Genomic DNA, 110,110 nt, shown 5'->3' on the forward strand with positions numbered 1-110,110 from the left:
CTGGATACTTTGATGCGCAGTCCTTATTGGTTGTTTCTCATCTTGCTCCTGTTGCTGGGTGGCCTGCAGTACCGCCTTTGGGTGGGCAGTGGCAGCCTGGCGCAAGTGACCGAGCTCAAGCAGCAGATCGACGAACAGCACGCCGAGAACGAACGGCTGCTGGAGCGTAATCGCGTGCTCGACGCGGAAGTCATGGAGTTGAAGAAAGGTATGGAGACCGTCGAGGAACGGGCCCGTCACGAATTGGGCATGGTCAAAGAGGGCGAAACCCTCTTCCAGTTGCCACAGAAATGACCTCGCCACTGCCGGCCTTCTGGGCCGTGATCCCCGCTGCCGGGGTCGGTGCGCGAATGGCTGCCGACCGTCCCAAGCAGTACCTGCAGTTGGGCGGGCGGACTATTATCGAGCACAGCCTCGACTGTTTTCTAGGCCATCCCTCGCTCAAAGGGGTGGTGGTCAGCATTGCTGCCGACGATCCGTACTGGCCAGGCCTGGCCTGCGCCAACGATGCGCGTATCCAGCGTGCTGCCGGCGGGCGCGAGCGGGCCGACTCCGTGCTCAATGCCTTGTTGTTGCTGCATGCTCAAGGCGCGGCAGATGGCGACTGGGTGCTGGTACACGACGCCGCACGGCCGAACCTGGCTCGCAGTGACCTCGACCGGTTGCTGGCGGAACTGGCTGACGATGCGGTGGGCGGCTTGCTTGCAGTGCCGGCCCGCGACACCCTCAAGCGCGCCGACAGCAATGGCCGGGTCAGCGCTACGGTTGACCGCAGCACCATCTGGCAAGCCTTCACGCCGCAGATGTTCCGCCTCGGTGCCCTGCACCGGGCACTGGCCGAATGCCTGGTATCCGATGTGACGGTGACCGACGAGGCGTCGGCGATGGAGTGGTCGGGATTGGCCCCGCGCCTAGTGGAAGGGCGCAGCGACAACATCAAGGTTACCCGCCCCGAAGATCTGGAGTGGTTACGCCAGCGTTGGTCGGCACGCGCCTGACACCTCAGGCACTGCCTGCGTATTCTGGCAACTGTCCAAGCTCCGCCTTCAAGTAATCCACCAGCCTTCTGACCTTGGGCGAGAGATGCCGTTGCTGCGGATACAGCGCCCACACCGCGGTATTGGGCGGCTGATGCGCTTCGAGCAGCGATACCAGAGCGCCGCTACGCAAATGCTCCTGCACGTAGTAGTCCGGCAACTGACACAATCCAATCCCCTGCAGTGCGGCATCCAGCACTGCCTGACCACTGTTGCAGCGCCAGTTGCCCTGCACCCGCTGGCTCAGTTCACGACCTTCCTGTTTCAGCGCCCAGACATCACTGCTGCCAATCAGGCAGTTGTGCCGAGCCAGTTCCGATAGGCTGTGCGGCCGGCCGTAACGCTCCAGATAAGCCGGCGAGGCGCACAGGTACATCTGTCGTGGTGCCAGGCGTGTGGCGACCAGACGTGAGTCCTGCAGGCGGCCCAGGCGGATCGCCAGGTCCATGCCCTCGTGGAGCAAGTCCAGGGTGCGATTGCTCAACTCGACCTCCACCCGCAGCTGCGGGTACTGGGTCATGAAGCGCGTCACCAGTGGCACGATGAAACGCTCGCCATAGGCCACGGCGCAGGTCATGCGCAACAGCCCCTTTGGCTCGCTGGCAAGATCGCCCATCGCCCGCAGGGCCTCCTCGTGGCCATCCTGCAAGCGCTGGCAGTGCTGCAGGAAAGTCTGCCCGGCCTCGCTCAAGGTTACCCGGCGGGTGCTGCGGTAGAGCAAGCGGGTCTGCAAGCGTTCTTCGAGGCGAGCGATTTGGCGGCTGACATGCGAGGACGATACGCCCAGGCGCTCCGCCGCGGCGGTGAACTGGCCAAGCTCGGCCACGGCCACGAATTCATCGATGCCTTCCCAGCGATTGATCATTGATTATCCCTGTATGGCAATAATGTTTTGTCTTGGTCAGGATTATTAATCAAAGTGCGCTGAATTACACTGAATGGATTGCCCACCACTCGCTGGAGATCCCTGATGATCAAGTCCCGTGCCGCCGTAGCCTTCGAGGCCAACAAACCGCTGGAAATCGTTGAAGTCGATGTCGCCATGCCCAAGGCCGGTGAAGTCCTGGTGCGCATCGTTGCCAGCGGTGTCTGCCATACCGACGCCTACACCCTGTCGGGCGCTGACCCGGAAGGCATCTTTCCGTCGATTCTCGGCCATGAAGGTGGCGGTATTGTCGAGGCAGTAGGCGAGGGCGTGACCTCGGTTGCCGTAGGCGATCATGTGATCCCGCTGTACACCCCCGAGTGTGGCCAGTGCAAGTTCTGCCGTTCTGGCAAGACCAACCTGTGCCAGGCAATCCGTGCGACCCAGGGTAAAGGCCTGATGCCTGATGGCACTACGCGCTTCTCCTACAAGGGCCAGCAACTGTTCCACTACATGGGCACCTCGACGTTCTCCGAGTACACCGTGTTGCCGGAAATCTCCGTGGCCAAGATCCAGAAAGAAGCGCCATTGGAAAAAGTCTGCCTGCTCGGCTGTGGCGTGACCACCGGCATCGGCGCCGTGCTCAATACCGCCAAGGTCAAAGAAGGCGACACCGTGGCCATCTTCGGCCTGGGCGGTATCGGCCTGTCGGCGATCATCGGTGCGGCCAAGGCCAAGGCCGGGCGCATCATCGCCGTCGATATCAATCCGAGCAAATTCGAGATCGCCCGCCAGTTGGGTGCCACCGATTGCATCAATCCGAAGGACTATGACCGGCCTATCCAGGAGGTCATCGTCGACCTCACCGATGGCGGTGTGGATTACTCGTTCGAGTGCGTCGGCAACGTGCAACTGATGCGAGCGGCGCTGGAATGCTGCCACAAGGGCTGGGGCGAGTCGGTGATCATCGGCGTGGCCGGTGCCGGCCAGGAAATCGCCACCCGTCCGTTCCAACTGGTGACCGGGCGCGTCTGGCGCGGTTCGGCGTTCGGTGGCGTGCGTGGTCGCAGCGAACTGCCAAGCTACGTCGAGATGTCGCAGCAGGGCGAGATCCCGCTGGATACCTTCATCACCCACACCATGGGCTTGGAAGACATCAACAAAGCCTTCGACCTGATGCACGAAGGTAAAAGCATCCGCAGCGTGATCCACTTCTGAGGTCAGCCATGAGCCTGGAAAACATCTCCTGCCAGAAAAGCTTCGGCGGCTGGCACAAGCGTTACCGGCATCAGTCCAAGGTGCTTGGCTGCGACATGGTGTTTGCCGTGTACCTGCCGCCGCAGGCCGAACAAGGTGCCAAGCTGCCGGTGCTGTACTGGCTGAGCGGCCTGACGTGCAACGACGAGAACTTCATGCAGAAGGCTGGCGCCCAGCGCCTGGCTGCCGAGCTGGGGCTGATCATCGTTGCACCCGACACCAGCCCGCGGGGCGAGCAGGTGCCGGCTGATCCCGATGGCGCCTGGGATTTCGGCCTCGGCGCAGGTTTCTACCTGAATGCCACTCAGCAGCCCTGGGCGCAGCACTACCGCATGCATGATTACGTGGTCGAGGAACTGCCCGCGCTGGTCGAGGCGCACTTCCCGGCGTCGGATCAACGCAGCATCAGCGGCCACTCCATGGGCGGCCACGGTGCGCTGGTGTGCGCCCTGCGCAACCCTGGCCGCTATCAGTCGGTGTCGGCGTTTTCGCCGATCTGCAACCCGATGGACTGCCCGTGGGGCGAGAAGGCGTTCTCCCGTTATCTGGGCGAAGACCGCGCCCGCTGGCGCGAGTGGGATGCCAGCGTGCTGGTGGCCGAAGCCCCGGCCGGGCAATGCCCGCCGTTGCTGATCGAGCAGGGGGATCGGGATGATTTTCTCGCCACCCAGCTCAAACCCGAGGCGCTCGAGCAGGCCGCCCGCAAGGCTGGTCATACGCTGACCTTGCGCCTGCAGCCGGGCTACGATCACAGCTACTACTTCATCGCCAGCTTCATCGATGACCACCTGCGCCACCATGCCGCTGCGCTGGGTCGCCTGTAACTGCTACGTGGGCCGCACTGCGGCCCAACAACTGCGCCCAAGCCTGTGCAAAGCAGGTAGAATCCCGCCCTGACTTTATCAGGGCGTTTTTCTATGCGTATTGGCCATGGCTACGATGTGCACCGGTTTACCGACGGTGATTTCATTACCTTGGGTGGGGTGCAGATTCCTCACAAATACGGCCTGCTGGCCCATTCCGATGGCGACGTAGTGCTGCATGCACTGAGCGACGCCTTGCTCGGCGCCGCTGCGCTGGGTGACATCGGCAAGCACTTTCCGGATACCGACCCGCAGTTCAAGGGCGCCGACAGCCGCGTGCTGTTGCGCCACGTGCTGGCTGTGGTCCAGGCCAAAGGCTGGAAGGTCGGCAACGTCGACGCCACCATTGTTGCCCAGGCGCCGAAAATGGCCCCGCATATCGAAACCATGCGCCAGTTGATCGCCGCCGACCTGCAAGTCGAGCTCGACCAGGTCAACGTCAAGGCCACCACCACCGAGAAGCTCGGTTTCACTGGCCGTGAGGAAGGGATCGCCGTGCATGCGGTAGCCCTGCTGCTGGCGCTATGACCGAATTGGAACTGCTCGGGCCACGCGCTTCGGGTGAAGCGCTGGGCAGCGCTGTGCTCAAGGCAGTCGCGGAAGACTTCCAGGTCGATGAAGTGCTCGACATTCCGCTGACCGGGCAGGGTGAACACCTCTGGCTGTGGGTCGAGAAACGCGACCTCAACACCGAAGAAGCCGCCCGCCGCTTGGCCCGCGCCGCCGGTGTGCCGCTGCGCGCGATCAGCTATGCCGGCCTCAAGGACCGTCAGGCGTTGACCCGCCAGTGGTTCAGCCTGCACCTGCCGGGCAAGGCCGACCCTGACCTGAGCCGCGCCGAAGACGACACCCTGCGCATCCTCAAGCGCGACCGGCACCTGCGCAAGCTGCAGCGCGGCGCGCATTCGGCCAACGGTTTCACTCTGCGCCTGACAGCGTTGACGGCTGACCATGCCGCGCTGGATGCGCGCTTGCACCAGCTCAAGGCCCAGGGCGTGCCCAACTACTTCGGTAGCCAGCGCTTTGGTCATGGCGGCGGTAATGTCCAGGATGCGCAGAGCTGGGCCGAGCGTGCCGCCCTGCCCGAGCAGCGCAATGTGCGTTCGCGGCTGCTCTCGGCCGGACGCAGCTACCTGTTCAACCAGGTGCTGGCAGCGCGGGTCGCCGACGGCAGCTGGCAGCGGGCACAGGTGGGCGACCTGCTGGCGTTCACCGATAGCCGCAGCTTCTTCCCGGCGGGCGAGGCCGAGTGCGCCGATCCGCGTCTGGCCATTCTCGACCTGCACCCGACCGGTCCGCTGTGGGGGGAGGGGCCTACGCCAACCACCGGCGCCACCGCCGAACTGGAATCCGCTGTCGGTGCACAACATGCTGCATTGGGCCATTGGCTGGCGCGGGCGGGCATGAGTCACGAACGGCGCATCCTGCGGCTCCCTATTGGCGGCCTGACGTGGCATTATCCCGAGCTTGATATCCTGCAATTGGAATTCGTCCTGCCGGCCGGATGCTTCGCCACCGTCGTGGTGCGCGAGCTAGTCGATCTGGTGCCGGTAGGGCAGACGGACAGCCCATGCGTATTCTGATTTCCAACGACGACGGTGTTACCGCCCCGGGCCTCGCCGCGCTGCATGCAGCGCTGGCGGACTATGCCGAGTGCGCGGTGATCGCCCCGGACCAAGACAAGAGCGGCGCCGGCAGTTCGCTGACGCTGGACCGGCCACTGCATCCGCAGGTTCTGGCCAATGGCTTCATCAGCCTCAATGGCACGCCCACCGATTGTGTCCACCTGGGGCTCAACGGGCTGTTGCCGCAAACGCCAGAGATGGTCGTCTCGGGGATCAACCTGGGCGCCAATCTGGGCGATGACGTGCTGTATTCCGGCACCGTCGCCGCTGCGCTGGAAGGGCGTTTTCTCGGTGGCACCTCGCTGGCGTTCTCGCTGGTGTCGCGCCAGCCCGACAACCTGCCCGCTGCCGCCCATATTGCCCGGCGCCTGGTCGAGGCGCAGTCGCGCCTGCAGTTGCCGCCGCGCACCGTGCTCAACATCAATATCCCCAACCTGCCGCTGGAGCATATCCGCGGTATTCAGGTCACCCGGCTGGGCCATCGTGCACGTGCGGCGGCGCCCACCAAGGTGGTCAACCCGCGCGGCAAGGAAGGCTACTGGATCGCCGTGGCCGGGGACGCCGAGGATGGCGGCCCGGGTACCGACTTCCATGCCGTTATGCAGGGCTATGTGTCGATCACCCCGCTGCAGCTCGACCGCACCTTCAACGATGCCTTCGACCAGCTCAGCGGCTGGCTGGAGGGCGTGCTCTGATGCGCGAACAGGACGATCTGCAACGCCGCGGAATTGGCATGACCTCGCAACGTACCCGCGAACGGCTGATCCAGCGTCTGACCGAAGAGGGCGTATCCAACCCCAAGGTGCTTGACGTGATCCGCCGTACGCCGCGTCATCTGTTCGTCGATGAAGCACTGGCGCACCGCGCCTACGAAGACACGGCGCTGCCGATCGGGCACAACCAGACCATCTCACAGCCGTTCATGGTTGCGCACATGAGCGAGCTGCTGCTCGAGGCCGGCCCCTTGGACAAGGTGCTGGAAATCGGCACCGGCTCGGGATACCAGACGGCGGTGCTGGCGCAGTTGGTCGAGCGAGTGTTCTCGGTAGAGCGGATCAAGGTCCTGCAGGACCGGGCCAAGGAGCGGCTGCTCGAACTCAACCTGCGCAATGTCGTGTTCCGCTGGGGCGACGGCTGCGATGGCTGGCAGGCGCTGGCGCCTTACAACGGCATTATCGTGACGGCCGTGGCGCCTGAGGTGCCGCAAGCGCTGCTCGATCAACTGGCACCTGGCGGGCGCCTGGTGATCCCGGTTGGCCCCGCTGGCGAGCAACAGCAGCTGTTGATGATCGTCCGTGAAGAGCACGGCTTCTCTCGACGAGTCATGGGTACGGTGCGCTTTGTGCCGCTGCTCAATGGCCCGCTGGCCTGAGTCAAAGGGAATATTTGCAGCTGCAACGAATTCCTGTGGCGTGTACCTGTCTATGTGGCGGGCGAGTGCTGAAAAAACCAAGCACGTCCTGAAAGACTTTTGATGTTTTGCCTGCGCGCCCACACTTCAGTGGGCTCGGTTATAATTGCAACATTATTGCATTTTGTTTAGTCGGTTTTCGGCACCATGAGGGGAGCGCGGGTGGGTCACACAATCAGTCTGCAGCGCAAGGATCGGTCGTTTTTCAAGCTCCTGGTGGTGGCACTGGCCATGGGCACGCTGCTGACGGGCTGTTCCAGTACCGGCTCGAGCAGCGCCCGGGTGGTGGACCGCAACAACGCAGCGCCCAAGCGGCCGACCGTGACCACTGGTCAATACATCGTCAAACCGGGCGACACGATGTTCTCGATCGCCTTCCGTTACGGCTGGGACTACAAGGAGCTGGCAGCGCGCAACAACATTCCGGCGCCTTACACCATTCGCCCAGGTCAGCCGATCCGCTTCAACAGTGGTTCGACCGGTAGTACCACCGTGGTTTCCAGCCCTTCGTCCTCGAGCAAGACCACCGTTACCCGGCGCCCGGTGGGCACACCTGTACCGTCCGTCAGTGGTGGCAAGGTGATAACCAGCGCCCCATCGAGCACCACCACGACCGTTACCACAGTCCCCGCCGCAGAGCGTACGGCTGGCGGCTGGACATGGCCCGCCAACGGCGTATTAATTGGAAAATTTGCTTCAAACGGTAGTTTGAATAAAGGCATTGATATCGCCGGTGATTTGGGACAGCCTGTTTTTGCTGCGTCTGGTGGTGCAGTGGTATACGCCGGGAGTGGATTAAGGGGCTACGGCGAACTGATCATCATCAAACACAGCGATACCTACGTCAGTGCCTACGGTCACAACCGCAGGCTGTTGGTACGGGAAGGGCAGCAGGTCAAGGCAGGGCAGGCTATTGCTGAAATGGGGTCCACGGGCACTGACCGGGTGAAACTGCATTTTGAAATCCGCCGTCAGGGCAAACCCGTCGATCCGCTCCAGTTCTTGCCACGTCGTTGAATGTTGCACCCGGCCTGTTCCTTGGATGTAGAGGGGACAGGCTCCAGCGCTGCCACGGAATCAGGTGCCGCTAGAGTCTGAGTTCGAACTCAGCAAAGGACTATAACAATGGCTCTCAGCAAAGAAGTGCCGGAGTTTGACATCGACGATGACCTTCTCCTGATGGAGACCGGCATCGTTTTGGAAACGGATGTGGTGTCAGACGAACCTGCTGTATCTGCGGTTCGGACCAAGGCCAAATCGGCCTCATCGCTCAAACAGCACAAGTACATCGACTACACTCGGGCACTCGATGCGACTCAGCTGTACCTCAATGAGATCGGCTTCTCGCCGCTGCTCTCTCCCGAAGAAGAAGTGCATTTCGCACGGCTTTCGCAAAAAGGCGACCCTGCAGGTCGCAAGCGCATGATCGAAAGCAACCTGCGCCTGGTTGTGAAAATCGCCCGTCGTTACGTCAATCGCGGCCTGTCGCTGCTCGATTTGATCGAAGAAGGCAACCTTGGCCTGATTCGCGCGGTAGAGAAATTCGACCCAGAGCGTGGCTTCCGTTTCTCCACCTACGCCACTTGGTGGATCCGTCAGACCATCGAACGCGCCATCATGAACCAGACGCGCACCATTCGCCTGCCGATCCATGTGGTCAAGGAACTCAACGTCTACCTGCGCGCTGCGCGTGAGCTGACGCAAAAGCTCGATCACGAGCCGTCCCCCGAAGAAATCGCCAACCTGCTCGAGAAGCCGGTTGCAGAGGTCAAGCGCATGCTCGGGCTCAACGAGCGGGTGTCTTCGGTCGATGTTTCCCTGGGGCCTGACTCCGACAAGACCCTGCTCGATACCCTCACCGATGATCGCCCGACCGACCCTTGCGAACTGCTGCAGGACGATGATCTGTCGCAGAGCATCGATCAGTGGCTGGGTGAGCTGACCGACAAGCAGCGTGAAGTGGTGGTACGCCGCTTTGGTCTGCGCGGCCATGAAAGCAGCACCCTTGAAGATGTCGGCCTGGAGATTGGCCTGACCCGTGAGCGGGTTCGGCAGATTCAGGTCGAGGGGCTCAAGCGTCTGCGCGAGATTCTCGAGAAGAACGGCCTGTCCAGCGAGTCGCTGTTCCAGTAGCGCTGACTGCGTCGAACAACGCCCCGATTTCTCGGGGCGTTTTTTTTTAGCCTTGAGAATGTTGTAGTTGCCACCCTTGTTGCAGCCAGCGTACGAGATTGCTTACGGCCAGCGTAGGAGATTGGCCTATGGGTAAGTAAATCATTGTCGTTTTCAGTAGTTATGAATTCGTAAGTAGCTGATAAATAAAGAATTATTAGACATGTGGAAATATGTCCGCTGTAACAATCAGAGAAATCTCCACGTTGTCTGTTCCGCTGAAATCGCTAGTATCTGAACTGTGCCAACGGACAGGCACAGGCTTTCAGGATGAAAGCCAAGGACATCGCAGGACGCGATTCATCAGGATGATGTACAGGGACAAGCAGGGACTACGGAAAAAAATGTGGGCGGTTCATACCGCCCCTTTTTTTGCCTGCGATTTGAGCTCGCGATTCTCGCCGGGCACAAAAAAAGCGACCCGAGGGCCGCTTTGTTCGAACCAGATGCGCCAAGCGTATCAGCGTTCCAGATCAGCAATCTTGCCAGGCTTGCCATCCCACTCTTCAGCGTCGGCCATGGCATCTTTGCGCTCGGTGATGTTCGGCCAGATCTCCGCCAGCTCGGCGTTCAACTCGATGAAGTTCTCCATGCCGGCAGGCACTTCGTCTTCCGAGAAAATCGCCTGTGCCGGGCACTCTGGCTCGCACAGCGCGCAGTCAATGCACTCGTCCGGATGAATGACCAGGAAGTTCGGGCCTTCATAGAAGCAGTCCACCGGACACACTTCCACACAGTCGGTGTATTTGCACTTGATGCAGTTGTCGGTGACGACGAAGGTCATTCTAATTTTCTCCTCAGGCAACGGCTGCATGCCCTTCCTTGCAGGGCAGCACGGTTCACAGGTATTTGGCTGCAGGCCAGGCTAATAACCTGCAGCACCAGCAAACCGCGCGGGATTCTACCAGCTTGCGCAGGCAGCCGTTATAACAGGTTCTTCAGTTGATATAGCATTTCGATAGCTTGACGCGGGGTCATGTCATCCAGGTCGAGCTTGCCCAACTTGTCGATGGCAGGATGCGGCAGGCTGGCAAACAGGTCGCTCTGGTGCGGGACATGCGGGTCATGCACAGCTTTGCCTGGGCTGGTTACAGCCTCGCCAGGCAGGCTGGCAGTTTCCAGTCGGCTCAGGTGCTCGCGTGCACGTTGAATCACCGGGCCGGGTACGCCGGCCAGTTGCGCCACCGCCAGGCCGTAACTCTGGCTGGCAGGGCCTGGCAGGACGTGGTGCAGGAAGACAATGCGTTCGTTGTGCTCGGTGGCGTTCAGATGCACGTTGGCCACCAGCGGCTGGCTCTCGGGCAGTACCGTCAATTCGAAGTAATGCGTGGCGAACAGGGTATAGGCGCGCAGTTGCGCCAGGCGCTCGGCGGCGGCCCAGGCCAGCGACAGGCCGTCGAAGGTGCTGGTGCCACGGCCGACTTCATCCATCAGCACCAGGCTGCGGTCGGTCGCGTTATGCAGGATGTTGGCAGTCTCGCTCATCTCGACCATGAAGGTCGAACGGCCGCCGGCCAGATCATCACTGGAGCCGATACGGGTGAAGATGCGGTCGACCAGCGACAGCTCGCAGCGCGCCGCCGGGACGAAACTGCCAATGTGCGCCATCAGCACGATCAGTGCGGTCTGGCGCATGTAGGTCGATTTACCGCCCATGTTCGGGCCGGTGATGATCAGCATGCGCGTGCTGTCGTCCAGGCCCAGGTCGTTGGCCACGAACGGCGTGGTCAACACCTGCTCGACCACGGGGTGGCGGCCTTGCTCGATACGCAGGCAGGGCTCGTCAACAAAGCTTGGGCAGTTCAGGTCGAGGGTCAGAGCGCGCTCGGCGAGGTTGCTCAGCACGTCCAGCTCGGCCAGTGCTGCGGCGCTGTCCTGCAGCGGCGCAAGGTGGCCGATCAAGTTTTCCAGCAGCGCATCGTAGAGCATCTTCTCGCGCGCCAGGGCCCGGCTCTTGGCCGACAGCGCCTTGTCTTCGAAGGCTTTCAATTCTGGCGTGATGAAGCGCTCGGCGCCCTTGAGGGTCTGCCGACGGATGTAGTCGGCAGGCGCTTGTTCGGCCTGCTTGCTGGGCAGCTCGATGAAGTAACCATGCACCCGGTTGTAGCCCACCTTGAGGTTGGGCAGGCCGGTGCGGGCTTTTTCCCGCACTTCCAGGTCGATCAGGAACTGGCCGGCGTTTTCGCTCATGGCCAGCAACTCGTCGAGCTCGCTGTCGTAGCCGGTCTTGAGCACACCACCGTCGCGGATAACTGCGGGCGGGTTGTCGATAATGGCTCGCTCGAGCAGGCTGGCCAGCTCCGGGTAAGTGCCGGTGATGGCCGCCAGGCGGGCCAGGTGCGGCGCCTCCAGGTCTGCCATGGCATTTTGCAGCTCAGGCAGGGCGGCGAGGGCGTCGCGCAGTCGCGCCAGGTCGCGCGGACGGGCGTTACGCAGGCCGATCCGGGCCAGGATCCGCTCCAGGTCGCCAATCTCTTTGAGTTGCGGCTGCAGCTTTTCATAGCGATAGCCGTCGAGCAGGCAGCGGATCGATTCCTGACGCGCTTGCAGCACCTTCTGGTCGCGCAGCGGGCGGTTCAGCCAACGGCTCAGCAAGCGGCTGGCCATGGCGGTCTGGCAACGGTCGATGACCGATTGCAGAGTGTTGTCACGGCCACCGGCCAGGTTGATGTCCAGCTCCAGATTGCGCCGGCTGGCGCCATCGAGGATCACCGTGTCGTCCATGCGCTCGTGGCGCAGGCTGCGCAAGTGCGGCAGGGTGGTGCGCTGGGTTTCCTTGGCGTAGGTCAGCAGGCAGCCTGCGGCACCGATCGCCAGGGTCAGCTTGTCGCAACCAAAGCCCTTGAGGTCCTTGGTCGCGAACTGCTGGCACAGGCCCTTGCGCGCCGAATCGCGGTCGAAGTCCCACGGGGCACGGCGCCGGCAACCGCGGCGCTTCTCAGCCGGCAGGTCGCGTGGCCAGTCATCCGGGATCAGCAGCTCGACCGGGTTGATCCGCTCAAGCTCGGCCAGCAGATTTTCCCAGCCTTTGATTTCCTGCACGCTGAAGTTGCCGCTGGTAATGTCCAGCACGGCCAGGCCGAACAGCCGCTCATCGCCGAGCACGGCGGCAATCAGGTTGTCGCGGCGCTCATCGAGCAGCGCCTCGTCGCTCACCGTGCCAGGAGTGATGATACGCACCACCTGACGCTCGACCGGGCCCTTGCTGGTGGCCGGATCACCGATCTGCTCGCAGATCACCACCGACTCGCCGAGCTTGACCAGCTTGGCCAGGTAGCCCTCTGCCGAATGGAACGGTATCCCGCACATCGGGATCGACTGGCCGGCCGACTGGCCGCGCGCGGTCAAGGTGATGTCCAGCAGCTTGGCGGCTTTCTTCGCGTCTTCGTAGAAGATCTCGTAGAAATCGCCCATGCGGTAGAACATCAACTGGTCCGGGTGCTGATTTTTCAGCCGCCAGTACTGTTGCATCATTGGAGTGTGCGCGGAGAGGTCAGACATTCGGGGCCTTACAGCGTGATTCGGTGGGCGATTTTGAAACCGGCAATGTTACAGACTTTTGCCCGGCGATGCAGGGACGATACGCCATTGGATTGCCGCGCTCTGCCAAGCGCAGGCTGGCCGGTGCGCTGCCGCATCAATTGCATTTGCGCACAACTCGTTGCATTATGCGGCTTATGCAAAAACGCAACGTAGCCTCCGTACTCAAGACCTTGCTCGACCGCCACGGCCTGTCTCCGACGGAGCTGCACCGGCGCACGGGCGTTCCTCAATCCACGCTTTCGCGGATTCTCAGCGAAAAGATCGTTGATCCGTCAGACAAACACGTCTCCAAAATCGCCGAGTATTTCGCCGTCAGCACCGACCAGTTACGTGGCCGCGCCGAACTCGGCGAGTCGCGTGAAGCGGCGCAGCCGGCTCATGGTCATGCCGACATGAGCGATATCAGCCTGTGGGACGATGAGACACCCGTCGAGGACGACGAGGTCAGCGTGCCCTTTCTTCGCGAGGTCGAGTTGGCAGCAGGATCAGGAAGATTCGTCATCGAAGAGAGCGAGCGTGCGCGCCTGCGTTTCGGCAAGCGCAGCCTGCGCCACAATGGCGTCCAGTTCGACAACGCCAAGTGCGTGACCGTGCGCGGCAACAGCATGTTGCCGGTGCTGCGTGATGGCGCCACGGTAGGGGTCAATACCGGTAAATGTGCGATCGGGGATATCGTCGATGGCGACCTCTATGCCATCAATCACAACGGCCAGTTGCGTGTAAAGCAGGTGTATCGCTTGCCAACCGGCATCCGCCTGCGCAGCTTCAACCGCGATGAGCACCCCGACGAGGACTACACTTTCCAGCAGATGCAGGATGAGCAGATCAGCCTGCTGGGCCACGTCTTCTGGTGGGGGATGTACGCCCGCTGAGTGAACATCGTCAGAACAAACCCGCTTCGGCGGGTTTTTTTTCGCCTGCAGAAAAGTCCTACAGCCAGCGTGATGCATGGCCTTCATGCATATCAGCAAATCATGATGTGAAATTCTATGAATAAATGCATTGACTGCATATGCATATGCGCATAACGTGTTTCTCAAGCCGGGCAGAAACCGGTTGTTGCAAAGGCAGCGATGAACAGGCCTCAACTGTTCAGAGGGTTGGCAACTGGCCCGGGTGTGCAGCGTAAAGCACCACGAACAGTTTTCCGGCGGGCAGGCGGCCGCGGTCGGAGTTAACAGTTTTGGACATGACCGCAGGTGTCACCAGTAGTGGCCTGCGGTTGACCACGCATTACTGAAAAGCCGGCGATGGCGGGCTTTTTGGAATGCCGAGTTTAAGCGTAAACCGACCTGTCGACAGTCGTCGGCGGGCATCACACAGGAGACAGGGCAGTGACGAACGAGCAACAAGCGTTACTGGAAATGCCGCTCTGGCTGGTAATCGTCCTGGCGTTGCTGGGCGGTGTTTCCGGCGAAATGTGGCGGGCCGACAAGGCTGGAGCAAAAGGCTGGTCGCTGGTGCGCCGGCTGGCGCTGCGTTCCGGGGCATGCATGATCTGTGGCGTGTCGACGGTGATGCTGCTGTACGCCAGCGGCATGTCGATCTGGAGCGCCAGCGCCTTTGGCTGCCTGACGGCGATGGCGGGAGCCGATGTTGCCATCGGCCTTTATGAGCGCTGGGCAGCCAAGCGGCTTGGGCTGCGCGACGGCGCGCGGGCAGATGTGCGAGAGGAGCCCTGAACATGAGCGAACTGACAACCTTACACGCGGCAGTGACCGCAACCATTCGTGAGGCGATCCCGGAACTTGCGTCAGTCGATGCATATTCATCTGTAGGAAATAGCACGGCATTACCCGCACTGCGGCATGGCGTGGTGCGCATGACGGCCGACCCTGCCCCCCGCGATGGGCGCTCGGTGCTGCTCGCCAGTTTCGAGGCGGACATTACCGCCGCGGATAGCGCCCAGGCCGAGGCGCGCCTGCAAGGCAGCCTCCTGGCAGCGCAATTGATCGACGTGCTGCGCCAGCAGTTCTGGGAGCTGGATTTCGTCGAAGCGAGCCGCAATGTCGAGGCTCAGTTCGACGGTAGTGGCTGGACGGTGCGCTGGGACCAGCCGGTGCTGCTCGGCGAGCCACGCTGGGATTGGCCCGACCAGCCGCCTGGGCAATTGATGCTGGGGATCAGCCCGGAAACCGGCCCTGGCAACGAGGGCAATTACTTCCCTGCACAGGATCTGTCATGAGTTACTCAAGTTCAATGCACGACCGCATGTTGGCCTGTCTGGTCATCCCTTGCCGCGTAGTGGCGGTGGATCCTGCCGCTGCGCGGGTACGGGTCTCGGATGGCAGCGGCTGGAGCAGCGCCTGGTTGCGCTGGCATGCACTGGCGGCAGGCCAGGCCCGCCACTGGCGCGCGCCAAGTATTGGCGAGCAGGGCGTGCTGTTGAGTCCCAGCGGCGAGCCGGCCCAGGGCACGTTCTTCCCGGGACTGTATGGCAATGCGGGGAGCCCACCAGATAACCGTGACCATCTTGAAGTGTGGCATTTCGCCGATGGCGGTTCACTGGCCTACGACTGGCAAGCACGGCGCTACGACATCCACTTGCCGACCGGCAACGCCAGCATCCGGGTCGGGGCCAGCACGCTGCAGGTCAGCGACGGCGCCATCAGCCTTGACGCAGCGGCGATCACCCTCACCGGAAGCGTCTCGATCAAGGGGCCGCTGGTGGTCAGCGGCGATATCAATGGTGGCGGCCAGATCATCGACACGGCCGGCAACACGGCCAATCACAAACATTAACAGACCCGCCGATGCGGGTTTTTTTCTGTCAGGAGACTGCTATGCAAACCTGCCCATGGGGCTCGGCCATTGCTGTCCGGCCCTCGCCTGGAGGTGCGCCATGATCGGTATGGACCGGCGCACCGGTCAGCCGTTGGCCGGCATCGCCCACCTGCGTCAATCGATTGAAGACATCCTTTCTACCCCCCTCGGCAGCCGCCGCATGCGCCCGGAATACGGCAGCCAACTGCGCCGCTACGTCGACTTGCCGGTCAACGAAGGTTGGAAAAGCGCCGTCCAAGCTGAAGTCGCCCGTGCTCTGGGACGTTGGGAACCGCGTTTGCAATTGGAGCGAGTCAAGGTGATTGCGGTAATCGGCGGTCAGGTCAGCATGAGCCTGCGTGGCCGCTACCTGGGCACTGAAGCCATGCTCGAGGTGCAGGTATGAGCCAAGTCGATCTGGCCCAGTTGCCAGCACCTCAGTTGCTCGAAGATCTCGATTACGAGGCCTTGTATCAGGCTGATCTGCAGACCTTTCGCGCGCATCTCGGGGACGCTTGGACCGCACAGCTTGAAAGTGACCCGGTCTGCAAGCTGCTGGAAGTCGGGGCCTACCGCAAATTGCTCAACCGGGCACGCATCAACGACGCGGCCAAGGCACTGCTGTTAGCTTACGCCCAGGGCAGCGACCTCGACCAATTAGCGGCCAATGTCAGCCTGCAGCGTTTGCTCATCCAGGCTGAAGACCGGACTAAGGTACCGCCGCTCGAGGCACTGTTCGAGTCTGACGCGGCACTGCGCGAGCGGGTGCAGTTGGTCTACGAGGGGCTCACCACTGCCGGGCCGCGCAACAGTTACATCCTGCACGCTCGCAACGCCTCGGGGCTGGTCGCTGACGCAACCGCCGAGAGCCCGTCGCCCGCGGTCGTCGATGTCACTGTGTTGAGCCTGGAGGGCAACGGTGTAGCAGATGCGCAGTTGCTGGCCCAGGTGGCCGCGTACCTCAATGACGATGACATTCGCCCGGTAGCCGACCGCGTCAGCGTGCGTAGCGCCGAGGTCTTGCCCTACCGCATTGATGCCACCCTTTACATCGCTGACAGCGGCCCTGAGTCGGAGGCGGTGCTCGCTGAGTGCCGTCGTCGGCTGCAAGCCTGGATCAACCCGCGTCGACGCCTGGGCGTCGAAGTTGCACGCTCCGGGATCGATGCACAGCTGCACATTGGCGGGGTCAGTCGGGTTGAGCTCAGCGGCTGGGCCGACATCCGCCCGAGCCAGTCCCAGGCTGCGTGGTGCACGGGCTTCGATCTGAAGCGGGGCGGCTGATATGGACAGCCTGCTGCCGCTCAACCGCACCGCGCTGGAATGCGCCATCGAAGCCGCAGGCGATGAAGACCTCAAGGTCGACTTGCGCCTGCTCTACAGCCCCGAAAACTGCTCGCCGCACTTGCTCTATCAACTTGCCTGGGCCTGGTCGGTCGACCGCTGGGACGACAGTTGGAGCGACGCGATCAAGCGCTCGGTGATTCGCTCGTCGTTCTTCGTACATGCCCACAAAGGCACCCTTGGCGCACTTCGGCGTGTGGTCGAGCCGTTTGGCTACCTGATTGAAGTGGAGGAGTGGTGGCAGGCCAAGCCGGCTGCTGTGCCTGGAACCTTCGCTTTGAAGATTGGCGTTTCCGATGCGGGCATCAGTGAGCAGACGTATGCCGAGTTGTCGGCGCTGATCGATGATGCTCGGCCGGTCAGTCGGCATATGACGGGGCTCGCCATCAGCTTGGAAAGCAGGGGCGCGTTATGCCTGGCTACAGCCGTCTTCGACGGCGAAACACTCGACGTATACCCGCCGCAGGCTGTTGACCTTGATGTCAGTGGCGAGATTGGTCGTGGCGGTCGTGATCACACAATTGACTATCTGGACGTTAACTATGGTTGACCAGACTTCGCAGTTTTACGCGATCCTGACTGACGTCGGGGCCGCCAAGCAGGCCAACGCGGATGCCTTGGGCATTGCTTGGACTTTTTCGCAAATGGGGGTAGGTGACGGAAATCCTACCGGCTTGGACAACCCGGCGTTGCCCATGCCGAACTCAAGTCAAAAAGCGCTGCTGAACGAGTGGCGCCGCGCGCCGCTGAATCAGTTGAAGGTCGACCCCAATAACGCGGCGGTGATCATCGCTGAGCAGATCATTCCCGCCGACGTGGGCGGTAAGTGGATTCGCGAAATCGCTCTATACGATGCGGACGGCGATATGGTGGCGGTGGCCAACTGCCCGCCGACCTTCAAGCCGCTGATGAGTCAGGGGTCTGGACGCACGCAAGTGCTGCGCCTGAATCTGCTGGTTAAGAGTGCCAGCAATGTGCAGCTCAAGATTGACCCAAGCGTTGTGCTGGCCACTCGAGAATGGGTGACCGAGGAACTGGCCCGGCAGGACTTCAAATACTCTGTTCTTGCGGCTACCACCGCCGCGATCACACTGAGCGGCCTGCAGACGGTCGACGGCGTGCCGCTCACGGCCGGGGCGCGGGTGCTGGTGAAAAATCAGGCTGCCGCCAAGGATAACGGCCTGTACCTTGTTGTCGCCGGCGGCGCCTGGACGCGCTGCACCGACGCTGACACAAGTACCAAGGTAACGCCGGGCATACTGGTCCTAGTTGAGCGGGGCACGCTCAATGGCGATAGCGCTTGGCAGCTGGTGACTGATGCGCCGATTACCCTGGGCGTCACGGCGCTGGCCTTCGAGATGGCTTTTGGCCGCACCGGCGTGGCCGCTAGTACCTATCGCAGCGTGACGGTCGACGCCTACGGGCGCGTAACCGCTGCGAGCAACCCGACCACGGTTGCCGGCTATGGCCTGACCGATGTGTACACCAAGACCCAGATTGACCAAGCGTTGGCCCTCAAGGCGGGGCTGGTCAGTCCAGCCCTGACCGGCGTGCCAACGGCGCCGACGGCGGCTGCCGGTACCAATACCGCCCAATTGGCCACTGCAGCATTTGTACAGTCCGCCATTGCCGCCCTGATAGCGTCCTCGCCCGGCGCCCTGGACACGCTGAACGAGCTGGCGGCGGCGCTGGGTAACGATCCGAACTTTGCCGCCACCATGACCAACCTCCTGGCGCTCAAGGCGGCTTTGGCCAGTCCTGTGTTCACCGGTGACCCAAGGGCGCCGACTCCGGCTCAGTTTGATGCAGATGCGTCTTTGGCAACGACAGGGTTTGTGCAGCGGGCCCTGGGCAGTTTCAGGGGGTACGGGACCATTGGGAGCAATCGAGCAGTTGCGTTAACCGACATAGGTTGTGTTCTGCGTGCTAACGGCATCTGGACGCTTACGCTGCCTACGCCTTCCGCACTGGGCCTCACCCCGGGGGCGGCCTTTACCATCTACGGGAGCGGCAACAATGCCACCGTAGTTCCCGGTGCTGGCGTGACCCTTTCGTGGAATGCCAACACCATCGCGAGTCATGTGGTGAAGTATGCTCAATCGGCCACGTTCATGGCGATTTCAGCGTCAGACTGGATCATTGTTAGTTCAACCGCAGAACCATGGAAAAATCTAGGGTTCGCTGAATCGGGCTTTACGACCGCAGAGCAGTTTGATGTAAGTACCAAATTGGCTACCACTGAGTTCGTGCAGCGAGCGCTGGGTAGCCTGAGAGGGATTGTGTATGTTTCTGAAGCTGTCTCCCTGACGGCTGCTCATGTCGGTGTCCTGCTGGTTGGGGGCGTCGAACTGTCGGGTAAAACTATCACGCTGCCCCCGGTTGCAAGCGTTGCCCTTGGTGCTCAGATTAATTTCTCGGCGGGCGCTAACGCCGCACCAGTAACTATTAAAGGGTACGGTTCGGAAGTTATCGCCCCTGGGCCTGGCTCAGGTTTCATCGTCAATTCGTTTGATATGACTGCGCTGGATTCGGTGGTGCTGGTTAACGTAGGGTCTGGCTGGCGAATGGTCGGCGGCTCACAACTGAACAAGAACAGCGTTCAGTTCTCCGCAGGTTTGTCATCAAACGGTTATCAGAAGCTGCCAAGTGGCTTGATTAAGCAGTGGGGGTCTATCGTCGTCTCGGGTGCTGGAACAGTCGGAGTTGTGACTTTCCCGATCGCATTTTCCAATGCCATCCTAAGCGTCATGGTGTGCGCAACAGGCACCCCGATGGTTGATCAGCGCGCGCTGACTGATTCTGTGGTGAACACCAACGGAATGAACGTGACGTACTACGGCGCAGGCGCTTCTTCGCGGATTCGCTGGGAAGCGATTGGCCACTGATGGGAGATTAAATAATGGCAATTTATAGCTCAAAGTCGGCTCGCGCCTTCTATGACGATGAGGTCAACACGGTGATTCCTGATGATGCTGTCAGGATATCCAAAGAACTCCATTCTAAAATCATCAACGGCCCTGAAAACGGCAAGGCTATTGACTGGGGAAGTGATGGTATCCCGTTTTTAGTTGATCGGCCCGCCCCGACAATTGCCGAGCTAGCGGTTACTGAACGGCTTTGGCGCGATGAGCAACTGATGGCTACTGATGGTGTCGTTATTCGGCACCGTGATGAGCGTGATATTGGCGCCGAAACCACGCTAGCCGTTGAGCAGTATTCCGAACTCTTGGCGTACCGTCAGGCGCTGCGCAACTGGCCCCAGGCCGAGGCGTTCCCAGACTCGCTACGACAGCGCCCAGCGGAGCCTGGCTGGCTCGCCCAACTGACCCAATAACGCCCCGCACTGACGGGGCGTTTTTCTTTTCCGCTGTACCCCTACGGCCTCGCTGACGCGGGGCTTTTTCATATCTGGAGAATCTATGTCTGGCTTCTTTCACGGCGTTACCGTAACAAACGTCGACACCGGCGCGCGCACTATTGCCTTGCCGTCGTCCTCGATCATTGGTTTGGTCGATACCTTCACCCCGGCGCCAGCGCTTACCGCGCAGCCCAATGACCTGATGCTGATCACCAGCGAGCGCGAGGCGCTTGCCGCGTTCGGCCCTGACGCGGCGATCACCAAGGCTTGCCAAGCTGTCTTCACCCGCGCCAAGGCGGTGATTGTCGCCTGCGGCGTGGCCAAGCTCGAGGACGCTGCCGAGCAGACCTCGGCGATCATCGGCGGCACCTTGGCGGACGGCAAGCGGACCGGCCTGCAGGCACTTCTCGACGGCAAAAGCCGCTTCAACGCCCAGCCGCGCCTGCTGGTTACCCCCAAGCACAGCGCGACCCAGGCGGTCGCTACTGCCCTGGTGGCGCTGGCTGACAAGCTGCGCGCAATTGCCATCATCGACGGCCCCAACACCACCGATGAAGCGGTCATCGCCTACGCCGGCGAGTTCGGCGCCAAGCGCGCCTATATGGTCGATCCGGGTGTGCAGTACTGGGACACCAGCAAAAACGCCACGGTCGATGCACCAGGCTCGGCGTATGTGGCTGGGCTGTTCGCCTGGACTGACGCGGAGTACGGCTTCTGGGCCTCGCCATCGAACAAGGAATTCGTCGGTATTACCGGCACCGGTCGCCCGATCGAATTCCTCGACGGTGACGAAACCTGCCGGGCCAACCTGCTCAACAACGCCAATATCGCCACCATCATTCGCGATGACGGCTTCCGCCTGTGGGGCAACCGCACCTTGTCGGCCGACGCGAAGTGGGCCTTCGTCACCCGTGTGCGGACCATGGATATCGTCATGGACGCGATCCTCTATGGCCACAAATGGGCGGTCGATCGCGCCATTACCGCGACCTACGTCAAAGATGTAACCGAGGGCCTGCAGGCGTTCATGCGCGACCTGAAGAACCAGGGCGCGATCATCAATTTCGAGGTGTTCGCCGACCCTGAGCTGAACACTGCCAGCCAGCTCGAGCAGGGCAAGGTGTACTGGAACATCCGCTTCACCGACGTCCCACCTGCTGAAAACCCCAACTTCCGCGTTGAAGTCACCAATCAGTGGCTGACCGAAGTCCTCGATTCCGTCGCTTAAGGAGCGCATTTACATGGCAATGATTCCCGAAACCCTGGCCAACTTGAACCTGTTCGTCGATGGCGTCAGCTTCCAGGGTGATGTACCCAGCCTGACCCTGCCCAAGCTCACCCTGAAAATGGAAGAGCACCGCCCAGGCGGCATGGACATGCCGGTCGAAATGGACCAAGGCATGGAGAAACAGGAGGCGGCGTTCACCACCACCGGTGTGCGCCGCGACGCCCTGAAGTTCTTCGGCCTGGCCGATGGCAGTGGCTTCAACGGCACCTTCCGCGGCGCCTTCAAAGGCCTCAAGGGCAAGATCAATCCGGTGGTAGTGACCCTGCGCGGCGCCCTCAAGGAAGTCGATATGGGCGACTGGAAGTCCGGTGACAAAGCTGAAATCAAGCACAGCGTGGCCGTGACCTACTACAAGCTCGAAGTCGATGGCCGACTGGTCTACGAGATCGATGCGCTGGGTATGAAGCGCGTGATCAATGGTGTCGATCAACTGACTGCGCAACGCATTGCGCTCGGCCTTTAAGGAGAAGCCCATGGCTCAAGCGAAAAAACTGCCGCAATGGCTGACCCTGAGCGCTGAACGCGTCAGCGTGCAGCTGTCCCGGCCCAGCCAGGCCAACGGCGTCCAGGTCGATAGCCTGTCGTTGCGCGCACCCACCGTGCGCGATATCCGCAACGCCCAGGCGGGCGGCGCCAATGATGACGAACAGCGTGAGCTGAACCTGTTCGCCTCGCTGGCCGAGGTCGGTATCAAGGACCTCGAAGGCCTGGCCCTGAAGGACTACAGCCGTCTGCAGGCGGGCTATTTTCGCCTGGTGCAGGACGACGAACTTTGACCCGGCCCGGCACAAGTCCGCTGCCAAGCGGCTGGCCAAGGAGCTGAATTTTTCCGCGAGCGAAATCATGACCATGTCGTACAGCGACATGGTCTGGTGGCTTTCGGAATGAGCAGGAGTAAGCCATGGCAGAGACAATAGGGCCATTCAACCTGGGGCTCAGCGTCAACTTCAGCCCGCCGTTGGGGGCTGCGCTTGACGCGCTGCGCATCAGCATCGATCTGTTACGCAAGCAAATGGATACCACCCGGCTCGGTCTGATCATCGGTGCATGGACCGGTGTCCGGCCTGTGCTTGAACCGGGGCATCTAGTCGGCAATTCGACCGAGCCGAATCATTTGCAGGGGCCAGGCGCACAGCGTCTGACACTAGCGCCTGTGAACGATCAGCTGGGTCGTCTGCATCAAAACCTGACCCGGCTGGACCAGGTGATATCCGGCCTGATCTGGGTCAAGCGGCAGGATCAGCCAGCGCAGTGGCGCGCGCCTTTGAAATATTCCCCTGAGAAGAGTGCCTCACCCGTGCCAGAGCAGCGCTCCGCTGAGGGGGCGCCGAATCTCGAAACGCCTAAAGTGAGTGGGTCTTTCAGCCCGCCGTTGGGGGCTGCGCTTGACGCACTGCGCATCAGCATCGATCTGTTACGCAAGCAAATGAATACCACCCGGCTCGGTCTGATTCTCGGTGCATGGACCGGTGTCCGGCCTGTGCTTGAACCGGGGCATCTAATCGGCAATTCGACCGAGCCGGATCATTTGCAGGGGCCAGGCGCACAGCGTCTGACGCTAGCGCCTGTGAACGATCAGCTGGGTCGCCTGCATCAAAACTTGACCCGGCTGGACCAGGTGATATCCGGCCTGATCTGGGTCAAGCGGCAGGATCAGCCAGCGCAGTGGCGCGCGCCTTTGAAATATTCCCCTGAGAAGAGTGCCTCACCCGTGCCAGAGCAGCGCTCCGCTGAGGGGGCGCCGAATCTCGAAACGCCTAAAGTGAGTGGGTCTTTCAGCCCGCCGTTGGGGGCTGCGCTTGACGCACTGCGCATCAGCATCGATCTGTTACGCAAGCAAATGAATACCACCCGGCTCGGTCTGATTCTCGGTGCATGGACCGGTGTCCGGCCTGTGCTTGAACCGGGGCATCTAATCGGCAATTCGACCGAGCCGGATCATTTGCAGGGGCCAGGCGCACAGCGTCTGACGCTAGCGCCTGTGAACGATCAGCTGGGTCGCCTGCATCAAAACTTGACCCGGCTGGACCAGGTGATATCCGGCCTGATCTGGGTCAAGCGGCAGGATCAGCTAGCGCAGTGGCGCGCGCCTTTGAAATATCCCCCAGGGACGAGTGCCTCACCCGTGCCAGAGCAGCGTTCCGCTGCGGGGGCGGAGCATCTGGTGACGCTCAAGGGAGAGGATGCTGAAAAAGCCGGGAGCCAGGCGGCGCCTGCGGCAGGCGCAAATAACAAAGCAGGGATGCTCGCAACGCTTGCGGCAGCTGCCACCATTCTTGCCAGCGCAAGCTATAAAGTGAGCCAACAAGCCTCCGCATCTGGACGATTGCGGGCGTTCAAGGCTGTAAGTGACGTTTTCGGTGCAGGCGTGGTTGGCGCTACGCTCACTGGTGGCAAGGCATTGGTCACAGGTGAGGATGGTAAGGAGAAGGTCGAGGGGGTTGCTGCGGCAGCGGGGGGATTAGGCGGGATGCTAACCGCAACAGCACTCGCAAACGCATTTTCCAAGAACAAGCGACTTCAACGCTATGCGCCGGTGATCGGCGGCTTCGTCGGCGACATCCTGGGTGGGCTGGCAGGCGGCAAGTTGCATTATTTTTTCCAGGACGAGCCAAAGCCGACCGCATCGAACGCGTCCTCAGTTGCGCAAGCAGGTGAAGCGGGATCCGCGCCAAGCTCTGCAGGTACGGGGCAACCGGAGCAACAAACACGCGATAAGAGAATTGAATCGGATGCGCCGTCATCGACAGTTGAATTTATCGGTATAGGCCGGTCATTCAATCCAGCGGCAGCGACAGTTTTCCCTCTGACGCCAGTCAATGGCTGGTCCGCCGCTTCATTGGCCCCTTCATACATACAGGCTGGAGCGGCAAGCTTTTCCAGTGCTGAGCCAGGTCTGTTGCGGACTGGCTCTGCCAAGGTCGGCTCCAGCTCACCCCTCCTCCAGCCACGCAAAGCCTGGAAAGGAATTCCAGGCCTGACACTGCTGGACACCACCCTTCAACTCGCCGAAACCTACAGCAGCGATGCCACGACTAATCAGAAGATCGAAGGCTATGGCACCGCTCTGGGCGGCTTGAGCGGAGGCTTGGCTGGCGCCGCCGCAGGCGCTGCAATCGGCTCGGTGGTGCCGGTGATCGGCACTGCTATCGGCGGGCTGGTCGGCGGCGTTTTGGGGAGCATGGGTGGCGAGCAGATTGGCGGTTGGCTGGCCAGGCTGGTGACCTCAGAAGCGCCTCCAACTGAGCAGTCTGCGGCCCATCGCGAATCCGACCCGGCGACATCACTTGGAGACGCGTCCCGATCGTTGGCCGAGTGTGCCAAGCAGCCAACGCTGTTGACCGATCCCGCACAGACCGCGCCAACAGCACCCACTCCCACTATCAACCAGCAATTCACCTTCACCGCGAATATGCCGGTCACCTTCAACAACAGCCTCTATGACCCCAGCACGCTGCACCAGTTGGAGGCGATAGCCCGTGGTCAGCTGGAAGAGCTGATGCGTCAGGCCCGCGCAGTGCAGATGTTTGAAACACCCCACGTTTCAATTTGAGGACCACTCATGAACTATCAGGAACAGCTGCAGGCTGGCCTCCACGCGCTGGTCAAGGCGGGTGAAGCGGGGCGTCGGCGGGCCGACGCCATGCTCGAGCCGATGGATCAGGCCATCGACCATGTACAAGGCGCTGTCGCCAGCCTGGAGGGTCTGCCGGTAGTGGGGCCGGCGATCGGTGCGCGCCTGCAACGCAGCTTGCGCGCAATCACCTCGGCCCAGGCCAAGGTGGCCAAGGTCATCGACAAATACGATCAGACCCTCAGCGTGGTGCGCCAGGTGCGTGATCGCCTCGGCACCTTCGCCGAGCAAGTGGACAAAGCCGGGGCCGCGGTGCGTCGGGTGGTGGGGGGCGTGCGCGCGGCAGTTACCGGCGCACTCTCGACCCTGGGCTTCGCCCCCGACAGCACCCCGGCAGCGGAGGCGGTCAAGCCGTTTGCCCACCTGCTCGTGTTGCAACCGCTCAAGCCCGGCGCCGCGGCGTACTACTTCAACCTGGATACCGCCGCGTTCGACCAACTGCGGCGGCAGACTCGCTTTCGCTGGGCGGGCCAGGAGCGCCTAAGCCGCGCCAGCGCGCAACAGGCGGTGGGCCTCGGCGAGGAGACCATCAGTATCCGTGGGGCGATCTTCCCCACCTTCAAAGGCGGGCTCGGCCAGTTGCAGGCACTGCGCAGCATTGGTCGGCAATTGCTGCCGCTGTCGTTGATCAGCGGGTACGGCGAGGTGCTTGGCAACTGGTGCCTGACCAGCGTTGAAGAAGAGCAGAGCAGCCTGCTGGCCGGCGGAATCCCGCGTAAACAAACCTTCTCACTGGAGTTCATCAGCTATGGGCAAGACCTGCATGACGTCTGAGGGGGACCTGCTCGACAGCCTCTGCCAGCACTATTACGGCCACCTCAACGGCAGCGTCGAGGCAGTACTGGCGGCCAACTACGGCTTGGCAGATGAGACTCAGCCGTTTGCCGGCGGGGTGCTGATCAGTCTGCCAGACCTCCCGCACGCCGCTGCCGGCACAACGGTCCAGTTGTGGGACTGACCCTGCTTCGGAGCCACCCCCATGCAACCAAAGTTTCGTATCGTTGCCGACGGCAACGACATCACCACGCTGATCAACCAGCGCCTGCTACTGCTGCGCACCAGCGACAAGCCGGGCATGCAGTCAGATGATTTCGAACTGCGTATCGACGCCCGCGACGGCGCACTTGCATTACCTTCCCGAGGCGCCTCGATCGAGGTTCATCTCGGCTATGCCGGGCAACCGCTGACCCGGCTTGGACGCTTTACGGTCGATGAAGTCGAGCTGTCCGGCCCGCCTGACACCCTCGTCATCCGCGGCAAGGCCAGCGACCTTTGCGGCAGCGGCAAGACCACCCGCAGCGGCAGTTGGGAAGCACTGCCGCTGCAACGGATCGTCAGTGAAATTGCTGCGCGTAACGGCTGGCAGGCGGTGTGCCCGCTGACCGTGCTGGTCGCGCGGGTCGACCAGTACGCGGAGTCTGATCTGGCCTTCATCACGCGTCTGGCGCGGCTATACGATTGCACCGCCAAACTCGCCAACGGCCAGTTGTTGGTGCTGCCTCGCCAGGCTGGCAAGAGCGCCAGCGGCAAGCTGCTTGGCGTGGTCACGCTTGACCGCAGCATGGTCAGTAAATGGCAGTTCCGCCTGGATGACCAGCAGACCCACAAGGCCGTACGTACCCGTCACCAAGACCCTGCCAGCGGCGCGCTGCAGGTGGTCGAGCTGGCTAACAGCGCGGTGTCGCCGGACGACCAGCCGGTGCATACCGACCGCCACGTCTACCCCAATCGCGCCGCTGCCGAACAGGCCGCCAGGGCGCGGCTGGCCAGCTTCAACCGTGGCACCGCCAGCCTGCGCCTGGAGATGGCCGGACGAACCGATCTGTTTGCCGAGCGCAGCATCGAAACCAGCGGCTTCTGCGCCGGGCTGGACGGGCTGTACCTGATCGATTCGGTTGAACAGCTGTTCACCAACAGCGGTTGGCAAACCACGGTGCACTGCAATGGAGGCAGCCAGGGCAAATCCAACAATAAGGGCGTCGCGCCGCGGCGAGGCACGGCTATCAAGGTCTGAGCAACGTGTGCGCGGCTCACCGTTGCGGCTCAAGCCCAAGACCTCGTCCTGGGCTTTTTTTTGTTAAACAAGGAGGTGCAGCATGCTTACCGAAGGCCAACTCAGCCAGATATTTCCCCTCGCCGGCCAGCGGGTCGGCACCTTTCTCGCAGCGCTCAACGAAGCTTTGCCGCGTTGGCAAATCGATCATCCGAGGCGCATCGCGGCGTTTCTCGCACAGATCGGCCATGAATCCGGCCAACTGCGCTATGTGAAGGAGCTGGGCGGCGATCGCTACCTATCCCGTTACGACACCGGCAGCCTTGCGCGGCGTCTGGGTAATACGCCGCAGTCTGACGGTGATGGCCAGCTGTACTGCGGTCGCGGCCTGATTCAGATCACCGGCCGCAACAGTTATCAGGCCTGTAGCCGGGCCCTGTTTGGCGACGAGCGCTTGCTGGCGCAGCCGCAGTTGCTCGAACAACCGCGCTGGGCCTGCGAGTCGGCGGCCTGGTTCTGGCATTCACGCGGGCTCAACGCGCTGGCGGATCGCGGCGAGTTCAACCGCATCACCCGTCTTATCAATGGCGGCCTGAATGGCCTGGACGATCGCCTGGCGCTGTGGGCTCGAGCACGCGAGGTGCTCTGTTGAGCCGCAGCTGGCTGGGGCTCTGCCTGCTGCTCATGCTTGCATCCGCTTTGCTGGCCTGGCAGGTCCAGGGGTGGCGTTACGGTCGGCAGTTGGCCGACCAGGCTACCCGCCACGCCCAACAGATGCGTCAGCAGGCTGATGCACTGGCCGATCAGCTGCTCGCCGAGCGCGCCCGACAGCACGACCTGCAGCAGCGTCTACAGGTCAGCGAATCGCGATATTTTCAGGAGCTTTCCAATGCCCAACAAACTCAGGCTCGCCTGCGTGATCGGCTTGCCACTGCTGATCTGCGGTTGTCGGTCCTGGTCGAGCGCGACAGCGCTTGCGCCACTGTGCCCGCCGCCGGCGCCCCCGGCAGCGTGGATCATGGCGCCGTACGCGCCCGACTTGAGCCAGCGCATGCTCGACGAATTATCGCCATCACCGATTTCGGCGACCGCGGACTGATCACATTGCGTGCCTGCCAGGACTACGTCCGCGAACTCACACGCTGACCCCTTGTCTGCCCCTCTCAGGGTGATAGGGTAGGGCGCATTCCCGTCAGGAGCCGACCATGGACCCGATCACCGTTCTTTCAAGCAGTCTGGGCGAGCACCTGCAGCAGCTCAATGCGCAGGTCACCACCGCCGAATCTTGCACCGGTGGCGGCATCGCCGAGGGCATCACGCGGGTTGCCGGCAGTTCGGCGTGGTTCGAGGCCGGCTACGTGACCTATTCCAACAGCCAGAAGACTCGCCAGTTGGGCGTGCCAGCGCAGTTGTTCGAGCAGGTGGGCGCGGTTAGCCGCGAGGTTGTCGAAGCCATGGTGCGGGGCGCGCAAGCCGCCAGTGGCGCGCGCTTTGCCGTGGCCGTCAGCGGTGTGGCCGGGCCAGGCGGCGGTTCAGCAGAGAAACCGGTCGGCACCGTCTGGCTGGCCTGGGCTGATGGCGACCGCGTCAGCAGTGTGCGCAAGCACTTTGCCGGCGACCGTGAAGCGGTGCGCCGACAAACGGTGATCGCCGCGCTAGACGGCTTGTTACAGCTTGGCACCGAGTAAATTGCCAACAGGGGTTTGCTCAGGCGCCTTGCTGTGGAATAATACTGGCTACTTATACAGTTATTCGGGCCGTCAGGGCCAGTCGATCACGTGAGGATTTCAATGGACGACAACAAGAAGCGCGCCTTGGCTGCGGCCCTGGGTCAAATCGAACGTCAATTCGGTAAAGGCGCGGTCATGCGCATGGGCGATCAGGATCGCCAGGGCATGCCTGCTATTTCCACCGGCTCGCTGGGCCTGGACATCGCGCTGGGCATTGGCGGTCTGCCGAAAGGCCGTATCGTCGAAATCTACGGCCCAGAGTCTTCGGGTAAAACCACGCTGACCCTGTCGGTCATCGCTGAAGCGCAAAAAGCCGGTGCCACCTGCGCCTTCGTCGATGCCGAGCACGCGCTGGATCCAGAGTACGCCGGCAAGCTGGGTGTCAACGTCGAAGACCTGCTGGTCTCGCAGCCGGACACTGGCGAGCAAGCGCTGGAAATCACCGACATGCTGGTGCGTTCCAACGCAGTAGACGTGATCATCATCGACTCCGTGGCAGCGCTGGTACCCAAGGCTGAAATCGAAGGCGAAATGGGCGACATGCACGTGGGTCTGCAGGCACGTCTGATGTCTCAGGCGCTGCGCAAGATCACCGGCAACATCAAGAACGCCAACTGCCTGGTCATCTTCATCAACCAGATCCGGATGAAGATCGGCGTGATGTTCGGCAGCCCGGAAACCACCACCGGTGGTAACGCGCTGAAGTTCTACGCTTCGGTACGTCTGGACATTCGCCGTACCGGCGCGGTCAAGGAAGGCGACGAAGTGGTCGGCAGCGAAACCCGCGTCAAGATCGTCAAAAACAAGGTTTCGCCGCCGTTCCGTCAGGCCGAATTCCAGATTCTGTACGGCAAGGGTATCTACCGTAACGGCGAGATCATCGACCTGGGCGTTGCCCACGGCATGATCGAGAAATCCGGTGCCTGGTACGCTTACCAGGGCAACAAGATCGGTCAGGGCAAGGCCAACGCCGCCAAGTACCTGCAAGACAACCCGGCCGTTGGTGCAGACCTCGAGAAGCAGATCCGCGACAAGCTGCTCAACCTGGGTGCTGTTGCTGCAGCCGGCAAAGCAGCCGCTGCTGCCGAGCCAGCGGGTGCCGACGCCGACGCAGAAGCTTGACCGATGCCCGCCGTACTCGACACCCCGGTTGCGGTTCGGCGGACAGCCATGGACCTGCTCGCGCGCCGCGAGCATGGTCGCGTGGAGCTGACGCGCAAGTTGCGTCAGCGCGGTGCTACAGATGACCTGATCGAGCCTGCGCTCGATCGGCTCACCGAAGACGGCTTACTCAGTGAAGCCCGTTATCTCGAGAGTTTCATTGCCTATCGTTCCAACGCCGGTTATGGCCCTGCACGTATTCGTGAAGAGCTGACCCAGCGTGGCCTCAACCGTGCTGATGTCGAGCAGGCCCTGCGTGACAGCGGGGTGAACTGGGCTTCACGGTTGCAGGATGTCTGGCAGCGCAAGTTTGCCGGGCAGCTCCCTCATGATCCGCGCACTCGCGCACAGCAAACCCGCTTTCTGGTCTACCGTGGCTTTGCCATGGAAATGGTCGGCCGCCTGTTGAACGGCCGAGACCTGGACGACTACTGAATCTCCCTGATCAACTGGCTTTCAGCGCTTGGCGGGCTCGTTGAGTGGTTTGTATCGGCTCTGGCCTGGCCCAGTTTTCGCTAAGGTTGATAAAGTCGATCAGCTCCCGCAAGCGTCCCTGATCACGCCCGGTGAAGGCGAAGGTGAGCCGGGTCAGATGATCAAAGCTATCCACTTCGTGTTCTGCGCTGGCATCGGCTTGCTGCTGGAATGTGCCGCTCAGGCGTAGATCGGCAAATGCCTCCTGGGCGTCGAACAGCGCGGCCTCGCTGAGCGGGTGATGCATGCGAATGACGAATTGATTCTTCAGCCAGCGGCTGGAGTGGTAGTTGTTATAGAACTGGGTGATCTCTTCCACCGCCTCGTCAGCGCTGTGCACCAGCCGCACCAACTTCAGGTCACGGGGCAGAATGTAGTGGTTCTCTTCAAGTTGCCGGCTGATAAACGCCAGGCAATCTCGCCAGAACGTCCCTCCGGGAGAGTCCAGCAGCACCACCGGCACCAATGGGCTTTTGCCCGTCTGGATCAGGGTCAGGACTTCCAGTGCCTCATCGAGCGTGCCGAAGCCGCCGGGGCAGAGCACCAAGCCGTCCGCTTCCTTGACGAAGAACAGCTTGCGGATGAAGAAGAAGTGGAACGGCAGCAGTTTGTCGGTGCCATCGACGGTGGCATTGGCGTGTTGCTCGAAGGGCAGGCTGATATTGAATCCCAGGCTGTTCTCGGTGCCGGCACCCTCGTGTGCCGCAGCCATGATGCCGCCGCCGGCACCGGTGATCACCATCAGCTCATTGCGCGTCAGGCAGGCACCCAGCTCGCGGGCGAGGGCGTACATCGGGTGCTCCAGCGGCGTGCGCGCGGAGCCGAATACGGTGACTTTGCGCCGACCACGGTAGCGCTCGAGGGTGCGGAAGGCGTGGTCGAGTTCGCGCAGGGCCTGCAGGGTGATCTTGGCGTTCCAGCGGTTGCTGTCGTCCTGTGCCATGCGCAGCACGGTCAGCATCATGTCGCGGTAGAGCGGCAGGTTGGTGCTGTTGGGAGCCACCTGTTGTAGCTGTAGGTCGATGTTGCTCAGATCGATGCCGCTGTTCTTGAAGTGGGTCAACAGAAGCTCGTTGGCTTGGTAGGGCATACAACTCCTCCTTGTGCAGCAGGACCTTCAGTGCCGGTTTCTGCCAGGCGGCGCATGGGCCGGGCTTGGCAAAAAGGCACAAGGGCTGAATAACAATTTAGACGTTGTGGCGTGATTGTGCTGGAGCAGTCCGCTGGTCGGGACGCGAGCCATTGCCAGTGCGATGCTGTTCACTTGAAGTGCGGGGCAGTCACTTGCAACCAGCAGCACAGCGCCAGGCGCGGGAGGTGGCCAGATGCATCGTTTGGTTATCGAAGTCGACCAACAGCTATACCGGCTGCTGGAAAACGCTGCGCGCGCGCATCACTGGAGTCTGGAAGTCGAGTGCCGGCGGCGGTTGGGCGGCGCAGAAGGGCACTCGAGGTATCTGCAGGCGTTGCTGGCAGAGTTGCGCGCCGAAGACGAGCAGCGGCGCGCCAAGTGAGGCCGTCAGCGGCAGACGATCACTTCTTCTTGTTGCCGGCCGTGCAGCTGGCAGCATCAAAGGCCTGGTCCATGACCGGGCTGTTGCTCTTGTACACCGTGAAGCGGTAAACCAGCACCGCGCCTTTGGACAGCAACTGACGGTAGCCATTGTTGCGGCAAACGCTGTCGCCCAGTTGGCTGCGCACCTGCTGCGGGTTGCTCTGCATGCGCTCGGCATGCTCCTGGCGTACGCTCAGGTGGTTGATCAGCGCTTTACCTTCAACGGTGTAACCCTGGTCGAGGATGTCTTCGTTGATAGCGCGAGGGGTGCCGACGCTGCTTTCCTTGGCGACCTTCTGCAACAACTGAGTCAACTCATACTCTTGCTTGGACGCGGCCTGGGCTGCGATGGGCAACATGAGCAGCAGGCTCAAGGTCGGGACGATAACACGCAGCATGGATCTCTCCTGATTCAATGACTGGCGCTTTGACCGGCACCTGCGGCTGGCGTTCCGTTGGCGCCGAGTGCTTGATTATAAGGCGCGCAGGCGCTGCACGGCAAAACAGCGCTGCTCTGATAGACTGGCGCCTTCGATTTGTGCCGAGTTGTTGAAGTGATCATCGTTAATCTGTCCTGCGGTGTGGCCTCGTGAGCCATGCGGTGGCGCGGCTGCGCGCCGAGCGCCTGGCCCGTAGCGTCAAACCCTTTGTAGCCCGTGGTTCGCGCGCGGTGCGCTGCGCCCACTGTCGGGTCATTGCCAGTCACTGCCTGTGTGCGCTGAAGCCTACCGTCACGGCTGAAGCGGGCGTGTGCCTGCTGATGCATGACACCGAGCCATTGAAACCGACCAATACCGGTTGGTTGATCGCTGATTTGATCGAAGACACCTCGGCCTTTGGCTGGCAGCGCACGGCGGTCGATCCCGCCTTGTTGGCGCTGCTGGAACAGCCGCAGTGGCAACCCTACATCGTCTTCCCCGGCGAGTTCGTCGCCGAGCAGCGGGTGGTCAATGAGGTCAGCCTGCCGCCCGGCAAGCGTCCGCTGTTCATCCTGCTCGACGCGACCTGGACCGAAGCGCGCAAGATGTTCCGTAAAAGCCCGTATCTGGACCGCTTCCCGGTGCTCAGCCTGGAAGCCGAACAGATGTCGCGCTACCGGCTGCGCCGCTCCAAGCGCGATGATCACTTCTGCACTGCCGAAGTGGCGGCGATGTGCCTGGAACTGGCTGGTGACGTGCGTGCGGCGCAAGCACTGGATGCCTATCTGGACGTGTTCAGCTTGCATTACCTGAGCGCCAAGCGGCATTTGCCGCTGGACCTGCAGGATGAACCGCATCAGCGCTTGCATACCTTTCTATAGTCCAAGGGGCAGCCGGCCGGGTTTGCTTCATAATGACGAGCACCGTGCCTCGGCACAGAACAGGATCGATTGATCGATGGCCACTTACGAAATCCTCATCGCTGATGACCACCCGCTGTTTCGCAGCGCCTTGCGCCAGGCGGTCACGCTGGGCCTGGGCCCGGACGTGCGGCTGGTCGAGGTGGCGAGCATCGCCGAGCTGGAAACCCACCTCGGCGACAAGTCCGACTGGGATCTGGTCCTGCTCGACCTGAACATGCCAGGCGCTTATGGCTTCTCCGGCCTGGTTCTGCTGCGCGGGCAGTATCCGCAGATTCCGGTAGTGATGGTCTCGGCCCAGGAAGAAGCGGCGGTGGTGGTCAAGTCGCGCGAGTTTGGCGCCAGTGGCTTCATTCCCAAGTCGAGCACCCTCGAGCAGATCCAGGACGCCGTGCAAAAAGTTCTCGATGGTGAGGTGTGGTGGCCGCCACAGGCATTCGAGAAAGTCGATGTTTCAGCCGAAGCCAAAGCCGCCAGTGAAGGCCTGGCAAGCCTCACGCCGCAGCAATTCAGGGTGCTTACCATGGTTTGCGAAGGTTTGCTGAACAAGCAGATTGCCTACGAGCTGAGCGTCTCCGAGGCGACCATCAAGGCCCACGTCACGGCGATCTTCCGCAAGCTCGGCGTGCGTACCCGGACCCAGGCCGCGCTGCTGCTGCAACAGCTTGAATCAGTTGCCAGCAATTAAAACCTGCGGCTTCACGCTTTTTTGACCCGGCTCCGGCTAGCCTTCTGGCCTTTTTCTTGTGAAGTGACACCCATGTCGCCATTCAAAGGCCAGACCGGCCTTAAACGTATCTTCAACGCCGCCGGCTATTCGCTGGATGGGCTGCGCGCAGCATTCAAAGGCGAAGCGGCCTTTCGCCAACTGGTGCTGCTCAATGTGGTGCTGGTGCCAACTGCCTTCTGGCTGCCGGTCAGCCGCGCCGAGCGGGCCATCATGATTGCCGTGTGCATGCTCGGGCTGATCGTCGAGCTGTTCAATTCGGCGATCGAAGCGGCCATCGACCGTATCTCGCTGGACCGCCACCCGCTGTCGAAAAACGCCAAGGACATGGGTAGCGCTGCCCAGTTCGTGTCGCTGTTGATGGTGGCGCTGGTCTGGGGCGTGATCCTGCTCTAGGCAATCGGCGGTAGGACGATCTCGTCGCTGCGACGCACACCGGCGGTGAAGTTGCGGCACAGTTCAAGAAACTCGCGCATGGCTGAGGTCTGGTACTTCTGCTTGTGCCAGATGAAGTAGAACTGCCGCGACAGATCCAGCTCCGGTGTTTCCACGGCGACCAGGCTGCCACGGCGAAATGCATCGCGCAGGGCCAGCCGCGAGATACAGCCAATGCCCAGCCCCGACTCGACTGCGCGCTTGATCGCTTCGGTGTGTTCAAGCTCAAGGCGGATGTTCAGGTTGGCGCGGTGGTGGCGCATTTCCTGATCGAACGTCAGCCGCGTGCCCGAGCCCTGCTCGCGCAGGATCCACGCCTCCTGGGACAGTGTGGCAATGTCTGCCCGGCCAGCCTTGGCCAGTGGATGCTGCGGTGCGCAGAACACCACCAGCTCGTCCTCGACCCACGGCTGCACCTCAAGGTCGGGGTGGTTGCAGTCACCTTCGATCAGACCCAGATCAATTTCGTAGTGGGCAACCTGTTGCACAATGTGCGCAGTGTTCTGTACATGCAGTTTGACCTGGCTCTCCGGATGCATCTGCATGAAGCTGCCGATCAGCAAGGTTGCCAAGTAATTGCCGATGGTCAGGGTTGCCCCCACCGACAGCGAGCCGAAACCGGACTTGCCGTTGAGCAGGTCTTCGATTTCCTTGGCCTGGTCGAGCAGGGCCACTGCCTGGGGCAGCAATTGGTGACCCAGTGCATTGAGGCTCAGGCGTTTGCCGGCGCGGTCGAACAACTGGCAGCTGGACTGGCGCTCCAGTTCGGTCACCGAAGTACTGGCCGCCGATTGCGACAAGGCCAGTACGCCGGCGGCTTTGGACACGCTCTGGTGCTGGGCTACCGCGACAAAAACCTGCAGTTGACGAAGTGTAAAACGCATATCTATATAACCGATAAGACATATCTTGATAATCAACTTAACAGATATCGTCGCTGCCCCTAAACTATTGCGTAACTGTGCGCTTGGTCCGCGCTGCGTCTTTCTTCAGGAGCCACCTTAGATGAGCAACATGAACCACGAACGTGTCCTCAGTGTTCACCACTGGAATGACACCCTGTTCAGCTTCAAGTGCACCCGCGATCCGGGCCTGCGCTTCGAGAACGGTCAGTTCGTGATGATCGGTCTGCAGCAAGAAACCGGCCGTCCGCTCATGCGCGCCTATTCGATTGCCTCGCCGAACTGGGAAGAGCATCTGGAGTTCTTCAGCATCAAGGTGCCGGATGGCCCGCTGACCTCGCAGCTGCAGCACCTCAAGGAAGGCGATGAGATCATCATCAGCAAAAAGCCTACCGGCACCCTGGTACTGGATGACCTGAACCCGGGCAAGCACCTGTACCTGCTCAGCACCGGCACTGGCCTGGCGCCGTTCATGAGCGTCATTCAGGACCCGGAAACCTACGAGCGCTTTGAAAAAGTGATCCTGGTTCACGGTGTGCGCTACGTGAATGAAGTCGCCTACCGCGAGTTCATCACCGAGCACCTGCCGCAGAACGAGTTCTTCGGTGAGGCGGTACGTGACAAGCTGATCTACTATCCAACCGTTACCCGCGAGCCGTTTGAAAACGAAGGCCGCCTGACCGACCTGATGCGTAGCGGCAAGCTGTTCAGCGACATTGGCCTGCCACCGATCAATCCACAGGACGATCGTGCGATGATCTGCGGTAGCCCAAGCATGCTCGACGAAACCAGCGAAGTGCTCGACAGCTTCGGTCTGAAGGTGTCGGCGCGGATGCGCGAGCCGGGTGACTACCTGATCGAGCGCGCTTTCGTCGAGAAGTAAGGCGAGCGCGACAAAAAACGCAGACCGAGGTCTGCGTTTTTTTATGCCTGAGATTTGCCCGGTGGCCGCCTGCGGTCAGCTGTCGAGGGTGACTTCCAGCACCTGGATCCGGTCCAGTTGCGGGTAGTGCCAGCGTACCTGTACATCCCAGAACTTGACCCCGTAGACGCGCTCCGGTGGCGGTACCTGGTAGGCCGGACGCGGGTCCTGGGCCAGACACTGCTCAATCAGCTCAACCAGCGGCTCACCCAGGCGCAGCGCGTGCTCACGGGCTTGCAGCAAGGCCGCGTCAGCCCAGGCCACGCTGATCGGTGCAGGCGCCGCGCTGGCCATCAGGTTGATCGCATCGCTGACGCAATCTGCGTAGGGCACGTACGGCTTGATATCCAGCACTGGCGTGCCGTCGAGCAGGTCGATCCCGGACAGCAACAAGCGCCCAGGCTCTACCCCTTCCAGGCGCACCACTGACTGGCCGATACCGTTGGGCCGATGCGTGGCGCGGGTGGCGAACACGCCCATGCTCTTGTTGCCGCCCAGGCGGGGAGGGCGGACCTTGAGCCGTGGCTTGTCTTCCAGCGCCTGGTGAAACAGAAACAGCAGCCAGACATGGCTGACCTGCTCCAGGCCTGCCACCGCATCACCCTGATCGAACGGCGGCAATAGCTCGAGCACGCCCCGCGCCGCCAGTGCCAGCTGAGGCTGGCGGGGGATGGCGAACTTCTCCTTGAAGCAGGAGCGGACAATGCCAACCGGCGCAACGCTATGCTGCATGCTCACTCAGCCGTGCACGCGCTGGGTCAGGCCCTTGAGGAAATTGCGCAGCAGTTGGTCGCCGCACGGGCGGTAATTGTCATGGCCAGCCTTGCGGAACAGTGCGCTCAGCTCTGGCTTGGTCACCGGGAAGTCGACCGACTTCAGAATCGCGTGCATGTCGTCTTCTTTAAGCTCGAAGGCGACCCGTAGTTTTTTCAGGACGGCGTTGTTGGTCACCGGTACTTCGATCGGCTGCGGTGGGCGCGACTCGTCGCGGCCGCGGCGATGGATCACCAGGCCATCGAGGAAGTGCGCCATGACTGCGTCCGGGCAACGCACATAGCCTTCCTCTTCTTCTTTCTTCATGTAGCTTGCGACTTCGTCGGCGGACACGGTAAGGCCGGACAGGCCGACGATCTCGATGATCTTGGCGTCATTGACCTTAAGCATGTAGCGCATGCTGCGCAGGACGTCATTGTGGTTCATTGTTGCAAATCCTGTTCAAAGCCGCGCCGAGCTGGCGCGGCAGTATTCCTTAGAAACGTTCGGTTGCTGCTACGTAGCGCCATTGGCCCAGCGGCAGCTTGCCCATCGACACACCGCCGACGCGGATGCGGCGCATGCTGACGATCTCCAGCTTCAGGCTGGCGCACAGGTCGCTGATATCGCCGCGCTGCGGGTTCTTCACAACCATGCGCAGGTGGGTTTCGTTCTGCCAGCTGGCCTTGGCCTTGGGCAGTTCGCGATCATTGCGCGACACGCCACGGGCAAGCCGCTCAAAGGCTTGCGGGGTGGCTTCACCGCGCACCTCGATGATGAATTCCTGCTCGAGCTTGCGCAGGTCGCGTTCGATCTTGCCGCTGACCTTCCAGTCCTGGGTGAACAACTGCAAGCCGCTGACGCCGCGCTCCAGCGGCGCCATGCAGGTCAGGCGGGTGAAGTGGCTGTGCAACGGGCGCACATCCTGGCTGTGGGCTTCGCTGAGGGTAGCCATGACCATGCTCGCGCGGGCGCTTTCCGGGTCCATCCCGGCGGGTTGATTGAGCAGCAAGGTCACCAGTGCCGGCGCCTCGGCGCGGGCCCCTGGCAGCAGGGCGACCTGCTGGCCCTCGACCTTGAACTGGGGCTGCTCGACGACCACGCCATCCACCGTCACCCAGCCGCCTTCGATGTACTGCTCGGCCTCGCGGCGGGAGCAGCCGAGTTGCTCGATGAGGCGTTTGGACAGGCGTACGGGTTCAGACATGGAGACGATTCGCTAAAGGCAGATTAAGACCTGCCATTGTACCTGCCCGCGCGTTGTTGAGGGCCGGGAATCTACTGCTTTAACGGTGTTTGTCAGCACCGTGGTCGCCACTGCGGTCGCGCAGACGAAGGTGCAGCAAGGGATACGGCTGACCGAGACCGTCCTGCTCCGAGCGTCCGATGATTGCAAAGCCCTCGTGCAGGTAGAAGCCCAGCGCCTGCGGGTTTTGCTCGTTGACGTCCAGATGGTCGGCGTTCAGTTCGCTGATGGCGTGGCGCAGCAGGCGCTTGCCGACACCTTTGCCGCGGTGCTCGGGGCCGACGAAGAGCATGGCGACCTGACCATTGGCTACCCCGGCGAAGCCGAGAATGCGCTGACGCACGTCCTTGCAGCAGATCAGCATGACCGCATCGAGGTACTTGGCCAGGATGTGATCGCGCAGCAGCAGGATGTAGGCATCCGGGAGAAAGTCGTGGGTGGCGCGGACCGAAGCTTCCCAGACGCGGATCAGTTCCGGGTAGTCGCTGGCGAGAGGGGTTTGCAGGGTGAACAGGGCTGGCATCGCGGCAGTCTCTGGTGCTGATTGCAGAACCATAGATGCTTAGTGCAGGCTTTGCTGGTTGGGGCCGCAATACGGCCCCAAGCAATCGTCAGATCGGCTCGGCCCACATGTCGTATTCGTCGGCATCCACGATCCGGCAACGGACCTTGTCGCCCGGCTTGAAGCCATGGTCGCCATCGATGAACACGCTACCGTCGATCTCTGGGGCATCGAAGAAGCTGCGGCCAACCGAGCCTTGTTCTTCGACTTCGTCGATCAGCACTTCGATCTCACGACCGATGCGCAGTTGCAGACGGGCGGCGCTGATGGCTTGCTGATGGGCCATGAAACGGTCCCAGCGGTCCTGTTTGATGTCGTCCGGCACTTCATCCAGGCCCAGATCGTTGGCCGGCGCGCCTTCGACCGGCGAGTACTGGAAGCAGCCGACGCGGTCGAGCTGGGCTTCGGTCAGCCAGTCGAGCAGGTACTGGAAGTCTTCTTCGGTCTCGCCCGGGAAGCCGACAATGAACGTTGAGCGGATCACCAGCTCAGGGCACTGCTCGCGCCAGTTCTTGATCCGCGCCAGGGTGCGGTCTTCGAACGCCGGGCGCTTCATCGACTTGAGCACTTTCGGGCTGGCGTGCTGGAACGGGATGTCCAGGTACGGCAGCAGCTTGCCAGCGGCCATCAGCGGAATCACGTCGTCGACGTTCGGGTATGGATACACGTAGTGCAGACGCACCCAGACGCCCAGGCTGCTCAGCGCTTCGCACAGCTCGAGCATGCGGGTCTTGACCGGGCGGCCGTTCCAGAAATCGGTCTTGTACTTGACGTCGACGCCGTAGGCGCTGGTGTCCTGGGAGATCACCAGCAGCTCCTTGACCCCGGCCTTGACCAGGCGCTCGGCCTCGCTCAGCACGTCACCTACCGGGCGGCTGACCAGCTTGCCGCGCATCGACGGGATGATGCAGAAGCTGCAGCTGTGGTTACAGCCTTCGGAGATCTTCAGGTAAGCGTAATGACGCGGGGTCAGCTTGACGCCTTGCGGTGGCACCAGGTCGATCAGCGGATTGTGGTCCTGGCGCGGCGGCACCACTTCGTGCACGGCGTTGACCACCTGCTCGTACTGCTGCGGACCGGTAACCGACAGCACGCTTGGGTGCACGTCACGAATGTTGCCCTCGGCGACGCCCATGCAGCCGGTGACGATGACCTTGCCATTGGCTTTGATCGCTTCGCCGATCACTTCCAGCGACTCGGCCTTGGCGCTGTCGATGAAGCCGCAGGTGTTGACCACCACGACGTCGGCGTCCTCGTAGGTCGGCACGACTTCATAGCCTTCCATGCGCAGCTGGGTGAGGATGCGTTCAGAGTCGACCAGAGCCTTGGGGCAGCCGAGCGAAACGAATCCTACCTTGGGCACGGTAGAAGCAGGGGTGGTGGACATAGCTAACCTCGGTATTGAATGCGGCTGCAGCGCCGGTGGCGCCGCAATCGTGACGGGCGCTAGCGGCGCCTCTGATCAAAAAGTGCGCAATTCTAGCGAGCACAAGGTCGCTTGACCAGCAGAAATACGACGAACGCTGCGCTATGCTTCGCGCCATAGCAGCGAGGTCCATGTTGGACCTGGCTGCGGGTTCGAATTCTATTGGTCCGATGTGGCCGTCTGCGGGAGTGGTCGATGGTTCAGGCAAGCAGTCACGCCCAAGCGGGGCAAGGGGCGGCACGCCCGATTGGCCTGCTGGTGGCAGCTGTTGGGGTGGTCTATGGCGATATCGGCACCAGCCCGTTGTATACGCTCAAGGAAGTGTTTTCCGGCGGCTACGGGGTGCCGGTCAACCATGATGGGGTGCTCGGCATTCTGTCGTTGATCTTCTGGTCGCTGATCTGGGTGGTGTCATTCAAGTATGTGACGTTCATTCTGCGTGCCGACAACCAGGGCGAGGGCGGCATCATGGCCCTCACCGCGTTGGCCACGCGGGCTTCAGCGCCTTATCCGAAACTGCGCATCGTCATGATCGGCTGCGGCCTGGTCGGTGCCTCATTGTTCTATGGCGACAGCCTGATTACCCCGGCGGTATCGGTGTTGTCGGCGGTCGAGGGCATGGGGCTGGCGTTCGACGGCATTGACCACTGGGTGGTACCGATTGCCGTGGTGGTGCTGGTGGCGCTGTTTCTGGTGCAAAAGCACGGTACGGCCAAGATCGGCATCCTGTTCGGGCCGGTGATGGTGCTCTGGTTCGCGGTGCTGGCGCTGCTCGGTCTGCATGGCATCGTGCAGAGCCCGGAGGTGATCAAGGCGCTGAACCCGGCCTGGGCGGTCAACTTCTTCGTGGTGCATCCGGGCATGGGTGTGGCCATTCTCGGCGCGGTGGTGCTGGCGTTGACTGGCGCCGAGGCGCTGTATGCCGACATGGGCCACTTTGGCCGCAAACCGATTGCCCGCGCTTGGTTCATCCTAGTGCTGCCAGCCCTGGTGCTGAACTACTTCGGGCAGGGCGCATTGCTGCTGCAGGACCCGGAAGCGGCGCGCAATCCGTTCTACCTGCTGGCTCCGAGCTGGGCGCTGTTGCCGTTGGTCGGCTTGTCCACCCTGGCCACGGTGATCGCTTCCCAAGCCGTGATTTCTGGAGCCTTCTCGTTGACGCGCCAGGCGATTCAGCTCGGTTACATCCCGCGCATGCAGATCCAGCACACCTCCAGCGACGAGCAGGGCCAGATCTACATTGGTGCGGTGAACTGGGCGCTGATGATCGGCGTTGTGCTGCTGGTGATCGGCTTTGAATCATCCGGCGCGTTGGCTGCGGCCTACGGCGTAGCGGTGACCGGTACCATGCTGATGACCACACTGCTGGTGGCGACGGTGATGCTGCTGTTGTGGAAATGGCCGCCACTGCTGGCAGTGCCGATCCTGATCGGCTTCCTGTTGGTCGATGGGCTGTTCTTTGCCGCCAACCTTCCCAAGGTAGTGCAGGGCGGCGCCTTCCCGGTATTGGCAGCGATTGCCTTGCTGTTGTTGATGACGACCTGGAAGCGCGGCAAGCAGATCCTCGTGGAGCGCATTGACGAAGCCGCGCTGCCGCTGCCGATCTTCATCAGCAGCATCCGCGTGCAGCCGCCGCATCGGGTCGAGGGCACTGCGGTGTTTTTGACCGCGCGGCCAGACGCCGTGCCTCATGCGCTGTTGCACAACATGCTGCATAACCAGGTTCTGCATCGTCAGGTGGTGTTGTTGACGGTAGTCAGCGAAGACCGGCCGCGGGTGCCGGAGCAAGAGCGCTTCGAGGTAGAAGCCTATGGCGATGGGTTCTTCCGGGTGCTCCTGCACTTTGGCTTCATGGACGAGCCGGACGTGCCGCAGGCACTACGCTTGTGCCATCTGGACGAGCTCGACTTTAGCCCGATGCGCACGACTTACTTCCTGAGTCGCGAGACGGTTATCGCCTCACGTCTAGAAGGCATGGCGCGCTGGCGCGGGGCGTTGTTCGCATTCTTGCTGAAGAACGCCAACGGCAACCTGCGCTTCTTCAACCTGCCGTTGAACCGGGTGATCGAACTGGGCACTCAGGTCGAGATTTGAAGTAACCGGGGCCGCAATGCGGCCCCGATTACTACTCAGTTCTGTTCAGCTACGTTGGTTTTGCCCTGGCGCGTCTCGATCTCGCCGATCAGGCGCTTGGCCAGTGCCGGGTAGTTCTCATCGAAGTGGTGGCCACCCGGCAGTTTCAGGCGCTCGCCAACTGCAGTGTGCTCGGTGCAGCCGCTCTCGTCGGCCTCTTCGACACCATAGATGCATACAACCTTGGCCGCAGGCATACGGGCCATTTCCGGGCCGGTCGGTGCTTCCTGGCCTTCCTTGCCAAGCCAGCCTTCGACTTCGATCTCGAAACTGCCGCTGCGCGCAAACGCCAGCAGGATCACCGCATCCACGCGCTGCTGATCCTCTGCTGGCAGGCGGTTGTAGATCGCCGGCAGTACGTCGGCGCCGAACGAATAGCCGGTCAGGACAAAGCGCTTGGTGCCCCACTTTTGCCGGTAGTGCTGCATCAATTCGGACAAGTCGATGGCGCTCTGTTCCGGGGTCTTGTGCTGCCAGTAATAGCGCAGCGTGTCGATGCCGACCACCGGATAGCCGAGTTTGGCCATTTCGCCTGCTACATCGCGGTCAAGGTCGCGCCAGCCACCATCTCCGGAAAGGAACAGGGTCACGGTATCAGTGGTTTGCCCGGCAGGCACTTCCACCACCGGGATGCTCAGCGCGTTGCCGTCGTGGCCGACCAGAACCTGGGTCAGCTGACCCTTGAGCACCTGCGGCAGATGGATGTCGTAGTCGCTGATGCTGGTTTCGGCGTTGTTTTGATCACGGACGAAGGCGGCGCTGGCGTCATCCGGGTTGTCGTTCCAGGCGACATTCCAGTGGCCATGGGCAGCGCTTTTCGGTAGTGCCGGGCAGCCGGGTTGCTCAAGCTTGAAGTCGACCGAGATGGCGCGGGCCTTGTCATCGGTCTGGCTGGACAGCCAGCGCCAGGCTTGCGCTGCGCCAGGGCCGATGCCGGCAACCACGGTCGGTGCGCCGCCCAGATGGCTGATGGCCTGATCCAGCGCCTGTTGCTGCTTGGCGCAATCGACAGGTGGCAGGGTCACCTGCACCAGCTGCGCTTCGCCGGCCTGGCTCAGGTCGAGCAGTTGCTTGTCGCTGAGCGCCTGATCTTCAGGCACGCCAATCGCCACGCGGGTTTTGGCGGTGACTGCAGGTGTGGCTAGAACCAGGCTGCTGCCATCGGTCAGGGTCAGGTGCTCGACCTGAGCCTCCGGCGCCGGCCGGGTCCACAACCAGAACCACACGGCGGCACCCGCCAGGGCAAGCAACAAAGCGATCAATAGGTAGTGCCAATAGCGTCGAATCATCAGCGTTTCACCAATCCAGTCAGGCCGCCAGCGATCAGGGCGGCAGTGTCAGCCAATGCCACCAGCGGGTCCAGCCCGGCTGGCACGGCCATGTAACGAGGTTCCCAGTCTGGCTGGAACTTGTCCTTGAAGCGGCGCAGACCCTGGAAGTTGTACAGCTGCTCGCCGCGCTGGAACACCAGCGAACCCAGGCGCTGGGTCAGCGGTGCGCCACGTCGCGGCTGCAGGCCGGAGAGCGGGACCATGCCCAGGCTGAAGCGCCCGTAGCCATGGTTTTTGTAGTGCAGGATCAAGCCGATCATCATGAACTCCATGGTCAGCTTCGGCGCTTCAGGGTGCGCGCGCATCAAGTCGAGGCTGGCCAGCTCCAGGCTGTGTGTCTCGAGCAGGTTGGCGAACGCCACCGGGTGACCTTGGAAGCGGATCAGGGCGATGCGGAAGTGCTGTAGGTATTCCGGGCTGAAACGGCCCAGCGAAAAGCCTTTCTCGCGCACGTTCTTGCCGCTGAGCCAGGCGTCCGAGATTTCCTTGAGCTCGTCCAGGGGTGCTTGGCCAGGTTCGTGTACTTCCAGGCTCAGGCCGTCGCGGCCACCGCGGTTCCAGGTGTAGCGCAGGTCTTTCATCTCCTTGCCTTTGGCTTCCAGATCGAAGCGGCGCAGATCAACCCGCGCTTCTTCGCCAAGCTTGAGCGCGGTCAGGCCGATGTCCATGTAGAAAGGCAGGTTCTCGGCGCGTACCTGGTAGAACACCGGGCGGGCATGGTGCACGTCGCACAGGTCACGGAACTGCCAGATCATCTCGGCGCGCTCCTGAGCAGGGCCAATCGGGTCGTACAGTGCGACCAGGCTACGGCCACGGCGGGCATACATGATGAAGGCGTTGTCGTTGGGGTGGAACAGCAGCGCCTTGTCGCCGGTCAGGGCCAGGCCGCCGTCTGGTTGATCGGACGCCAGCAGGATCTGCCGGGCCCGTTCCAGCTCATCGGCGGTCGGCAGATGGATCACCGGCCGCGCCGTGCGCAACAACCAGGTCAGGGCGACGAACACCAGCAGCACCGCGCTGCCCATGGCTGCGCGCAGGCCGCGTGGGGCGTCGGCATCGAGGGTGAACTGCCACCACAGCTGATGGCTATAGGGCACGTCCTGATAGGCGAACAGCAACAGCCAGACCGATGCGCCGATAACGCAAGCACTGGCGACCAGATACACCGGCGAAAACGGCAGCTCGAGCAGGCGGCTCGGCCGGTAGAACGAGCGTCGGAACACCGCCAGCAGGACTGCGGTGAACGTCAGCACGCAGGCTTCTTCCCAGTCAAAGCCTTTCAGCAGCGACAGCAGCGCGCCCACCAACAGCAACACCGTGGTCAGCAACCAGGCAGCGGACAGACGTCGGCGCAGGCCCTGGGCCAGCAGCAGGCAAAGCACGCCGATCAGGCTGGCGCCGAAGTGCGAGGCGTCGATCAGCCGGTGCGGTACCAGAAAGCCCATGTGTTCGAGGCGCGTGTCGATCTCCGGTGTGGCGCCGGAAAACAGCAGCACCACGCCGGACAGAAACACCAGAATCGCCAGCACTGGTGCAGCCAGCCCGGAAGCGGCCTTCAGTGCCTGCTGGGCGAACAGCAAGCGGCGGGCTTCGTTGGCCAGCAGCAGAACGCAGGCCAGCAGCAGCGGCAACACCACGTAGATCAAACGGTACAGCAACAACGCTGCTGCCAGTGGCGCCGCGCCAAGCTGATCGGCAAAAGCGGCCAGCAGGATCGCTTCAAACACACCAACGCCACCCGGCACATGGCTGAGCACGCCCGCTGCCAGTGCCAGCAGGTACACCAGCACAAACGCGCCAAACGGCGGCGCCTCAGGCAGCAGCAGATACAAAACTGTGGCGGCAGCCGCAACATCAAGTGCGGTGATCAGCAGTTGCAGGCCGGTCAGGCGCGCGCCGGGCAGGCGCAGCGTGCGCCGACCGAGCTTGACCAGCAGGCTGTCAGCCAGCGGCTGCTCGGCCAACCGGCGCCGATAGAGGCCGGCGACCAGCAGTGCACTCAGCATCAGTACCGCAATGGCGATGGCCGCCAATACACCGGCCGGCATGCGTAAGGCGATTGCTGCCGCAGGCAAGTTGCTCAGCGTTGCCAGTGCTGCCAAAGGGGGCAGGGCGCAGCCCAGCGACAGGCTGGCGAATACCGTCATCCGCGCCACTTCACCGGCACCCAGACCATGGCGGGCATACAGCCGATAACGCACCGAGCCACCCGACAGTATCGACAGGCCAATTGCATTGCCAATGGCGAACGCACTGAAACCGCCCAGCACCAGGGTCGCGGCTGGCAGCTTAACGGCGGCGTAGCGGCTGGCAGACCATTCATAACCAAGCAGGATCACGAAGCCGACCACGGTCGCTAGCAGTGCACCGAGCATGGCCTGCTTCGGCACGCTGAGAATGGCGTCGTGCAGCGCATAGATATCCAGCTCACTGAGCAGGTGACGGCAGGCAATCAAGGCCATGCCGAACAACAGCAGGGTCAGTACCAGAACGATCGGTTGCCGATACCGGCTCAGTCGCTCGAGCCAGGGCAGGCGTTGGGCAGCCACCGGCAGCGCCGCGGTGAGTGGCGTCTGGGGATCAGGGGTATGGGCGGTCATGAGTTACCTCGGGCCGACAGCGCGAGGTGAGAGAAAGGTGCGGCCAAGTGGAAGTCCCTTAGGAAAACGTATCCAGATATTACTCCTGCCGGAGGCGCTTGCAGCGGTCCGACGGGGTTAAAGATAGTTCATCCATTAGGGCTGGCCAGGGTGTGGCAAAAGGCGAGGGCAGGCTGATCGGGGATTTTCAGAACCCCGGAAACAACAAACCCCGCGCTGTTTAAAACAGTGCAGGGTTTGTTCTGACGATTTGGTTGCGGGAGCCGGATTTGAACCGACGACCTTCGGGTTATGAGCCCGACGAGCTACCAGACTGCTCCATCCCGCGTCAGTGGGGCGCATTCTACGCATTACTGGCACTAGGTCAAGCCTTCCACGCTGATGCAGCGTAAATAACTTCAAAGCACAACGTGCAGACGAAAAAAATGGCCGCTGTTTTCACAGTGGCCATTTTCTCTGTTTGGTTGCGGGAGCCGGATTTGAACCGACGACCTTCGGGTTATGAGCCCGACGAGCTACCAGACTGCTCCATCCCGCGTCTGTGGGGTGGACTATACCCTGATTCGCGCTGATGTCAAGCTTACCCTTTGATTTAGAACAAATTATTCTAGGACAGCTTTATTTGAAGCAAAGAAAAAGGCCACTGTTTGCACAGTGGCCTCTTCTATATTTGGTTGCGGGAGCCGGATTTGAACCGACGACCTTCGGGTTATGAGCCCGACGAGCTACCAGACTGCTCCATCCCGCGTCTGTGGAGTGGATTCTACGCCCTGGCGCTGCGCAGTCAAGCTATTTCTCAGGGAAATCCTTTTCTGTTCAATCTGTTAGCGTGTCAATTAAGCGCCGGGCTCAGCAACGGCGGGCATTCCAGGCCAATTGTCGAATAGCAGAGTGCGCACGGTGCCAGCGCGAGGCGGTTACGGTAGTATCTGTATGAATTTACAGTACTGACGGTCATCCATGTCTTTGCGCAAGATCATCCATGTCGACTGCGACTGCTTCTACGCTGCGATCGAAATGCGTGACGACCCGAGCCTGGCTGGCCGGCCGATGGCGGTGGGTGGCTCGGCGGAGGGGCGCGGGGTGATTGCCACCTGCAACTATGAAGCGCGCGCCTATGGGGTACGCTCGGCAATGTCCTCGCGCCACGCGCTTAAACTCTGCCCTGACCTGTTGATCGTCAAGCCGCGTTTTGAGGCCTACCGCGAAGCCTCACGCGAGATCCAGGCGATCTTTCGTGACTACACCGAGCTGATCGAGCCGCTGTCGCTGGATGAAGCCTATCTGGATGTCAGCGACAGCTCCTGGTACGGCGGCAGCGCCACGCGGATTGCTGAGGATATCCGCCAGCGCGTCGCCAAGTCCTTGCACATCACGGTTTCAGCAGGGGTTGCGCCAAACAAGTTCCTGGCCAAGATTGCCAGCGACTGGCGCAAGCCCAACGGACTGTTCGTGATTACCCCCGGCCAGGTGGAGGCGTTTGTTGCCGCGCTGCCGGTGGCTCGCCTGCATGGTGTGGGCAAGGTCACTGCCGACAAACTGACCCGGCTGGGTATCGAGACCTGCATGGACATGCGCGAATGGTCAAAGCTGGCGCTAGTGCGCGAGTTCGGCAGTTTTGGTGAGCGTTTGTGGGGGTTGGCCCGTGGTGTGGATGAGCGCGCTGTGCAGAATGACAGCCGGCGTCAGTCGGTCAGTGTCGAAAACACCTACGATACCGATCTGCCTGATCTGAACAGCTGCCTGGCCAAATTGCCTGAGTTGCTCGATAGCCTTAATGAGCGGGTCGCGCGGATGGACAGCAGCTATAAAGCCGACAAGCCATTCGTCAAGGTCAAGTTCCATGACTTCACGCAGACGACCATCGAGCAGGCGGGTGCCGGGCGCGATCTGGAGAGTTACCGACAGTTGCTGAGCCAGGCGTTTGCCCGAGGTGGCAAGCCGGTGCGGTTGCTTGGAGTTGGGGTGCGCTTGCGCGATCTGCGCGGGGCGCATGAGCAGCTGGAGTTGTTTGCGCAATCTTGAGGATGCGTCAGCAAGGCCGCCAGGCGGCCCTGTGACGAAGGCGATTATTGTCCGCCTGGATCTGCTACCAGTCGCCCGGTCTGTTTGGTCAGTGCCTGCAAGAATTCCTGCTGCAATTCTGGATCATTGCGGGTCAGTTCAATCAGGCTCTGCTCAAGCTCACTGGCTTCTTCTTCCAGGCCAAGCTCGGACAGCCGCTTGACCCGGTGAACCCACTGGCTGACATCGTCGTCTTCAAGGTCATCGAAGATCAGGTGCCGTGCTTCGACCAGTTTGTTGCGCAGCGTGCCGCTGACCAGCAGGCTGGAGTCGCCGCGAATGCCGTTGTCCTCGTCGACCACCTGCAGGTGCAGGGTGCCTACGCGGCCGAGATTCTGCTCGGAAAACGGCGCATCCAGCAGGTTCAGCCGCAGCACACCGTTACGGTCGGTGGTCAGCTCATGGTTGAGCTTGCCAGCCTTGACCTCGACCAGGCGCTCGCTCCAGGGCAGGTTGGTGGATTCTTCGCGCTTGGCTTTCTCCACCTCGCTGATGCCCGCCAGGTTCTGCTGGGCACGGCCGTTGGATTGCACGTTCATGAATGGATTGAGCCCGGCAACGCCATAGCTCAGCCAGTCATGAGTGACGCTCTGCGGCAGGTTGCCCAAGGCGAACACATTGACCACATTGGCACCGACTCCGGCCACCACCGCGACTGCGCCCAGCGGGATCTCGTAGATCTCCCGCCAGGGCTGGTAAGGGGTGTAGCGGTCGTAGCGGCGGGTCACTTCGAACTCGGTGACTTCGAAGCGCTGCTGCTCGTGAACGCGCACGCGCCGTTGCGGAAGCTCCATTACCTTGGGCTCGCCAACGTCGATCTGCAGACTGTGCTCGAGCAACTTGCGCTCGACGCGTTCTTCATGCTCGCTGCGCTGGGACATCTGATTGGCGCAGCCGCTGACGAACAGGGCGCCGCAGAGTGCGGCGCCCCCCAGGGTAAAGGTACTTCGCTTGTACATGTTCACTCGCGCATTGGGCTATCAGCGACGGATGCGGGCTTGCAGGAAGGTCAGCACTTCGTTGACCGGCAGCGCCTGGGCGTCCTGCTCGGTGCGGTGCTTGTATTCCAGATTGCCATCGGCCAGACCGCGGTCACTGACCACGATCCGGTGCGGGATGCCGATCAGTTCCATATCGGCAAACTTGTTGCCTGGGCTGGTCTTCTTGTCACGGTCATCGAGCAGCACTTCGAAGCCTGCAGCGGTCAGTTCGGCGTACAGCTTGTCGGTCGCCTCACGCACCACCTCGGTTTCGTAGCGCAGCGGTACCAGAGCGATCTGGAACGGCGCCAGGGCATCGTTCCAGATGATCCCTTTGTCGTCGTAGCTCTGCTCGATGGCAGCAGCAACCACGCGCGAAACGCCGATGCCGTAGCAACCCATCGACAGTACTACTGGCTTGCCGTTCTCGCCGAGTACTTGGCACTTGAGCGCCTCGCTGTACTTGGTGCCGAGCTGGAAGATATGCCCGACTTCGATGCCGCGCTTGATCACCAGGGTGCCCTGGCCATCTGGGCTTGGGTCACCGGCAACCACGTTGCGCAGGTCGGCTACTTCAGGCACTGGCAGGTCACGCTCCCAGTTGACGCCGAAGTAGTGCTTGTCGTCGATGTTGGCGCCGATGCCGAAGTCGCTCATCAGGGCCACCGAGCGGTCGATGATGATTTCCAGCGGCAGGTTCAGCGGGCCCAGCGAGCCTGCACCGGCGCCAATGGCGTCACGCAGCTCGGCGTCGCTGGCCATGACCAGCGGTTCGGCAACCTGCGGGAGCTTGGCGGCCTTGATTTCGTTGAGTTCGTGATCGCCGCGCACGATCAGGGCAATCAGCTTGCCTTCTTCAGCGCCGCGCACGATCAGGGTCTTGACCGTCTTCTCGATTGGCAGGCCATGGTTTTCGACCAGTTGGGCGATGGTCTTGGCGTGCGGAGTATCGACCAGGCGCAGCTCTTCGGTTGGCGCCGGGCGCACGCTTTCGCGTGGGATGGCTTCGGCTTTTTCGATGTTGGCGGCGTAGTCGGAGCTGTCGCTGAAGATCACGTCGTCTTCACCGGTAGCGGCCAGGACGTGGAATTCGTGCGAGTAGTTGCCACCGATCGAGCCGGTATCAGCCTGCACTGGGCGGAAGTTCAAGCCCAGGCGGGTAAAGATGTTGCTGTACGCCTGATGCATGCGGTCGTAGGTTTCCTGCAGGGAAGCCTGGTCGGCATGGAACGAGTAGGCGTCCTTCATGATGAACTCGCGGCCGCGCATCAAACCGAAGCGTGGGCGGATCTCATCGCGGAATTTGGTCTGGATCTGGTACAGGTTGAGCGGCAGCTGTTTATAGCTGGACAGCTCGTTGCGGACCATGTCGGTGATCACTTCTTCGTGAGTCGGGCCAACACAGAAGTCGCGGTTGTGCCGGTCTTTCAGGCGCAGCAGCTCTGGGCCGTACTGTTCCCAGCGGCCAGATTCCTGCCACAGCTCGGCTGGCTGGATGCTCGGCATCAGCACTTCAAGCGCGCCGGCGGCGTTCATTTCTTCGCGGACCACGGCTTCGACCTTGCGCATTACCCGCAGGCCCATCGGCAGCCAGGTGTACAGGCCGGAGGCCAGCTTGCGGATCATGCCGGCGCGCAGCATGAGCTGATGGCTGATGACCACTGCATCGGCAGGGGTTTCTTTTTGGGTGGCGAGCAAATATTGACTGGTGCGCATGGGGGGCCGTGTCGATTGCCTAAGACGTTGAAATGACCCCGCATTCTACGGGGGCGAAACGAAAGCGTACAGGATGCCGCAGCGCAGGCCAGTTGTCAGCCAAGAAAAAGCCCGGCGTGGTAGCCGGGCTTTTCAAGTGCGGGGCACTGCAAGCCAGGCTTACAGGATGCTCAGCGGGTACTCGACGATCAGACGCAGTTCGTCCAGAGAGTTGGAGTAAACGGCGTCGGACGAGCGATAAGTTGCCTGACGAACACGGAAGCTCAGGTCCTTGGCGGGGCCCTCCTGCAGCACGTATTTGACGTCGATGTCACGTTCCCACTCGGTTCCGTTGTTGGTGCCTTCCACTTTCGCATCCGTACCGCGTACGTAGCGAGTCATGAAGGTCAGGCCAGGAATACCGAACTCGGCAAAGTTCAGGTCATAACGTGCTTGCCAAGACTTCTCGCCTTCAGCATTGAAGTCGGAGCGGGCAATGGAGTTTGCCAGGAAAATGGTGCCATTACCGTCGACGCCATACTGATAGCCGCCGTCGCCGGTCATCTTCTGATACGCGACGGTGAAAGTGTGCGCGCCAATGCTATAGGCGCCGGACAAGCTGAATGCGCGGCTGTCGATCTTGTCGCCATCATAGGCTCGAGCTTCGCCGCTGCCACTGCTCTTGGTGTCATACACGTTAAAGTCGAACACCAGGCCTTGAGTGTCAGAGATCGGCAGAGCCCAGTTGACGTTGGCGTAGTATTTGCGCCAGTAGTCTTCAACCTTGGAGTAGTAAAGGCTGGTGCTGAGGCTGTCGGTGAAGGCATACGTGCCGCCGGCAACGTCGGCTTTTTTCAGGCGGAAGTTGTCACGGTTGGTCTGTTCCTGACCGGTCAGGCTGGTGAAGCGACCCGCATTCAGGGTGAGGCCTTTGATTTCGCTACTGGTGATCAATGTGCCTTGGGCCATCTCAGGCAGCAAGCGGCTGTCGTCGGTGGCGAATACAGGCAGCGATACGAATTGGTCGCCAGCCTTGAGTACGGTGTCGGAAATGCGGAACTTGACCGCCGCGCCACCCTTGGAGTAGTCGTCCTGGGAACGGCCATCTGAACCGGTAGGGAACAGGCCCGTGCCGGAGAAGCCACGACCGCTGTCCAGCTTGAGGCCGAGCATGCCGATGGCGTCGACACCTACACCGACGGTGCCTTGGGTGAAGCCCGATTCAAAGGTACCGATGAAGCCTTGGCCCCATTCACGCTGATCATGACGCAGGCCGGCTGCGCGGTTAGCGGCCGACTCCTGGTTACGATAGTCACGGCTGAAGTACAGGTTGCGCAACTTGACTGACAGCTGGCTGTCTTCAATAAAGCCTTTGGAATCATCCTGCGAAGAGGCGATGGCCATTTGCGAGGTGCCTGCCGCAACGGCCAGGGCGATCATGCTCCACTTCATCACGCGCATCGTGATTTGCTCCTTTGGTTTTTAGGAAGAGTACCGCTGCGCCCGGGGTTTTAATTATATGGGGCAGCTCTTTCTTGTTGTGTCGGCGCGAAGGTATATCACGCTGACTCTTTATTTGGCGATATGCATAAAGCAACTTTTCACAAACTTTATGGCGTGTCGCTTATAACTAATTCAATGTCGCAAATTACGCGCCGAACAGCGGACATATATCCCAGCGTTCTGCTCCCTCATCCGTTAACACAGGACGGTACCCCTTGATAGTGCTTCGGCGCCGTGGTCTGTCGGCAGCTCCTGCTCACTGCAGGTGTCGTGCCGACTTGGCGTTGAGGGAATGCAACAAGCGTGCTCATTTTCACATTGAGTTGATGAATTTTTCACATCTGCCTGATCGCTTGGTGGCAAACCTCCGAAAATAAAGGGTTCGGTCTGTCTGATGGTGTGCCAATATTCAACGGTCGATGCAACTGTAAGGTTGCTAACTAAACCAATGTGTTACCGCCGATTGTTCATCTTGAGTAGTTTTACTGGGAACCGCCGTCAGCACCGCGACGGACGGCTCTATTTTGGTGCGAAAAGTAGCGCTCTGTTACCGCGGCGGTGCAGGGCAGCTGTGCAAGCCAGCTAAAGTGTAGCTGGAGCGCCCGATTTCATGCCTGTTGCGGCTAGGCAGGGTATCCTCCGCGCACCATGCCTGCGTTGCGTAGGCGATCTGATTGAAGGAGATTTGCCGTGTTCGTCCTGGATCCGCGTTTGCAGCAGGATTGCCTGGTGCTGGGAGATTTCCCGCTGTGTCGGCTGCTGTTGAGCAAAGACGCCAATTATCCGTGGTTCATTCTGGTGCCGCGGCAAGCCGACGTCAGTGAGCTGTTTGACCTCGCGGCAGCCGACCAGCAGCAGCTGTGGCAAGAAACCACCTGCCTGGCAAATTCGCTCAAACAGGAATTTGCTGCCGACAAGATGAACGTGGCGACCTTGGGCAACGTGGTCAGCCAACTGCACATGCACGTGATCGTGCGCCACCGCAACGATGCTGCCTGGCCTGCGCCAGTGTGGGGCAAGGTGGCGGCTGCCGAGTACAGCGAGGAGCAACTCGCACAGCTTCGCCAGCGCCTGCGCTCGGCGTTGAACAACAATGACTTCAAGGAGGCGTGAGCTGATGTCTCTGGAATCGCAAATCATCGACCTGGAAACCCGTCAGGCGTTTCAGGATGACGCGCTGCAGGAGCTCAATGATGTGGTGGTCGAGCAGGGGCGGGTGATCAATCGTCTGCAACTGCAGATGGCCGAGCTGATCAAGCGTTACGAGGAGATGGTCGGGCAGTACGGCAGCGAAGGTGAAGAAGCGCCGCCGCCTCATTACTGAGGATGGGTACCTTGCGGGTGCATAGCGCCCGCAAGGCCTTTGCTGTCAGCGGCGCGAGACCGCGATCACGTCTTCGGCCTGCAGGCCCTTGTCGCGGTGCATGACCGAGAACTCCACGCGTTGGCCTTCGACCAGTACGCGGTGGCCGTCGCCACGGATGGCGCGAAAGTGCACGAAGATATCGTCGCCGGAGTCGCGCGAGATAAAGCCGAAGCCTTTCGAGGTGTTGAACCACTTGACGGTGCCGGTATCGCGCTTGCTGCCTTCCTGGGCAGCGCCGCCAGCATTGCGCGAGCGGCCGCTGCTGCGGCTGAAGCCGGCAACCAGGTGTGCCAGAACTGCCAGAGCAGCGCACAGCAGTGCAGGCAGGTTGCCCAGCTCCGGCCGGACCAGCACGGTTACTGTTTGCAGGACAACCGCCAGCACCAGCAAAGCGCTGGCCAGGTATTGCAGTTGCAGGCGCGCGCCGCGGTAATAAAGCGGCACGACCGGCGCCAGCAGTAGGTTGAGCAGGCCGAGCAAGGCCAGGTACACGGCCTCCGGTTGCTGCAGGAAGGGAATTGCCTCGGTGCGAAGGCTTGGTATGAGCGACAGCAGCAAGGCTGCTACGCCCGTCACCAGATGGACGATCTTGAACATTTGGGTTGGCTCACGTTTATAAGGTCAATCACAGGAAGAGCGGGCAGCGCGGTGCGCATGAGAGAGAAAGCGCGGTCACGCAGCTGGCCTGCCTATGCATCCGGCATTAACAATCCGCACGAATGGCACCCTGCCTATTTAACAGCAAAGGCCCGGTGAGCTCAAACCGGGCGGATGATGGGAGTGATCGATTGCCCTGCGTCACATGCAGGCGCAGGCAAGTCTTGTTACAGTGCCCCTTCATCCGCTTGACTACCCAAGCCATATGAAAAAGGGGAGCTTCATGGCAATCGATATCGGTATCAGTGAAGAAGATCGCAAGTCCATCGTCGATGGGCTGTCCCGTTTGTTGTCGGATACCTATGTGTTGTATCTGAAAACCCATAACTTTCATTGGAACGTTACCGGTCCGGCGTTCCGTACCCTGCACCTGATGTTCGAAGAGCAGTACAACGAGCTGGCCCTGGCGGTTGACTCGATCGCCGAACGGATCCGCGCGCTGGGCTTCCCGGCGCCTGGTTCCTACGCGTTCTATGCCCGCCACTCATCGATCCAGGAAGAGGAGGGTGTGCCGCCTGCTGATGAGATGATCCGCCAGTTGGTCGATGGGCAGGAGGCGGTCACGCGTACCGCACGCAGTATTTTCCCGGTGGTCGACAAGGTCAGTGACGAGCCAACGGCGGATCTGCTGACCCAGCGTATGCAGGTGCACGAGAAGACCGCGTGGATGCTGCGCTCGTTGCTCGAAGGTAAATAAACTGTTCAAGCCGCCCTGCGCCGTGAAGCGCAGGGCGGTGATGAACTGCACGCGCAGGCGGAAAATTTTGCCGCTGCTCATGCCCCGCCTCGCGGCGCTTCATTACACGCCATGATTCATGTCTCCAGCACATGAATGGATCCCCTTGGCAATGGAGTGGCAGCAGTGGACATCAGGGTGCGGCGCAGCAAACGCAATGTGTGTCAGGGACATTGGCCAGGCAAGGCCTGTGTCGATCCCTTCGCAGCGGACTTCGACATGCTGCAGGTGCAGCCAGTGTCGCGGTCGGTCAGGCTTAATGGCTTTGCCACCTGCCTGCGCCTGGAGGATGTGTATTGGCAGATATTGCAGCGTATTGCCGAGGTCAATCAGTGCTCGGTCAGTGCGGTGTTGTCCTACATTGACCGCGAAGTTCACCTGCGCCACGGCGGGGTGCGCAACTTCAGCGGCCTGGTCCGGGTGATCTGCGTTGCCTGGCTACGCGATCCGCCAAGCGCGCGTTGAGTGCCGGGCGGGCTGCACTGACCTCTCTAACCATATATAATGCCGGTTTTTGCTGCCCCGGCAGCCAGCGTTATGGTTTGCGAGAGATCCCCGTGCCCCTTTACGACTATCAATGTGCAGCCTGCAACCATCAGCTTGAGGCGTTGCAGAAGATCAGCGCCGCGCCGTTGACTGATTGTCCGGCCTGCCAGGCGCCGGAATTGAAGAAGCAATTGTCCGTTCCAGGTTTTCGCCTCAGTGGCACTGGCTGGTACGAAACCGACTTCAAGACCGGGGCAAAAAAGAATCTGGCAGGCGGCGACAAGGCCGACTGAGTTGAATTGCAATGTCCGGGTCTTGCAGTATTAGCCCTCTGGGCGGCCAAGGCCTCCATCGAATACACGAATCACGAGAAGCGAACCACCATCATGATGCGCAGCCAATATTGCGGCCAACTGAACGAGAGCCTGGACGGCCAGGAAGTCACCCTTTGCGGCTGGGTCCATCGTCGCCGCGACCACGGCGGGGTGATTTTCCTCGATATCCGTGACCGCGAAGGCATGGCCCAGGTCGTGTTCGACCCGGATCGCGCCGAAACCTTCGCCGCCGCCGACCGCGTGCGCAGCGAATACGTCGTGCAGGTCACCGGTAAAGTGCGCAAGCGTCCCGAAGGTGCAGTCAACGCCAACATGGCGTCGGGCGGCATCGAAGTACTGGGTTACGAGCTGACCGTACTCAACGAAGCCGAAACCCCGCCGTTCCCGTTGAACGAATACTCCGACGTCGGCGAAGAAACCCGCCTGCGCTATCGCTTCATCGACCTGCGTCGTCCGGAAATGGCCGAGAAGCTGCGTCTGCGTTCGCGCATCACCACCAGCATCCGCCGTTTCCTCGACGAAAACGGCTTCCTCGACGTCGAAACACCGATCCTGACCCGTGCCACCCCAGAAGGTGCACGTGACTATCTGGTGCCAAGCCGTACCCACGCCGGCAGCTTCTTCGCCCTGCCGCAATCGCCGCAGCTGTTCAAACAGTTGCTGATGGTGGCCGGCTTCGACCGTTACTACCAGATCGCCAAGTGCTTCCGCGACGAAGACCTGCGTGCCGACCGCCAGCCGGAATTCACCCAGATCGACATCGAGACCAGCTTCCTCGACGAGTCCGAGATCATGGGCCTCACCGAGAGCATGATCCGCAAGCTGTTCAAGGAAGTGCTGGATCTGGAGTTCGGTGAATTCCCGCACATGACCTTCGAAGAGGCCATGCGCCGCTACGGTTCCGACAAGCCAGACCTGCGTAACCCGCTGGAACTGGTTGACGTTGCCGACCAGCTGAAAGATGTCGACTTCAAGGTCTTCGCCGGCCCGGCCAACGATCCGAAGTGCCGCGTCACCGCCCTGCGCCTGCCAGGCGGCGCAAGCATGCCGCGTAGCAAGATCGACGAGTACACCAAGTTCGTTGGCATCTATGGTGCCAAGGGCCTGGCTTACATCAAGGTCAACGAGCGCGCCAAGGGCGTCGAAGGCCTGCAGTCGCCGATCGTCAAGAACATCCCTGAGGCCAACCTCAACGTGATCCTCGATCGCGTCGGTGCGGTTGATGGCGACATCGTGTTCTTCGGTGCCGACAAGTTCAAGGTGGTCAGCGAAGCCCTGGGTGCGCTGCGGATCAAGGTCGGCAACGACTTCAACCTGCTCACCTGCGAATGGGCACCGATGTGGGTTGTCGACTTCCCGATGTTCGACGAGAACGAAGACGGCAGTTTCAGCGCCTTGCATCACCCGTTCACTGCACCCAAGTGCACCCCGGAAGAGCTCGAGGCCAATCCGGCCACGGCGCTGTCGCGTGCCTATGACATGGTGCTCAACGGCACCGAGCTGGGTGGCGGTTCGATCCGTATTCACCGCAAAGAGATGCAACAGGCGGTGTTCCGCCTGCTCGGTATCGAAGCGGCGGAACAGGAAGAGAAGTTTGGCTTCCTGCTCGACGCGCTGAAGTTCGGTGCACCGCCGCACGGCGGCCTGGCCTTTGGTCTGGACCGTTTGGTAATGCTGATGACCGGCGCCCAGTCGATTCGTGAAGTGATCGCCTTCCCGAAAACCCAGAGCGCTGCCTGCGTCATGACCCAGGCACCGGGCCTGGTCGATGCCAAGGCACTGCGTGAGCTGCACATCCGTCTGCGTGAGCAGACCAAGGTCGAGTAACGCCGACCCGGGCGCGCCCGTGAGGTCGCGCCCTCGAATTTATCGCGTTCCGCCCTTCGGGGCGGAACCTGTTTGTGGATCAAGGATTCGGAGTCGATATGGCTGGTCATTCCAAGTGGGCGAACATCAAGCACCGCAAAGAGCGCCAGGATGCCAAGAGAGGCAAGGTCTTCACCAAGTGGATCCGCGAGCTGACGGTCGCGGCCAAGCAGGGCGGCGCCGATCCAGCGTCGAACCCGCGCTTGCGACTGGCGCTGGACAAGGCACTTGGTGCCAACATGAGCCGCGACATCATTGATCGGGCAGTTGCCCGCGGCGCCGGTACCAACGAAAGCGACAACGTCGAAGAGCTCAGCTATGAGGGTTACGGCCCCGGCGGCGTGGCGATCATGGTCGAAACCATGACCGACAACCGCAACCGTACCGCAGCGGCTGTGCGCCATGCCTTCACCAAATGCGGCGGCAACCTTGGCACCGACGGTTCGGTTGCTTATCTGTTCGAGCGCAAGGGCCAGATCAGCTTTGCCCCTGGCGTTGACGAAGACGCCTTGATGGAGGCGGCCATGGAGGCCGACGCCGATGACGTGGTCAGCAATGACGACGGCTCGTTCGAAGTGTTCACCTCGTTCAACAGCTTTTATGCCGTGCGCAACGCGCTGGAAGAAGCTGGGTTCAAGGCCGCCGACGCCGAAATCGTGATGCAGCCGACCACCAGTGCCGAGCTTGATCGCGATGGCGCTGAAAAAGTCCTCAAGCTGATCGACATGCTCGAAGACCTGGACGACGTGCAGAACGTCTATTCCAATGCGCAGATCTCCGATGAGGTCCTTGAGCAGCTAGGCTGATGCCGGCGCTTCAAGCCATCAGGGCCTGACTGCTCCAAGCGTGTTTTCATTTTCAACTTGCAGGCCCTATGACTCTGATTCTTGGTATCGACCCCGGTTCGCGCATCACCGGTTTTGGCGTGGTCCGCCAGACCGCCCGGGGCTGCGAATATGTGGCGTCGGGATGTATTCGTACGGGCGCCGGCGAGTTGTCCGAGCGCCTGCAGATCATCTTTCGTGGCGTCAGCGAGATCATTCGCCAGCACGGCCCGGTTACCATGGGCATCGAACGGGTGTTCATGGCGCGCAATCCGGATTCGGCGCTCAAGCTCGGCCAGGCCCGTGGTGCAGCCATCGTGGCCGGTGCCGAAGCTGGCCTGGAGATCGCCGAATATAGCGCCACCCAGGTCAAACAGGCGGTGGCTGGCACCGGCGCGGCCAACAAAGACCAGGTGATGCTGATGGTCATGCACCTGCTCAAGCTGACGCAAAAGCCGCAGATCGACGCCTCTGACGCCTTGGCTATCGCCCTCTGTCATGCGCATACCCGCTCCAGCCTGATCCCCCACGGCTTGACCACTGCGCGCAAGCGCGGCGGACGCTTGCGTCTGTAACCGCTTCATGCGCTGATACACATTTTGGCCGGGTGAAACGTTCACTCGACGCATTTGCTGATAGGGTTGACCGGTCTGTGGCCGGCGCTCGAAAGGAAGGATCGAAACGTGATTGGACGTTTGCGCGGCACCCTGGCGGAAAAACAACCGCCGCACCTGATTATCGACGTCAACGGCCTGGGCTATGAGCTCGAAGTGCCGATGACCACCCTGTATCGCCTGCCCAAGGTTGGCGAGCCGGTTACCCTGCATACCCATCTGGTGGTGCGTGAAGACGCCCACCTGCTCTACGGCTTTGGCGAAAAGCGCGAGCGCGAGCTGTTCCGTGAGCTGATCCGTCTCAACGGCGTCGGCCCCAAGCTGGCGCTGGCGCTGATGTCCGGGCTTGAAATCGACGAGTTGGTGCGCTGCGTGCAGGCGCAGGATGCCTCGGTGCTGGTGCGCGTACCCGGGGTTGGCAAGAAGACTGCCGAGCGCCTGCTGGTCGAGCTCAAGGACCGTTTCAAAGCTTGGGAGACGTCCTCGTCGATGTTCACCCTGGTATCCGACGGCCCGGCGCCGGCCGGTGGCGCGTCCACCGCCGAAGCCGACGCGGTCAGTGCGCTGGTGTCGCTGGGCTACAAGCCTCAGGAAGCCAGCAAGGCTATCTCGCTGATCAAGGACAAGGCTGGCCTGAGCAGCGAAGACCTGATCCGCCGCAGCCTGCAAGGGATGATTAGCAAGTGATCGAAGCCGACCGCCTGATCGCCGCTTCCGGACGCGACCGCGAAGAAGTCCAGGACCGCGCGATTCGCCCGCTGAGCCTTGATGAGTACATCGGCCAGCCGGTGGTGCGCGACCAGATGGGCCTGTTCATCCAGGCTGCCCGTGGCCGCAACGAGTCGCTCGACCATACCCTGATCTTCGGCCCGCCGGGCCTGGGCAAGACCACCCTGGCCAACATCATCGCCCATGAGATGGGCGTTTCGGTGAAGAGCACGTCAGGGCCAATTCTGGAGCGGCCCGGTGATCTGGCGGCAATGCTGACCAATCTCGAGCCGCACGATGTGCTGTTCATCGACGAAATTCACCGGCTCTCGCCGATTGTCGAAGAAGTGCTGTACCCGGCAATGGAAGACTTCCAGCTCGACATCATGATCGGTGAGGGCCCAGCCGCGCGTTCGATCAAGCTCGATCTGCCGCCGTTCACCCTGGTCGGCGCGACCACCCGAGCGGGCATGCTGACCAACCCCTTGCGTGACCGCTTCGGCATCGTCCAGCGCCTGGAGTTCTACAGCGACAAGGACCTGGCCACCATCGTTACCCGTTCGGCGGGCATTCTGGGCCTGGTCATCGATGATTTGGGCGCCTTCGAGATTGCCCGGCGTGCACGCGGTACGCCGCGGATCGCCAACCGCCTGCTGCGCCGGGTGCGCGACTACGCCCAGGTACGCGGCAAGGGCGAGATCACCAAGGCGGTGGCGGACCTGGCGCTGAATCTGCTGGATGTCGACGAGCGCGGCTTCGATCACTCCGACCGGCGTTTGCTGCTGACCATGATCGAGAAGTTCGATGGCGGTCCGGTCGGGGTGGACAACCTTGCCGCTGCCATCAGCGAGGAGCGCCATACCATCGAGGACGTGCTCGAGCCGTACCTGATCCAGCAGGGCTACATCATGCGTACGCCGCGTGGCCGCGTGGTGACGCGGCACGCCTACCTGCACTTTGGCTTGAACCTGCCCGGGCGTTTGGCCGACCCGGCGGATTTTTCCGATGTTGTCGATGAATGACAGATCAAAAGGCGGTTTCCGTGGTCCTACCGCTGGCATGCCCATGGCGCGCTGGCACTAAGGCATTACCGAATGCAAAAACACTTGCCGGGCGGATTGGCAAGCCGAGGAGTAAGCACTAGAGTATGCGCGCGCAAAATGGGCTTGAATCGTTCGCACACCGCTGTCGCGTCTATTACGAAGATACCGACGCAGGCGGCGTGGTGTATTACGTCAACTACCTGAAATTCATGGAGCGTGCGCGCACCGAGCGGTTGCGTCACCTGGGTTTCTCCCAGCATCAACTGGCCGGGGAGAATCTGCTGTTCGTGGTTCACTCCACCGAGGCGCGCTACCACGCGCCGGCGCGCCTGGATGACGAGTTGCGGGTAACCGCAGAAGTCGTCGAGGTGAACCGCGCCAGCCTGCGCTTCGTACAGCAGGTGTGGCGAGAACAAGATGCAAAGCTGCTCTGTGAGGGGCAGTTTCTGGTGGCCGCTGTGCGCGCCGACACTTTCAAACCCCGAGCCATCCCCCCAGCGCTGCGCGACGCCTTCCTGGCGGGCGGCCCGGGTACTCAATCGAATGCAGGAGAATAAGCGTGGAAGCTAACGTCGTCGACCATACCTCCATGTGGAGTCTGGTCAGCAATGCCAGCATCGTGGTGCAGCTGGTAATGCTGATTCTGGTGGCCGCCTCGGTCACTTCATGGATCATGATCTTTCAGCGCAGCAGCATGCTGCGCGCCGGTCGTCGTGCGCTGGATGCCTTCGAGGAGCGCTTCTGGTCGGGCATTGATTTGTCCAAGCTGTACCGTCAGGCAGGCAGCAACCCGGACCCGGATTCGGGTGTCGAGCAGGTGTTCCGTGCCGGCTTCAAGGAATTCTCGCGTCTGCGTCAGCAGGCGGGTGTAGACCCTGACGCGGTCATGGAAGGCGTTGGTCGGGCCATGCGCGTAGCCATCTCGCGTGAAGAAGAAAAGCTCGAGCAGAGCCTGCCGTTCCTCGCCACCGTCGGTTCGACCAGCCCATACATCGGCCTGTTCGGTACCGTATGGGGCATCATGAACTCGTTCCGTGGTTTGGCTTCTGCCCAGCAGGCAACCCTGGCTACCGTTGCGCCGGGCATCGCCGAGGCATTGATTGCCACTGCGATCGGCCTGTTTGCTGCGATCCCTGCGGTTATCGCCTACAACCGTTTTGCCGCACGCAGCGAAACGTTGATCAGCCGTTACTACACCTTCGCCGACGAGTTCCAGGCGATCCTGCACCGTAAAGTGCACACCAGCGAAGAGTAATCAGGTAGAAACCCATGGCCCGAGTTCGCCACAAACGCAAGCCCGTCGCCGAGATGAACGTGGTGCCCTACATCGACGTGATGCTGGTGCTGCTGGTCATCTTCATGGTGACGGCCCCGATGCTCAACCAGGGGGTCAAGGTCGACCTGCCCAAGGTTTCCAGCGAAGCCTTGCCGCAGGACAACAACGTCCAGATCCTTACCATCTCGATCAAGGCCGACAAGACCTACTACTGGAACCTTGGCAGCGAGGTCGATACCGACAAACAGATGGACAAGGCCATGACCTTGCCGGACATGACCAATGCCGTGACCAAGATCATTGCCGCCGGTCGCGACCAGGGCAAGCAGACCCAGGTCTTTATCCGTGGCGACAAGTCCGTCGATTACGGCTCGGTCATGGGCGCCATGGGCGGGTTGCAGAAGGCCGGTGTCGGTAACGTTGGCCTGATTACCGAGGCGCCCTGATGCAACAGCGAGAGCCATCTGCCTCGGAAAGCTACTTCTGGCCCAGTGTCTGGGCCATTGGCTTGCATGTCGTGGTGTTTGCGATGCTGTTCGTCAGCTTCGCCATGACCCCTGAACTGCCGCCGTCCAAGCCGATCGTTCAGGCTACGCTGTACCAGCTCAAGTCCAAGAGTCAGGCCACTACCCAGACCAATCAGAAGATTGCCGGGGAGGCGAAGAAAACCGCTTCGCGCCAGACTGAAGTCGAACAGCTGGAACAGAAGAAGGTCGAACAGGAGGCCGTGAAGGCCGCGGAACAAAAGAAAGCCGACGCGGATCAAAAGGCCGAAGCTGCTCGCGAAGCGGCAGAAGCCAAAAAAGCCGAAGAAGCTGCCAAGACTGCTGAAGCCAAGAAGGCCGCCGAGGCCAAGAAAGCTGAAGAGGCGAAGAAAGCCAGCGAAAAACAGCAGGCTGATATCGCCAAGAAGAAGGCGGAAGAAGAGGCCAAGAAAAAGGCCGACGAAGAAGCCAAGAAAGACGCAGCTGAAGAGGCGAAGAAGAAAGCCGCCGAAGAAGCCAAGAAAAAAGCCGCCGAGGATGCCAAGAAGAAAGCGGCAGCCGAGGAAGCGAAGAAGAAAGCAGCTGAAGAGGCCAAGAAGAAGGCCGCTGCAGATGCCCAGAAGAAAAAAGCCCAGGATGCAGCCCGCAAGGCGGCAGAAGACAAGAAAGCCCAGGCCCTGGCCGAGCTGTTGTCTGATACCACCGAGCGCCAGCAGGCTCTGGCTGACGAGCAGGGCGACCAGGTAGCCGGTGATTTCGACGACCTGATCCGCATGCGCGCTGCAGAAGGTTGGGCCCGTCCGCCTTCGGCACGCAAAGGCATGACGGTAGTGCTGCAGATCAACATGCTGCCCGATGGCACCATCACCAGCGTCAGTGTGGCCCGCGCCAGTGGCGACGGTCCGTTTGATGCTTCGGCGGTGGCAGCGGTGAAGAACATTGGTCGACTGACCGAAATGCAGGGCTTGAAGCCGAGTGATTTCAATGCGTATCGCTCGTTCAAGATGACATTTACACCTGAGGATCTAGCGCTGTGATTAAACTCTTTCGAGGGCTGCTGGTCATGCTCTGCTGCGTGGCAGGTATGGCCGTAGCAGAGGAAAAGAACATCCTGGTCACCAGCGGTAGCGATCGGGCCACGCCCATCGCGGTAGTACCGTTCGGCCTGCAGGGTGGCAGCGTGCTGCCAGAAGACATGGCCGACATCATCGGCAATGACCTGCGCAACTCTGGCTACTACTCGCCGATTCCAAAGCAGAACATGATCAGCCAGCCAAGCCAGGCCAGCGAAGTCATCTTCCGCGACTGGAAAGCCCTGGGCGCCCAGTACGTCATGGTCGGTAGCATCGTGCCGTCCGGTGGCCGTCTGCAGGTGCAGTACGCGCTGTTCAACGTGGCCACCGAGCAGCAAGTGCTGACTGGCAGCGTTGCCGGTACTGTCGACCAGTTGCGCGACATGTCGCACTACATTGCCGACCAGTCGTTCGAGAAGCTCACCGGCATCAAGGGTGCGTTTTCCACCCGCATGCTGTACGTGACTGCCGAGCGCTTCTCTGCCAACAACACCCGCTACACCCTGCAGCGTTCAGATTACGACGGTGCCCGGGCAGTGACCCTGCTGCAGTCGCGTGAGCCGATTCTGTCGCCACGCTTCGCACCGGATGGCAAGCGCATCGCCTATGTGTCGTTCGAGCAGCGTCGCCCACGTATCTTTGTCCAGCACATCGACACCGGTCGCCGTGAGCAGATCACCAACTTCGAAGGCCTCAACGGCGCGCCAGCCTGGTCGCCGGATGGTTCGCGCCTGGCGTTCGTACTGTCCAAGGACGGCAACCCGGACATCTATGTGATGAACATGGGTTCGCGCGCGATCAGTCGCGTAACTGCCGGCCCTGGTATCAACACCGAACCGTTCTGGGGTAAAGACGGCAACACGCTTTACTTCACCTCCGACCGTGGTGGCAAGCCGCAGATCTACAAAACTTCGGTCAGTGGCGGTTCCGCCGAGCGTGTAACGTTCGTGGGTAACTACAATGCCAACCCGAAACTTTCGGCGGACGAGAAGACCCTGGTGATGATTCATCGCCAACAGGGCTTCACCAACTTCAAAGTGGCGGCCCAGGACTTGCAACGTGGAAGTGTAAAGATTCTCTCAGAGACCAGTCTTGACGAGTCCCCCACTGTTGCGCCCAACGGCACCATGCTAATCTACGCCACCCGCCAGCAGGGCCGGGGAGTCTTGATGCTCGTCTCTCTCAACGGACGCGTGAGGCTCCCGCTTCCTACCGCGCAAGGCGAAGTCAGAGAACCGTCCTGGTCCCCTTACCTGAACTGATGCGGCGTTACACCGTTTTGCTTAACACACTGGGGTTTCATTAGGAGTTTCACGATGGAAATGCTGAAGTTTGGTAAATTCGCTGCGCTGGCTCTGGCCATGGCTGTAGCTGTAGGTTGCTCTTCCAAAGGTGGCGACAACGCCGGCGAAGGCGCTGCTGTAGATCCTAACGCTGGTTACGGTGCCAACACTGGCGCTGTTGACGGCAGCCTGAGCGAAGAAGCCGCCCTGCGCGCAATCACCACCTTCTACTTCGAATACGACAGCTCGGACCTGAAGCCAGAAGCCATGCGCGCTCTGGATGTTCACGCCAAGGACCTGAAGTCCAACGGCAGCCGTGTTGTTCTGGAAGGCAACACCGACGAGCGTGGTACTCGCGAGTACAACATGGCTCTGGGTGAGCGTCGCGCCAAAGCCGTACAGCGTTACCTGGTTCTGCAGGGCGTTTCCCCTGCACAGCTGGAACTGGTTTCCTACGGTGAAGAGCGTCCAGTTGCCACCGGCAACGACGAGCAATCCTGGGCTCAGAACCGTCGCGTAGAACTGCGTAAGTAAGTCCTATGCGTACGTGCCGCCGTGCTTTGACCGTCCTCGCACTCAGCCTGCCCTTCACGGCGTGGGCTGCAGTCCCTGTAGTAGATGACAACGCGAGCAGTTATCCGCCCGCGGGTTATGGCACGAGCGGCGCCTATGCCGGAGCAGGGGCTTCAACCCCTGCTTCTGCACAGGGTCAGTTGTTCATGCAGCTGCAACAGATGCAGGATCAGATTTCCCGCCAGCAAGGCATCATCGAAGAGTTGCAGAACGATGTGTCGCGCATGAAGCAGGAAAACCTGGAACGATACCAGGATCTGGACCGTCGCATTTCAAGTGGTGCCGCGCCTGCCGCGACTCCCGATAATTCTTCAACCGGTGGCGCATCCGATGCCGCTGCCGGTGCAGCAGCCGGCGCCGCTGGCGCTGCTGCGCAACAACCGGCCGCGGGTAGCGAGCCGGCTGATCCGGCGAAAGAAAAGCTCTACTATGATGCTGCTTTCGACCTGATCAAGCAGAAGGACTTCGACAAGGCCAGCCAGGCGTTTACCGCCTTCCTGCGCAAATACCCTAACAGCCAGTATGCCGGCAACGCGCAATACTGGCTGGGTGAGGTGAACCTGGCCAAGGGCGACCTGCAAGGTGCAGCTCAGGCGTTTGCCAAGGTCAGCCAGTCGTATCCCAAGCACAGCAAAGTGCCTGATTCCTTGTACAAGCTGGCCGACGTCGAACGTCGCCTGGGCCGTACCGACAAGGTCAAAGGCATTCTGCAGCAAGTAGTTACCCAGTACCCCGGCACTTCCGCCGCGCAACTGGCGCAACGCGACCTGCAAAAGCTCTAAGCAACCCGTTTGTGAGAAAACCCGCGCCTGGCGCGGGTTTTTTCGTTAGACTCTTGGCCCTTTTACGTAAACACGCTGCTGCGGATAACGCTTTGTCGAGTCCGCGACAGTGCCTGACGGAGGCGGACAGCCTGTTTAGCTGTCACGCCCGTGGCGATCATGCAAGATACCTTACGCATCACCGAAGTCTTTTACTCGTTGCAGGGTGAAACGCGCACGGCTGGCCTGCCCACCGTGTTCGTCCGTCTGACTGGCTGCCCGTTGCGCTGCCAGTACTGCGACAGCGCCTATGCCTTCACCGGCGGTACGATTCGCAGCCTGGATTCGATCATGGAGCAGGTGGCGGGCTTTCGTCCGCGGTATATCTGCGTTACCGGTGGCGAGCCATTGGCTCAGCCCAACGCGTTGCCGTTGCTTGAGCGTTTGTGCGATGCAGGCTACGAGGTGTCGCTGGAAACCAGCGGCGCGCTGGATATTTCCAAAGTCGACAGCCGCGTCAGCCGTGTGGTCGATCTGAAGACCCCGGCCTCGGAAGAATCGCACCGCAACCGCTACGAGAACATCGAGCTGCTGACCCGTAATGACCAGGTAAAGTTCGTCATCTGTTCGCGCGAAGACTACGACTGGGCTGTCTCCAAGCTGATCCAGTACAACCTCGATCAGCGCGCAGGCGAAGTGCTGTTCTCGCCTAGCCATCATCAGGTCAGTGCCAGTGATCTGGCTGACTGGATCGTTGCCGACAACCTGCCCGTGCGCTTCCAGTTGCAGCTGCACAAGCTGCTGTGGAACGACGAACCCGGCCGCTGAAACCCAAGGACCAAGACATGACTGACAAACGCGCGGTAATCCTGCTTTCCGGTGGCCTCGACTCGGCGACCGTGGTCGCCATGGCCCAGGCCGATGGCTACAGCTGCTACACCATGAGTTTTGACTACGGCCAGCGTCATCGCGCCGAGCTCGACGCAGCTGCGCGGGTGGCCCGCGACATGGGAGTAGTCGAGCACAAGGTGATCGGTCTCAACCTAGATGGCATCGGCGGCTCGGCGTTGACCGACAGCAGCATCGACGTGCCTGAGGCACCTGGCGAAGGCATCCCGGTCACCTACGTGCCGGCGCGCAACACCGTGTTCCTGTCGCTGGCCCTGGGTTGGGCCGAAGTACTGCAGGCACGCGATATCTTCATCGGCGTCAACGCGGTGGATTACTCCGGCTACCCGGATTGCCGTCCTGAGTTCGTCGAAGCATTCGAGCGCATGGCCAACCTCGCGACCAAGGCAGGTGTTGAAGGGCAGGGCTTCCGCATTCAGGCGCCGCTGCAGAACATGAGCAAGGCACAGATCGTCCAGGCCGGTGTTGCCCGCGGCGTCGATTACAGCCTGACAGTGTCCTGCTACCAGGCCGATGATCAGGGCCGCGCCTGCCGCAAGTGCGACAGCTGCCGCTTGCGCGCGGACGGCTTCAAGGCCGCAGGTGTGGAAGATCCGACCCGCTACTTTTAAGCCTTTTTACTGATGGGGTGTTGATTTTTCGTTAGAAATCAGTATTATACGCGCCATCAAAAGGGTCGTTAGCTCAGTTGGTAGAGCAGTTGGCTTTTAACCAATTGGTCGTAGGTTCGAATCCTACACGACCCACCATTTTTACAGCTGTGCGGAGCAAGCCTCTGGCTTGGTTCGGTATCAAATCAAGATGAAAAAGCCCGCCTTTCATGGCGGGCTTTTTCGTTTCTAGAGTTCCATGCGCGCAGCGTGGCATGGCCTTGAGGGCGTTGTCTTCACCAGAGCTGAGGCAGTGGTGCCGGGCCTTGCAGCGAAGGGAACAGCGGCAGTACATCGCTGGCCAGTTCACCAATGATGCCGAAGTGCAGGCATTCGTCGGATGGATCAACGATGAAACTGCAGCCGATAGCGGCCTGGCCTGCTGACAGGCACTTACTCAGCCCACTCCGGATCCCCGGTAAACACCACCGTGATCCACCGATCCGGCCCTTCGCCGCCCACCGCATCGCCGATTTCGTTGCGCAGGGCGTCCCACTCGGCGATGGTCCGTGCCGCCATGTCGGCAGGCACGATGAAGTACAGCTCGATCTCGCGCGAGCGCCCGACCTTGGCCACATACGCCCGAAACGACTGCAGGCCATGCTTGTGCACGAAGGCCTGGGCGACGTTGTCGACGTGTTGCTTGAGGTCGCTCGGCGTCACCAGGAAGATATCGGCCAGGGCCTGGCGTACCACCGACAACGGCAGCGGAATGATCACCAGGCACACCAGTCCGAGCACCGCCGGGTCGATGTACGGTGAAATCCACTGCCACTGCGTGCCCTGAATCGCCAGGCCAACGCAGAAGGCAATCAACAGCGCGGCGGTAATGCTCGCCGACATGACCCAGCCCTTGACGTCCATGCGCACGAAGTCGGAGTTGAGCGTGCGGTTCGCGCGGGCCTCGACCACGGCGATGGTGACGCAGGCAATCACGGTCAGTACGGCGTAGATCAGGGCGATGCCGAACTCGAGGTCGCGGCCGCCTTCGAGCAGGCTGCTGACCGCGTTGATCAGGGCGTAGATGGCCACGCCGCTGAGCAGAATGCCGTTGAGCGCCAGGACCATCGGTTCGAGGTGCCAGAAGCCCATGCTGAAGCGCTCGCGCAACTTGCGCGACATCTGCGCGCTGCTGATGTGGGCGGTGATCAGCTTGACCACCACCAGCGACAAGCCGCTCATGCTGGCGTCGACCAGCGAATAGACGCCGTCGAACACAATCGAGAACGAGCCCGAAGCCAGGCCGAAGGCGATACCGATGGTGGCGATGAACAGCGTGACTGCGATCGAGGTGCGCAGTAGGCCCTGCTCGCAGGTCAGGTCGAAAAATGTTGGTTTGGGTGAGGTTTGCATAACTGAAACTCTTGTACGGCGTTAATGCCGGGGATAGCGGCCTCGGCATTACCGAGGCCAGTACAGACTAGACGCGAAACTGCGCCATCAATGTTTGTTGCTGATTGGCCAGGTGGTTCAGCGCCTGGCTGATGCGCGCCGATTCGTCTGCCTGGCCGGCGAGCGAGTCGGTTACATCGCGAATGCCGGCCACGTTGCGGTTAACTTCTTCGGCGACGGCGCTTTGCTCTTCGGCAGCCGAGGCGATCTGCAGGTTCATGTCGGTGATCACTGCGACGGCCTCGCCAATGCGCTGCAGCGCGGGCATCGCCTGCTCCATCTGCTGCGCACTGTCCTGCGCCTGGCGCTGGCCGGCCTGCATGGTGCCGACCACGGCTTCGCTGCCTTGCTGCAGGCCTTCGATCACCTGGCGGATCTCCTCGACTGATACCTGGGTACGCTGGGCCAGGCTGCGCACCTCATCGGCCACCACCGCGAAACCGCGCCCAGCCTCGCCGGCGCGGGCTGCTTCGATAGCGGCGTTGAGTGCAAGCAGGTTGGTCTGCTCGGCAATGGCGCGGATCACCTCCAGCACCGAGCCGATCTGCTCGCTGCGGCTCTCGAGCGCTTTCGCCTGGCCCATCGCCGCATCCATGTCGCTGGCCAGTTGGGAAATTGCCCGACGGGTGTCGGCTACCCGCTGCAGGCCTTCGCGGCTGGCCTGATCGGCGCCGCGTGCCGCCTGCGCTGCCTGCGCGGCGTTATGCGCAACGTCCTGCGCGGTGGCGCTCATTTCATTGGCGGCGGTCGCCACCTGCTCGATCTCGCGTTGCTGTTGCTGCATGCCATTGCTGGTCTGGCTGGCGATGGCGGCGGACTGGTCCGCCGTGGTGCGCGCGTCCTGTAGCGAGGCTTTGACCTGGGCAATCACCGGTTGCAGCTTGTCGAGAAAACGGTTGAACCAGCCGGTCAACTGGCCCAGTTCATCATCGCGGGCGTAGTCCAGCCGGCGGGTCAGGTCGCCTTCGCCGCTGGCGATATCCTGCAGACGCCGGGATACCATCAGGATTGGCCGGGTAACGCCACGCGCGGTCAGCCAGACCAGCAGCAAACCCAGCACCGCTGCAAACAGGCCGATGGCCAGGCTGATCAGGTTGGCGTCCTGGTTATGCCCGGCCAGGCGTTGGTTCAGCGCTACTGCCGGCGCCTGCAACACGGCCTCGGGCAGCTCCAGCAGAACTTGCCACGGGGCGGCGTCAGGGATAGGCGCAAATGGCTGCGAGACGCGCATCTGGCCGTGATCCAGGCGCCGCACTGGCTGCCCGGCAAGCAAGCTTGGTAGCAGCTCGCGGGCCGGGCCGCTGAGGACGTGCTCGAGCCGCTTGCTCAGTTGCGTGGCATCAGCGCTGTGGCCGGCGAGCAAGCCCGCCGGGCTGACTATGCTGACCTGGCCCTGGCCGTCGAACAGTTCCTGGCGGCCACTGAGGCTCAGTTGCTGGAGGTTGTCCAGGCTGATGTCCAGGCCAACTACGGCGATAACCTTGCCGTTATCCATGATCGGCAGGGCGATGCTGGTCATCAGGATCTGCTGGCCGTTGATCTCGTCGAAGTAAGGTTCGACCACGCAAGCCTTGGCGGTTTGCTCCGGGCAGGTCAGCCAGCGGTTGTAGGGCGAGCCGTTGGCGCCAATGCTGCTGTCGGCAAGCATCGCCTCGGGCATGGCTTCGGCGGTCAGCGTGCCGGACTGTGCTTGCGACCAGTACAGCGAGAAGCGTCCGCTGTCATTGCTACCGTGCTCGGGCTGGTTGATGAAGCGCGCATCCTGTCGGTCGAGGGCGTTCGGTTGAAACACCAGATACAAGCCGATCAGGCCAGGATTGCCTACCAGCGCCGCGCGTGCCTGTGCGCTCAATGATGCGCGTAGATCGCTATCGCCGCGCTGCCTGAGTACCTGCACCAGGCGGCTGAAACCGCTGCCGTATTGGTAGGCATCCATGAAGTAGCGCTGAATGCGCAGCGCCTGGGTCTCGGCCTGGGCTTGCAGGCGCAGGCGCGCGCTGTGGTCGAGCAGTTCGCTGTTGGCGCTGAACACCTGTGCTGCGCTGCGGCGCGCCTGAGTCAGCGAGGTGGCCACCAGCAGGGCAACGATGACCAGCAGGCACAGGCCGGCGAGCAGGGTGATCTTCCACTGGATGGAAAGGCGGCGCAGGAGCATGGGTTTTCCTTCTCGAGCAGAGCGACGCCCGCATCAAGCGGGCGTCGGTGGGGAGGCTCAGTCAGCGATACAGTTGGGCGGTGCGATGCGAAACGCCTTGGTCAGCCAGCCGAGGTAGATCAGCCCGGCCAGCGCCCAGGCGCCGCCAAACAGCAGCGAGTGCTGGTTGAGGTCCAGCCACAGCGAGACGATGATGCAAAAGCCAATGGTCGGCAGCACCAGGTACTTGAAGGTCTGGGCCAGGCTCTTGCGACCCTTCTCGCGCAGGTAGCAGTGGTTGATCACCGCCAGATTGACGAAGCTGAAGGCAACCAATGCGCCAAAGTTGATTACCGAGGTAGCTGTGACCAGATCAAAGAAGATCGCCGACAACGCCACCAGTCCCACCACGGCAATGTTCAGCACCGGCGTCTTGTACCGAGGATGCAGACGGGCGAACACCCGAGTCGGGATCACCCCGTCGCGGCCCATCACATACAGCAGCCGTGAAACACTGGTCTGCGAGGCCAGGCCAGAGGCGATGGTGTTGATCACCGTGCAGGCGATGAACACCGACTGGAACAACTTGCCACCGACATACAAGGCGATCTCCGGCAACGCCGCTTCCTGGTCATGGAAGCGCTGCATGGTCGGGAAATAGGCCTGGATAAAGTAGGACACTAGAATGAACACCACACCGCCGATCAAGGCGGTGAGGAAGATCGCCCGCGGAATGGTCTTGCCCGGATCGCGAGTTTCCTCCGACAGGCAGGTCACCGCATCGAAACCCAAGAATGAGAAGCACAGAATGGTCGCACCGGCGGCCAGCGCGCTGAACTGCACCTGTGGGTCGACAAACGGGATCAGGCTCCAGGCCGTGCCCAGGCCCTCGCCATGCTCAAGGCCACGTGCGCAGAGATAGATGAACACGCTGATGATCGACACCTGCACGGCCACGAACAGGGCATTGAAGTGGGCCACCAGGTTGACGCTACGCATGTTGACCAGGCTGATCAGGGTGACGAAGCCGGCCACCCAGATCCACTGTGGCACCTCCGGGAACATCGCCGACAGGTACAGCTTGGCCAGCAGGGCGTTGACCATCGGCAGCAGCAGGTAATCCAGCAGCGACGACCAGCCGACCAGAAAGCCCACGTGCGGATTGATCGCCCGCTGGGTGTAGGTGTAGGCCGAGCCCGACTGCGGAAAACGCCGTACCAGCGTGCCGTAGCTCACCGCGGTGAACAGCACGCCCAGCAGCGCCAGGATGTAGGCACTGGGCACATGCCCGGCAGTAATCCCGGAAACGATGCCAAAGGTGTCGAAGACGGTCATCGGCGTCAGGTAAGCCAGACCGATGATCACCACATGCCACAGGCGCAGCGATTTGCGGAACTGGCCGCCGGTGCTTGGTTCAGGCTGCATGCGCGCGATGCTCCTGAGCCTGAACGGTGGGCGAGTAGGCGGGCGGGCACAGCCAAGTCGTGCGGATGAGCTCCATGTTGTTCACCTTTTATGTCGGAGCGAGGGCGGGCGCATGCGAGGCGCCGGTGGCATGGCTGACAGTGCCGCAGCGAAGTTCAAGGCGCGCAGAGTCCCTTGTGGGGCGAGTAGGCGCGCTGCGGTTGTTCTTCGTTGTTAGGCGCTGAAGCAAGGTGGTTAAAATAAAAAACGATGCGGGGTAGGGTGTCAAGTTAAACATGACAGGATGTAACGGAGATCGAGCTTTTATCGGGTTTTTGCCGCTTATGCCCCGAGGTAAGTGCGAATTTTCATTCAAAGACAGATTTTAATGTCCGTAAAAATTTACGATCGCTGATTGCCAAACACATCCTCAGCAAATTTTTGCCCACTGAGCCCGGCGCATCCGACAGGCGTCAGTGGTACCCTTCGTGCCCAGCGCGACGGTGTCGCACCCAGTCCCCCCTTATGGAAAGCAATCGGTTCAATTCATGAAGAAATCAGTAGGCATCCTCTCCGGCCTGGCCGTCGCCATCGCCATCGCAGCCACCGCTGGCGCCTGGTACACCGGCAAGCAACTGCCCGCCGAGTTGCAGGCTTCGGTCACCCGTGCCAACGAAGAACTGCTCAAGGCCACTGCTGGTACCGGCGGCAGCATGAGCCTGGAACTGACCTCGCTGGAGCAGCACCTGTTCAGCAGCACCGCGCACTACCGGCTCAAGGCCAAGGATGTGTGGCTGGGCGAAGGCCAGGCGCTGAACTTCGATGTCGGCATCACTGATCAGCTTGAGCACGGGCCATTCCCGTGGTCGCGGGTCAAGGCGCTGAAACTGATGCCGGTGATGGTCTCGAGCAACAGCGTGCTCGACAAGGACGAAGCCACAGCCAAGTGGTACAGCGCTGCGGGCGAGCAATCGCCGATCACCGCCAATGTCGATGTCGGTTATGGCGGTCACATCGACAGCGATGTTCGCCTGGCGCCGATCAAGCTCAATGAGGTAGACGGCAACAGCGTTGACTTCTCCGGCATGCAGGTGCTGCTCAGCGGCGACCGTGAAGGCAAGGCTGTGAAGATTCACGCCAACGCTGATCGTCTGCAGATGAAACTGGTGGGTGCAGACCATCCGCCAGCGACCTTCACCCTGGACAAGTTCAAGGTAGGCGGCAACCTGGCCAGCACCGACCACGACATGGTCTATGTCGGCAACGTCGATGTCCTGCTTGGCCAACTGGAGGCTGTGCTTGGGCCAAAGCAGGAAGTGATGTTGCTCAAGGACCTGGAGCAAACCAACCTGTACACCGCCGAAGGAACTGACAAGATCGGTGCGCGAATCGCGTACAAGGTTGGCGACATCAACTACGCCAACCGTGCCGTCGGCAGCGGCAAGATGGTCGTGACCATGAACTCGGTCGACGTGCCGGCCCTGCAGTCACTGGCCGAGTGGTACCAGACCAAGCTGCCTGAAGTGCAGGCCATGCAAGCGGCCACTGCCGCTGGCGAGCCAATGCCGTCGTTCAACATGAGCGAGGAAGAGAAGGTCAAGGTTCAGGCAGACCTGCGGAAGATGCTTGCCGCCAAACCAAAGCTGGCCCTGGAGGAGTTGTCGTTCAAGACTGCCAACGGCCAGAGTCACTTCAAGCTGGCGCTGGACTTCGCCGCGCCGAGCTCGTTCGACCTGCCGCCTGATCAACTGGCCAAGCAACTGATCAGCCAGCTCAAGGGCGAGCTGCTGGTGTCCAAGCCGATGGTCGGCGACCTGACCGCATTGCAGGCGCTGCTCGAAGGCCAGACCGACCCTCAGGCGATCGCTCAGCAGTCCAGTCAGGCCGGTGAAATGCTCGGCATGATGGCGCTGCAGGGCGGCATGGCCACGGTCAAGGGCGACGACGTCGTGTCCAACCTGCACTACGCCGATGGCATGGTCGACTTCAACGGCAAGAAAATGACCGTTGAAGAGTTCGTCATGAGCCTGGCTGCACTCATGGCGGCGCCGTGGCCGCAGGGCTGACCGTGTGAAGGCGGGGCCAGGCAACTGCAAGCACTTGCGCGCAATCAGGTCAGCTACGCCGGCCTGATTGGCACGCGCAGAAATCGCTTTTGCAATGACCTGATTGTCTGTAGCCTTCGGCGCGATAATAATCCGCGCCCGCAGAAGGCCGTGATGGCCTGTCTGGCCATCCGGCGTCATTAGCCTGACTGCCAGGGCTCGGTGATACTCTTGACTGACGCGCACGCGCGCCCGCAGGTCCAGCGATCATGACCCAGATTTCCGAACGGCTGTTGGTTCAAGCTCACCTTGACGCCAAGCAATCCCATCCCCTGACGCCCGCGCAGGAGGCCGAATACCGTGCGGCCATCGCTGCCGAGCTCAAGGCCCAGAATGCTGTGCTGGTTGCGCACTTCTACTGTGACCCGGTAATCCAGGCCTTGGCCGAAGAAACTGGCGGCTGTGTTTCCGACTCGCTGGAAATGGCCCGCTTCGGCAAGAACCACTCGGCCGACACCGTGATTGTCGCCGGCGTGCGCTTCATGGGCGAAACGGCAAAAATCCTCACCCCGGAAAAACGCATCCTGATGCCAACCCTGGAAGCGACCTGCTCGCTCGACCTGGGTTGTCCGGTAGAAGAGTTTTCGGCGTTTTGTGACAAGCATCCCGAACGAACCGTGGTGGTGTATGCCAACACGTCGGCTGCGGTCAAGGCGCGTGCCGACTGGGTGGTGACCTCCAGTTGCGCGCTGGAAATCGTCGAAACCCTGATGGATAACGGCGAAAAAATCATCTGGGGGCCGGACCAGCACCTGGGCCGCTATATCCAGAAGAAGACCGGCGCCGACATGCTGCTGTGGGACGGTGCCTGCATCGTCCATGAGGAGTTCAAGTCGCGCCAGCTCGCCGACATGAAAGCGCTGTATCCGGATGCGGCGATTCTGGTCCACCCGGAGTCGCCTGAATCGGTGATCGACCTGGCCGATGCGGTAGGCTCGACCAGCCAGCTGATCAAGGCGGCGCAGACACTGCCGAACAAGACCTTCATTGTCGCCACCGACAGCGGCATCTTCTACAAGATGCAGCAGCTGTGCCCGGACAAGGTCTTCGTGGCCGCGCCTACCGCGGGCAATGGCGCTGCCTGCCGCAGCTGTGCGCATTGCCCGTGGATGGCGATGAATACCCTCGAGCGCACCCTCGACTGCCTGCGCACCGGCAGCAACGAGATCCTGGTCGACCCGGCCTTGATCCCGCGCGCGATCAAACCGCTCAACCGCATGCTCGACTTCACTCAGGCGGCCCGCCTGAAGTTGTCCGGCAACGCCTGATCCGCAGCTTGGGCGACGCCGGGCAAACCGGCGCCGCCTGCACGCTGCTTAGCGCATCATGTCCTTGACCATCCGCTGCTGCTCGAGAATCTGCCGCTGACGGGCGTCGATCTGCGACGCCAGCGGGAAGTTGCTGCCCGCGCGGCGTTTGGCGAAGTCGAGCTGCTGCACTGCCTGGTCAAAATCACCGACCAGCGTGAAGTACTCGGCGCGTGCCCGATGCAGGCCAATGGTATTGCCCGACAGCCCGCGCACTTCAGCCACTTCGTACCAGACGTCCGGGTCGTCCGGGCGCTTCTTGACCAGGTCATCCAGCACTTTCTCTGCCTCAGCCGGCTTGCCCTGCTTGATCAACAAGTCGGCGCGCGCCTGCTGCAGCGGATAATTGTTCGGATACAGGCTGCGTAGCCGCTCGACCCGCTGCTGCGCGTCGGCCAGGCGATTGTTGGTGATTTCCAGGTCGATCTGCGCCAGGTTGTAGGTGATGTCGTTGGGCGCCTTGGCCAGCAGTTGCTTGAGGTTGTCCCGCGCTTCGTTGAGGCTGCCGCCCTTGATCTGCGCCAAGGCAAGGCCGTAGCGGGCAGCATCCAGCTTGGGATCATCTGCGAGTTGATCGCGGAAGCGCTTGGCCGCAAGCCCCGGCGTGCCTTCGTAGGTCAAGGCGACGCGGGCGCGAATCAGCTGATAGCGCAGGCTGTCCTCGACGCCGCCCTTGGGCATCTGTTCGGCGCGGTTGCGGGTGTCGGCGATACGCGACTCGGTCACCGGGTGAGTCAGGAGAAACTCCGGCGGCTTGGCGCCGTAGCGGTACTGCCGGGCGAGGCGCTCGAACATGCTCGGCATGGTGCGTGGGTCGAAGCCGGCTTTTTCCAGGTTCTGGATGCCGATGCGGTCGGCTTCCTGCTCGTTCTGCCGCGAAAAGCGCCGCTGCTCCTGAATCGCCGCTGCCTGGGTGCCGGCAATCAGGCCAATACCGGCATCGCCGCCACCACCGGCTGCCAGTACGATGCCGGCCAGCAGTGCGGCCATCATCGGCACCTGCATGCGCTGCTGAGCTTCTATCCCTCGGGCAAAGTGGCGTTGCGACAAGTGGGCCAGTTCGTGGGCCAGTACCGAGGCGTATTCACCTTCAGTCTGGGCATTGAGGAACAGCCCGCCGTTGACCCCGACAATCCCCCCGGGAGCCGCGAAGGCGTTCAGCTCGCGGCTGTCGATAAGCACAAATTCCAACCGGCGGTCCTGCAGCTGGCTGGTCTCGGCCAGGCGATAGACGCTGGTTTCGACGTAGTCCTTGAGCTGCGGATCATTGAGCTGGCGCACTTGCCCGCGCAGCAGGCTGAGCCAGGCGCGGCCGAGTTCATGTTCTTGCTGCGGGGAAACGATTGCAGAACTGGCATCGCCCAGCGACGGCAGGTCATCGGCATGCCCGGGCAGGGCCATCAGGCAGGCCAGCGTCAGCAGGGTAGGGCGCAGTAGATTCATGCACGAAACTCGCGTCGGATCAAAGACCCGTACTGTAGCCCGCTCACACCTTGGCGACCAGTGGCGGTATCCTACCAGGCTTGTCTGCCATGCACCGTTGCCACCGCCAGGAGCCCCTTGGATGATCGATACCCTGACCTGCGACGCCGAACTCGACGCCAGCGGGCTTAACTGCCCATTGCCGCTGCTCAAGGCAAAAATGCAGCTTAACCAGATGGCAGCGGGCGCAGTGCTCAAGGTGATTTCCACCGACGCCGGCTCGCAGCGCGACTTCAGCACTTTCGCCCGTTTGTCCGGTCATAGCCTGCTGCAACAAAGCGCCGAAGCCGGCGTGTATACCTACTGGCTGCGCAAGGCCTGAGTTTTCCGCCCAAGGATCGTCAATGTTCAAAGTGCTTCGTGACTGGATGCAGCGCTACTTCTCCGATGAAGAAGCCGTAGTCCTGACAGTCCTGCTGGTTCTGGCCTTTACTGCCGTGCTCACCCTCGGCGGCATGCTCGCGCCGGTGCTGGCGGGGATGGTCCTGGCGTATCTGATGCAGGGCCTGGTCAACGCCCTGGAGCGGATGCGGGTGCCCAGTGGTGTTGCCGTGGGCGTGGTGTTCGCCTTGTTCATCGGCGCGCTGGGGGTATTTCTGCTGGTGCTGGTGCCGCTGCTCTGGCACCAGTTGATCACCCTGTTGAACGAGCTGCCGGGAATGCTCGGTAAATGGCAGTCGCTGCTGTTGCTGCTGCCTGAGCGCTATCCGCACCTGGTCTCTGACGAGCAGGTGCTGCGCGCCATCGAATCGGTGCGCGGTGAGATTGGCAAGTTTGGCCAATGGGCGCTGACCTTCTCGCTGTCGAGCCTGCCGCTGCTGGTCAGCGCCATGATCTACCTGGTGCTGGTGCCGATTCTGGTGTTCTTCTTTCTCAAGGACCGCGAGTTGATCGGGCGCTGGGTCAGCGGCTACTTGCCGCGTGAACGCAGGCTGCTGACCCGGGTCGGTGACGAGATGAACCGGCAGATCGCCAATTACATTCGCGGCAAGGGCATCGAGATTCTGATCTGCGGGATCGCCACCTACATCGCCTTCATCAGCCTGGGGCTCAACTACGCCGCGCTGCTGGCGCTGTTGGTCGGGCTGTCGGTGGTGGTGCCGTACGTGGGGGCGGTGGTGGTCACCGTGCCGGTCACCTTGATCGCGCTGTTCCAGTGGGGCTGGGGCGATCAGTTCATCTACCTGATGGCGGTATACGCGATCATTCAGGCGCTGGACGGCAACGTGCTAGTGCCGCTGCTGTTCTCTGAGGCGGTCAGCCTGCATCCAGTCGCGATCATCTGCGCGGTGCTGCTGTTTGGCGGGCTGTGGGGCTTCTGGGGGATCTTCTTCGCCATCCCGCTGGCGACCCTGTTCAAGGCCGTGCTGGATGCCTGGCCCAGGCAAGAGCCGGCTGTAGCACCGTTGCTGTAAGAACTGGGGCCGCTTTGCGACCCTTCGCGGGTAAACCCGCTCCCACAGGTTTAGTCGGCGCTGCAGACCCTTGTGGGAGCGGGTTTACCCGCGAAGGGTCGCAGAGCGGCCCCATACAGTTTCAGGCCTGATTCAATGCCTGCGCCGCTGCAAGCACGGCATCGACATGTCCTGGCACTTTCACGCCGCGCCATTCCTGACGCAGAACACCGTCCTTGTCGATCAGGAAGGTGCTGCGGTCAACACCCATGTATTCCTTGCCGTAGAGCTTCTTCAGCTTGATCACGTCGAACAGCTGGCAGAGCGCCTCGTCCTTGTCGCTGATCAGCTCGAAGGTGAAGCCTTGCTTGGCCTTGAAGTTCTCGTGCGACTTCAAACCGTCACGCGAGACGCCGAACACCACGGTGTTTGCCGCGGCAAACGCGTCGAGTTGATCGCGAAAGCCCTGGCCTTGAGTGGTGCAGCCGGGGGTGCTGTCCTTGGGGTAGAAATACAGCACCACCTGCTTGCCCTTGAGCTCAGCCAGGCTGACGCTCTGGCCGCTGGTGGCCTGGGCCTGGAAGTCGGCGACAGGTTGATCGAGGGTTACCGCCATGTGAGGCTCCTTACACCGGGTTTTGAGGGCGCCATGGTTCGATCAGGGCATCCAGGTTGAGTGCATCGGCAAAGTCCAGGAACTGATCGCGCAGCCAGCTGATCTGGGTGCCAGCCGGCAACACCACGGTGAACTGGGCGTTGAGCATGCTGCTGCCGGTCTGCGGCGCCAGGTAGGTATCGCAGGTCATGGCTTCGAGCTCGACGTTGTGGTCGAGGAAGAACTGGCACAGCTCGTTGATGATGTCCGGGCGATAGGCGGCGCTGACATAGGCCACATAAGGCAGGGCCTGCGGGCGCACTTCCTGATCGGCGCTGCGCACCACATCAAGGGTCAGGCCGTGCTTCTTGCCCAGGCCCGGCAGGGTGGCTTCAAGGCGGGCAAGGGCATCCCAGCTGCCACCGACTTGCAACACCAAGGCGCTGGTTTCGCCGTGGCGCGACAGGCGCGAGGTGACTACCGCGCAACGATTGTCGACGGCGGCGCGGCTGAGAACGTTGGCCAGCTCCATGGGATTGGGGCCCAGGGCACTGATGACAAGGAATTGTTCGCGGACTGTGGGGGTGGACATGCAGCATTCCTAAAACGATGAGCGGTCGGTGCAGGACCTGGGACAGCCTCCGTTACAGCAAGGTTCTGAGCCGATTGCAGCGGCTGTAGACACCCGCGGGAGGCACTGTCGACGGCCCGGCGGGCCGCTCTGCACTGATCAAAGGATCAAGGGTAGCGAAAAGCAGCGCCGAGGGGAATGCTCCGCCCGCCAGCTTTGCTTGTGCAAGGCCGATGGCGCCAGTACCATTACCGCTCTCTTTTTCCGGCAGGAGCAGTTACATGATTGCGGGCAGTATGGTGGCACTGGTCACTCCCATGGATGCACAAGGGCGTCTGGACTGGGACAGCCTCGGCAAGCTTGTAGACTTCCACCTGGAAAAAGGCACTCATGCGATCGTCGCCGTCGGTACCACCGGCGAGTCGGCCACCCTCGATGTCGAAGAGCACATCCAGGTCATCGAATTTGTAGTCAAGCGTGTCAACGGCCGTATTCCGGTTATCGCCGGCACCGGTGCCAACTCCACCTCCGAAGCCGTGCACCTGACCCAGAACGCCAAGAACGCCGGTGCCGACGCCTGCCTGCTGGTGGTGCCGTACTACAACAAGCCGACCCAGGAAGGCCTGTATCAGCACTTCAAGCTGATCGCCGAGTCGGTCGACATCCCGCAGATTCTGTACAACGTGCCCGGCCGCACCTCCTGCGACATGCAGGCCGAGACCGTGATCCGCCTGTCCACCGTGCCGAACATCATCGGTATCAAGGAAGCCACCGGCGACCTGGTCCGGGCCAAGGCCATCCTCGATGGCGTCAGCAGCGACTTCATCGTGCTGTCGGGTGATGATCCGACCGCGGTCGAGCTGATCCTGCTCGGCGGCAAGGGCAATATCTCCGTTACCGCCAACGTCGCCCCGCGCGAAATGGCCGATCTGTGCGAGGCCGCACTGGCCGGCGATGCCGACAAGGCCCGCGCAATCAACGAACAACTGATGCCGCTGCACAAAGACCTGTTCTGCGAAGCCAACCCGATTCCGGTGAAGTGGGCGCTCGTGGAAATGGGCCTGATGCACAAAGGCATTCGCCTGCCACTGACCTGGCTGAGCGAGAACTGTCACGAAAAAGTCCGTACTGCCTTGAGCAAGTCCGGCGTACTGGTTTAATCGAGGAAGTACACCGCATGAAGCGATTGGCTGGTCTATCCGCCCTTGCCCTGATCATTTCCAGCACCAGCGGCTGCGGCTGGCTGTGGGGCGACGAGGGTTATTTCCGCGACCGCGGTAGCGATTACCTGCAGGCGCAACCGACCGCGCCGATGCAGCTGCCGGCAGACGTGGCCAACGTCAAACGCCTCGATCCGCTGTTGCCGATCCCGCGTAACGTTGCCGACGACACCGCTACTGGCGAATACGAAGTGCCGCGTCCGCAGCCGCTGTCGGCTGCTGCCGACATCAGCGACTTTACCCTGCAGCGCAGCGGTAACAGCCGTTGGGTGCTGGCCCAGCGTTCGCCTGCCGAAGTCTGGCCGGTGGCGCATCAGTTCTTTGAAGACAACGGCTTCCGCATCGCTGAAGAGCGTCCGCAGACCGGCGAATTCACCACCACCTGGCAGCGCTTCGACGAACTGTCGGCTTCGCTTGGCCAGCGCCTGGCCAGCTCGGCCAGCAGCGCCGAGAGTGAAGTACGTGTTCGCGTACGCATGGAGCCCGGCGTGCAGCGCAACACCTCCGAGGTGTTCGTGGTCAGCGTCGAGCGTCCGGCTGGCAGCACTGCCCAGACCGATTTCCCGAGCAACTCGACCAACACCGGCGTCGATGCGCTGCTGGTCGACGAGATGCTCGCCAGCATGAACCGCAGCGCCGAGAAGGGCGGTTCGGTTTCGCTGCTGGCTGAGCGCGACTTCGATGCCCCAAGCCGGGTCAGCCTGAGCGAAGACGGCAGCGGCAACCCGGTGCTCAACGTCGGTTCCGACCTCGACCGCGCCTGGTCTGGTGTCGGCCGTGCGCTGGAGCAGGGCGAATGGCGCGTTGAAGACATCAACCGCAGCCTGGGCCTGTACTACATCAACTTGTCCGAGAAACCCGAAGACAAGAACAACCAGCCCGGCTTCTTCAGCCGCCTGTTCGGCAGCGAGCCGACCCAGGAAGAGCGTGAAGAGCGCGCCGAGCGTTATCAGGTACGCCTGAGCAAGGTTGGCGAGAGCGTGCAGGTAACGGTCGAGAAAAACATCAACACCGTCGCCCCGGCCGATGTCGCCCGCCGCGTGCTGAGCGCCATTCAGGACCGTTTGGGTTAAGTGCGCTTCGCAGTACTTGGAAGCGGCAGCCAGGGCAACGGCACGCTGATCGCCAGTGGTGATACGTACATCCTGGTCGATTGCGGGTTTTCCCTGCGGGAAACCGAGCGGCGCCTGGCGCTGCTCGGGGTCTCGCCAGCACAGCTGAGCGCGGTGCTGGTCACCCACGAACATGCCGACCACGTGCATGGCGTGGGTTTGCTGTCGCGGCGCTACAATGTACCGGTCTACCTCAGCCAGGGCACCTTGCGCGGCTTGCGCAAGCCGGTCGAGGTCGCCGGTTTTCTCGGTTGTGGTGACAGCATCAGCATCGGCGCGCTGCAGGTCAGCGCGGCGCGGGTCGAGCACGACGCCCATGAGCCGCTGCAGTACGTGCTTAGCGATGGTCGCCGGCGCTTCGGCATGCTCACCGACCTGGGCTGCTACGACGCTCGGCTGCTGGAGCGCTATCAGGGTCTGGATGCCCTGCTGATCGAAGCCAACCATTGCCGCGACTTGCTTGCCCGCGGTCACTACCCGCACTTCCTGAAGTTGCGCGTAGGCGGCAGCCAAGGACATTTGAACAACCACCAGGCCGCCAACCTGGTGGCCGAGCTGGGCTGGCAGCACCTGCAACACCTGGTGCTGGCGCATCTCAGCAGCAAGAACAACCTGCCACAGCTGGCCCGTCAGTGCTTTGTCGACGCCCTTGGGTGCGACCCGGACTGGCTGCAAGTGGCGAATCAGGAACATGGGCTCGACTGGCGCGAAATCGCCTAGCCCACCAACTCAAGCAAGCGGAGCCCATCATGGAAAAACGCGACGAACTTTACCGCGGCAAGGCCAAATCGGTTTACAAGACCGATGACGCCGACCGCTTGATCCTGCTGTTTCGCAACGATACCTCGGCGTTCGACGGCAAGCGCATCGAACAGCTCGACCGCAAAGGCACGGTGAACAACAAGTTCAACGCCTTCATCATGCAAAAGCTTGAAGAAGCCGGCATCCCGACTCAGTTCGACAAGCTGCTGGGCGACAACGAGTGCCTGGTGAAGAAGCTCGACATGATCCCGGTCGAATGCGTCGTGCGTAACTACGCCGCCGGCAGCCTGGTCAAGCGTCTGGGTGTGGAAGAGGGCATCAAGCTCGAACCATCGACCTTCGAACTGTTCCTCAAGAACGACGAGAAGGGCGACCCGTTCATCAACGAATCCCACGTTGTGGCTTTCGGCTGGGGCACCGCCGAGCAGCTGGTCGAGATGAAAAAGCTGTCGCTCAAGGTCAACGAAGTGCTGAGCAAGCTGTTCGATGACGCCGGCCTGCTGCTGGTCGACTTCAAGCTCGAGTTCGGCGTATTCCACGGCCAGATCGTCCTCGGCGACGAGTTCAGCCCGGACGGCTGCCGCCTGTGGGACAAAGAAACCCGCAAGAAGATGGACAAGGACCGCTTCCGCCAGGGTCTGGGCGACGTGATCGAAGCCTACGAAGAAGTTGCCAAGCGTCTGGGCGTGCCGCTGTAAGGCCCGCTGTGACGCAAGCGTTTGATACCACGCGAATTTTTTTCAGATAAAGGTTTGCCTTTTACGAAATCGCTGGTATGATGCGCGCCATTGGAGAGATGCCGGAGTGGTCGAACGGGACGGATTCGAAATCCGTTGTACTGGCAACAGTACCTAGGGTTCAAATCCCTATCTCTCCGCCATACATCGAAAAGCCCCGCAGATGAAAGTCAGCGGGGCTTTTTATTTTTGCGTTATCTGAAATGTGCGCAGGCATGGTGTTACCGTACTTCCTGATTTCATTTTCATAAGTGGTGTGAGAAGACCTTCGCTAATGAGCTCTACTTGCTCTCATGCACCAAACTAATATGCCGCGTATGCGTGACTTGAATCAGTAAATTTAGTTGCTTTTTTACTTGCATGAAAATCGCCGTTTGAACCACTGGCTTCCCCCCGTTGCATAAAAGACCGCGGTCATCTCTGCTGATGCTGGTCGGCACCGGCCGCTGCGCCGTCAACGGCTGGGCAGGTTCAAGATTACGGTTCGGAAAGGGATTACAAGAAATGCAAGCTCTGTGAGTTCGACATGTTGAGAGGTTTTGTTGGTGTGAAGAGTAGCGTCAGAAGCCTTATATTTTTTCGTTGGCTCGCCAGATCTATCGCTCAAGCATTACTAAGCTCACTAACACGGTATTTGACTTGGATCCAATGCGCAGAAACTGTATGATCCCGCCGCCGTCAGTACGATGGCGCATGATCATTTAAAGGACTTAGTATGAAAAAGCTGTTCAAAGCTACCGTCGCTGTAGCCGTCGTATCGGGTGTTGCGCTGCTGTCGGGTTGCACCGGCCAGGTCTACAACCAGCAAAAGAATTGCTCTTACGACTACCTGTTCCACCCTTCGGTTTCGGTCTCCAAGATCATTGGCGGTTGCGGCCCGATCGACAAGCTGCCACAGCAGCAGTAATTCCAGATCGTTGATGGGGCCGTTCGCGGCCCCGTCCAAGACCCTCGGCCATCCACGTGGCCGGGGGTTTTTGTTGTCTGGCGTTTACTCGGGCCACGGCCGCCCCGCGACATCCGGCCACTGAGACATCCCGTCACCTTGCCTGCCACTTGCGAATTTGTTTGTGCTGGCATTTCGGTTACAATCGGAAAAACGTTTCAGCCCTGGCCGGTCAATTCGACCTTAGGCTGGCGTCCCTGTTTCTCAAGCTGCTGACTCCAATGATCAATAAAAAGCGCGCGCTGAAGGACATGGATAAACGAGGCCCTGCCTAGGCCTTCCTTACGTGCTATCGATTGGAATTGATCAATGTTCAAGAAAGCTGGCAAGACCCTGCTGGGTCTGGCTGTCGCGGCGAGCCTGATGCAGGCGCACGCCGATGAAGCGAAGAAAGTAGACGTGCTGCTGGTTGGCGGCGGCATCATGAGTTCGACCTTGGCGGTCTGGCTCAATGAGCTGGAGCCGAGCTGGTCGATGGAGATGGTCGAGCGCCTGGATGGCGTCGCTGAAGAAAGCTCCAACGGCTGGAACAACGCCGGTACCGGTCACTCTGCGCTGGCCGAGCTGAACTACACGCCAATGGATAAAGACGGCACCGTCAATATCTCCAAGGCCATCGAGATCAACGAATCGTTCCAGATGTCCCGCCAGTTCTGGTCGTGGCAGGTCCGTCAGGGCGTGTTGAACAACCCGCGTTCGTTCATCAACACCACGCCGCACATGAGCTTCGTGTGGGGCGACGACAACATCAAGTTCCTCAAGAAGCGTTACGACGCGCTGCAGGCCAGCCCGCTGTTCCGTCCGATGCAGTACTCGGAAGACAACGCGCAGATCGCCAAGTGGGTCCCGCTGATGATGGAAGGGCGTGATCCTTCGCAGAAGCTGGCCGTGACCTGGACGCCGATCGGCACCGACGTCAACTTCGGCGAGATCACTCGTCAGTTCGTCAAGCACCTGCAAACCCGGGAAAACTTCGACCTGAAGCTGTCCACCGAAGTGCAGGACATCACGCGTAACGAAGACGGCTCGTGGCACGTTGAGTACAAAAACCTCAAGGACGGCAGCAAGTCGGCCACCGATGCCAAGTTCCTGTTCATCGGAGCTGGCGGCGGCGCGCTGAAGCTGCTGCAGAAGTCGGGCATCCCGGAAGCCAAGGAATACGCAGGCTTCCCGGTCGGCGGCTCGTTCCTGGTGACCGAGAACCCTACCGTGGCCATGCAGCATATGGCCAAGGCCTACGGCATCGCCTCCACCGGCGCGCCACCCATGTCGGTGCCGCACCTGGACACCCGCGTGCTGGATGGCAAGCGCGTGATTCTGTTTGGCCCATTCGCCACCTTCTCGACCAAGTTCCTCAAGAACGGTTCGTACCTCGACCTGCTGAGCAGCACCACGCTGCACAACGTCTGGCCGATGACCAAGGTAGGTGTTGATCAGTATCCGCTGGTCGAGTACCTCGCTGGCCAGCTGATGCTGTCTGACGATGATCGCTTCGCGGCGCTGCAGACCTACTTCCCGAACGCCAAGAAAGAAGACTGGCGCCTGTGGCAAGCTGGTCAGCGCGTGCAGATCATCAAGCGTGACGAAGAAAAAGGCGGCGTACTCAAGCTGGGTACCGAAGTCGTGACCTCGCAGGACCGCAGCATTGCCGGCCTGCTGGGCGCTTCGCCAGGCGCTTCGACTGCGGCACCGATCATGCTCACCGTGCTCGAAACCGTGTTCAAGGAAAAGGTCGCAACGCCTGAGTGGCAAGCCAAGCTGCACGAAATCGTGCCAAGCTACGGCACCAAGCTGAACGATTCGGCTGCTGCTGTGCAGAAAGAGTGGAACTACACCGCTGAAGTGCTGCAACTGGAAAAACCACCGGTTATCGATCAGAGCGTTGGCACTGATACAACCGTGAGCAAGCCAGTTGAAAGCAACCCTGCGAGCGACATGGCGCTGTAATCAGGCTTTAGCTGCGCGGTAACCATTTGCCGCTACGGCAACCAGCCCATAAAAAACCACGAGGTGCTGCCTCGTGGTTTTTTTTTGCCTGCGGTTTGCGGTTCAGGCTTGAACTGAATTTGAGTCATGCGGAGTACCTTGTCTGGTGTCTGAATTCAAACCTGTGCGGTCGGCAGATCTGCGGCTTGCCACCAAGGCCCCGCTGGACGGCGCATGCTGTGCCTTGTGATCAGTAGAGAAGGGCGCTTCGAACGGCGTTCATTACGCCTGCTGCGCGAGCCGATGGGCTGCGCAGGGGGAGAGGATGCGGCGGTTACTCAGCGCTGGCGCAGGATGCACTCGAGCAGGCCGGGGAAGCGGCTGTCGAGCATTTCGCTGCGCAGCGAATTCATGTGCGTGGTGCCGACATTGCGCGTCTGCACCAGGCCCGCATCACGCAGCACGCGAAAATGATGAGACATGCTCGACTTGGGCCGGCCGCCATCCAGCTCGCCGCAAGTGGCTTCGGTGACACCCGCCAAATGGCGCACGATGGCCATGCGCACGGGGTCGCTCAAGGCGTACAGCACGCGTTCGAGGATGAGGTCTTCACAGCTTGGATGTTTGTAGGCTCGCATGGTCGACATGATAACGGGGCTTTCATTAATTGCCATAGTTCGATTATGATCGAACTATCGTATACCCAACCTGCTGGAGCTGGCTCATGTCTGCATTGTTCGAACCCTACACCCTCAAAGACGTCACCTTGCGCAACCGCATTGCCATTCCACCGATGTGCCAGTACATGGCCGAAGACGGCATGATCAACAACTGGCACCACGTGCATCTGGCAGGAATGGCCCGCGGCGGCGCCGGCTTGCTGGTGGTCGAAGCCACTGCAGTATCGCCAGAAGGACGCATCACCCCAGGCTGCGCCGGGATCTGGAGCGACGCCCACGCCGAAGCGTTCGTACCGGTGGTGAAGGCGATCAAGGCGGCCGGTTCCGTACCCGGCATCCAGATCGCCCACGCCGGGCGCAAGGCCAGCGCCAATCGCCCATGGGAAGGTGACGACCATATCGCCGCTGACGACGCCCGCGGCTGGGACACCCTGGCACCGTCGGCAATTGCCTTTGGCGCCAACCTGCCGAAAGTGCCAAAGGCCATGACCCTGGACGACATCGCTCGGGTCAAACAAGACTTTGTCGATGCTGCGCGCCGCGCCCGTGACGCCGGTTTCGAGTGGATCGAGCTGCACTTCGCCCACGGCTACCTCGGCCAAAGCTTCTTCTCCGAGCACTCCAACCAGCGTACCGATGCTTACGGCGGCAGCTTCGAAAACCGCAGCCGCTTCCTCCTCGAAACGCTGGCGGCCGTGCGTGAAGTCTGGCCTGAGCATCTGCCGCTGACCGCCCGCTTCGGTGTGCTGGAATATGATGGCCGCGACGAGCAGACCCTGGTCGAGTCGATCGAACTGGCCCGTCAGTTCAAGGCCGGTGGCCTCGACCTGTTGAGCGTCAGCGTTGGTTTCACCATCCCCGACACCAACATCCCGTGGGGTCCGGCCTTCATGGGCCCGATTGCCGAGCGCGTGCGCCGCGAAGCAGGCCTGCCGGTGACTTCGGCATGGGGCTTCGGCACGCCGCAGCTGGCTGAAGGCGCGCTGCAAGCGGGTCAGCTGGATCTGGTTTCGGTAGGCCGTGCGCACCTGGCTGACCCACACTGGGCCTACTTCGCCGCCAAAGAGTTGGGCGTGGACAAAGCCTCGTGGACCCTGCCAGCGCCGTATGCGCATTGGCTGGAGCGCTATCGTTAAGGCTCGCCCTAACGCCAGCCAGCACCGTTAACCACGCGGGGCAAGTCCGAGCAGCACAGCGCTGCGAGACTGGCCCCGCGTTTTTTGTGGCTAGCAGTTACTGGTCAAACACTATCCGTGCCTGGTTAAAGCACTGCTCGGCAATCGCCGACCTCGGCTCGCTGCGGCGCAGCAGCAGGCCGACCGGGCTGAGCACGCTGGCCTCGGTGATGGGGGTGATGCGCATGTGTTCGCTCAAATCCTCCAGCCCGCAGTTGAGCGGCATCACTGCGCAGCACATGCCGCTGGTGATGGCCTGGATCAGCTGGAAGGTCGAGTCGCTTTCCAGCACTGCCAGTGGCGCAAGGCCGCGGCTGCGAAAGCTCAGGTCCAGCGACTGGCGGTAATGCATGCCCTTGCTGAGCAGCCCCAACGGCAGATCCCCCAGCTCATCCCAGGCCAGCTCGCTTTGCTCGAACTGATAATGGCGGGTGTCGTGCAGCAGGCCCATGGTGGTGGTGCCCAGTTCGATCACGTCGAAAAAGCTTGAGTTGACCTGATCCAGATAGCAGATCCCCAGGTCGAGCTGATTGCGGCTGAGGCCATCGACAATCTGCTCGGAGGTACTCGAGCTGAGCTGAAACTGCAGCTCGGGAAACTTCTCCCGCAGCGGCACCAGCAGCGCCATTGGATTGAAACTGGCCAACGGCACGCTGCCCAGGCGCAGGCTACCGACCACTTGGCCGCGGCAGCTGGCCGCTTCGGCCTGGAGGCCGTCATGTGCGGCCAGCAGTGTCCGCGCCCAAGCCAGAATGCGTTCGCCGGCCTCGGTGAAACCCTCGAAGCGCTGGCCACGTTCGACCAGCACCAGGTCAAGTTCTTCTTCCAGATTACGCAGGCGCATCGACAAGGTCGGCTGGGTGATATGGCACAGCGCAGCGGCCTGACCGAAGTGCCGGGTCTGGTCCAGGGCGATAAGAAACTTGAGCTGCTTGATGTCCATGGGGCGGCCTGCGCAATCGGAATGCGTTGACCTTAACCAAGTTGAGCGGGGCTAGCCATTGTTTAGTCGCCGCCGCCCGGTTCAGCTGAGCACGTGATCGACCGGCATCAGCGCCGGCGGCAATGGCTCGTGGCCAAGCGCCGCAAGCACGTCGCGCTCCAGGGTGCGCACCAGTGAGTCGGTGGGCAGGTCGTTTTCGTCGCGGCCGAACGGATCTTCCAGCTCGTTGCCGATCGCATCCAGGCCAAAGAACGTGTAGCTGACGATGGTGGTGAACAGCGGCGCCAGCCAGCCCAAAGGTTCTGCCAGGGCGAACGGTAGCAGCAGGCAGAAGATATAGATGGTCCGGTGCAACAGCAGGGTGTAAGGGAAGGGTAGCGGCGTGCCCTTGATCCGTTCACAGGTCGCCTGCACTTCGGCCAGGCCAACCAGACGCTGTTCGAGCAGGGTGTAGCGCCATTCGCTGATCTGTTGCGTCTGCGCCAGCTCCGAGCAGCGCTGGCCGATGTTACGCAGGATGCCGTCGCAGACGTTGTGCGGGCTTAGTGAATGCGCCGGGTTCAGCCACGGCTGCGCCGCGCCGAGGGCATCCTCACCGCGCAATCCAGCGTTCAAAGCATGGGCAAAGCCGCACAGGCTGCGCAGTAACTCGCGGCGCAGCTCGGGGTCGGCAATCGCCACGCTCTCGCGCACGAACGAGCGCACCTCGATGAGCATCCGCCCCCAGGCCTTACGGCCCTCCCACCAGCGGTCATAACAGGCCGTGTTGCGAAAACTCATGAAGATCGACAGCGACAGGCCGAGCAAGGTGAAGGGCGTGGCGCTGACCGGCGAGAACATCTCTGGATAATGCCGCTCGACCAGCACGATCAACGCCGCCAGCAAGGTAACCAGCAGGCAGCGCCAGGCAATGCGCTTGACGATCGAGCCTTTCAGGGTGAACAGCACACGCAGCACATCGGGCCGGGAATGGACGATCATGGGGATCCAGAGGCGGTTGGGTCAGCCGCCAGTCATGTTCATGAAGCGCAGGATCTGCACCTCGCCGCCTACTTCGAAGTGGTGGCGGTAAGGCTTGAGCTGCACCGCTTCGCGGATGGCATGCTCGAGGCGCTCGGCGTCGCCTGGGTGCGCACGCAGCACCTGTTTCAGGTCCAGCGAATGCTCGTTGCCCAGGCACAGCAGCAAGCGGCCCTCGACGGTCAGGCGGACACGGTTGCAGGTGGCGCAGAAGTTGTGGCTGTGCGGCGAGATGAAGCCGACCCGCGTCTGCGCTGCCTCGGCCAAGCGCCAGTAGCGCGCCGGGCCCTGCGATGATTCGGCAGATTCGATCAGGCTGAAGTGCGCCGCGAGGCGGTCGCGCACATCATCGCTGGAATAGAACGACTCGCCGCGCTGATGCTCGCTGATCACGCCCAGCGGCATCTCTTCGATGAAGGTGATGTCCAGCTCACGGTCGATGGCAAAGCGCACCAGATCGACCAGTTCGTCATCGTTGCGACCCTTGAGCACCACGCAGTTGAGCTTGATCCGCTTGAAGCCGGCGCGGCGCGCGGCGTCGATGCCGGCGATGACCTGGGCCAGATCGCCGGTGCGGGTCAGCTGGCGAAAGCGCTCCGGGTCGAGGCTGTCGAGGCTGATATTGAGGCGGCTGAGGCCGGCGTCGAACAGCGGCTGCGCCAGCCGGTCGAGCTGCGAGCCGTTACTGGTCATGCACAGTTCACGCAGGCCGGGCAGGGCGGCAATGCGCCGACATAGGTCGACGATGCCCTGGCGCACCAGTGGCTCGCCGCCGGTCAGGCGGATCTTGCGCGTGCCGAGGGCGACGAAGCGTTCGGCTACCTGATACAGCTCTTCAAGGCTGAGAATCTGCTGGCGCGGCAAGAACTGCATGTCTTCGGCCATGCAATAGACACAACGAAAATCACAGCGGTCGGTGACCGACATCCGCAGGTAGTCGATTTTTCGGTTGTAGCCGTCGATCAGGGCCTGGCCGTTGGGTTCCACAATCGCGCTCGCGTCTAAGGAGGGTCGGCCGGTTGGCCGCAGGGCAGTGAGTCCAAGCTATAACCTGTACCCGACGCCGTCAAATTGCTTTGTCCACTCGGTTGATCGGCGCGCTCTATCAGCCGTTCAAACCAATTGATCGACGCATCAGCGATGCACCGGATAGGCCGTGGTGTACTTCATCTGTTCCATGGCAAAGCTGGAGGTGATGTTAGACAGGCCATCGGTGCGGGTGATCAGCTTCTTGTAGAAGCGGTCGTAGGCGGCAATATCGCTGACCACCACCCGCAGCATGTAATCCCAATCGCCAGACATGCGGTAGAACTCCATGACCTCCTCGAAGCCGCTGACAGTGGCGGCAAATTGCTCGAGCCAGGCATTGTCGTGGCGCTGGGTCTTGAGCTGGACGAACACGGTCAGACCCAGGCCCAGGCGTTGCGGATCAAGCAGTGCGACGCGGCCGAGAATGTAGCCATCATCCTGCAGGCGCTTGACCCGCTTCCAGCATGGGGTGGTGGTGAGGTTGACCGCTTCGGCCAGCTCCTTGAGCGAGGTGGAGGCGTCGCGTTGGAGCAGGGTGAGGATGTGCTGGTCGAAACTGTCCATGCCGGTGCGTCGCCTTGCCGAGAAAAATATGCTCCAGACTAGCCGTTAACGAGCACGAATAGAATGCTGGGGCCGGGGTATCGCGCGCATCCGCCTGCGCTCGGCCAATCGCGGCGGATATGCGATAGTGACGGCCATCAACCCCGCCTTCTACCAGTCACTGGGCCCGATCATGTCCGACAAACCGCGCAACTTCGCCACGCGTACCATTCACGCTGGCGAGCAATTCAGCGTTGCCGACAACGCCATCTTCCCGCCGATCTACACCGCCAGCTCGTACATCAAGCGCGGCCTCGACGATAACCCCGAGTACGCCTACAGCCGCGTTGCCAATCCGACCCGGCATGCCTACGAGAGCTGCGTTGCGGCGTTGGAAGAAGGGCTAGGTGCGGTCGCCTGTGCTTCCGGCGTCAGCGCCACTTCGACAGTGCTCGAGTTGCTCGACAAGAACGCTCACGTGGTGGTGATGAACGGCGTCTACGGCGGCACCTTCCGCCTGCTCGAAGACTACCGCAGCCGCACCTCCGGGCTGACCACCACCTATGTCGACCTGAATGACCTGGACGCCCTGGCAGCGGCGATTCGCCCGGACACGCAGCTGATCTGGATCGAGTCGCCGACCAATCCGCTGCTGCACCTGGTCGATATCGAAGCGGTGTGCAGCCTGGCCCGTGCCCGCAATATCCTCACCTGCATCGACAACACCTTCTGCTCGCCGTGGAATCAGCAGCCGATCACCCTCGGCGTGGACCTGGTGATGCACTCGGCGAGCAAGTACATCGGTGGCCACTCCGACCTCACCGGCGGAGTCGTGGTGGCGGCCAACGCCGAGTTGCTGGCGCGCCTGCGCAAGATCAGCATGGCCGTCGGTGCCGTGCAGGGGCCGTTCGATTGCTACCTGGCCCTGCGCGGACTGAAGACGCTGGACGTGCGCATGGAGCGCCAAAGTGCCAATGCCCTGCGGGTGGCGCAGTTCCTAGAGAGCCATCCGCTGGTCGACAAGGTGTTCTATCCAGGTCTGCCCAGCCACCCGCAGCATGAGCTGTGCAAGCGCCAGATGCGCACGGGCGGCGCGGTGGTGACCTTGCAGGTGAAGGGTGATCGCGAGGCGCTCAAGCGCTTTGTCGACGCGCTGTCGATCTTTGTCCTGGCCGATTCGCTGGGCGGCGTCGAGAGCATGATCAACCATTCCTGGAGCATGTCGCACAACTCGTTGAGCCCAGAGCAGAAAGGCGTGATGGGGATTACCGAGGGCCTGTTGCGGCTGTCGCTGGGGATCGAGGACTGCCGCGATCTGATCGATGATCTGCAAGGCGCCTTGCAGGCCAGCGCCGCAGTCTGAGGCTTTGTTGATCGCCATCGCAGGCTCGCCCCGCGATGGCGGTTTTACAGTTGTTGCAGCCGGGTCAGGACTTGGCTGGATGAATGATTCGTTCGATCTTGTCCTTGATCAGCAGCCGCTCCTTGCGCAATAGCGTGACGGTGTCATCGGTGGCGGCGGTGCGTTCAGCGACGTCCACCTCTTTGTCCTTGGCCTGGTAAGCCTTGTGTAGCTTGAGCAGTTCCGGGTCCTTGGCGCTCAGTGCGTGAAAGTCGTCAGGCTGGATGCTGAGGTCTGCGAACAGATCATGCGGTACGGGCATTTCTTCACCTCCGTCAGGGGTTGGACACTGGTGCAGAATCTTGAGGATAGCCGCGTTTGCCAAAGACGTGGGTGAGGGTGGTCCGGCAGCGGTTGGCTGAACGTCGGCTGAATGAAAGGTAAACAAGTGTAATTGTTGCTGGATGTTAGAGTTTGTTGGCGGGTTTTTCACAAAAAAACGATGGTCTGCTTCCCACAATCCGCTTCGAATTGCCACGCGCTGAATCGCGCCTGGGCCAACATCAAACTCGATAGCGAAGACCATGCTGAAACTCAACAATCTGCGGACCGAATGGGTCACGTTACTGGCCAGCCTGTACCTGTTGATTGGCTTCAACAGCCTGCTCTGGAGTCACCTCCAGGCGGTGGTGCCGCCAGGGTTGACGGGGCTTTGGCTGATGCTGGCGTTTGCCCTGCTGATGCTGTTTGCGTTCAACCTGGTGTTGACCTTGATTGCCTTCAAGTATGTGTTGAAGCCGGTCTTGATGGTGCTGTTTGTCAGCGGTGCGGCAGTGGCTTACTTCATGAATCAGTACGGTGTGCTGATTGATGCAGGCATGTTCCGCAACGTTGCCGAGACCAACATCAGCGAAGTTCGTGATCTGCTCTCGTTGAAGTTCATCGGCTATATCGTGCTGCTGGGTTTGCTGCCGGCGGCACTGGTGTGGAAGGCGCCGATCGCCTATCGCCCGTGGCACCGCGAAGTGTTCGGCAAACTGCTGGTCGGGGGTGCCTGTACGGTGGCGTTGGGCGCGGTGGCCCTGGCTAACTATCAGGGCCTGTCTTCGCTGTTTCGCAACCACCACGAAATCCGCCTGATGCTCACCCCAAGCAACGTTGTTGGCGCCTCGTTTGGCTATGCCAGCGAGCGGTTGGGCAGTGCGGCCGCGCCGTTTCAGCGCTACGGCGAAGATGCCCGCCGCGATGCCGCTGCGTGGCAGCAGCACAAGCGCAAGTCGCTGACGGTGTTGGTAGTGGGTGAAAGCGCCCGCGCGGAAAACTTTGGCGTGCTCGGTTATGGCCGCGATACCACCCCGCGCCTGAGCAAGGAAGACGGCCTGCTGGGCTTCACCGATGTGCATTCGTGCGGCACCGAAACCGCTGTCTCGGTGCCGTGCATGTTCTCCGGCATGCCGCGCAAGGACTACGATGCCAGCGTCGCCCGTAACCGGGAGGGGCTGCTGGACATGCTCCAGCGCGCCGGCCTGACGGTGCAGTGGCGTGACAATCAATCAGGCTGCAAGGGTACCTGCGACCGCGTGCAGTTCGTCGACGTCAGCAACCTCAAGGACCCCGCCCTGTGTGCCGGCGGCGAGTGCCACGACGAAATCCTCCTGCAAGGCCTGGCCGAGCTGCTCGACAGCCTCGACCAGGACACCGTGCTGGTCCTGCACCAGATGGGTAGCCACGGCCCTGATTACTACAAGCGTTATCCGCAAGCGTTCGAGCGATTCACCCCGGTATGCCGCAGCAATGCCCTGAACCAGTGCGATCAGCAGGCAATCATCAATAGCTACGACAACACCCTGGGTTACACCGACCACGTGCTGGCCTCGCTGATCGACCTGCTGCGCAGCCGGCAGGACAAAGTCGACACCGCCATGCTGTACCTGTCCGACCACGGCGAATCGCTGGGTGAGTACAACCTCTATCTGCATGGCACGCCGTACATGCTGGCGCCCGAGCAGCAACGCCATGTGCCGATGCTGGCGTGGTTCTCCGACAGTTACCGGCAGGACTTTGGCCTCGACAACGACTGCCTGGCGCGCCTGCGTGATGCCCCGCTGAGCCAGGACAACCTGTTCCACTCGATGCTCGGCCTGCTGCAGGTGCACAGCGCGGTCTACCAGCAATCACTGGACTTGTTCGCCGGCTGCCGGCCGTGGCTGGCGGCTGGCCGCTGACAGCAGCGCCGGGCGATGGTCGCCATGTTTCGCGTGCGCGGCCCACGGCGTATATACTGCGCGCCACTGTTTGTGGGAGAGCCTCGTGGCCAACGAAATACACTGGATCTGTGACGACCAGAGCCTGGCCGAGCACTGCCGGACCTGGCGCGAATTGCCCTTCGTAGCGCTCGACACCGAATTCATGCGGGTAGACACCTTCTACCCCAAGGCCGGGCTGCTGCAGGTTGGCGACGGTCAAAAAGCCTTTCTTATCGACCCGTTGCGGGTTCGTGACTGGCAGCCTTTGGCTGACCTGCTCGAAGACCCGCAAGTGGTCAAAGTGGTGCATGCCTGCAGTGAGGACCTTGAAGTTCTCCTGCGCCTGACCGGCAAGCTGCCACAGCCGTTGTTCGACACCCAGTTGGCCGCAGGTTACCTCAACATCGGTTTCTCGATGGGTTACTCGCGCCTGGTGCAGGACGTGCTCGGGCTCGATCTGCCCAAGGGCGAAACCCGCTCTGACTGGCTGCAGCGGCCTCTGTCGGAAACCCAAGTCAGCTACGCCGCCGAAGACGCCGTGCACCTCGCCGAGCTGTTTACCGCGCTGCGCCCGCGGCTGTCCGATGACAAGTATGCCTGGGTGCTGGAAGACGGCGCCGAACTGGTTGCGCAGATGCGCCGTGAAGTCGAGCCGCAGCTGCTCTACCGTGAGGTCAAGCTGGCCTGGAAGCTGTCGCGTCAGCAGCTGGCAGTCCTGCGTGAGCTGTCGGCCTGGCGCGAGCTTGAAGCGCGCCGCCGCGACCTGCCGCGCAACCGCGTGCTGCGTGAGCATTCGCTGTGGCCGATCGCCAAGACCCAGCCAGACAGCCTCTCGGCCCTGGCCAAGATCGATGACATGCACCCGCGCACCCTGCGTCAGGACGGCGAGTTCCTCCTGCAATTGATCAAGCAGGCCGGCAGTGTGCCGGCTGAGCAGTATCCGCCAGCGCTGCCTGAGCCATTGCCGATCGAAGCCTCGGCCATCCTCAAGCGCCTGCGCGCCATCGGCCAGGCCGAAGGCGAGCGGCTGGGCATCGCCCCGGAGCTGATGCTGCGCAAGAAAACCCTCGAGGCGCTGCTCAAGAGCGGCTACCCCAATGGGCCCTATCAACTGCCCGATTCGCTGCGCGGCTGGCGTCGCGAGCGGATGGGCCAGGCGCTGCTGGATGATCTGGCCGCGCTCGGAGAATCCTCATGAAACGCATCTGCTCGATCTACAAGAGCCCGCGCAAAAACGAAATGTACCTTTACGTGCTCAAGGCTGACGGCCTGGAGCGGGTCCCAGCAGGTTTGCTGCCGGCCTTCGGTACGCCGATTCACGCCTTCGACCTGGTGTTGTCGCCGGAGCGCAAGCTGGCCCGGGAAGACATCGAACAGGTGCTGAACAACCTCGAGGCCCAGGGTTACCACCTGCAGATGCCGCCGCTCGAAGACGAGTACATCGAGCACCTGCCTGAAGAACTGCTGCGCCGCAACGACCCGGTCTGATAGGCCCGCGCTGCCCATCGTTCGCCCAAGCGGCCCGCTACCCGGGCCGTTTTCCGTTATCTGCCAAGGTTGTCTTTTGAGATGCGCGTTCTGATCGCTGAACAGGATCATGCCAACTATGCCGGCCTGCTGGCCGCTGCCGCCCCCGACCTTGAAGTGCTGACCAGCGGTAACTCCGCCGAGCTGGCGCTATTGGCGCCGCAATGCCCAGTGTGGCTGGGGCAGCCAGACCTGCTGGCGACCCTGCTGCGCCAAGGCCATAAGCCAGAATGGGCGCAGTCGACCTGGGCGGGGATCACCCCGCTGCTGGCCGACGGCCTGACGCGTGACTACCGCCTGACCCGCGCTGTGGGCATCTTTGGCCAGGTCATGGCCGAATACATGCTGACCTACATGCTTGGCCACGAGCGCGAGGTGTTGTCGCGCCTGGTCAGCCAGGTCGAGCGGCGCTGGGATGAGCGCCCTGGGCACAGCCTGCAAGGGCGCCAGGTGCTGATCGTTGGCACGGGCGATATCGGCCAGCGTGTGGCGGAGTTTCTCGTGCCATTTGGTGTGACCCTGTACGGCGTTGCCAGCAGCGCGCGTCAGCAGGCGCCGTTTGTTGAAGTGGCTGGGCTCGATCAATTGCCACAGCGAGTCGAGCAGGCTGATTACGTAATCAACCTGTTGCCTGATACCCCGGCCACCCATGACCTGTATAACGCCGCGCTGTTCAAACGCTTCAAGCCCAGTGCGCTGTTGATCAACGCTGGTCGCGGTGTTTCGGTGGTGGACGCCGACCTGGTCGCAGCGTTGAAGGAAGGTCATCTGGCCGGCGCCGTGATCGACGTATGCCGGCAGGAGCCGCTGCCGCAACAACATCCGTTCTGGACGGCGTGGGGTTTACTGCTGACCGGGCACAGCTCCGCGCCGACCTCGCCTACGGCGATGGTGCGTTTGTTTGTCGAGAATCTGCGGGACTATTTAGCGGGGCAGGCACTGCGCGGCGAGGTGGATTTCCAGCGCGGTTATTGATGTGTAGCGCGGGGCGTCTGGAGCAAGTGTCGCCTCGCGCTGCGGTAGATCAGAGGCTGAAATCGCCTTCTGCAGCCAGCTCGGCCAGTGGCTTGCGCGGGCTAGGTACTTCACGGGCCTGCAGGCCTTCGGCGAGCGTGGCCTTGTCGCCCAGCTTGCCGATCGCGACCATCGCCTGCAGCTCATAGCCTTCGGGGATCTTCAGTTGTTCGCGGGCCATCGCCTGGTCAAAGCCGGCCATGCCGTGGGTGTGCCAACCGCTGAGGCTCGCTTGCAGCGCCAGATGGCCCCAGGCCGAACCGGTATCAAATGCGTGCCACAATGTTGGCGACTCCTCGCTGGCACCGGGTGCGATAAAGCTGGTCTTGGAAATCACCAGCACCAGCGCCGAGGCGTGCTGGGCCCAGCTGCGGTTGAACGGCACCAGCAGCTCCAGGTAGCGCTGCCAGTTTGGCGTGTCGCGACGGGCATAAAGGAACCGCCACGGCTGCGAGTTGTAGGCCGAAGGCGCCCAGCGCGCCGCTTCGAAGAAGCTCAGCAGGGTTTCTTCGCTGATCGGCTCGGGGTTGAATGCGCGGGGCGACCAGCGATTGATGAACTGCTCGTTGATGGCGTATTCGGCAACGCGTGGGTTGGCGCTCATGACAGCTCCTGCAAGACACAAGGGGAAGCCGGCACGCTACTGCGTCTGGACACCCCTGACAAGCGGTCTGGCTTTGCCCAAGGCCAGGCTCTAGACTGGCGCCGCCGCCTGCTGCGGCCCAAGAACAACTGCGAGAAACCGTGTGATGATGGCCCAGACTGCGCCTTTCTGGCAGCGCAAGACGCTCGATCAACTCGACCCGCAAGAGTGGGAATCACTCTGCGATGGCTGCGGCATGTGCTGCCTGCAGAAACTCGAGGACGAGGACGACAACAGCGTCTACTACACCCGCATTGCCTGCAAACTGCTCGATCTGAACAGTTGCCAGTGCAGCGACTACCCTAATCGCTTCAAACACGTGCCCGACTGCATCCAGCTCACCCCGGGCAAGGCCGATCAGTTCAAATGGTTGCCGCCGACCTGTGGCTATCGGCTGGTCAGCGAAGGCAAGGACCTGCCCGCCTGGCATCATCTGGTCTGTGGCGACCGCACCCAGGTGCATGAGCAACGTATTTCGCAGTCCGGGCGCATGCTCAGTGAGAACGATGTGGCTGAAGACGACTGGGAAGACCATTTGATTTTCCGCGCCGGCTGAGCCGTGCGGTGACTGGCCTGTGCCGAACAAGGAGTTTGTCTATGCGTTGCCCTTTGCTGCTTGTTCTGGCGCTGGCGGCTTGCTCGCCAGCCTGGGCCAAGAAGGTCGATCTGGATTACCAGGTGCGCCTGCTGCCCAACAGTGGCCAGGCCGAAGTACGCCTGACCCTGGCTGATGGCAGCGCGGTGCGTAGCCTGGATTTTGCCTTGGGCAAGGCCAATGCCTACAGCGGTTTTCAGGCCGATGGCCAGTGGTCACAGCAGGGTGAGCGTGGCGTGTGGCGCCCGGCTGCGGGCAAGACCAGCCTCAGTTACCGCGTCCGGCTCGACAGTGCTGTGTCGGGTGGTGCCTTCGAGAGCCGCATGACCGCGCATTGGGCGGTGTTCCGTGGCGATCAGTTGGTGCCGCCGGCACGTCTTGATCAACAGGACGGCACCGAGTTGGTAGCGCGCCTGGCAGTCGAGCTGCCGCCCGGCTGGAAGAGCGTGGAAACCGCCTGGCCGCGGATCGGCCAGCACAAGTTTCGTATCGATGATGTCTCGCGCCTGTTCGATCGGCCGACTGGCTGGATGCTCGCCGGTAACCTCGGCAGCCGCCGCGCGCGCCTGGGCGAAACCGACGTCACCGTAGCCGCGCCGCAAGGGCAGGGCATGCGCCGGATGGACACGCTGACGTTGCTGACGTTCGTCTGGCCTCAGTTGCAAGCGGTGTTCCCGCGCAATCCGCCCAAGTTGTTGCTGGTTGGCGCACGCGATCAGATGTGGCGGGGCGTGCTTGGCGAGCACAACTCATTGTTCATCCACAGCAACCGCGCCTTGATCAGCGAGAACGGCAGCAGCCCACTGCTGCGTGAGCTGGTCCAGCTGTTTGCGCAGATCAAGGTGCGCGATGACAGCGACTGGATCAGTGAAAGCGTGACGGACTACTACGCCACCGAACTGCTACGCCGGGCCGGCGGCATCAGTGATGATCGCTATGATGCCTGGCAGGCACGCCTGCACAAACAGGGCGCCAAGGTCACTCGGCTGGTGGCCAGGCAGGCTAACGCCGGGCAGATCGCGCGAGGCGTGCAGGTGTTGCAGGCATTGGATCGGGAGATCCGCCTGCACACTCAGAATAAACGCTCACTGGACGACGTCACCCAGGCGTTGATGCGCATGCCGAGTGTGAATACTGCAGAGTTCATCCAGATCAGCGAGAGCGTGCTTGGGCGCAGCTCAGACGTGCTTCAGAGCAAATTGCTACGCTAGCCCTGCTTGCACGCAGTTGGTGTAGGAGCGGCCTTGTGTCGCGAAAGGGTCGCATAGCGACCCCGGCATTTTGTGGTGCTGCACAAATCCTGGGGCCGCTGCGCGACCCTTTCGCGACACAAGGCCGCTCCTACAAAGGGCGCGGTGTTACAGCTTCGGGGTATGGACGGGGTCGTCACCGGTTACGGTTACGCCGCGGGTAGCAGCGTCGGCACTGGCGCGAAGCACTTCCAGCTCGGCGGCGCCACGGTCAATGTCACCCTTCAGACGCTGGTATTCCTGACGATGACGCAGCCACCAGGCCTTGGTCGCACAACGGCCCTTGACCCCGCGTGCCAGCGCCAGGCCGCCAACGGCAACCTGCAGCAGGCCGATCACGCCGCCATGGCGCATACCTTTGCTGATCATGAGGGCGCCACCGGCCAAGGAACTTGCGCGTTCCCAGCCATGCACGTTCTTTTCCTCGGTATGGGCATTGGAATCTAGATCAAGCATGAGCAGAGCCTCCAGGTAGGTTGGTAAATAACTGACCCTGGCGGTTGTCGCGCCGTTCATTTCATATGCCCAGCGGCCTGCCTGTTACTTGAATTTAGGCCCCGAGCGGGTGTTCAGGCCCTTGGCCAGGCGGTCGTAAAGCACCACGTTGACGGTTGCCGCAAGGTTCATGCAGCCTTCGGTGGGGATATAGATGGTTTCTTCGCACCAGGCGCGCACGTTTTCGTCGAGGCTGCCGTCTTCCGGGCCGAAGATATAGATGGCGCGATCAGGGTGGGTGTATTCAGGCAGGGGGCGGGCGCCGTCGACCAGTTCCACCGCCACCGGCGTGCAGCCCAGCGGGATGATGCGTTGCAGGTCGTCGATGCCGATCAGCGGAATGTCGTAATGCACCCGCTTGGTGTCGGTGACGAAATCACGCGCGCGCTCATACCGCTTGCCGGTGTAGAACACCGAACTGACGCCGTAACAACCCGCAGCGCGCATCACCGAACCGACGTTCTCTGCAGACTTGGGGTTGAACAGGCCGATGCAACTGTACCGTTTGTTCGCCACGTGCCGGGGCCCTTCGCAAAAAAAACGCGATTATACGGGGTTGCCCGGCCGCTGTGGGCTCAGTCTTTCTTGAGCAGACCGGCCAGCCCGGCGAACGGGTTGTGCGTAGCCTTGGCGATGCTCGGGGTGGCCGTCGAGCCTTCGCTGAAGTACTGCTGATCGGTGTAGCGCGAGTGCTCGTTGTCGTGGCAGTACAGGCACAACAGCTCCCAGTTGGAGCCGTCCTGGGGGTTGTTGTCGTGGTTGTGGTCGCGGTGGTGCACGGTCAGTTCGCTCAGGCGCTTGCCTGCGAACTCACGGGCGCAGCGGCCGCAGACGTGCGGGTACATCTTCAGGGCCTTGTCGCGGTAGCCCATTTCCTTGTCGCGCTTGGCGTCGGCGATGATGCGGTCCAGGCGGGCGGTGGCGGAAAGGGTGGAACTCATGGTGTGACCTTTCTTGTAATCAGGCTGATGACGGTTATGGCGTTGAGTCTAGCGTGGTTACAGGCCAGGCGGACAGGCAAAAACCCGCAGATGGGCGTAGCCTGTAGATGAATTTTCGACAGGAGGTTGCCGATGCTCCACGCGATCCTCAGCGCACTGATCCTGCTGGCCGCGCCGCTGGCCGACGCTGCCGGGCAACAGCCACGCATTAGTACGCCGGTGCCCGGTGCTCCGGGTACCGCCACGCCCACGCCGTATCCGCAGATCACCCCGAGCGCGCCACCCAAAGCCTACGACAATCAACCCGGTGGGCCGCTGTTGCCACCGATGCCGCTGCCTAGCCCGCGCCGGGACGAGCCGCTGCCCGGCTTGCAGCAGGACGCGCCCAGGCCGCAGGGCAAAGACGACTAGACCTGCGCCAGGCGCTGGCCGTCCTGCATGCGCAGGCGTTTGGACAGCGCCACGGCGAGTGCGCGAATGATCCGCGCAGCAATCCGCGGCGCTTCGTTGAGCATCTTCTCCAGCGAATCCTTGCCCAGCGTCAGCAGCTGGCATTCGCTGGCGGCCACGCAACTGGCCGAGCGCCGCTCGCCGTCGAGCACCGCCATTTCGCCAAAGGCGCCACGGCGCAATACGGCGATTTCGACGGCCTGGCCACTGCTGTCGGTCTTGCGCACCGACACCTGGCCGCGGTGCAGAATGCACATGAACGTGCCGGCGTCGCCCTCGGCAAAGATAGTCTCGCCGGCGCTCATGTTGCTCAGGCTGAAATAGCCGGCAGCGGCAGCAAATTCGCTGGCCTGCAAGGTGTCGAACAGGCCGCAGTCCATGAGCATGTCGCGGATTTCGGCATTGAGGTGGGAATGGTCGGACATGGTCTGGTCTTCTGCGCTTGGCGTGGCAGCGTTGATCACGCGGCCACGCAAGATTGTTCACGGTTGTGCATAGGACAACAGCAAAGCCGGTTTACACCACGCCGAGCTCATTGAGTACGAACGCATATTCCAGCGCCACATCGCGCAGCCCCTGATAGCGGCCGCTCATGCCACCATGGCCTGCACCCATCTCGGTCTTGAGCAGCAGCAGGTTGTTATCGGTCTTGAGCGTGCGCAGGCGTGCTACCCACTTGGCTGCTTCCCAATACTGCACACGGCTGTCGTTGTAGCCGGCCACTACCAGCATCGCCGGGTAGGCCTGAGCCTTGACGTTTTCATAGGGCGCGTAAGCCTTGATTCTTGCATGCACCTCGGGTTGTTCAGGGTTGCCCCACTCGTCGTACTCGGTCACGGTCAGCGGCAGGTCAGGGTCGAGCATGGTGTTGAGCACATCGACGAACGGCACCTCGGCAATCGCGCAGCGGAACAGCTGCGGGCGCAGGTTGAGCACCGCGCCGATCAGCAATCCACCGGCGCTGCCGCCGCTGATCGCCAGTTGTTCCGGGCGGCTGACACCGGTTGCGATCAGGTGCTCGGCGCAGGCGATGAAGTCGTCAAAGGTGTTCTGCTTGTGTTCTTGCTTGCCAGCGCGGTACCAGGCCTCACCCAGCTCGCCGCCGCCGCGCACATGGGCAATGGCAAAGGCCACGCCGCGCTCGAGCAGGCTCAGCCGCGCATGGGAGAACCACGGGTCGAGGCTTTCGCCATAGGCGCCGTAGCCATACAGATAGAGTGGCACCGTCTTGCCGACGTCGTCGCGGCGGCGTACCAGGCTGATCGGGACTTGGGTGCCGTCGTTGGCGGTAGCCCACAGGCGTTCGCTGACGTAGGCGTCGGCGTCAAAGGCACCGAGCACCGGGGTTTGCTTGAGCACCGTCTGCGCGCCGTTGGCCAGTTCCAGCTGGCGCACCTGGGCCGGGCGATTGAGTGCCTCGTAGCGCAGGCGGATGCGCGTGCTGGCAAATTCCAGGCTGTCTTGCACGTATAGGCTGTAGGCCGCATCCGGCAGCTCGACGCGGTAAGGCGCCTGGCCTTGCGGGCGTACTTCAATGATGGGCAGGCCGCCTTCACGCAGGCTCAGCGCCAAGGCACTGGCATTCAGACTGAGGCCTTCGAGCATGATGTTGTCGCGGTGGGCTACCAGCACCTGCCACTGTGCACGGCTGGGCACTGCCGCAGAGGGCGCCTGGTACAGGGCGAAGTTGATGCCGTCCTGGTTGCTGCGGATAAACCAGCGCCAGTCGCCATCGAGCTGGCCGTGATCGGGGAAGTATTCATGGCCTTCTTCGCGTGCAGCCAGGCAGGTGAACTCGGCCAACGGCGTCTCGGCATCCAGCACCCAGGCTTCGCTGGTGGTCTTGCTGTTGAGCAGCAGGATCAGCTGGCGCTCGGAGCTGGCTCGGTAGCAGTGCAGAAAGAAGCGCCCGTCGTCTTCTTCGAACACCGTATGCGCATCAGCCTCGCCCAGGCTGAACCGGCGCAGGCGGCATGGGCGATGGGTGTCGTCGAGTTCGGCGAAGAACAGCGTGCGGCTGTCGTTGGCCCAGGTCATGCTGCCGTCGCAGTCCTCGAAGGGCAGGGTGGTGATGGCGCCAGTGGCCAGGTCCTTGACATACAGCGTGTAGGTTTCTTCGCCATTGGTGTCGAGGCTGTAGGCCAGCAGCTGGTGGTCGGGGCTTACATTGAACGCGCCAAGCGACAGGAAGCCGCCGGCCGCCAGCTCGTTCGGGTCAAGCAACAGCTGTTCGGCGCTGGCGTCGACTGTGTTGGAATCATCTGCCGGGCGTGGGCAGCGGTAGTGGCGCGGGTACTCATCGCCAGCAGTGGTGCGGGTGTAGTACAGCCATGGCCCCCACGGCGAGGGCAGCGACAGGTCGGTTTCCAGAATGCGCCCTTTGATTTCCTCGAACAGCTGCTCGCGCAACGGCGCCTGATCGGCCAGGCAGGCCTCCTGATAAGCGTTTTCGGCCTGCAGGTAGGCGAGCACTTCGGCGCTGTCGCGCTGCTGCAGCCAGGCGTAAGGGTCGTTACCGGGGGCTTGCTGGGCGATCGGGGCAGTAATAGCGGGCATGTATGGTCTCTGGCGAAAGCGAATAGGGCCGGGCGACAGTGGCACCGGTGATCACGGGCAGACAGGCACCTGTGCCTAAAAGTGTTTATCATAGGCATCTCTTCGCCTGGCTTGCACGAACACCATGACCGAGAACGACTATACCCTTGCCTGGGGCCTGTATGCGGTGGCCGCCATCGGCTGCCTGCTGGTGACCTTCAAGCTGACTGGCTGGATGTGGCGCTGGCTGCGCGAACCGCTGCGGGTGCTGGTTGCGGTGCTGCTGCTGACGCCGACGATTGTCGACCCGGTCAAGGAAAGCTTCGCCCCGGCCATTGCCATCAGCGCGCTGGATATCGCCTTCAAGGTTGGCAACAACGCCTGGCGCGCGGCGTCCGATCTGGCCATGTACGGCATGATCGCCTTTGCTTTGTATCTGTTGTTCGTGCTGTTGCGCTGGCCGCTGGAAAAACGCGCCCGTGAGCGCCGCGAGCAAGCTGATGCAGCTGCCAGTCGGCAAGCCGCAGAAGACAGCGAAGTGCTGGTCGAGGCGCCGGTTGCCGCCGATCGCCACGACCGTTACCGCAATGATCCGCCGGCACCGGCCGCGCCTGGCCGTGGCCGGGTCGAGCCACGTCTCTGAGGGGAGCTGCAAGGCATGTGCGAACTGCTCGGCATGAGTGCCAACGTCCCCACTGATATCGTTTTCAGTTTTTCCGGGCTGATGCAGCGCGGCGGCCGCACCGGGCCGCACCGCGATGGCTGGGGCATCGGCTTTTACGAAGGGCGCGGCCTGCGCGTGTTTCAGGACCCGGCAGCGAGCAGCGAGTCGGAAGTCGCCAAGCTGGTGCAGCGCTACCCGATCAAGAGCGAAGTGGTGATCGGCCACATCCGCCAGGCCAACGTCGGCAAGGTCTGCCTGAGCAACACCCACCCGTTCGTGCGTGAGTTGTGGGGGCATAACTGGTGCTTCGCACACAACGGCCAGTTGCCGCAGTTCAGCGGCCAGCGCACCTTCTACCGGCCGGTCGGTGATACCGACAGCGAAGCGGCCTTCTGCGACCTGCTCAACCGCGTGCGCGACGCCTTCCCCGAGCCGGTCGAGGTCGAGCAACTGCTGCCGGTGCTGGTCGAGGCCTGCGCCGAGCACCGCAGCAAGGGCGTGTTCAACTGCCTGCTGAGCAACGGCGACTGGCTGTTCTGCTTCTGCTCGACCAAGCTGGTGCACATTACCCGCCGCGCGCCGTTTGGCCCGGCGCGGCTCAAGGACGTCGACATGATCGTCGACTTCCAGGCCGAAACCACGCCCAATGATGTGGTCACGGTGATCGCCACCGAGGCCCTGACCGAGAACGAAACCTGGAACCGCTACGAGCCCGGACAATGGGCCTTGTGGCGGCATGGCGAATGTATCGCCCACGGGCAAAGCTAAGGACGCGGCATGTTCAGAAGTTATCTGCGGTTGCTGTTGTTCACCTGCGGTCTGCTGGCGGGCATTCAGGTCCCTGGCCTGGTCAAGGATTACGGCCAGCGCGTCGAGGCCCGTGTGCTCGAGTCGCGCGAGGCCTTGTCCGGCTTCCAGGAAACCGCCCAGCGCTTCTTCAAAGGCGACCTGCAAACGCTGCTGCAGCATTACCGCACCAGCGAGGATCCGGTATTCATCAGCGATGCCAACAGCATCGAGAGCCTGCTGGTCCGCAACCAGTTGCTGGAAAACGAGTGGCAGGCCATGCAGGGCTCGTGGCTGAGCCAGAGCTGGCACGTGCTGGCGCAGGCTGACCCGCAATTGCGCGAAGAGACCTTGAACAGCTACAGCTACCAGATTCTGCTGGTGCCCGAAGCCATCGGCTGGGGCCTGAGCGCAGGCTTTGTGCTGGCGTTCGTGGTCGAAAGCGTGCTGGTGCTGCTGGGCTGGGTCATCCTTGGCGGGCGGCGCAAGGTGGTCAAGGAAAGCTGGCGCTAAGCCGGCTGGCCGCCTCGGCGCCGCCGTACTCTGTTCTAGTCGATTCAGGAGTCCGCCAGATGCAAACCCTGCTTCTCAACTGCGACATGGGTGAAAGTTACGGCAGCTGGCGCATGGGTCTGGATGCCGAGGTCATGCCCTACATCGACTGCGCCAATATCGCCTGTGGTTATCACGCGGGCGACCCGAGCATCATGCGCCGCACCGTGGCCCTGGCCCTGCAGCATGGTGTGACCATTGGCGCGCATCCGGCCTATCCGGATCTGGTCGGCTTTGGTCGTCGCTCGATGGCCTGCAGCAATGAAGAAATCCGTGATCTGCTGCACTACCAGATCGGTGCACTGGACGGCATCTGCAAGGTCCAGGGCGGGCGTGTGGCCTACGTCAAACCGCACGGCGCGTTGTACAACGACATGATGGCCGACCCAGTGAAATTGCGCGCCGTGCTCGAAGCCGTAGCCGCCTACGACAGCAGCCTGCCGCTGATGCTGATGGCTACTGCTGATGACCGTGCGGCGCAGCAGCTGGGCGAGGAGCTGGGTGTCACCTTGTGGTTCGAGGCATTTGCCGATCGTGGCTACACGGCCAGCGGCCACCTGCTGTCGCGGCGGCTGCCGGGGGCGGTGCACCATGAGCCGGCGTTGATCATCGAGCAGGCGCTGCGCCTGGCCCGTGGCGAGACGTTGCTGGCAGACGACGGCAGCACGCTGCGACTGAACGCCAGCACCTTGTGCGTGCACGGCGACAACGACAGCTCGCTGGCGGCGGTACGGCAGATTCGCCAGGCCCTGGATGCGCTGGTGCAGCCATGAACCTGCGCATCGAGGCGGTGGCCATCGACAGCCTGATGGTGCGCCTGTTCGATCGCATAGATGAAGCCAACATGCCTTGGATCCTCGCTGCCAGCCAGCGCCTGAGCAGTGCCCTGGGCGCCGATCTGGTTGACCTGGTGCCGTCCTATACCACCGTGATGGTGCAGTTTCGGCAGTCACCGGCTGCGGCGCGAGGGCTGATTATCGAAGCGCTGCAAAATCTGCAGCCGGATGCAGGCGCGGCGGGGCGCAAGCACGAAATTGCCGTGTGGTATGACCCCAGTGTCGGCCCCGAATTGCCATTGCTGGCAGCGCGCAGTGGGCTGTCCGAGGCCGAGGTGGTGCGCCTGCACAGTGAGCGTGAATACCCGGTATTTGCCCTCGGCTTCGCCCCAGGGTTCGGCTTCATGGGGCTGGTCGATGAACGCCTGGCCACGCCACGGCTGAGCACTCCGCGCAAGCGCGTGGCCGCTGGCAGCGTCGGCATTGCCGAGCGCCAGACGGCGGCCTACCCAGCAGTGTCGCCGGGCGGCTGGAACCTGATCGGGCGCACGCCAGTACGTTTGTTTGACCGCGAGCGCGAGGGCTACAGCTTGTTGCAGCCGGGTGACCGTGTGCGTTTCGTCGCGGTGGACCACGCCGAATTCATCAGCCTGGGTGGCGACGACAGCCCGCTGGAGGGTCAGGCATGAGTCTGTTGATCGAGGCCAGCACGCCGCTGTGTCAGCTGCAGGATGGCGGGCGCTTTGGCGTGCGCCATCTCGGCGTGACCCAGGGCGGGGCGCTGGATTGGGTGGCGCTGCACTGGGCCAACTGGCTGCTGGATAACGCCTTGCAGGCGCCGGTGGTGGAAATTCCCTTGGGTGGTTTCAGCGTGCTCGCCCAGCGCGACTGCTGCCTGGCCTTGGCGGGCGCTGATCTGGATGCACGAATCGATGGCCAGCCGCTCAAGCCCTGGCGCAGTTTTCATCTGCGTGCGGGGCAGCGGCTGAGCTTTACCCAGCCTCTGCACGGTGCTCGTGCTTATCTGGCTGCGCTTGGTGGTTTTCAGGCCGAGGCGGTAATGGGCAGTTGCGCCACGGTGGTACGCGAACAGCTGGGCGGGCTTGATGGCCAAGGTTCGGCGCTGATCAAGGGGCAGTTGCTGGCATGCGCCGAGGGCCTGCCGGCCGAGCGCGAGGTGCCAGCACAATCAAGGCCGGTGTACGCCGCCAAGCCTGCGCTGGATCTGGTAATGGGCGCACAACTGGGGCAGTTCAGCGGCACCAGCCTGTTCGAGGCGTTCAACCGGGACTGGACCCTGGACAGCCGCGCCGACCGCATGGGCATGCGCCTGCTCGGGCCGCAACTGGTGTACCAAGGCGAGCCGATGATCTCGGAGGGTATCCCTCTGGGCGCCGTGCAGGTGCCACCGGATGGCCAGCCAATCGTGTTGTTGAATGACCGGCAGACCATTGGCGGCTACCCGCGGCTGGGTGCATTGA

Annotated in this window: 117 protein-coding genes, 5 tRNA genes and 2 pseudogenes (1 of these 124 only partly in view); 85 read left to right on the plus strand and 39 right to left on the minus strand. The window is 61.8% G+C overall.

The genetic code is table 11. The features are described 5' to 3' along the window. The first annotated feature begins 12 nt into the window (after nt 1-12). Both ftsB and ispD read left to right on the plus strand, forming a co-directional pair. Nucleotides 13-294: a cell division protein FtsB gene (gene ftsB / locus K3F44_RS01290; protein ID WP_101317280.1), complete on the plus strand. Its 282-nt coding sequence runs from the start codon at nt 13-15 to the stop codon at nt 292-294. Beyond that, nucleotides 291-998 (plus strand): 2-C-methyl-D-erythritol 4-phosphate cytidylyltransferase, encoded by a 708-nt coding sequence (ispD, locus tag K3F44_RS01295; protein ID WP_101317282.1) that lies wholly within the window; start codon nt 291-293, stop codon nt 996-998. Before ftsB ends, ispD begins: the two co-directional genes overlap by 4 nt. A 4-nt stretch (nt 999-1,002) precedes the next feature. Here ispD and K3F44_RS01300 read toward each other — a convergent pair whose 3' ends face one another. Next, nucleotides 1,003-1,899, minus strand: a complete 897-nt coding sequence (locus K3F44_RS01300; RefSeq protein WP_181088645.1) for a LysR substrate-binding domain-containing protein — start codon at nt 1,897-1,899, stop codon at nt 1,003-1,005. 108 nt (nt 1,900-2,007) lie between these two features. Here K3F44_RS01300 and K3F44_RS01305 point away from each other — a divergent pair, with 108 nt between their 5' ends. The 8 genes from K3F44_RS01305 to rpoS all read left to right on the plus strand — a co-directional run bounded on the left by K3F44_RS01305 (nt 2,008) and on the right by rpoS (nt 9,191). Beyond that, entirely contained in the window at nt 2,008-3,120 is a 1,113-nt protein-coding gene (locus K3F44_RS01305) for an S-(hydroxymethyl)glutathione dehydrogenase/class III alcohol dehydrogenase (RefSeq protein WP_103436338.1), read from the plus strand. 8 nt (nt 3,121-3,128) lie between these two features. Next, nucleotides 3,129-3,983 (plus strand): S-formylglutathione hydrolase, encoded by an 855-nt coding sequence (gene fghA, locus K3F44_RS01310; RefSeq protein ID WP_181088542.1) that lies wholly within the window; start codon nt 3,129-3,131, stop codon nt 3,981-3,983. A gap of 93 nt (nt 3,984-4,076) precedes the next feature. Beyond that, the gene (gene ispF / locus K3F44_RS01315; protein WP_101317291.1) at nt 4,077-4,550 is read left to right on the plus strand and encodes a 2-C-methyl-D-erythritol 2,4-cyclodiphosphate synthase; all 474 of its coding nucleotides are present in this window, start codon (nt 4,077-4,079) and stop codon (nt 4,548-4,550) included. Continuing rightward, nucleotides 4,547-5,605, plus strand: a complete 1,059-nt coding sequence (truD, locus tag K3F44_RS01320; protein WP_150572018.1) for a tRNA pseudouridine(13) synthase TruD — start codon at nt 4,547-4,549, stop codon at nt 5,603-5,605. The genes ispF and truD overlap by 4 nt, the downstream gene beginning before the upstream one ends. Beyond that, complete coding sequence (surE, locus tag K3F44_RS01325) at nt 5,593-6,342, plus strand: 5'/3'-nucleotidase SurE (protein ID WP_150570857.1); 750 nt, start codon at nt 5,593-5,595, stop codon at nt 6,340-6,342. The genes truD and surE overlap by 13 nt, the downstream gene beginning before the upstream one ends. A 38-nt stretch (nt 6,343-6,380) precedes the next feature. Further along, nucleotides 6,381-7,019, plus strand: a complete 639-nt coding sequence (locus K3F44_RS01330; RefSeq protein WP_178080818.1) for a protein-L-isoaspartate(D-aspartate) O-methyltransferase — start codon at nt 6,381-6,383, stop codon at nt 7,017-7,019. 201 nt (nt 7,020-7,220) lie between these two features. Then, nucleotides 7,221-8,075, plus strand: coding sequence for a peptidoglycan DD-metalloendopeptidase family protein (locus K3F44_RS01335; RefSeq protein WP_103436343.1), 855 nt, complete (start codon nt 7,221-7,223; stop codon nt 8,073-8,075). Nucleotides 8,076-8,183: 108 nt separating this feature from the next. Next, nucleotides 8,184-9,191, plus strand: coding sequence for an RNA polymerase sigma factor RpoS (rpoS, locus tag K3F44_RS01340; protein ID WP_101317301.1), 1,008 nt, complete (start codon nt 8,184-8,186; stop codon nt 9,189-9,191). 499 nt (nt 9,192-9,690) lie between these two features. Here the strand turns inward: rpoS and fdxA are convergent, their stop codons facing one another. Together fdxA and mutS are read right to left on the minus strand one after the other, a co-directional pair. Further along, the gene (gene fdxA / locus K3F44_RS01345; RefSeq protein WP_101317303.1) at nt 9,691-10,014 is read right to left on the minus strand and encodes a ferredoxin FdxA; all 324 of its coding nucleotides are present in this window, start codon (nt 10,012-10,014) and stop codon (nt 9,691-9,693) included. Between the two features lie 140 nt (nt 10,015-10,154). Further along, a complete protein-coding gene (mutS, locus tag K3F44_RS01350) occupies nt 10,155-12,731 on the minus strand; it encodes a DNA mismatch repair protein MutS (protein ID WP_181106087.1) in 2,577 nt (858 codons plus the stop codon). Nucleotides 12,732-12,907: 176 nt separating this feature from the next. Between mutS and K3F44_RS01355 the strand changes: the two genes are divergently transcribed. From K3F44_RS01355 to recX, 22 genes and pseudogenes are all read left to right on the plus strand, one after another. Further along, nucleotides 12,908-13,645, plus strand: coding sequence for an XRE family transcriptional regulator (locus K3F44_RS01355; RefSeq protein WP_150572037.1), 738 nt, complete (start codon nt 12,908-12,910; stop codon nt 13,643-13,645). Nucleotides 13,646-14,107: 462 nt separating this feature from the next. Beyond that, nucleotides 14,108-14,455 (plus strand): phage holin family protein, encoded by a 348-nt coding sequence (locus tag K3F44_RS01360; RefSeq protein WP_101317309.1) that lies wholly within the window; start codon nt 14,108-14,110, stop codon nt 14,453-14,455. A 2-nt stretch (nt 14,456-14,457) separates the two neighbouring features. After that, on the plus strand, nt 14,458-14,958 hold the full coding sequence (locus tag K3F44_RS01365) for a hypothetical protein (RefSeq protein WP_150570859.1): 501 nt from the start codon (nt 14,458-14,460) through the stop codon (nt 14,956-14,958). Further along, on the plus strand, nt 14,955-15,515 hold the full coding sequence (locus K3F44_RS01370) for a phage baseplate assembly protein V (RefSeq protein ID WP_101317313.1): 561 nt from the start codon (nt 14,955-14,957) through the stop codon (nt 15,513-15,515). Before K3F44_RS01365 ends, K3F44_RS01370 begins: the two co-directional genes overlap by 4 nt. Before the next feature lie 100 nt (nt 15,516-15,615). Beyond that, nucleotides 15,616-15,942: a GPW/gp25 family protein gene (locus tag K3F44_RS01375; protein WP_101317315.1), complete on the plus strand. Its 327-nt coding sequence runs from the start codon at nt 15,616-15,618 to the stop codon at nt 15,940-15,942. Further along, complete coding sequence (locus K3F44_RS01380) at nt 15,939-16,820, plus strand: baseplate J/gp47 family protein (protein ID WP_220633210.1); 882 nt, start codon at nt 15,939-15,941, stop codon at nt 16,818-16,820. The genes K3F44_RS01375 and K3F44_RS01380 overlap by 4 nt, the downstream gene beginning before the upstream one ends. A 1-nt stretch (nt 16,821) precedes the next feature. Then, nucleotides 16,822-17,430, plus strand: a complete 609-nt coding sequence (locus K3F44_RS01385) for a phage tail protein I (RefSeq protein ID WP_220633211.1) — start codon at nt 16,822-16,824, stop codon at nt 17,428-17,430. Next, nucleotides 17,423-18,514 (plus strand): annotated as a pseudogene (locus K3F44_RS01390) (phage tail protein); the annotation flags it as partial. The gene K3F44_RS01385 and the pseudogene K3F44_RS01390, both read left to right, overlap by 8 nt. A gap of 930 nt (nt 18,515-19,444) precedes the next feature. Further along, nucleotides 19,445-19,765, plus strand: coding sequence for a gp53-like domain-containing protein (locus tag K3F44_RS25025; protein WP_409077683.1), 321 nt, complete (start codon nt 19,445-19,447; stop codon nt 19,763-19,765). 14 nt (nt 19,766-19,779) lie between these two features. Beyond that, a complete protein-coding gene (locus K3F44_RS01395) occupies nt 19,780-20,214 on the plus strand; it encodes a phage tail assembly chaperone (RefSeq protein ID WP_220633212.1) in 435 nt (144 codons plus the stop codon). An 85-nt stretch (nt 20,215-20,299) separates the two neighbouring features. Then, nucleotides 20,300-21,466 carry a phage tail sheath family protein gene (locus K3F44_RS01400; RefSeq protein WP_150570863.1) on the plus strand — a complete coding sequence of 389 codons (1,167 nt, stop codon included), beginning with the start codon at nt 20,300-20,302 and terminating at the stop codon, nt 21,464-21,466. 13 nt (nt 21,467-21,479) lie between these two features. Further along, nucleotides 21,480-21,989, plus strand: a complete 510-nt coding sequence (locus K3F44_RS01405) for a phage major tail tube protein (RefSeq protein WP_101317328.1) — start codon at nt 21,480-21,482, stop codon at nt 21,987-21,989. A 10-nt stretch (nt 21,990-21,999) separates the two neighbouring features. Beyond that, the gene (locus K3F44_RS01410) at nt 22,000-22,302 is read left to right on the plus strand and encodes a phage tail assembly protein (protein WP_101317330.1); all 303 of its coding nucleotides are present in this window, start codon (nt 22,000-22,002) and stop codon (nt 22,300-22,302) included. A gap of 125 nt (nt 22,303-22,427) precedes the next feature. Then, entirely contained in the window at nt 22,428-25,079 is a 2,652-nt protein-coding gene (locus K3F44_RS01415; RefSeq protein WP_220633213.1) for a hypothetical protein, read from the plus strand. A gap of 9 nt (nt 25,080-25,088) precedes the next feature. Beyond that, nucleotides 25,089-25,934 (plus strand): phage tail protein, encoded by an 846-nt coding sequence (locus K3F44_RS01420; protein WP_101317334.1) that lies wholly within the window; start codon nt 25,089-25,091, stop codon nt 25,932-25,934. Further along, entirely contained in the window at nt 25,909-26,118 is a 210-nt protein-coding gene (locus tag K3F44_RS01425; RefSeq protein ID WP_101317336.1) for a tail protein X, read from the plus strand. Before K3F44_RS01420 ends, K3F44_RS01425 begins: the two co-directional genes overlap by 26 nt. 21 nt (nt 26,119-26,139) lie before the next feature. Further along, complete coding sequence (locus tag K3F44_RS01430) at nt 26,140-27,174, plus strand: phage late control D family protein (protein WP_220633214.1); 1,035 nt, start codon at nt 26,140-26,142, stop codon at nt 27,172-27,174. Nucleotides 27,175-27,256: 82 nt separating this feature from the next. Continuing rightward, nucleotides 27,257-27,805 carry a glycoside hydrolase family 19 protein gene (locus K3F44_RS01435; RefSeq protein WP_220633215.1) on the plus strand — a complete coding sequence of 183 codons (549 nt, stop codon included), beginning with the start codon at nt 27,257-27,259 and terminating at the stop codon, nt 27,803-27,805. Beyond that, nucleotides 27,802-28,299 carry a lysis protein gene (locus K3F44_RS01440; protein ID WP_259407022.1) on the plus strand — a complete coding sequence of 166 codons (498 nt, stop codon included), beginning with the start codon at nt 27,802-27,804 and terminating at the stop codon, nt 28,297-28,299. Before K3F44_RS01435 ends, K3F44_RS01440 begins: the two co-directional genes overlap by 4 nt. Before the next feature lie 59 nt (nt 28,300-28,358). After that, entirely contained in the window at nt 28,359-28,841 is a 483-nt protein-coding gene (locus K3F44_RS01445; RefSeq protein WP_220633216.1) for a CinA family protein, read from the plus strand. A 102-nt stretch (nt 28,842-28,943) separates the two neighbouring features. Further along, nucleotides 28,944-30,005 carry a recombinase RecA gene (gene recA / locus K3F44_RS01450; protein WP_101317346.1) on the plus strand — a complete coding sequence of 354 codons (1,062 nt, stop codon included), beginning with the start codon at nt 28,944-28,946 and terminating at the stop codon, nt 30,003-30,005. A 3-nt stretch (nt 30,006-30,008) separates the two neighbouring features. Beyond that, entirely contained in the window at nt 30,009-30,479 is a 471-nt protein-coding gene (gene recX, locus K3F44_RS01455; RefSeq protein WP_220633217.1) for a recombination regulator RecX, read from the plus strand. A gap of 10 nt (nt 30,480-30,489) precedes the next feature. On the opposite strand, the gene K3F44_RS01460 is transcribed toward recX, so the two are convergent. Beyond that, nucleotides 30,490-31,608, minus strand: a complete 1,119-nt coding sequence (locus K3F44_RS01460) for an LOG family protein (protein ID WP_188035543.1) — start codon at nt 31,606-31,608, stop codon at nt 30,490-30,492. 235 nt (nt 31,609-31,843) lie between these two features. Here K3F44_RS01460 and K3F44_RS01465 point away from each other — a divergent pair, with 235 nt between their 5' ends. Beyond that, entirely contained in the window at nt 31,844-32,032 is a 189-nt protein-coding gene (locus tag K3F44_RS01465; protein ID WP_101317353.1) for a hypothetical protein, read from the plus strand. A 19-nt stretch (nt 32,033-32,051) separates the two neighbouring features. Here K3F44_RS01465 and K3F44_RS01470 read toward each other — a convergent pair whose 3' ends face one another. Continuing rightward, nucleotides 32,052-32,471: a quorum-sensing-regulated virulence factor family protein gene (locus K3F44_RS01470; protein WP_101317355.1), complete on the minus strand. Its 420-nt coding sequence runs from the start codon at nt 32,469-32,471 to the stop codon at nt 32,052-32,054. Nucleotides 32,472-32,662: 191 nt separating this feature from the next. Between K3F44_RS01470 and K3F44_RS01475 the strand changes: the two genes are divergently transcribed. The 3 genes from K3F44_RS01475 to K3F44_RS01485 all read left to right on the plus strand — a co-directional run bounded on the left by K3F44_RS01475 (nt 32,663) and on the right by K3F44_RS01485 (nt 34,535). Continuing rightward, nucleotides 32,663-33,373: a tRNA-uridine aminocarboxypropyltransferase gene (locus tag K3F44_RS01475; protein WP_150570870.1), complete on the plus strand. Its 711-nt coding sequence runs from the start codon at nt 32,663-32,665 to the stop codon at nt 33,371-33,373. Nucleotides 33,374-33,449: 76 nt separating this feature from the next. Further along, on the plus strand, nt 33,450-34,100 hold the full coding sequence (erdR, locus tag K3F44_RS01480) for a response regulator transcription factor ErdR (RefSeq protein ID WP_101317359.1): 651 nt from the start codon (nt 33,450-33,452) through the stop codon (nt 34,098-34,100). Nucleotides 34,101-34,172: 72 nt separating this feature from the next. Then, a complete protein-coding gene (locus K3F44_RS01485) occupies nt 34,173-34,535 on the plus strand; it encodes a diacylglycerol kinase (protein WP_101317361.1) in 363 nt (120 codons plus the stop codon). On the opposite strand, the gene finR is transcribed toward K3F44_RS01485, so the two are convergent. Beyond that, nucleotides 34,532-35,458 (minus strand): LysR family transcriptional regulator FinR, encoded by a 927-nt coding sequence (gene finR / locus K3F44_RS01490; RefSeq protein WP_101317363.1) that lies wholly within the window; start codon nt 35,456-35,458, stop codon nt 34,532-34,534. The two genes, K3F44_RS01485 and finR, sit on opposite strands and share 4 nt — an antisense overlap. 121 nt (nt 35,459-35,579) lie before the next feature. Here finR and fpr point away from each other — a divergent pair, with 121 nt between their 5' ends. After that, nucleotides 35,580-36,359, plus strand: coding sequence for a ferredoxin-NADP reductase (gene fpr / locus K3F44_RS01495; protein WP_101317365.1), 780 nt, complete (start codon nt 35,580-35,582; stop codon nt 36,357-36,359). 75 nt (nt 36,360-36,434) lie between these two features. On the opposite strand, the gene tsaA is transcribed toward fpr, so the two are convergent. The 5 genes from tsaA to rimO all read right to left on the minus strand — a co-directional run bounded on the left by tsaA (nt 36,435) and on the right by rimO (nt 40,346). Beyond that, nucleotides 36,435-37,130 (minus strand): tRNA (N6-threonylcarbamoyladenosine(37)-N6)-methyltransferase TrmO, encoded by a 696-nt coding sequence (tsaA, locus tag K3F44_RS01500; protein ID WP_188035544.1) that lies wholly within the window; start codon nt 37,128-37,130, stop codon nt 36,435-36,437. Between the two features lie 6 nt (nt 37,131-37,136). Then, nucleotides 37,137-37,598 carry a DUF1456 family protein gene (locus K3F44_RS01505; protein ID WP_101317369.1) on the minus strand — a complete coding sequence of 154 codons (462 nt, stop codon included), beginning with the start codon at nt 37,596-37,598 and terminating at the stop codon, nt 37,137-37,139. Nucleotides 37,599-37,647: 49 nt separating this feature from the next. Further along, on the minus strand, nt 37,648-38,358 hold the full coding sequence (locus K3F44_RS01510; RefSeq protein WP_101317371.1) for an rRNA pseudouridine synthase: 711 nt from the start codon (nt 38,356-38,358) through the stop codon (nt 37,648-37,650). Nucleotides 38,359-38,437: 79 nt separating this feature from the next. Then, complete coding sequence (locus tag K3F44_RS01515; RefSeq protein WP_220633218.1) at nt 38,438-38,920, minus strand: GNAT family N-acetyltransferase; 483 nt, start codon at nt 38,918-38,920, stop codon at nt 38,438-38,440. An 88-nt stretch (nt 38,921-39,008) separates the two neighbouring features. Beyond that, nucleotides 39,009-40,346, minus strand: a complete 1,338-nt coding sequence (rimO, locus tag K3F44_RS01520; RefSeq protein WP_220633219.1) for a 30S ribosomal protein S12 methylthiotransferase RimO — start codon at nt 40,344-40,346, stop codon at nt 39,009-39,011. A 234-nt stretch (nt 40,347-40,580) separates the two neighbouring features. Here rimO and K3F44_RS01525 point away from each other — a divergent pair, with 234 nt between their 5' ends. Next, nucleotides 40,581-42,479: a potassium transporter Kup gene (locus tag K3F44_RS01525; protein WP_181106074.1), complete on the plus strand. Its 1,899-nt coding sequence runs from the start codon at nt 40,581-40,583 to the stop codon at nt 42,477-42,479. Nucleotides 42,480-42,514: 35 nt separating this feature from the next. On the opposite strand, the gene K3F44_RS01530 is transcribed toward K3F44_RS01525, so the two are convergent. From K3F44_RS01530 to K3F44_RS01550, 5 genes are all read right to left on the minus strand, one after another. Beyond that, the gene (locus K3F44_RS01530) at nt 42,515-43,807 is read right to left on the minus strand and encodes a virulence factor family protein (RefSeq protein ID WP_220633220.1); all 1,293 of its coding nucleotides are present in this window, start codon (nt 43,805-43,807) and stop codon (nt 42,515-42,517) included. Continuing rightward, nucleotides 43,807-46,449, minus strand: coding sequence for a bifunctional lysylphosphatidylglycerol flippase/synthetase MprF (gene mprF / locus K3F44_RS01535; RefSeq protein ID WP_101317381.1), 2,643 nt, complete (start codon nt 46,447-46,449; stop codon nt 43,807-43,809). Before mprF ends, K3F44_RS01530 begins: the two co-directional genes overlap by 1 nt. A 251-nt stretch (nt 46,450-46,700) precedes the next feature. After that, nucleotides 46,701-46,777: transfer RNA gene (locus tag K3F44_RS01540), tRNA-Met, on the minus strand. A 133-nt stretch (nt 46,778-46,910) separates the two neighbouring features. Continuing rightward, nucleotides 46,911-46,987, minus strand: a tRNA-Met gene (locus tag K3F44_RS01545). Nucleotides 46,988-47,120: 133 nt separating this feature from the next. Next, a tRNA-Met gene (locus K3F44_RS01550) sits at nt 47,121-47,197 on the minus strand. Between the two features lie 218 nt (nt 47,198-47,415). Here K3F44_RS01550 and dinB point away from each other — a divergent pair. Next, nucleotides 47,416-48,474, plus strand: coding sequence for a DNA polymerase IV (dinB, locus tag K3F44_RS01555; protein WP_220634127.1), 1,059 nt, complete (start codon nt 47,416-47,418; stop codon nt 48,472-48,474). Nucleotides 48,475-48,518: 44 nt separating this feature from the next. Here the strand turns inward: dinB and K3F44_RS01560 are convergent, their stop codons facing one another. The 3 genes from K3F44_RS01560 to K3F44_RS01570 all read right to left on the minus strand — a co-directional run bounded on the left by K3F44_RS01560 (nt 48,519) and on the right by K3F44_RS01570 (nt 52,649). After that, entirely contained in the window at nt 48,519-49,472 is a 954-nt protein-coding gene (locus K3F44_RS01560; RefSeq protein WP_220633221.1) for a hypothetical protein, read from the minus strand. 21 nt (nt 49,473-49,493) lie between these two features. Then, nucleotides 49,494-51,209 carry a proline--tRNA ligase gene (locus K3F44_RS01565; RefSeq protein WP_101317387.1) on the minus strand — a complete coding sequence of 572 codons (1,716 nt, stop codon included), beginning with the start codon at nt 51,207-51,209 and terminating at the stop codon, nt 49,494-49,496. Nucleotides 51,210-51,368: 159 nt separating this feature from the next. Then, the gene (locus tag K3F44_RS01570) at nt 51,369-52,649 is read right to left on the minus strand and encodes an OprD family porin (protein WP_101317389.1); all 1,281 of its coding nucleotides are present in this window, start codon (nt 52,647-52,649) and stop codon (nt 51,369-51,371) included. A gap of 732 nt (nt 52,650-53,381) precedes the next feature. On the opposite strand from K3F44_RS01570, the gene K3F44_RS01575 reads away from it, so the two are divergent. Both K3F44_RS01575 and K3F44_RS01580 read left to right on the plus strand, forming a co-directional pair. After that, entirely contained in the window at nt 53,382-53,804 is a 423-nt protein-coding gene (locus K3F44_RS01575) for an HIT domain-containing protein (protein ID WP_220633222.1), read from the plus strand. Nucleotides 53,805-53,808: 4 nt separating this feature from the next. Next, nucleotides 53,809-54,015 carry a SlyX family protein gene (locus K3F44_RS01580; RefSeq protein WP_101317393.1) on the plus strand — a complete coding sequence of 69 codons (207 nt, stop codon included), beginning with the start codon at nt 53,809-53,811 and terminating at the stop codon, nt 54,013-54,015. A 45-nt stretch (nt 54,016-54,060) separates the two neighbouring features. Here the strand turns inward: K3F44_RS01580 and K3F44_RS24940 are convergent, their stop codons facing one another. Next, on the minus strand, nt 54,061-54,654 hold the full coding sequence (locus K3F44_RS24940) for a cold shock domain-containing protein (protein ID WP_101317395.1): 594 nt from the start codon (nt 54,652-54,654) through the stop codon (nt 54,061-54,063). A 283-nt stretch (nt 54,655-54,937) separates the two neighbouring features. Here K3F44_RS24940 and K3F44_RS01590 point away from each other — a divergent pair, with 283 nt between their 5' ends. From K3F44_RS01590 to K3F44_RS01675, 18 genes are all read left to right on the plus strand, one after another. Continuing rightward, entirely contained in the window at nt 54,938-55,411 is a 474-nt protein-coding gene (locus tag K3F44_RS01590; protein ID WP_101317397.1) for a Dps family protein, read from the plus strand. Nucleotides 55,412-55,669: 258 nt separating this feature from the next. Beyond that, nucleotides 55,670-55,915 carry a ribbon-helix-helix domain-containing protein gene (locus tag K3F44_RS01595; protein ID WP_258197118.1) on the plus strand — a complete coding sequence of 82 codons (246 nt, stop codon included), beginning with the start codon at nt 55,670-55,672 and terminating at the stop codon, nt 55,913-55,915. 92 nt (nt 55,916-56,007) lie between these two features. Next, on the plus strand, nt 56,008-56,229 hold the full coding sequence (locus K3F44_RS01600) for an FmdB family zinc ribbon protein (protein ID WP_101317401.1): 222 nt from the start codon (nt 56,008-56,010) through the stop codon (nt 56,227-56,229). Nucleotides 56,230-56,322: 93 nt separating this feature from the next. Further along, on the plus strand, nt 56,323-58,098 hold the full coding sequence (aspS, locus tag K3F44_RS01605) for an aspartate--tRNA ligase (protein WP_101317403.1): 1,776 nt from the start codon (nt 56,323-56,325) through the stop codon (nt 58,096-58,098). A 98-nt stretch (nt 58,099-58,196) separates the two neighbouring features. After that, the gene (locus tag K3F44_RS01610) at nt 58,197-58,943 is read left to right on the plus strand and encodes a YebC/PmpR family DNA-binding transcriptional regulator (protein ID WP_101317405.1); all 747 of its coding nucleotides are present in this window, start codon (nt 58,197-58,199) and stop codon (nt 58,941-58,943) included. 68 nt (nt 58,944-59,011) lie between these two features. Continuing rightward, on the plus strand, nt 59,012-59,536 hold the full coding sequence (ruvC, locus tag K3F44_RS01615) for a crossover junction endodeoxyribonuclease RuvC (RefSeq protein WP_101317407.1): 525 nt from the start codon (nt 59,012-59,014) through the stop codon (nt 59,534-59,536). Between the two features lie 108 nt (nt 59,537-59,644). After that, on the plus strand, nt 59,645-60,262 hold the full coding sequence (gene ruvA, locus K3F44_RS01620) for a Holliday junction branch migration protein RuvA (RefSeq protein ID WP_220633224.1): 618 nt from the start codon (nt 59,645-59,647) through the stop codon (nt 60,260-60,262). After that, a complete protein-coding gene (gene ruvB, locus K3F44_RS01625; RefSeq protein WP_101317412.1) occupies nt 60,259-61,305 on the plus strand; it encodes a Holliday junction branch migration DNA helicase RuvB in 1,047 nt (348 codons plus the stop codon). Before ruvA ends, ruvB begins: the two co-directional genes overlap by 4 nt. Before the next feature lie 125 nt (nt 61,306-61,430). Continuing rightward, a complete protein-coding gene (gene ybgC, locus K3F44_RS01630) occupies nt 61,431-61,883 on the plus strand; it encodes a tol-pal system-associated acyl-CoA thioesterase (RefSeq protein ID WP_101317414.1) in 453 nt (150 codons plus the stop codon). A 2-nt stretch (nt 61,884-61,885) separates the two neighbouring features. Beyond that, entirely contained in the window at nt 61,886-62,581 is a 696-nt protein-coding gene (tolQ, locus tag K3F44_RS01635) for a protein TolQ (RefSeq protein WP_101317416.1), read from the plus strand. A 14-nt stretch (nt 62,582-62,595) separates the two neighbouring features. Further along, nucleotides 62,596-63,048 carry a protein TolR gene (gene tolR, locus K3F44_RS01640; protein ID WP_101317418.1) on the plus strand — a complete coding sequence of 151 codons (453 nt, stop codon included), beginning with the start codon at nt 62,596-62,598 and terminating at the stop codon, nt 63,046-63,048. Further along, on the plus strand, nt 63,048-64,124 hold the full coding sequence (gene tolA / locus K3F44_RS01645) for a cell envelope integrity protein TolA (protein WP_101317421.1): 1,077 nt from the start codon (nt 63,048-63,050) through the stop codon (nt 64,122-64,124). Before tolR ends, tolA begins: the two co-directional genes overlap by 1 nt. Nucleotides 64,125-64,150: 26 nt before the next feature. Further along, a complete protein-coding gene (gene tolB / locus K3F44_RS01650; RefSeq protein ID WP_189691595.1) occupies nt 64,151-65,422 on the plus strand; it encodes a Tol-Pal system beta propeller repeat protein TolB in 1,272 nt (423 codons plus the stop codon). Between the two features lie 54 nt (nt 65,423-65,476). Next, the gene (gene pal, locus K3F44_RS01655) at nt 65,477-65,977 is read left to right on the plus strand and encodes a peptidoglycan-associated lipoprotein Pal (RefSeq protein WP_043201913.1); all 501 of its coding nucleotides are present in this window, start codon (nt 65,477-65,479) and stop codon (nt 65,975-65,977) included. A 5-nt stretch (nt 65,978-65,982) separates the two neighbouring features. After that, nucleotides 65,983-66,798 (plus strand): tol-pal system protein YbgF, encoded by an 816-nt coding sequence (gene ybgF, locus K3F44_RS01660; RefSeq protein WP_101317426.1) that lies wholly within the window; start codon nt 65,983-65,985, stop codon nt 66,796-66,798. A 159-nt stretch (nt 66,799-66,957) separates the two neighbouring features. Further along, a complete protein-coding gene (queE, locus tag K3F44_RS01665; RefSeq protein WP_101322958.1) occupies nt 66,958-67,605 on the plus strand; it encodes a 7-carboxy-7-deazaguanine synthase QueE in 648 nt (215 codons plus the stop codon). 17 nt (nt 67,606-67,622) lie between these two features. Continuing rightward, a complete protein-coding gene (gene queC / locus K3F44_RS01670; protein WP_101317428.1) occupies nt 67,623-68,297 on the plus strand; it encodes a 7-cyano-7-deazaguanine synthase QueC in 675 nt (224 codons plus the stop codon). A 62-nt stretch (nt 68,298-68,359) separates the two neighbouring features. Then, nucleotides 68,360-68,435, plus strand: a tRNA-Lys gene (locus K3F44_RS01675). A 294-nt stretch (nt 68,436-68,729) separates the two neighbouring features. On the opposite strand, the gene K3F44_RS01680 is transcribed toward K3F44_RS01675, so the two are convergent. The 4 genes and pseudogenes from K3F44_RS01680 to K3F44_RS01690 form a co-directional block, all read right to left on the minus strand. Further along, nucleotides 68,730-69,689: a cation diffusion facilitator family transporter gene (locus tag K3F44_RS01680; RefSeq protein ID WP_220633225.1), complete on the minus strand. Its 960-nt coding sequence runs from the start codon at nt 69,687-69,689 to the stop codon at nt 68,730-68,732. 67 nt (nt 69,690-69,756) lie between these two features. Continuing rightward, nucleotides 69,757-70,512 carry a methyl-accepting chemotaxis protein gene (locus tag K3F44_RS25030; protein WP_409077684.1) on the minus strand — a complete coding sequence of 252 codons (756 nt, stop codon included), beginning with the start codon at nt 70,510-70,512 and terminating at the stop codon, nt 69,757-69,759. A gap of 102 nt (nt 70,513-70,614) precedes the next feature. Next, nucleotides 70,615-71,883, minus strand: a pseudogene (locus K3F44_RS25035) (HAMP domain-containing protein); the annotation flags it as partial. A 57-nt stretch (nt 71,884-71,940) separates the two neighbouring features. After that, nucleotides 71,941-73,287, minus strand: coding sequence for an APC family permease (locus K3F44_RS01690; RefSeq protein WP_220633227.1), 1,347 nt, complete (start codon nt 73,285-73,287; stop codon nt 71,941-71,943). Between the two features lie 527 nt (nt 73,288-73,814). On the opposite strand from K3F44_RS01690, the gene K3F44_RS01695 reads away from it, so the two are divergent. After that, on the plus strand, nt 73,815-75,332 hold the full coding sequence (locus tag K3F44_RS01695) for a YdgA family protein (RefSeq protein WP_220633228.1): 1,518 nt from the start codon (nt 73,815-73,817) through the stop codon (nt 75,330-75,332). 248 nt (nt 75,333-75,580) lie between these two features. Continuing rightward, nucleotides 75,581-76,639: a quinolinate synthase NadA gene (gene nadA, locus K3F44_RS01700; protein WP_220633229.1), complete on the plus strand. Its 1,059-nt coding sequence runs from the start codon at nt 75,581-75,583 to the stop codon at nt 76,637-76,639. Nucleotides 76,640-76,687: 48 nt separating this feature from the next. Here nadA and K3F44_RS01705 read toward each other — a convergent pair whose 3' ends face one another. Continuing rightward, the gene (locus K3F44_RS01705) at nt 76,688-78,121 is read right to left on the minus strand and encodes a M48 family metalloprotease (protein WP_101317440.1); all 1,434 of its coding nucleotides are present in this window, start codon (nt 78,119-78,121) and stop codon (nt 76,688-76,690) included. Between the two features lie 121 nt (nt 78,122-78,242). On the opposite strand from K3F44_RS01705, the gene K3F44_RS01710 reads away from it, so the two are divergent. Further along, on the plus strand, nt 78,243-78,482 hold the full coding sequence (locus K3F44_RS01710; protein WP_150571996.1) for a sulfurtransferase TusA family protein: 240 nt from the start codon (nt 78,243-78,245) through the stop codon (nt 78,480-78,482). A gap of 22 nt (nt 78,483-78,504) precedes the next feature. Further along, the gene (locus K3F44_RS01715; protein WP_101317444.1) at nt 78,505-79,575 is read left to right on the plus strand and encodes an AI-2E family transporter; all 1,071 of its coding nucleotides are present in this window, start codon (nt 78,505-78,507) and stop codon (nt 79,573-79,575) included. A gap of 121 nt (nt 79,576-79,696) precedes the next feature. Here the strand turns inward: K3F44_RS01715 and K3F44_RS01720 are convergent, their stop codons facing one another. Together K3F44_RS01720 and K3F44_RS01725 are read right to left on the minus strand one after the other, a co-directional pair. Continuing rightward, entirely contained in the window at nt 79,697-80,170 is a 474-nt protein-coding gene (locus K3F44_RS01720) for a peroxiredoxin (protein ID WP_101317446.1), read from the minus strand. Between the two features lie 10 nt (nt 80,171-80,180). Next, nucleotides 80,181-80,741 carry a glycine cleavage system protein R gene (locus tag K3F44_RS01725; RefSeq protein ID WP_101317448.1) on the minus strand — a complete coding sequence of 187 codons (561 nt, stop codon included), beginning with the start codon at nt 80,739-80,741 and terminating at the stop codon, nt 80,181-80,183. A 260-nt stretch (nt 80,742-81,001) separates the two neighbouring features. Between K3F44_RS01725 and dapA the strand changes: the two genes are divergently transcribed. From dapA to mqo, 7 genes are all read left to right on the plus strand, one after another. Further along, on the plus strand, nt 81,002-81,880 hold the full coding sequence (dapA, locus tag K3F44_RS01730) for a 4-hydroxy-tetrahydrodipicolinate synthase (RefSeq protein WP_101317450.1): 879 nt from the start codon (nt 81,002-81,004) through the stop codon (nt 81,878-81,880). Nucleotides 81,881-81,897: 17 nt separating this feature from the next. Beyond that, complete coding sequence (bamC, locus tag K3F44_RS01735; RefSeq protein WP_101317452.1) at nt 81,898-83,013, plus strand: outer membrane protein assembly factor BamC; 1,116 nt, start codon at nt 81,898-81,900, stop codon at nt 83,011-83,013. After that, entirely contained in the window at nt 83,014-83,772 is a 759-nt protein-coding gene (locus K3F44_RS01740) for an MBL fold metallo-hydrolase (RefSeq protein ID WP_101317454.1), read from the plus strand. A 29-nt stretch (nt 83,773-83,801) separates the two neighbouring features. After that, nucleotides 83,802-84,512 carry a phosphoribosylaminoimidazolesuccinocarboxamide synthase gene (purC, locus tag K3F44_RS01745; RefSeq protein WP_101317456.1) on the plus strand — a complete coding sequence of 237 codons (711 nt, stop codon included), beginning with the start codon at nt 83,802-83,804 and terminating at the stop codon, nt 84,510-84,512. 92 nt (nt 84,513-84,604) lie between these two features. After that, nucleotides 84,605-84,694, plus strand: a tRNA-Ser gene (locus K3F44_RS01750). 572 nt (nt 84,695-85,266) lie between these two features. Continuing rightward, a complete protein-coding gene (locus K3F44_RS01755; protein ID WP_101317458.1) occupies nt 85,267-85,458 on the plus strand; it encodes a DUF4223 family protein in 192 nt (63 codons plus the stop codon). Nucleotides 85,459-85,806: 348 nt separating this feature from the next. Then, nucleotides 85,807-87,444: a malate dehydrogenase (quinone) gene (gene mqo, locus K3F44_RS01760; protein ID WP_220633230.1), complete on the plus strand. Its 1,638-nt coding sequence runs from the start codon at nt 85,807-85,809 to the stop codon at nt 87,442-87,444. 317 nt (nt 87,445-87,761) lie between these two features. On the opposite strand, the gene K3F44_RS01765 is transcribed toward mqo, so the two are convergent. After that, nucleotides 87,762-88,097 (minus strand): helix-turn-helix transcriptional regulator, encoded by a 336-nt coding sequence (locus K3F44_RS01765; protein ID WP_101317462.1) that lies wholly within the window; start codon nt 88,095-88,097, stop codon nt 87,762-87,764. A 50-nt stretch (nt 88,098-88,147) separates the two neighbouring features. On the opposite strand from K3F44_RS01765, the gene xenA reads away from it, so the two are divergent. Then, nucleotides 88,148-89,239, plus strand: a complete 1,092-nt coding sequence (gene xenA / locus K3F44_RS01770; protein WP_150571477.1) for a xenobiotic reductase XenA — start codon at nt 88,148-88,150, stop codon at nt 89,237-89,239. A 97-nt stretch (nt 89,240-89,336) separates the two neighbouring features. Here xenA and K3F44_RS01775 read toward each other — a convergent pair whose 3' ends face one another. The 4 genes from K3F44_RS01775 to K3F44_RS01790 all read right to left on the minus strand — a co-directional run bounded on the left by K3F44_RS01775 (nt 89,337) and on the right by K3F44_RS01790 (nt 92,834). Further along, nucleotides 89,337-90,221, minus strand: coding sequence for a LysR family transcriptional regulator (locus tag K3F44_RS01775; protein ID WP_220633231.1), 885 nt, complete (start codon nt 90,219-90,221; stop codon nt 89,337-89,339). 81 nt (nt 90,222-90,302) lie between these two features. Continuing rightward, complete coding sequence (locus K3F44_RS01780; RefSeq protein WP_186697780.1) at nt 90,303-91,202, minus strand: bestrophin family protein; 900 nt, start codon at nt 91,200-91,202, stop codon at nt 90,303-90,305. A 21-nt stretch (nt 91,203-91,223) separates the two neighbouring features. Beyond that, nucleotides 91,224-92,228 carry a GTP 3',8-cyclase MoaA gene (moaA, locus tag K3F44_RS01785; RefSeq protein WP_103436467.1) on the minus strand — a complete coding sequence of 335 codons (1,005 nt, stop codon included), beginning with the start codon at nt 92,226-92,228 and terminating at the stop codon, nt 91,224-91,226. A 147-nt stretch (nt 92,229-92,375) separates the two neighbouring features. Beyond that, on the minus strand, nt 92,376-92,834 hold the full coding sequence (locus K3F44_RS01790) for an Lrp/AsnC family transcriptional regulator (protein WP_101317474.1): 459 nt from the start codon (nt 92,832-92,834) through the stop codon (nt 92,376-92,378). Between the two features lie 160 nt (nt 92,835-92,994). Between K3F44_RS01790 and K3F44_RS01795 the strand changes: the two genes are divergently transcribed. Continuing rightward, nucleotides 92,995-94,176 carry a PLP-dependent aspartate aminotransferase family protein gene (locus tag K3F44_RS01795; RefSeq protein ID WP_150571496.1) on the plus strand — a complete coding sequence of 394 codons (1,182 nt, stop codon included), beginning with the start codon at nt 92,995-92,997 and terminating at the stop codon, nt 94,174-94,176. 64 nt (nt 94,177-94,240) lie between these two features. Here K3F44_RS01795 and K3F44_RS01800 read toward each other — a convergent pair whose 3' ends face one another. After that, nucleotides 94,241-94,477 carry a YdcH family protein gene (locus tag K3F44_RS01800; protein WP_101317476.1) on the minus strand — a complete coding sequence of 79 codons (237 nt, stop codon included), beginning with the start codon at nt 94,475-94,477 and terminating at the stop codon, nt 94,241-94,243. Between the two features lie 262 nt (nt 94,478-94,739). On the opposite strand from K3F44_RS01800, the gene K3F44_RS01805 reads away from it, so the two are divergent. From K3F44_RS01805 to K3F44_RS01820, 4 genes are all read left to right on the plus strand, one after another. Beyond that, nucleotides 94,740-96,380, plus strand: a complete 1,641-nt coding sequence (locus tag K3F44_RS01805; protein ID WP_220633232.1) for a phosphoethanolamine transferase — start codon at nt 94,740-94,742, stop codon at nt 96,378-96,380. A gap of 85 nt (nt 96,381-96,465) precedes the next feature. Continuing rightward, complete coding sequence (rnd, locus tag K3F44_RS01810) at nt 96,466-97,599, plus strand: ribonuclease D (RefSeq protein ID WP_150571481.1); 1,134 nt, start codon at nt 96,466-96,468, stop codon at nt 97,597-97,599. Beyond that, complete coding sequence (locus tag K3F44_RS01815) at nt 97,596-97,889, plus strand: YcgL domain-containing protein (protein ID WP_101317482.1); 294 nt, start codon at nt 97,596-97,598, stop codon at nt 97,887-97,889. The genes rnd and K3F44_RS01815 overlap by 4 nt, the downstream gene beginning before the upstream one ends. An 81-nt stretch (nt 97,890-97,970) precedes the next feature. Next, a complete protein-coding gene (locus K3F44_RS01820) occupies nt 97,971-98,903 on the plus strand; it encodes a D-2-hydroxyacid dehydrogenase (RefSeq protein WP_150571990.1) in 933 nt (310 codons plus the stop codon). Nucleotides 98,904-98,952: 49 nt separating this feature from the next. Here K3F44_RS01820 and K3F44_RS01825 read toward each other — a convergent pair whose 3' ends face one another. After that, entirely contained in the window at nt 98,953-99,546 is a 594-nt protein-coding gene (locus K3F44_RS01825) for a nitroreductase family protein (protein WP_220633233.1), read from the minus strand. A gap of 145 nt (nt 99,547-99,691) precedes the next feature. Between K3F44_RS01825 and K3F44_RS01830 the strand changes: the two genes are divergently transcribed. After that, nucleotides 99,692-100,141 (plus strand): YcgN family cysteine cluster protein, encoded by a 450-nt coding sequence (locus K3F44_RS01830; protein ID WP_101317488.1) that lies wholly within the window; start codon nt 99,692-99,694, stop codon nt 100,139-100,141. A gap of 41 nt (nt 100,142-100,182) precedes the next feature. After that, entirely contained in the window at nt 100,183-101,391 is a 1,209-nt protein-coding gene (locus tag K3F44_RS01835) for a hypothetical protein (protein ID WP_220633234.1), read from the plus strand. Between the two features lie 147 nt (nt 101,392-101,538). Here the strand turns inward: K3F44_RS01835 and K3F44_RS01840 are convergent, their stop codons facing one another. The 3 genes from K3F44_RS01840 to K3F44_RS01850 all read right to left on the minus strand — a co-directional run bounded on the left by K3F44_RS01840 (nt 101,539) and on the right by K3F44_RS01850 (nt 102,866). Continuing rightward, nucleotides 101,539-101,886: a DUF2892 domain-containing protein gene (locus tag K3F44_RS01840; protein ID WP_101317492.1), complete on the minus strand. Its 348-nt coding sequence runs from the start codon at nt 101,884-101,886 to the stop codon at nt 101,539-101,541. Between the two features lie 84 nt (nt 101,887-101,970). After that, the gene (locus K3F44_RS01845; protein ID WP_101317494.1) at nt 101,971-102,441 is read right to left on the minus strand and encodes an RNA methyltransferase; all 471 of its coding nucleotides are present in this window, start codon (nt 102,439-102,441) and stop codon (nt 101,971-101,973) included. Nucleotides 102,442-102,500: 59 nt separating this feature from the next. Beyond that, nucleotides 102,501-102,866 carry a YajD family HNH nuclease gene (locus K3F44_RS01850; RefSeq protein ID WP_101317496.1) on the minus strand — a complete coding sequence of 122 codons (366 nt, stop codon included), beginning with the start codon at nt 102,864-102,866 and terminating at the stop codon, nt 102,501-102,503. A 132-nt stretch (nt 102,867-102,998) separates the two neighbouring features. Between K3F44_RS01850 and K3F44_RS01855 the strand changes: the two genes are divergently transcribed. After that, entirely contained in the window at nt 102,999-103,277 is a 279-nt protein-coding gene (locus K3F44_RS01855) for a hypothetical protein (RefSeq protein ID WP_150571988.1), read from the plus strand. Here the strand turns inward: K3F44_RS01855 and K3F44_RS01860 are convergent. Both K3F44_RS01860 and K3F44_RS01865 read right to left on the minus strand, forming a co-directional pair. Beyond that, a complete protein-coding gene (locus K3F44_RS01860; RefSeq protein WP_101322960.1) occupies nt 103,274-103,741 on the minus strand; it encodes a cyclic nucleotide-binding domain-containing protein in 468 nt (155 codons plus the stop codon). The genes K3F44_RS01855 and K3F44_RS01860 overlap by 4 nt on opposite strands. Nucleotides 103,742-103,832: 91 nt before the next feature. Beyond that, the gene (locus K3F44_RS01865; RefSeq protein WP_220633235.1) at nt 103,833-105,872 is read right to left on the minus strand and encodes a S9 family peptidase; all 2,040 of its coding nucleotides are present in this window, start codon (nt 105,870-105,872) and stop codon (nt 103,833-103,835) included. A 124-nt stretch (nt 105,873-105,996) separates the two neighbouring features. On the opposite strand from K3F44_RS01865, the gene K3F44_RS01870 reads away from it, so the two are divergent. The 6 genes in view from K3F44_RS01870 to K3F44_RS01895 are tightly spaced (at most 59 nt apart) and all read left to right on the plus strand, a layout consistent with a single transcriptional unit that may run on beyond the window. Beyond that, nucleotides 105,997-106,494 (plus strand): MFS transporter, encoded by a 498-nt coding sequence (locus tag K3F44_RS01870; RefSeq protein ID WP_220633236.1) that lies wholly within the window; start codon nt 105,997-105,999, stop codon nt 106,492-106,494. Nucleotides 106,495-106,509: 15 nt separating this feature from the next. Then, complete coding sequence (locus tag K3F44_RS01875) at nt 106,510-107,283, plus strand: class II glutamine amidotransferase (protein ID WP_101317504.1); 774 nt, start codon at nt 106,510-106,512, stop codon at nt 107,281-107,283. 9 nt (nt 107,284-107,292) lie between these two features. Beyond that, on the plus strand, nt 107,293-107,814 hold the full coding sequence (locus tag K3F44_RS01880; protein WP_220633237.1) for a DUF2937 family protein: 522 nt from the start codon (nt 107,293-107,295) through the stop codon (nt 107,812-107,814). Between the two features lie 59 nt (nt 107,815-107,873). Further along, a complete protein-coding gene (locus tag K3F44_RS01885; RefSeq protein WP_220633238.1) occupies nt 107,874-108,626 on the plus strand; it encodes a 5-oxoprolinase subunit PxpA in 753 nt (250 codons plus the stop codon). Further along, complete coding sequence (gene pxpB, locus K3F44_RS01890; RefSeq protein ID WP_220633239.1) at nt 108,623-109,318, plus strand: 5-oxoprolinase subunit PxpB; 696 nt, start codon at nt 108,623-108,625, stop codon at nt 109,316-109,318. Before K3F44_RS01885 ends, pxpB begins: the two co-directional genes overlap by 4 nt. Further along, nucleotides 109,315-110,110: the 5' portion of a biotin-dependent carboxyltransferase family protein gene (locus K3F44_RS01895; protein ID WP_188035570.1), read on the plus strand. 119 nt of this gene lie beyond the right edge of the window; the window shows 796 of its 915 coding nt (coding positions 1-796); it begins with the start codon at nt 109,315-109,317; its stop codon lies off the right edge, out of view. The genes pxpB and K3F44_RS01895 overlap by 4 nt, the downstream gene beginning before the upstream one ends.

Origin of the sequence: Pseudomonas sp. S07E 245 (genome assembly GCF_019599025.1) — a bacterium.
Lineage (GTDB): Bacteria > Pseudomonadota > Gammaproteobacteria > Pseudomonadales > Pseudomonadaceae > Aquipseudomonas > Aquipseudomonas shirazensis.

Coding starts and splice junctions, on each gene's coding strand:
- K3F44_RS01400 (WP_150570863.1), top strand. CDS start 20,300: ATGTCTGGCTTCTTTCACGGCGTTACCGTAACAAACGTCGACACCGGC.
- ispF (WP_101317291.1), top strand. CDS start 4,077: ATGCGTATTGGCCATGGCTACGATGTGCACCGGTTTACCGACGGTGAT.
- K3F44_RS01840 (WP_101317492.1), bottom strand. CDS start 101,886: ATGCTTGATCTAGATTCCAATGCCCATACCGAGGAAAAGAACGTGCAT.
- K3F44_RS25030 (WP_409077684.1), bottom strand. CDS start 70,512: ATGCAGCAACAGCAACGCGAGATCGAGCAGGTGGCGACCGCCGCCAAT.
- K3F44_RS01820 (WP_150571990.1), top strand. CDS start 97,971: ATGCGCGTTCTGATCGCTGAACAGGATCATGCCAACTATGCCGGCCTG.
- aspS (WP_101317403.1), top strand. CDS start 56,323: ATGATGCGCAGCCAATATTGCGGCCAACTGAACGAGAGCCTGGACGGC.
- K3F44_RS01365 (WP_150570859.1), top strand. CDS start 14,458: ATGAGCGAACTGACAACCTTACACGCGGCAGTGACCGCAACCATTCGT.
- surE (WP_150570857.1), top strand. CDS start 5,593: ATGCGTATTCTGATTTCCAACGACGACGGTGTTACCGCCCCGGGCCTC.
- K3F44_RS01405 (WP_101317328.1), top strand. CDS start 21,480: ATGGCAATGATTCCCGAAACCCTGGCCAACTTGAACCTGTTCGTCGAT.
- K3F44_RS01830 (WP_101317488.1), top strand. CDS start 99,692: ATGATGGCCCAGACTGCGCCTTTCTGGCAGCGCAAGACGCTCGATCAA.
- K3F44_RS01505 (WP_101317369.1), bottom strand. CDS start 37,598: ATGAACCACAATGACGTCCTGCGCAGCATGCGCTACATGCTTAAGGTC.
- K3F44_RS01385 (WP_220633211.1), top strand. CDS start 16,822: ATGGACAGCCTGCTGCCGCTCAACCGCACCGCGCTGGAATGCGCCATC.
- K3F44_RS01875 (WP_101317504.1), top strand. CDS start 106,510: ATGTGCGAACTGCTCGGCATGAGTGCCAACGTCCCCACTGATATCGTT.
- K3F44_RS01815 (WP_101317482.1), top strand. CDS start 97,596: ATGAAACGCATCTGCTCGATCTACAAGAGCCCGCGCAAAAACGAAATG.
- K3F44_RS01680 (WP_220633225.1), bottom strand. CDS start 69,689: ATGCAAACCTCACCCAAACCAACATTTTTCGACCTGACCTGCGAGCAG.
- bamC (WP_101317452.1), top strand. CDS start 81,898: ATGAAGCGATTGGCTGGTCTATCCGCCCTTGCCCTGATCATTTCCAGC.
- recX (WP_220633217.1), top strand. CDS start 30,009: ATGCCCGCCGTACTCGACACCCCGGTTGCGGTTCGGCGGACAGCCATG.
- K3F44_RS01720 (WP_101317446.1), bottom strand. CDS start 80,170: ATGGCGGTAACCCTCGATCAACCTGTCGCCGACTTCCAGGCCCAGGCC.
- K3F44_RS01885 (WP_220633238.1), top strand. CDS start 107,874: ATGCAAACCCTGCTTCTCAACTGCGACATGGGTGAAAGTTACGGCAGC.
- K3F44_RS01855 (WP_150571988.1), top strand. CDS start 102,999: ATGCTCCACGCGATCCTCAGCGCACTGATCCTGCTGGCCGCGCCGCTG.
- K3F44_RS01530 (WP_220633220.1), bottom strand. CDS start 43,807: ATGATTCGACGCTATTGGCACTACCTATTGATCGCTTTGTTGCTTGCC.
- K3F44_RS01445 (WP_220633216.1), top strand. CDS start 28,359: ATGGACCCGATCACCGTTCTTTCAAGCAGTCTGGGCGAGCACCTGCAG.
- purC (WP_101317456.1), top strand. CDS start 83,802: ATGGAAAAACGCGACGAACTTTACCGCGGCAAGGCCAAATCGGTTTAC.
- K3F44_RS01725 (WP_101317448.1), bottom strand. CDS start 80,741: ATGTCCACCCCCACAGTCCGCGAACAATTCCTTGTCATCAGTGCCCTG.
- K3F44_RS01790 (WP_101317474.1), bottom strand. CDS start 92,834: ATGGACAGTTTCGACCAGCACATCCTCACCCTGCTCCAACGCGACGCC.
- K3F44_RS01305 (WP_103436338.1), top strand. CDS start 2,008: ATGATCAAGTCCCGTGCCGCCGTAGCCTTCGAGGCCAACAAACCGCTG.
- pxpB (WP_220633239.1), top strand. CDS start 108,623: ATGAACCTGCGCATCGAGGCGGTGGCCATCGACAGCCTGATGGTGCGC.
- tolB (WP_189691595.1), top strand. CDS start 64,151: ATGCTCTGCTGCGTGGCAGGTATGGCCGTAGCAGAGGAAAAGAACATC.
- K3F44_RS01420 (WP_101317334.1), top strand. CDS start 25,089: ATGAACTATCAGGAACAGCTGCAGGCTGGCCTCCACGCGCTGGTCAAG.
- finR (WP_101317363.1), bottom strand. CDS start 35,458: ATGCGTTTTACACTTCGTCAACTGCAGGTTTTTGTCGCGGTAGCCCAG.
- K3F44_RS01570 (WP_101317389.1), bottom strand. CDS start 52,649: ATGCGCGTGATGAAGTGGAGCATGATCGCCCTGGCCGTTGCGGCAGGC.
- tolR (WP_101317418.1), top strand. CDS start 62,596: ATGGCCCGAGTTCGCCACAAACGCAAGCCCGTCGCCGAGATGAACGTG.
- tsaA (WP_188035544.1), bottom strand. CDS start 37,130: ATGCAGCATAGCGTTGCGCCGGTTGGCATTGTCCGCTCCTGCTTCAAG.
- K3F44_RS01435 (WP_220633215.1), top strand. CDS start 27,257: ATGCTTACCGAAGGCCAACTCAGCCAGATATTTCCCCTCGCCGGCCAG.
- mprF (WP_101317381.1), bottom strand. CDS start 46,449: ATGACCGCCCATACCCCTGATCCCCAGACGCCACTCACCGCGGCGCTG.
- K3F44_RS25025 (WP_409077683.1), top strand. CDS start 19,445: ATGGTCGGCGGCTCACAACTGAACAAGAACAGCGTTCAGTTCTCCGCA.
- queC (WP_101317428.1), top strand. CDS start 67,623: ATGACTGACAAACGCGCGGTAATCCTGCTTTCCGGTGGCCTCGACTCG.
- mutS (WP_181106087.1), bottom strand. CDS start 12,731: ATGTCTGACCTCTCCGCGCACACTCCAATGATGCAACAGTACTGGCGG.
- erdR (WP_101317359.1), top strand. CDS start 33,450: ATGGCCACTTACGAAATCCTCATCGCTGATGACCACCCGCTGTTTCGC.
- K3F44_RS01870 (WP_220633236.1), top strand. CDS start 105,997: ATGACCGAGAACGACTATACCCTTGCCTGGGGCCTGTATGCGGTGGCC.
- K3F44_RS01560 (WP_220633221.1), bottom strand. CDS start 49,472: ATGTACAAGCGAAGTACCTTTACCCTGGGGGGCGCCGCACTCTGCGGC.
- K3F44_RS01800 (WP_101317476.1), bottom strand. CDS start 94,477: ATGCCCGTACCGCATGATCTGTTCGCAGACCTCAGCATCCAGCCTGAC.
- K3F44_RS01780 (WP_186697780.1), bottom strand. CDS start 91,202: ATGATCGTCCATTCCCGGCCCGATGTGCTGCGTGTGCTGTTCACCCTG.
- K3F44_RS01415 (WP_220633213.1), top strand. CDS start 22,428: ATGGCAGAGACAATAGGGCCATTCAACCTGGGGCTCAGCGTCAACTTC.
- rpoS (WP_101317301.1), top strand. CDS start 8,184: ATGGCTCTCAGCAAAGAAGTGCCGGAGTTTGACATCGACGATGACCTT.
- mqo (WP_220633230.1), top strand. CDS start 85,807: ATGTTCAAGAAAGCTGGCAAGACCCTGCTGGGTCTGGCTGTCGCGGCG.
- K3F44_RS01880 (WP_220633237.1), top strand. CDS start 107,293: ATGTTCAGAAGTTATCTGCGGTTGCTGTTGTTCACCTGCGGTCTGCTG.
- K3F44_RS01430 (WP_220633214.1), top strand. CDS start 26,140: ATGCAACCAAAGTTTCGTATCGTTGCCGACGGCAACGACATCACCACG.
- K3F44_RS01395 (WP_220633212.1), top strand. CDS start 19,780: ATGGCAATTTATAGCTCAAAGTCGGCTCGCGCCTTCTATGACGATGAG.
- K3F44_RS01850 (WP_101317496.1), bottom strand. CDS start 102,866: ATGAGTTCCACCCTTTCCGCCACCGCCCGCCTGGACCGCATCATCGCC.
- K3F44_RS01370 (WP_101317313.1), top strand. CDS start 14,955: ATGAGTTACTCAAGTTCAATGCACGACCGCATGTTGGCCTGTCTGGTC.
- K3F44_RS01805 (WP_220633232.1), top strand. CDS start 94,740: ATGCTGAAACTCAACAATCTGCGGACCGAATGGGTCACGTTACTGGCC.
- ftsB (WP_101317280.1), top strand. CDS start 13: ATGCGCAGTCCTTATTGGTTGTTTCTCATCTTGCTCCTGTTGCTGGGT.
- K3F44_RS01380 (WP_220633210.1), top strand. CDS start 15,939: ATGAGCCAAGTCGATCTGGCCCAGTTGCCAGCACCTCAGTTGCTCGAA.
- fpr (WP_101317365.1), top strand. CDS start 35,580: ATGAGCAACATGAACCACGAACGTGTCCTCAGTGTTCACCACTGGAAT.
- K3F44_RS01330 (WP_178080818.1), top strand. CDS start 6,381: ATGACCTCGCAACGTACCCGCGAACGGCTGATCCAGCGTCTGACCGAA.
- pal (WP_043201913.1), top strand. CDS start 65,477: ATGGAAATGCTGAAGTTTGGTAAATTCGCTGCGCTGGCTCTGGCCATG.
- K3F44_RS01835 (WP_220633234.1), top strand. CDS start 100,183: ATGCGTTGCCCTTTGCTGCTTGTTCTGGCGCTGGCGGCTTGCTCGCCA.
- K3F44_RS01460 (WP_188035543.1), bottom strand. CDS start 31,608: ATGCCCTACCAAGCCAACGAGCTTCTGTTGACCCACTTCAAGAACAGC.
- K3F44_RS01595 (WP_258197118.1), top strand. CDS start 55,670: ATGCTGCAGGTGCAGCCAGTGTCGCGGTCGGTCAGGCTTAATGGCTTT.
- K3F44_RS01765 (WP_101317462.1), bottom strand. CDS start 88,097: ATGGCAATTAATGAAAGCCCCGTTATCATGTCGACCATGCGAGCCTAC.
- K3F44_RS01510 (WP_101317371.1), bottom strand. CDS start 38,358: ATGTCTGAACCCGTACGCCTGTCCAAACGCCTCATCGAGCAACTCGGC.
- truD (WP_150572018.1), top strand. CDS start 4,547: ATGACCGAATTGGAACTGCTCGGGCCACGCGCTTCGGGTGAAGCGCTG.
- K3F44_RS01710 (WP_150571996.1), top strand. CDS start 78,243: ATGATCGATACCCTGACCTGCGACGCCGAACTCGACGCCAGCGGGCTT.
- K3F44_RS01515 (WP_220633218.1), bottom strand. CDS start 38,920: ATGCCAGCCCTGTTCACCCTGCAAACCCCTCTCGCCAGCGACTACCCG.
- K3F44_RS01705 (WP_101317440.1), bottom strand. CDS start 78,121: ATGAATCTACTGCGCCCTACCCTGCTGACGCTGGCCTGCCTGATGGCC.
- K3F44_RS01590 (WP_101317397.1), top strand. CDS start 54,938: ATGGCAATCGATATCGGTATCAGTGAAGAAGATCGCAAGTCCATCGTC.
- dapA (WP_101317450.1), top strand. CDS start 81,002: ATGATTGCGGGCAGTATGGTGGCACTGGTCACTCCCATGGATGCACAA.
- ispD (WP_101317282.1), top strand. CDS start 291: ATGACCTCGCCACTGCCGGCCTTCTGGGCCGTGATCCCCGCTGCCGGG.
- K3F44_RS01825 (WP_220633233.1), bottom strand. CDS start 99,546: ATGAGCGCCAACCCACGCGTTGCCGAATACGCCATCAACGAGCAGTTC.
- tolA (WP_101317421.1), top strand. CDS start 63,048: ATGCAACAGCGAGAGCCATCTGCCTCGGAAAGCTACTTCTGGCCCAGT.
- K3F44_RS01690 (WP_220633227.1), bottom strand. CDS start 73,287: ATGCAGCCTGAACCAAGCACCGGCGGCCAGTTCCGCAAATCGCTGCGC.
- K3F44_RS01410 (WP_101317330.1), top strand. CDS start 22,000: ATGGCTCAAGCGAAAAAACTGCCGCAATGGCTGACCCTGAGCGCTGAA.
- queE (WP_101322958.1), top strand. CDS start 66,958: ATGCAAGATACCTTACGCATCACCGAAGTCTTTTACTCGTTGCAGGGT.
- recA (WP_101317346.1), top strand. CDS start 28,944: ATGGACGACAACAAGAAGCGCGCCTTGGCTGCGGCCCTGGGTCAAATC.
- K3F44_RS01755 (WP_101317458.1), top strand. CDS start 85,267: ATGAAAAAGCTGTTCAAAGCTACCGTCGCTGTAGCCGTCGTATCGGGT.
- K3F44_RS24940 (WP_101317395.1), bottom strand. CDS start 54,654: ATGTTCAAGATCGTCCATCTGGTGACGGGCGTAGCAGCCTTGCTGCTG.
- K3F44_RS01610 (WP_101317405.1), top strand. CDS start 58,197: ATGGCTGGTCATTCCAAGTGGGCGAACATCAAGCACCGCAAAGAGCGC.
- K3F44_RS01470 (WP_101317355.1), bottom strand. CDS start 32,471: ATGCTGCGTGTTATCGTCCCGACCTTGAGCCTGCTGCTCATGTTGCCC.
- K3F44_RS01865 (WP_220633235.1), bottom strand. CDS start 105,872: ATGCCCGCTATTACTGCCCCGATCGCCCAGCAAGCCCCCGGTAACGAC.
- K3F44_RS01525 (WP_181106074.1), top strand. CDS start 40,581: ATGGTTCAGGCAAGCAGTCACGCCCAAGCGGGGCAAGGGGCGGCACGC.
- ruvC (WP_101317407.1), top strand. CDS start 59,012: ATGACTCTGATTCTTGGTATCGACCCCGGTTCGCGCATCACCGGTTTT.
- K3F44_RS01565 (WP_101317387.1), bottom strand. CDS start 51,209: ATGCGCACCAGTCAATATTTGCTCGCCACCCAAAAAGAAACCCCTGCC.
- K3F44_RS01715 (WP_101317444.1), top strand. CDS start 78,505: ATGTTCAAAGTGCTTCGTGACTGGATGCAGCGCTACTTCTCCGATGAA.
- K3F44_RS01375 (WP_101317315.1), top strand. CDS start 15,616: ATGATCGGTATGGACCGGCGCACCGGTCAGCCGTTGGCCGGCATCGCC.
- fdxA (WP_101317303.1), bottom strand. CDS start 10,014: ATGACCTTCGTCGTCACCGACAACTGCATCAAGTGCAAATACACCGAC.
- K3F44_RS01860 (WP_101322960.1), bottom strand. CDS start 103,741: ATGTCCGACCATTCCCACCTCAATGCCGAAATCCGCGACATGCTCATG.
- K3F44_RS01425 (WP_101317336.1), top strand. CDS start 25,909: ATGGGCAAGACCTGCATGACGTCTGAGGGGGACCTGCTCGACAGCCTC.
- ybgF (WP_101317426.1), top strand. CDS start 65,983: ATGCGTACGTGCCGCCGTGCTTTGACCGTCCTCGCACTCAGCCTGCCC.
- K3F44_RS01775 (WP_220633231.1), bottom strand. CDS start 90,221: ATGGACATCAAGCAGCTCAAGTTTCTTATCGCCCTGGACCAGACCCGG.
- xenA (WP_150571477.1), top strand. CDS start 88,148: ATGTCTGCATTGTTCGAACCCTACACCCTCAAAGACGTCACCTTGCGC.
- K3F44_RS01485 (WP_101317361.1), top strand. CDS start 34,173: ATGTCGCCATTCAAAGGCCAGACCGGCCTTAAACGTATCTTCAACGCC.
- fghA (WP_181088542.1), top strand. CDS start 3,129: ATGAGCCTGGAAAACATCTCCTGCCAGAAAAGCTTCGGCGGCTGGCAC.
- K3F44_RS01465 (WP_101317353.1), top strand. CDS start 31,844: ATGCATCGTTTGGTTATCGAAGTCGACCAACAGCTATACCGGCTGCTG.
- K3F44_RS01355 (WP_150572037.1), top strand. CDS start 12,908: ATGCAAAAACGCAACGTAGCCTCCGTACTCAAGACCTTGCTCGACCGC.
- ybgC (WP_101317414.1), top strand. CDS start 61,431: ATGCGCGCGCAAAATGGGCTTGAATCGTTCGCACACCGCTGTCGCGTC.
- K3F44_RS01580 (WP_101317393.1), top strand. CDS start 53,809: ATGTCTCTGGAATCGCAAATCATCGACCTGGAAACCCGTCAGGCGTTT.
- K3F44_RS01695 (WP_220633228.1), top strand. CDS start 73,815: ATGAAGAAATCAGTAGGCATCCTCTCCGGCCTGGCCGTCGCCATCGCC.
- nadA (WP_220633229.1), top strand. CDS start 75,581: ATGACCCAGATTTCCGAACGGCTGTTGGTTCAAGCTCACCTTGACGCC.
- rimO (WP_220633219.1), bottom strand. CDS start 40,346: ATGTCCACCACCCCTGCTTCTACCGTGCCCAAGGTAGGATTCGTTTCG.